The sequence below is a fragment of the Enterococcus sp. AZ062 genome (assembly GCF_051715065.1).
Classification (GTDB): Bacteria; Bacillota; Bacilli; order Lactobacillales; family Enterococcaceae; genus Enterococcus_B; species Enterococcus_B mundtii.
In genome coordinates, this window is record NZ_JBIOTB010000001.1 from 403700 (window position 1) to 512500 (window position 108801).

Genomic DNA, 108801 nt, shown 5'->3' on the forward strand with positions numbered 1-108801 from the left:
TATTCACTCTGTAAACCTGAATTTGATCTACAATGCTCTAAATAAAATTCCATATTTCCCTAATTGACTTTGCTTTTCTTTGGATTGTTCCTGGGCTAATTGTTTATTAGTTTCATGGAGTTGCTTCTAAATGATAAGCGGCATACGATCATGGACAGGTGAAGCCGATTCGTTGGGTTTTGTGGTTATAATAATTGATTCCATTTCAAATCCTGCACCGGTCTTATGTGTCATTTTTCTAGATAAATAGAATAAATTTTCAGCGATAAGAGACAAAACTAACTAATTTTTCCATGATAGATATTTTAAATATCTCAATCTATCTCCAAAATTCGTGGCTTTTATGGCTATTATTGACTATGAATATGACAAATAATTAGAAAAAACTGTGCCAATTAAACATAAAAATTACAAATGATATACTAGTGTCTATCTAGGGTACACCCTAAACAGACATGGTGATAGCAATCTGTACTTATTCCAATCAATAGTTTCTGTTTTAAGGCGCTAATCCATTGATTGAAACTTTCTCCACGCTCTTTTTTATTTCTAAACCCCAGATTTTAATGTTATCGGTAACATTCTTCTGCCTGTTTACTCTTGTTTTTGTAAGCGTTACAATTCTTTAAGAATAGGACAAAACAAATGGAGGATCATATGGAGAAAAAATGGTGGCATCAATCAGTTGTATATCAAGTGTATCCACGTAGTTTTCAAGATACCAATGGGGATGGAATCGGTGATTTAAGAGGGATTATTTCAAGATTAGATTATTTAACCTATCTAGGGATCGATACGATTTGGCTTTCTCCTGTCTATGAATCCCCAAATGATGATAATGGCTATGACATCAGCGATTATGAAGCAATCATGGCTGAGTTTGGGACGATGGCTGAAATGGACGAACTGATTGAGGAAGCGAAGAAATCAGGCATCAAAATCATTTTGGATTTAGTCGTCAATCACACTTCTGATGAACATCCATGGTTTATCGAATCACGAAAAAGCAAAGACAATCCATATCGAGATTATTATATTTGGCGTGATCCAGTAAATGGTGACGTGACTAATTCACTACGTTCGATCTTTAGTGGACCGGCTTGGGAATTTGATGAAACGACAGGTCAATATTATTTGCATCTATACAGCAAGAAACAACCTGATTTGAATTGGGAGAACGAGCTGGTCAGACAAGAAGTTTATGACATGATGAATTTTTGGATCGACAAAGGAATTGGTGGGTTTCGTATGGATGTCATCGATACGATCGGCAAATTACCGGATCAAGAAATTACCAATAATGGTCCCCGACTCCATGAATATTTACAAGAAATGAATCAAGCAACTTTCGGTGATAAAGATTTGATGACGGTAGGAGAAACTTGGGGGGCAACGACAGAAATCGCGAAGCTTTACTCAGACCCCAAACGAAATGAGCTATCCATGATCTTCCAATTTGAACATATGACTTTGGATCAGCAAGCAGGCAAGGATAAATGGGATCTAAAAGCTTTAGATGTCTCTGAACTGAAACAAGTCTTGTCCAAATGGCAGACAGCATTAGGTGATGAAGGTTGGAATAGCTTATTTTGGAATAACCACGATTTACCGAGAATCGTTTCACGTTGGGGAAATGATCAAGAATACCGCGTGGAAAGTGCAAAGATGTTTGCTATTTTACTACACATGATGAAAGGTACTCCTTACATTTATCAAGGAGAAGAGCTAGGCATGACGAATGCTCCAATCCAGGACATTTCAGAAGCCCAAGACATCGAAACAATCAATATGTATCATGAGCGTTTCGCATCTGGCTATCGTAAAGAAGAGATCTTGCAGTCTATCAATGCCAAAGGGCGTGACAATGCGCGTACCCCAATGCAGTGGGATGAAACAGCACATGGTGGATTTACGACAGGAACGCCTTGGCTATCCGTCAATCCAAACTACAAAACCATCAATGCGAAACAAGCAGTCGCAGATCCCTCTTCGATTTTCCATACGTACAAACGCTTGATCGAGTTACGCAAACACAATGAGATCATCGTTTGGGGAGATTATGAATTGTTGATAGAAACGCCAGCTGAGGTCTTTGCTTATTATCGTACACTAAATGAAGAACGCTGGTTGATTGTCTGTAACTTATCCGAGCAAACGCATGAATTGATTATTCCGCAAGAAGCGACGGAACTGATCATTGCCAACTATGATCGAGAAGTACCTATGGGAGAAGTTGAATTACGTCCTTATGAAGCGTTTGTGGTGAAAATTAGATAATGAGTGATAGAAGTGCTTAGCTCCGAGAAATAAGCGTGAAATACCAGAAATTGTTCTTGGAATTTTTGAGATGTACGCTTATTTCACTAGTAGTTATTTCTGGAACATCGTTCATTCGGTTTAAGTGTGCAAGATTCCTAATATCTTCCAGCCTATTGTTGCATTCTTTAAGATAGGCTGGAAAATATTGTATAAAAAGCTATGTTTCTTTCTTTTTGATCAGTCAATTAAATCAAAGGATAAAGCCTACATTAACAAGAAGTATAAGACAAAATTCAATAAATTCACGCTTGTTGACGTACGCTTTTATGTACGTTATACTTAATAATAATAAAGAAGGATGTGAATAGAGATGGAAGTAATTACACCAACGAAGGCTCGAAATAATTTGTATAGCTTGATTAAGCATGTTGTGGCGGACAATCAACCGGTTGAAATTATCAATACTAAAAGTGAAGATGAAAGTGTAGTAATTATTAGTAAGGCAGATTGGAATGCAATTCAGGAAACGCTGTATTTACAAAATACAGGGGTACTTAATCAGATTAAGCACTACGAAGAGGAAGAAACGGAAGAGTTAGGTGAGATTGATTGGGATACCTTATAGAAATTAAAAAAAATGCAAAAAAAGATTTTACTAAACTTAAAAGTGCAGGGTTACATAAAAAGTTTGATGAATTACTCAAGGTCATTCGAAAGAATCCTTTTCAGTCACCGCCACCGTATGAAAAACTAGTAGGAATTCCGTATTACTCAAGAAGAATCAACATTCAGCATAGACTAGTTTATAGTGTGGACATTGAGAGGGAAATAGTAACAATTCTTTCCGTCTGGTCTCATTATGAGCGTGGGTTGTTTTAAAGTGCGTAAACTGAATTGCTCATTTCATGATATATGACTGTTTAGACACTACAGTGGAAATTTGCCCTTAGTTATTTTACACATTCTAAAACTGAATAGATGCTTCTACATATCATTGTATTTTTATAGGTGATCATTTGAAGTACATATGAATGCTATCCTCCTCTTTGACAAATCAACTAAATCATACTATGATATGTACGCTAACAGGAGGTGTAAAAATGGGGAAATCAATTGAACGTTCGTTAGAAGAATGTCTTTTTTTTAGTGTGAAGAAGCTCGATCGAGTATTGAATAAATTAGCTGATGAAGCCTTCAAGAAAACGGGACTTGCACCTACTTATGGATTTATCTTACTGATTTTGAAAGAAAAAAACGGTATTCCTCAAAAAGATATCGCGCAGATGTTGTATTCAGCGCCTTCAACGATTGCACGTTTCGTAGAAAAATTAGAATATAAAGGCTATGTCAAAACGGTTACAGAAGGACGGTTATCTTTGGTATTTTTAACTGATGAAGGTCGTGAATTTGTCAAAGAGATCGACAGTAGTTGGGATGAGTTGCACCATGCATATAAAGTTGTTTTAGGTGCTGCCGAGAGCGAGCGGCTTTCTCAAGAGCTGAATGAAGCGACCAATAAATTACAAAAAAAATAAAATTTTTTAAACATAACAGTTGCATGTACAACTAATCGTATGGTTAAATAAATACGAGAAAAAATAAGTGACATTCGTCATATTGGAGGAAGAAGAATGGCAAAATTCAATGAATCAATCACATTTCCATCAGGTAGTGAGCTGAAAAATCGGTTGATGCTATCACCAATGACTACAGAACTTAGCTTTTTTAATGGGGTAATCACAAAAGACGAGATCGAATACTATGTACAACGCTCAAAAGGATTAGGAGCAGTGATCACTGGTGCGGCAAATGTGCAAGACATCGGTAAAGGTTGGCCAGGTGAATTGAGTATCGCCCATGATGAAATGCTTCCTCGTCTAAGCGAGTTAGCACAAGCCATTCAAGGCGAAGGCGCCAAGGCAATCGTGCAGATCTTCCATGGCGGTCGTATGACAAGCCGTGCGACATTATCAGGAGAACAAACAGTATCTGCTAGTGCGATTCCAGCAGAACGTCCAGATGCCGAAACACCTCGGGCATTAAGTGATGAAGAAGTTAGTGAAACGATCCAAGCATTTGGCGAAGCAACACGCAGAGCCATTGAAGCAGGATTTGACGGAGTAGAATTACATGGTGCGAATACTTACTTGATCCAACAATTCTTTTCTCCTCATTCGAACCGTAGAGAAGATCAATGGGGTGGTTCTTTAGAGAAACGTTATCATTTTATTGAAGAATTATTGAAATCTGTCTTCCAAGCAGTTGAAACACACGCAACCAAACCATTTATTGTTGGCTATCGTTTTTCACCAGAAGAATTTGAAACACCAGGTATCCGTTTTGAAGAAACGATTTGGTTGATGGAACAATTACGTGAAACGAAATTAGACTATCTGCATGTTTCATTGAATACCTATGATCGTGTGGCTCGTTCTGAGACCTACAACGAAAAATCAATTCTTGAATATGTCCACGAAACGATTCAAGGGAAAATCCCGTTAGTAGGTGTCGGTAATGTCCGTAACCGCAAAGATGTCGAGTCTGTGTTAGCTCATGCGGAACTCGTAGCAGTAGGTCAACAAATGTTGGTAGATCCAGAATGGGCGGTCAAATTATTAGAAGGTCGAGATGCTGAATTTGTGACGAAACCTTTTTCTGAAGCATACAAAGACTTGTATTTACCAAGTCCGTTGTATAATTTTCTTGATCAACGCTATGGATCAACCATCAATATCTAAGAAAGAAGCTGAAAAAATGAAAGTTTTGATTGTTTTGACAAATGTAGAAAAATACGACAATATCGAGCGTCCAACAGGTTTATGGTTAAGTGAATTGACTCATTTTTATGATGTATTAGTCAAAAACAAAATCAAAGCTGATTTTGTTAGCCCAAATGGTGGATATGTCCCATTGGAACCAAAAAGTATATTAGATATGGACCAAGTGGATTGGACTTATTATCAAGATGAAGACTTTCGTAATCGTGCGTTAGGCCAAACGTTACGTCCGGATGAAGTGGACCCAACAGAGTATACGGCGATTTATTATGCCGGTGGTCATGGAACGATGTGGGATTTCCCTGGCTCAGAAAAATTAGCAGAGATTGGTTCTGCGATCTACAAAAATAATGGGATCGTATCAGCTGTTTGTCATGGTGTCGTAGGCTTGTTGCCTGTCGTTGATGAAAACGGACAGTCCATTTTAGCTGGACGTAAAGTGACTGGCTTTAGTAATGAAGAAGAGGAATTAAACGGAACAACGAATAACGTACCATTCCTGACCGAAGATTCATTGAAGGAAAAAGGGGCCGATTATCAGGCAGGGAAAGCTTTTACTGAAGTTGTTCATGCAGATGGGCGTTTATTAACAGGACAAAACCCACAGTCTGCACATTTATTAGGAGAAAAAGTCGTTGCTGAATTGACGAAATAACGTGGAGTTTGGAGAGAAAATCAATGATGGAAACACGGACCTTGAACAACGGATTGCCAATTCCTGTACTTGGATTTGGTGTCTTTCAAATCTGGGATCAAGAAGAATGTGAGCAAGTCGTTTTAGAAGCGCTGAATGCTGGCTATCGCCTGATTGATACTGCGGCTGTTTATTACAATGAAGAAGCCGTTGGTCGGGCAATCAAAAAAAGTGGGATTCCAAGAGAAGAGATCACTATTACAACCAAGTTATGGGTCACTGATGCTTCTTACGAGGGCGCATACAAAGCGTATGAACGTTCTTTACAAAAATTAGGGGTAGACTATATTGATATTTTCTTGATCCATCAACCTTACAATGATTATTATGGTGCATGGCGTGCCATGGAAGAACTCTATGATGCAGGCAAAGTAAAGGCGATCGGAGTCTCCAATTTTTCAACAGGTCGTTTGACTGATTTGATTTTGAATCATCGGATCAAGCCAGTGATCAACCAAATCGAACAACATCCATACCGTCAACAAAAACAACAAAGAGAAACAGCCACGCATTTTGATGTCGTGACTGAAGCATGGAGTCCCTTTAACCAAGGAAAAGATGGGATCTTTGATGAACCAGTTTTAAAAGAATTAGCTGAAAAATATCATAAAACTGTCCCACAAATCATCCTACGTTGGCAAACACAACTAGGGATCATCACGATCCCTAAGTCTGTCCATGTGGATCGTATGAAGCAAAATATCGCCATTTTTGATTTCCGATTAACAGAAGAAGAATTAAATTTGATTGAACAGCTCGATCAAGCACCAGAGTCAACCGGACCTCGTGAACATCGAACCTTAGTTGAAAATCTGCATAATATCTCCATTGATCAAGCAAAACAGTAAATGATATGCTGATGCATTCAAAAAGAGAGCATAGAAGCTTGTAGTGTTTCTAAAAAGTAGTTCTTTAATACTTAGTGCGGGTAGAAAACAGTCTTGTTTTCTACCCGCACTTTTTTTGTTGAAAAACTTAGAAAACTAGGATCATATCATTCTCCAAACAATTGGATAGGATCGAAGTATCAATCTAGATAGATTGGTGTGTGATTTTAAAGTATAAGGGTGGTACATTTAGTTTTTTTTTCTAATCAACCAGCTTTTCTAGCTATCTAATGGACTTGCATGACGATGACTTTGGTGGCAATAAAGGTATCGCCAACTTGTTGACCATAAAGATTGACGGATCTTTCAAGCTGTAAGTCTGCTCTTGAGCCTTCAACGATTCGAGAGTTTTGAGTTTGTGCATCATAAATAACAACTGTAATCTCAGTCTCACTGGTAATAGTAAAGCTTAATTTTTCGTCAGAGGAAACGGCCATGTCATAGGATTCTTCATCTTCATTTTTTTGATAAAATTTTGTGATCTCTAGTTCAAATTGATCACCATTCATAGACACAAGAATCCCAGACTCATCTGCTTGATCAAGTAAATCATTGGCACGATCAAAATCTGTTTGCTCGTTGTAGTTTTGCTCATCATCGCCACTTTGACTCGTTTCGGTTTGTTTTTGTGGGGGAGTGATTTGTGCATTGGTGGGGACGTTGTCATTGTTCACCTGTGACTGGTTGGTGGTAGCACCACAGCCAGTCAATACTATCGCTAAGAAGAGAATGGATAACATTCTTTTTTTCATAAAAACACCTTCCTGTTTATTCATATCGTAATGCTTCGATTGGTTTTAATTTTGACGCTTTATAGGCGGGTAAATAACCAAAAATAGTACCAATCAGCATCGAAAAAGTAACACTGATCAAAATAGAAAGCAGAGATATCGTCAGTGGGTAATTGAGCAGATTCAGGGCGACCAGACTGATGATCGTGCCTAAAATTATACCAATCAATCCACCAATTACTGATAAGACGATTGCTTCTGTCAGGAATTGTCGCAAAATCACTTTTCGCTTGGCGCCTAATGCCTTCTTTAAGCCAATCTCTCTAGTTCGCTCTGTCACGCTGACCAGCATCGTATTCATGACTCCGATCCCACCGACTAACAAGGAAATACTGGCAATTCCGCCCAATAAAATCATATTTGAACGATTGATATCATCAGTCATCTTCTTTACTTCATCATAATTTCGAATGGAAAAAACAAAATCTGATGGTGGGATGCTTTTTGTCAGTTCATGGCTAGCCTGAACGACAGCTGATTCTAACACTTCTGCATTCGTAGCCTGAAACAATACCGTTGGCTTTTGATCAAGTTTCCCTTCAACTAGACGTTGGCTATTTCTAGGAATGAAAGCATATTTCCCTGAAAGTTGATCCGTTTCAGACTCTACGATACCGATGATTCGAAAAGGTGTTCCATTAATCTCAATCAGTTGATTTAAAGGGTTGCGATACTGAAAAAAAATCTCTGCCAAGTCAGCTGTGATCAGAGCGACTTGTTTTTGTGATTGTAATTCGGTTTCAGTCATTGCTCTACCTTTAAGAACCTTATGAGGCGTGATTTCAAAGAAACTTCCATCCATTCCTAATACTACGGCATCGGTCTGTCGCTCTCTTTGAAAGACCGGCAAATTAGCTTCATAGAATAAGCTGACATTCTTGGCATGATCGATAGTCAGTAATTTTTGGAGTTCACCATCTGATATCTGAGGAGAATAGTCAGGCAGCCGATCATTTCTACCATTTTCTCCGGCAAGAAAGGCACTTCTGGCGTCATATTCGATACGCATTGAATTAGTAGAACCGCCAATCATCTGCTTTTTCATATTTTCAGTATTTCCATTGATAATACTCACAATAGAAATGATTGAAGCAATCCCAACAATGATTCCTAACATCGTCAACAGGGAGCGTAAACGATGCTGGTAAATCGATTGAATCGCTAACCGAATATTTTCTTTCATTCTTTGACCTCCTCAACAATCACACCATCTTTTAAAAGAATTTGACGTTTGGCATAGTCAGCAACCTCTTGTTCATGTGTAATCAACACAACTGTCTTTCCCATATCATTTAGATTTGCGAATAGGGACATGATTTCATGACTATTGGCAGTGTCTAAGGAGCCGGTCGGTTCATCAGCTAAAATCACATTTGCCTCTCCAACCAGTGCTCGAGCAATGGCTACCCGCTGTTTTTGACCACCAGATAATTGATTGATCCTAAAATCGATTCGGTCAGCCAAACCGACACTTTCTAAGGCATGAATAGCTCGACATGTTCGTTCCTCTTGCATGACACCGGCATACAAAAGTGGTAAAGCAACATTTTGTAAAACGGACAATTTTGGCAATAGTTCAAAATTTTGAAAAACAAAACCAATTTTTTGATTGCGAATTTCAGAAAGATCGTCTTCGTCCATTTGACTGGTTATCTTGCCATCAATTAGATAGATTCCTTTTGTCGGTGTATCTAAGCAGCCGATAATATTCATCAAGGTTGATTTGCCGGAACCTGATCGTCCCATAATAGAAACAAACTCCCCATTGTCAATTGTTAGATTGATTTGATTCAAGACATGGATTTCACCAAGCCCTTGTTGGAACGTTTTACAGACATCAATTAGTTGGATCATTTGTTCTCACATCCATTCCTACTTTGACATCATTTGTGGGAAAGACAAGCTCGCTGTCCAAGTCTAGCTCACTTTCTAGCAAATACATTGCTTCATCCATTTCATCTTCGGACAACTCTACTTGTTTTTTGCTGATTTTATGATTTTCAACAACATAAATGAAAGGCTTGTCTTCTTCATAGAAAACGAATGATTTTGGCAGTTTGATTTCCGTTTGGTTGTCTTCGATCAGTTCCACGAAACAATGAGTACCAATGCTTGGTGGGGTTTCACTTTTATCCAAAGCGACTTCAAAGCTGAATTGGGATAAATTTGGGTTTGCACCTTGTTCTTCCACAACTACTGAAGGTTCTTTCATATCACCAACTCGTGTGATCTGTCCAGTCCATTGCTGACTACCGCCATTGCGATCCTTTAGTTGAACTTTTTGTCCCGGTTCCAGCTGACTGCGACGGAATTCATCTACGGTTCCTTTTAAAAACAGACGGCTTGTGTCAACGATAGTCATAAAAGGGGACTCTGGGGCTGCTTCACTCGCACTCATATTCATTTGTCGTTCATCAATATCTTTGACGATTCCGTCAATACCAGCCTCCACGACATCTGAACCATGTTGTTCTTTGACGGAGTTCAACTCCAATTCTGCTCGTTCTAGTTCTAAGGTTGCATCGCCTATACTATTCTCTGAATTTTGAGCTTCCATCAATAGTTGACTTTGTTGCATTTCTAATTCATTTTTGCGGTCTTCTAGTGCTTCTTTATCTTCATCCTTTGCGGTAGTGATTTTTTGTTTGGTCTCTTCCAATTGAGTAGTTACCTTGTTGTATTGTTCCCATTTCTGGTTTGTTTGTCGCTGGGCTTGTTCTACTGCACTCCTACGGTTTGCAGTGGTTTGCTCTGCTTCCTTAATAGCTAAAGATCCTTCAGGATTAGAATAAACAAACAGTGCTTGTCCGGCTTTCACTTGATCTCCCGCCGCAACTTTTTTTTCGACGACTGAGCCTCGCCCGCTATCTACCTTCACTTCAATGGTTCTCGCCGGTTCAATGACCCCCACCAAGTGAAAGTCATTTCTAGGTTGCAGATCTTGTAAAGATACACGCGTGATAGATGGGGCTTCTCGGCGATCACGCCTTAAAGTACTTGCCCCAGCTATACTCCCGATAACCAGTAGAGCACCAGTGACCATGATGGCTTTTTTAAAATTTTTTTTATGTTTTCTCAAACCTCTCACCTTCCTCATCGGTTAATTGGATGACTACCTTTATTTAAGCACTTCACCTACAAACGTTTTGAATGATTCTCTTAATATATTCTGAAGATTTCTTAAGAGATATTCTCTATTCGTTGTATCCTCGCTTTGTTATAATCTAGAATGAATGAAGACTATTTATTTGAAAGGAACTTTTCATGCATATTAAACATCCTCGCTTCGTTTTTTCTTTTTTAGGCATCTGCTTATTATTAGGAATCGTTTGGCTAATAAAGGAGACAAGAATCATTCACATGGTCATCGACGATTTTTTTTCAAAATTTGTCATGCAAGAAGTTGTTGGAACGAGTGACGGGGAAGGGGGGACGATTATTGGCAATTTTGTTGATTGGACGATGATCAAGCAACTCCTATTAGCATTCTCTCTCTTTCTTATTTTTATCGTTTCCTTAATCAACTATTTTATCTATCGCTACTACTCAAGAAAAAAGATTACACAAATCGCTGAAGGCATTCAGCCTTTTTTCTCTGGGTCTACGGAAGCTTCGACTAGAAGTATGCCAATCGATAATGAATTGTTAAAAATAAAAAATACGATGAACCGAAATGAAACCCTCCTAAAGGAAGAAACTCAACGAACAAAGGACTTGATCACTTATTTGGCTCACGACTTGAAGACACCTTTAGCCTCCGTGATCGGCTACCTCAACTTATTATTGGATACAAAGAACTTAACGAACGAACAAATGACTCAGTCTCTGACTATCGCTCTTGAAAAGTCTGAACGGTTGGAAACACTGATGAATGAATTTTTCGATATTACTCGATTCAATCTTCAAGATATCCAATTGTTTAAACGAGAACTTGATTTTGTGTTCTTATTAAAACAAATCCAGGAAGAATTTTACCCGTTGCTGAAAGAAAAAGGACAAGAGGTTCGGTATATCGGACCGGAAAGCTTGAAAATTGAAGCTGATAGTGAACAGTTAGCCAGAGTATTGAATAATCTGTTGAAAAACGCGATCGCCTACGCACCTGAACATACAATGATCACAATGGAACTATCGGTTTCTGAGCACCAAGCAACCTTTATTCTTGCCAATCAAAGTGAGCCCATCGAACAAGAGCAGCTAGAAGCATTATTTGAAAAGTTTTATCGCCTTGATCAAGCCCGTTCAACAAAAACCGGCGGTGCGGGACTAGGTCTAGCGATCGCCAAAGAAATCATTCTGGCTCATCAAGGAACCATTCAAGCTGCCAGCAAAAATAATGAGATCCAGATGTTTGTTACTTTGCCTTTGGGTAATGCAAAAATGAAGGGTTCAGAAAGCAACTAAGTTGAAAAGGACGGTCGATACGATTGGAAAAAATACTTTTAGTTGAAGATGAAAAAGAAATTTCAGACCTAATTCTCTTTTATTTGCAGAACGAGAATTTTTTAGTAACGACTTGCTCTGATGGGAAATCTGCTCAAACACAAATTGAACAAAATACATTTTCACTGGCAATTCTTGACGTGATGCTACCGGACATCTCGGGGTTCGAACTTTGTAAAGAAATCCGAAAAAATCATAACTATCCGATCATCATATTGACCGCAAAAACCGAGGAAATCGATAAGATCACAGGATTGACGATTGGCGCAGACGATTATATTACGAAGCCCTTTCGCCCATTAGAAGTAATTGCCCGAGTGAAGGCCCAGATTCGGCGATCCACTCAGTACAATGGATTTGATAAACACAAATTGATCGTTAAAGATTTGGTATTAGATGTTGATAAACGAAAATGTTTTTTACAGGAAGAAGAGCTTTTTCTGACACCAATCGAATTTTCCATCTTAAAATTATTGATGGAACGACAGGGACAAGTCATTAGCTCTGAAGAAATGTTTCAAGAAATTTGGGGCGAAAAATATTATACTTCCTCCAATAATACTATCATGGTCCACATTCGAAATTTAAGAGAAAAAATGCATGACACGCACAAGCAGTCTTCCTATATTAAAACGGTTTGGGGCATTGGCTATAAAATCTAAAGCTAAGATCAGAAAGCGTGGCATAAGTCAGGCAGTTTATACGCACAAAAACACAAGGGACATTCGAAAACCAACAAATTTCGAGTGCTCCTTGTGTTTTTATCTTCGATGTTTCAACTGATTTTTTTCGTTCGTCTAGCTCAATAGCGTGGCTTAGTGAACGGGATTGTCTGCTTATTTCCAGCGCGCGTCCACTACGATGCCCTTTACTGATTGAAACGTTTTCTAAGAAATGATACTCTAAGGATAACAGATGAAAAAGAGGAGAATAACATATGAGGATCGTAATCGTCGGTGGCTCATTTGCGGGCATTCAGACAGCTATTTCTTTGCGCAACGACTGTCCAGAAAGTGAGATAATCATTATTGAGAAGCAAGCGCGGATAGGCTTTATTCCGAATAGTGTCAATTTGATCTTAAAAGGGGAATTTCATGAAGAAGCGCATCATTATTGGATGACGAAAGAGCAATTGACTCAAGAACATCAGATAGCAGTACGGGTAGAAACAGAAGTGACTGCGCTAAACAGCGATAAAAACCAAATCCAATTAAATGATGGGGAAATATTGTCTTTCGATTTTCTTGTGATTGCGACAGGCTCACAACAACGCTTCCGTTTTAGTACACAAGAAAACGACACGATTTGGACAATCAAAGATCCTAAAACTTCGCAACAATTTCAACAACGTATTGGAAATGCAAAAAAAATCGCAGTGATCGGTGCAGGGCAAGTTGGCTTGGAACTCATCGAAGGATTAGCGAACTTAGGAAAAGAACTCCATCTGTATGAAAGCCAATCGACGGTTTTATTCCGCTATTTTGATCCAGAGATGATCAAGCCGTTGTATCGTGAGCTGGACAATCGAGGTATTCGTTTTTTCTTAAACGAACAAGTGCAAGAAATCATTGAAACAGAACAAACAGAGATCTTCACGGAAAAAAGAAGTGAGACGTATGATCTAGTCTTGTTGGCAAATTACACCCGTCCAGATAATCAGTTATGGGAAGCGTCTTTGCAATTGAATGATGATGGGACGATCTGGGTAAATGACTACCTGCAAACGTCACAGGAAAATATTTATGCGATCGGTGATGCCATCCAAGTAACTTATCGACCAACGCAAGAAAAAATGTACGTATCTTTAGTTAACAATGCGATTCGAACGGCGAAGATCGCGAGTAAAAATATCAGTGGGCAACAAAAGAAAGATTTAGGTACGTATCGACCAATCGGTAATCATTGGTTCGGGCATTATTTTGGCAGTGTCGGTTTAACAGAAAGCGAAAGTATCTTTTATCCTGGAAAAATCAACACACAATTATTAACGACCAGAGCTTCTGCGACAAATCAAGAATCAATCAAAATAAAAGTGCTATTGACGGAAGAAGGAAAATTGCTGGGGGCGCAATGTCATAGCCAAGCAGTGATTTTCTATCTTTTAGACCGACTGACTGTAGCAGTTGAGGAAGGATGGACACTCGCAGATCTGGAAGCGCGCGAATTCTTCTTTCAACCAGAGTATCGAGCGCCAACAGCTCTTGTAAAGGTGGTTGATTCTTTCGATGAAGATTGAAGAATTTTTAGAAAAAAAAGAGCAAACCCAAATTGAGATTTTACGAATGCTTGTATTAGAAGGTGGTTCCGCTTCAATCAATGAGTTGCGATCCTCTGTGAAATTATCAAAATCTGCCTTCGACCAATATATCGAAGACCTTGAATTGATCGGTCGTATGATGAAAACAAAGATTTCTGTCCGAAAAAATGAATTCCAAGTCGTCCTTGAATTAGATGAGCATACGAGTTTAGAAAAAATCATGCTTTTTTTGGTACAACAAAGCGTGAAATATCAGATCTTGACATATCTTCTTGAACACCAACAAGCTTCAAGTGTTCGTTTGGCAACAGCTTTTACAATCAGTGAATCCTCTGTCTTTAGAAAAACCAAAGAATTGAATCAGCTATTGAAAGAGTTCTCTCTACAGATAAAGAATGGACAAATCCAAGGAGAAGAGCTCCAGATCCGTTATTTTTATTATTCCTTATTTCAATTTTTCCCAGAGTCACAAAGACCACAGTATTTACAAGATACTCCAGATAAGCGTCCGTTGATAGTAGGATTGGCGCACGTGTTGAATACAACCTTTTCCCCACAATCATCGTCAAAAATTGCGACATGGATCGGTATTACACGGAAAAGGTTACTGTCAGATAAGATGAAGTTTTCTGGTACAAAAGAGAAAAAAGAAATATACCAAGAGGATCAACTGTACCAGACCATCCATCCGATGATTTCCTTATATCTTAGTCGAACAGCAGCTGATGTGACGGCGTATGAGTCGATGATGTTTTATAGTTTTCTCGTTACTTTCTCGGTACTGGAGGAAGAGACATTTTATCAATACGAGTTGACTCGTAGCAAAAAGTTACCTACAGCGGTGTTGGATACGTATATTCGAGAAACCATGCTGTGGCATTATCGACCAAGGCGTCTAAAAATCAAGGAAGAGAAAACAATTGGGTATCACTTGGCACAAATCAATAATGAGTTATACTTTTTTTCTGGCTATTTAACCATCTATGATCCGCCACACTTACTCATCCAACAACAACGCATGTTGGGTGATTCGTTGACTCAATTACTTGAACGATTGAAAAAAACGACAGTCGAACAGCTTCCTATGAAAAAATTGACCAATCAAGTTTTGGATAATCTGATGAGTCAATACGCGAATATTTTGATGATGATCGATTTCTATATTGAAAAATCTGTGGTTATTGGCATTGATCTACACTCCTTACCGATCTATCGAGTTGCTTTCCAACAGTTCTTGATTCGAGAGTTAAAGGGGATCAGCGGGATCGTGATCGAAGAAGTCCAACAAGAAAAAAGTTATGATTTTGTGATCACCTTCAATCAGGATAAAAAAGGTCAAGAGTACTATTATCTATCGGAGTTTGCTTCAAGTTATGATATTTTAAGGTTAAAGCAAAAAATCGAGCAAGAAAAAAAAGCCAAAAATTAAAAAACTGTCAAAAAAAAAGTGAATTGCTATTTTTTTGGCAGTTTCTACTCCTTAAATAGGTGTACCATAAAAGTAGTTAAAGAAAGCGTTTGCAAAAATGGAGGAGATCATAATGACAGAATCAACGTATATCATGGCGATTGACCAAGGGACAACAAGCTCACGAGCGATTATCTTTGATAAAAAAGGAAGACACATCGGTAGTTCCCAAAAGGAATTCACACAATATTTTCCCCGGGAAAGCTGGGTAGAACATGATGCGAATGAAATCTGGAACTCCGTACAATCAGTTATCGCAGGTGCGTTTATTGAATCTGGTATCAAGCCAACACAAATCGCCGGTATCGGTATCACGAACCAACGTGAAACAACAGTGATTTGGGAAAAAGATACAGGACGCCCGATTTATCATGCTGTAGTGTGGCAATCGCGTCAATCCGCTAGTATTGCTAACAAATTAAAAGAAGACGGACACCAAGAGTTTTTCCATGAAAAAACTGGTTTAGTCATTGATGCGTATTTCTCTGCTACTAAGATTCGCTGGATCTTAGACCATGTAGAAGGTGCACAAGAGCGAGCAGAAAAAGGCGAGTTGATGTTTGGAACGATCGATTCATGGCTTGTTTGGAAGTTGACAGATGGACAAGCACATGTAACCGATTACTCGAATGCGAGTCGTACAATGTTGTTCAATATCCATGAATTGGATTGGGATCAAGAAATTTTAGATCTACTGAATATTCCACGAGTGATGTTACCGAAAGTAACCTCAAATTCGGAGGTTTACGGTTATACACAAGGGTACCATTTCTATGGTAGTGAAGCACCGATTTCTGGTATGGCAGGAGACCAACAAGCAGCCTTATTCGGTCAAATGGCTTTTGAGCCAGGGATGGTCAAAAATACGTATGGTACAGGTTCATTTATTGTGATGAACACAGGTGAAAAGCCACAATTATCTAAAAACAATCTGTTGACGACGATTGGTTACGGAATAAATGGAAAGGTTTACTATGCGCTAGAAGGTAGTATCTTCGTAGCCGGTTCCTCGATCCAATGGTTACGTGATGGTCTGCAAATGCTACAAAAAGCGAGTGATTCAGAAGATGCAGCGAAGCGTTCGACTAGTGATGACGAAGTTTACGTCGTACCTGCTTTTGTTGGACTTGGCGCTCCTTACTGGGATCAAGCAGCACGTGGCTCTATGTTTGGTCTTACTCGAGGAACAACAAAAGAGGATATCATCAAGGCGACACTACAATCCATTGCCTACCAAGTTCGAGATATCATCGATACGATGCAAGATGATACAGGCATCCAGATTCCTGTGTTAAAAGTTGATGGCGGTGCAGCCAATAATGAATACTTGATGCAGTTCCAAACCGATATCTTGAATGTACCGATCCAACGTGCCGGTAACTTGGAGACCACTGCATTAGGTGCTGCCTTTCTTGCAGGATTAGCAGTTGGTTATTGGAAAGATACGGATGAAATTCGTGAATTTTACGAAGCTGGTAAAATCTTCGAGGCGGAAATGCCAGAAGAACGTAGAGAAAAACTTTACACTGGTTGGAAAAAAGCAGTGAAAGCAACTCAAGCATTTGAGTAAAGGGAGGGAACACAAGATGTTTTCAAAAAAAACAAGACAAGATAACATTGACCACATGAAACAAGAAGAATTAGATCTTTTGATTATCGGGGGCGGAATCACTGGTGCAGGTGTAGCAATCCAAGCAGCTGCTTCAGGTATTAAAACCGGTTTGATCGAAATGCAGGATTTTGCAGAAGGAACGTCTTCACGCTCAACCAAGTTAGTTCATGGGGGGATTCGTTATCTAAAAACGTTTGACGTTGAAGTGGTAGCAGATACAGTAGGCGAACGTGCAGTGGTACAACAAGTGGCACCGCATATCCCTAAACCAGATCCGATGTTATTGCCGATTTATGAAGGAGAAGGCGCAACGACATTCAATATGTTTTCTGTAAAAGTAGCGATGGATCTTTATGATAAATTAGCAAAAGTAACTGGAACGAAGTATGAAAACTATACGTTGACACCTGAAGAAGTTCTTGAACGTGAGCCGTTTCTTAAAAAAGATGGCTTAACAGGTGCCGGTGTTTACTTGGATTTCCGGAATAATGATTCCCGTTTAGTGATCGATAATATCAAAAAAGCGGCAGAAGATGGAGCATATCTTGTCAGCAAAATGAAAGCTACCGGTTTTATCTATGAAGGTGACCAGATCATCGGAGTCAAAGCGCGTGATTTGTTAAGTGATGAAGTCATTGAGATCCGAGCAAAAGTAGTGATCAACACAAGTGGACCATGGGTGGACAAGATCCGTAACCTGAACTTCAAGCGTGCGATCTCACCAAAAATGCGTCCGACAAAAGGCGTCCATTTAGTAGTAGACGCGAAGAAACTGCCTGTGCCACAGCCTACTTATTTCGATACAGGAAAACAAGATGGTCGGATGGTCTTTGCGATTCCTCGTGAAAACAAAACGTATTTTGGGACAACAGATACCGATTACCAAGGCGATTTTACAGACCCACAAGTAACACAGGAAGATGTGGATTACTTACTAGATGTGATCAATCATCGTTATCCAGAAGCAAATATCACTTTGGCTGATATCGAATCAAGTTGGGCAGGATTACGTCCGTTATTGATCGGTAATGCCGGTTCTGACTACAACGGTGGTGACAACGGTTCGATCTCAGATAAAAGTTTCCGTAAAGTTGTTGATACGGTGACGGATTATAAAGAAAGCAAGGTATCACGAGTAGAAGTCGAAGATGTGTTGAATCATTTAGAAAGTAGTCGTGATGAAAAAGCACCATCAACTGTTTCTCGCGGTAGTTCATTAGAACGTGAACCAGATGGACTAGTTACTTTATCTGGTGGTAAAATCACCGATTATCGCAAAATGGCAGAAGGCGCGATGAAATTGATCCGTCAACTGTTACAAGAAGAGTATGGTGTAACTGTAAAAGAGATTGATTCCAAGACTTATTCGATCTCAGGTGGCGATTTTGATCCGACGAAACAAGAAGAAATGGTCGAAGAATATACAAAAATCGGTGTGGAAGCAGGTCTTGATGAAAAAGATGCTGCATATATCGCAGATTTCTACGGAACAAATGCGAAACACATCTTTGAATTAGCGAAAGAAATGAGTCCTTATCCAGGATTGACTTTGGCAGAATCTGCACGTTTGCGTTACGGTTTAGAAAACGAAATGGTCTTAGTTCCAGGTGACTATTTGATTCGCCGTACCAACCATCTACTTTTTGAAAGAGATCAGTTAGATGCCATCAAACAACCGATCATTGATGCGATTGCTGCATACTTTGAATGGACAGATGAAGAAAAAGAACGTGAAACGCAACATTTAGAGCAACTGATCGCTGAGTCAGACTTACGTGACCTGAAAGGAGAAAAATAAAATGAATGCAGACATGACCCAAATCATGGGAGAATTTATTGGAACGATGATTTTGATCCTTTTAGGGGACGGCGTATGTGCGGCAGTTAATTTAAACAAAAGTAAAGCGCAAGCCTCCGGTTGGATCGTCATTGCATTTGGTTGGGCAATGGCTGTTACGATGGCAGTATTTATTTCAGGATTCATGGGACCCGCTCATTTAAATCCTGCGGTAACACTTGGGATGGCAATGACAGGGGCAATCGGTTGGAATTTGGTTTTCCCATTCATCATCGCGCAATTACTAGGTGCAATCGTCGGTGCGGTACTTGTTTGGTTATCTTATTTGCCACATTGGTCAGCAACAAAGGATCAAGGGGCAATCTTAGGAACCTTTGCGACTGGGCCAGCCATCCGCAACTATCCTGCTAACTTTATTACAGAGTTGATCGGTACGTTCGTTTTAGTCTTAGGACTATTGGCATTTGGCCAAACAGAATTTGCTGGTGGAACAAATGTATTTGCTGTTGGAGGATTGATTTTAGCTATCGGGTTATCACTAGGTGGTTCCACAGGATATGCGATCAATCCAGCTCGTGACTTAGGTCCACGTATCGCTCATGCGATTTTACCAATCGCTAATAAAGGTGGTTCTGACTGGGGTTATTCATGGGTACCGATTGCAGGACCAATGGTTGGGGCAATCGTCGCAGTAGGTATGTACACGTTGATGGTTTAATAAAATAGATTTTCTATATAAAAATAAAATAAATGGTTCTCTTGGTCGTTGTTCACAAACCAGGAGAACCGTTTTTTATTTTATAAGTCAAAGTGTAATAACAAGAGATACAACAAAGTTACATCAAGCTTTGATAGATAGCGATGATTTCTGCCACGTTCGTTTCTCTTGGATTTCCTGGGGTACAGACATCATTGAACGCATCTTCAGCAATTTTTGCAATATCCGCTTCTTTGACTCCTAGTTCGGAGATCGTCGCAGGAATACCAACTTTTTTCGACAAAGCATCAATCGCTTCGCAAGCGGCATCACGAATGTCCTCGATGGAACGAGATTCTGCGTATTTGATGTTCAACGCCTTCGCGATTTCTCGATATTTATTGCCTGTAAACTCTTTATTGTATTTCATGACTGTTGGTAATAAGGCAGCGCAAGCGACACCGTGGGGGATGTCATACCATGCGGATAATGGATGCGCCATCCCATGGACAAGGCCTAACCCGACATTTGAAAAACCCATTCCTGCCAGGTACTGTCCTAAAGCCATATCTTCTCGGCCTTTTGGATCACCATTCACGGAATCGGCTAAACTACGACCGATGATCTCAATGGCTTTGAGATGGAACATGTCACTCATTTCCCATGCGCCTTTCGTGATCAATCCCTCGATAGCATGAGTCATCGCATCCATTCCAGTTGCCGCACACAAGGCTTTCGGCATGCCCATCATCAAATCACTGTCAATAAAGGCAACGATTGGAATATCATGAGGATCAACACATACAAATTTACGAGAACGCTCTTTGTCAGTGATCACATAGTTGATCGTGACTTCAGCGGCCGTACCAGAAGTAGTCGGAACAGCTAAGATCGGCAAGCTTGGATGTTTTGTATCTGCCACGCCTTCTAGACTACGGACATCAGAAAACTCTGGATTTGTTACGATGATTCCAATGGCTTTGGCTGTGTCGATCGGCGAACCTCCGCCAATTGCTAGAATCACATCCGCTTTCGCTGCTTGAACGAAAGCCACACCCTGTTTTACATTCTCAATCGTTGGATTAGGTACGATACCATCGTAAATTTCATAAGCAATCTCTGCCTCATCTAATAAGGTGGTGACTTTTGCTACAACACCGATTTTATGCAACTCTTTATCAGTGATCACAACCGCTTTTTTGAAATTTCTGGCATGAAATTCTGTTGGGATAGCTGCAATAGCCCCTTTTCCATGATAGGATGTTTCATTTAAAATCATTCGATTTGCCATTTGGTTTACTCTCCTTTAGGTAGGTCGGTTTCAGAAATTATATATTCTGGTGGATAACGCAGTTTTTTGAAATAATAGGTGCGATCTTTTTTATTGAATGTCCGCACCACACGACAAGGATTTCCTACTGCTAAAGAATTAGCTGGAATATCCTTCGTGACGACACTTCCTGCCCCAATCACTACATGATCACCGATCGTCACCCCGGGAAGTACGGATGTATTTGCGCCGATCCAGACATTGTCGCCGATCGTAACAGGCGCCCCAAATTCTGCTTGGTACTCTTGGCGTAAAACTGGATCTAAGGCATGGCCGGCTGTGTAGATCCCCACATTTGGAGCAAGTAAGACATCCTTACCAATCGTGATCGGAGCGACATCAAGTAACGTGCAATTATTATTGGCTAAAAAGTTTTCTCCGACAGTGATATTGATACCATAGTCACAGTGAAAGGGTTGCTCAACAAAAAGTTCATCACCTGTTTTCTTGAACATTTTTTTGATCAATAGCTGACGTTCAGATAATTTTCGAGGATGGATATGATTGAATTCATAAAGGAGATCTCTCGTGACCAAACGAAGCTGCAATAATTCTTCATCTTGACGATAGACCTCACCAGAAATTATTTTTTCGACATTGGATTTCATTTTGCACCTCACGATTGTTAATCGTTCAAATAGCCAGCACGTGGGACAACCCCAAACGCATCAGCCAGTAATTTCAAATTGTCATCTTCTAACGTTTGTTTGATGCCACCTTGTGCCATGACGATCGTATAGATTTGGGCAGCTTTTTCAGCTGTTTCAATCAAACCAAATGTTTCATCCATATCTTTTCCAGAACCATAGATCCCATGTTGTGGCCAAACGACTAAACGGGTTTCTTTCATTTTTGCAGCAGTTGCTTCGCCGATTTCATTCGAACCAGGAACTAACCATGGAATGACCGAGATGCCTTCTGGGAAGACAACTAAGCACTCTGTACACATTTGCCATAATGTACGAGTCAATTCGCGTTCAGAAAGTGGATGGCTAAAAGTCATGGCTAACAAGTGTGTTGCGTGACAATGCATGACGATGCGGTTATCTGGATCGACACTTAATCGAGCGATATGGCTCATGAAATGACTTGGTAACTCAGAAGTCGGAACAGCATCAGGGGCTAATCCCCATAAAATGTCGATCGCATGACCATCTTCGGTCACACGGATCAATCCAAGATTTTCTTCTGGCTCTGCCTGTACATTTTTAAAATATTTTCCAGACCCTGTCACTAAGAAATACCTTCCGGCTAATTCTTGGGCATCAAATGGCAACGGCAGTGTTCGTAAAACTTTCGTAGGGTCGATAAAAGGTAGGATTTGCGCTTCTTCTAATAAATAGGTGATATTCCCACCATTACGTTCATCCCATCCTAGGCGGTACATATTGGTTGTTGCTTGAATCATCTCTTGTACAAATGGAGCAGTGAGCATCGCTAATTTTTTCACGAGTGAGACCTCTTTTCTTTTTCTGATGAATAGAAAGAACATGTAGTATGTGGTTATTTTGTAAATCAACAGAAAGAACCTCAAAATCAGTTAGACGGATTCTCGAAAGCTTCTGTTGTTAGGTGAGGGGCTTTTTTACAACTTGATAGATAGTGTTCATGAAGCAACACTTCGGTCATAAGCCAGAAAAATCAAAAATGAACCAGCCATTTTCGATTTTCTATCTTACTGCTCAGGTCAGAGCGCTTCTTTCACGACCTGTGATAAACGGTGTTCAAGAAGCAACACTTCGGTCATAAGCCAGAAAAATCAAAAATGAAACAGCCATTTTCGCTTTTCCTGTCTTATGCCTTAGTGCTGAACGCTTCTTTCACGACCTAATAAACGGTGTTCGAAAGCCAGCTCCTTCAATATTAAGTCAAAAATCGAAAAAATATGAGGAACTATTTTCTCGATTTCCGTCTTAATATTCGGAGCTGAACGGCTTTCTCACAACCTCTGATAAACGGTGTTCAAGAAGCTGACCTTCAACATTAAGCTAAAAAATCATAAAATATGAGGAGCTATTTTTTGATTTTCTACCTTACTGCTTAGGTCAGAACGCTTCTTTCACGACCTCTGATAAACGGTGTTCAAGAAGCAACACTTCGGTCATAAGCCAGAAAAATCAAAAATGAAACAGCCATTTTCGATTTCCCTGTCTTATGCCTTAGTGCTGAACGCTTCTTTCACGACCTCTTACTTTGTACGTCTTTTTCGTATTGTAGGACTTCTTGGTACCAGTCCATACCTACTGGGACGTTGTTGATTTCACAGAAGTAATTCCAAACGTCGGCGTATGGGAAGTCTTTTAATTCTTCAGTGAAGGCTAAGCGTTTGGTGAAGTCGAAGTTTAGTTCGGCTTCTTTTAATTCTTCGATTGGTTCAAGCATGGCTTTCAACAATGCTTTTTGCGTATTTCTTGTACCGATTGCCCATGCGGCGATCCGGTTGATGGTTGCGTCAAAGAAATCGAGACCGATCGCTGTTTTTTCAAGTAACTGATTGCGGACTAATTCTTTGCCGATTTCTTGTAATTCATCATCCATGATCACCACATGGTCTGAATCCCAACGCACAGGACGAGAGACGTGAAGCATGATCCCTTTTGAGAATAAGGCTAAAGACGAAAGTTTGTTGGAGATGACTTCAGTTGGATGGAAGTGTCCTGCGTCTAGACAGATCAATTTGTTACGTGTCAATCCATAGCCCATATAAAATTCGTGTGAACCTACTGTGTAAGCTTCGGCACCAAGTCCGAATAGTTTGGATTCCACGGCATCTTGCGTATATTCTTCATTGAGTTCTTCTGAGAAAATCTCATCTAAAGATTCCATCAACCGATGGCGTGGAGATAGGCGGTCGATTGGATTGTCTTTCATTCCATCAGGCATCCAAAAATTATCGATACATGTTTGTCCGATTTCTTTTCCCATATACTCGGCGATTTTACGAGCGCGTTTCCCATGTTCGATCCAGTAATCCCGTACTTCTTTGTCTGGATGAGCAAGTGTCAAGCCATCTTTCATCATTGGATGAGAGAAGAAGGTCGGGTTGAAATCAAGACCGATACCTTGTTCTTTTGCCCATGCGACCCATTTCTCGAAATGTTTTGGTTCGATCTCATTTAAATCGACCGGTTCATCTGTATCTAGATACATAGCATGTAAATTCAATTTATGATTCCCAGGGATCAATGAGAAAGCTTTTTCTAAATCTTGGCGTAATTGGTCCGGCGTATGGGCGGCTCCAGGGTAGTTTCCTGTAGCCATGATGCCACCAGTCAGTTCTCCATCTGGCGTCAAAAATCCTTTGACATCATCGCCTTGCCAACAATGCATCGAAATCTTCACTTCTGCGAGTTTCTGCAAGACCTCCTCAGTATCGACACCGATACTCGCATATTTTGCTTTGGCTTCTTCGTAACGCTCTTTGACATTCATCATATTGAATCTCTCCTTTTATATTAAAAATTCTTTGTATCTAGCAAGTGCTTGTGTCATTTCCTCGGTATGTCGAGGGTGGAACGTGGCTAATGAAACGGAATCTCTGATCGCTTCACGTGCAAGTTGCAACGTACCGTAGCCATTCGTCGCAATCATTTGGACCATTAGATTCCCAATAGCGGTCGCTTCATCTGGTCCTGCTTCGACTTCGATATTGCAAATATCGGCTGTCAGCTGATTAAGGAAGGTATTGTTTGAACCCCCACCGACGATGTGTAAATGATGAAATTCTTTTCCGGTGATCCGTGCTAAGTTCTCTAGTTCGACAGCGTAGCATAGAGCTAAATTGTCATAGATACAGCGAGCCAGCTGACCAGGGGTTTGAGGGATAGATTGGTTTGTTTCTTTACAATAATCTTGTAATTCTTGAATCATATTTTGGGGATTCAAGAAACGTGGGTCGTTGACATTGATCAATTGTTGGAAAGGCGCTTCTTGTGCGGCCATTTCTGCTAATTCAGCAAAGCTGTAGGTGCCATCTTGTAGGCGAGCTACTTCTTGGATCAACCACATCCCCATGATATTTTTTAAGAAGCGAATGGTTCCTTGGACGCCCCATTCATTTGTAAAATTAGCATCAAAAGCTTCTTTCGTAGAAATCCCTTCAGGAATCTCCACGCCCATCAATGACCAAGTGCCAGAACTGATATATGCCCAATCTTTGCCAGTCGCGGGTGTGCCGACGACTGCTGAAGCAGTGTCGTGAGAAGCAATCGTGATGAAGGTTGCTTTTGGCAGATCATAGGTCGGGAATTGGGCAGTTTGTAATTCGCCTAGAATCTGTCCGGGTTCGGTGATTCGTGGAAAAAGGGTCGCGTCGATGCCTAGAACAGCTAAAATATCAGGGTCCCATTTCCGAGTTTCTAAGTTCAGAAGCTGCATAGTAGATGCATTAGTCTTTTCAGTGACTGCTTCTCCAGTGAAGAGGTAACCGAGTAGATCAGGCATCAATAATAAGCGATGGGCATTTGCTAAAGTTTCTTTTTTTTCAGCAAGTAATTGAAACACCGTGTTGAAAGGTTGCAGTTGGATACCTGTTTTTTGGTAAAGTTCATCTAGTGGCATGCTTTGTTCAAATTGTGAGATGGCATCTTTCGTGCGTTCATCACGATAGCTCGTCGGGGCGTCGATCAAATGACCATCAGCATCAAGCAAGCCATAATCGACACCCCACGTATCGATGCCGACATAACATTCTGTGATGCCTTGTTGCTTTGCTTTTTCCAAACCTTTTAAGATTTCAGTGACTAGATGTGTGAGCGGCCACTTTGCGACACCAGCGATTTTTTCAAACCCATTTTTGAAGCGATGGACTTCCTGTAAGTCAAAACGGCCTAATTCATTAAGATTGGCATGAATCAAACGACCACTTGAAGCGCCAATGTCGATAGCAAGATAATTCATCAAAATTCCTCCAATTTGTTTTTGCTTGTATCAATGAAAACTAGACTTCATTTGGGAGTGGCTTCTTTTTAAAAGTAAGGAGAAGAAAAAGAATACCTAAAATGGTCATCAAAATGCAGCCATTGATAAAAATATTTTGTAAAGCATCAGAACCGATACCGAATCTTTCCAAAAGTTGATGTCCGTAGGGTGAAACAAAATTACCGATGTTTGCTAGAACGAGAATAAAAGAAGTGGTACTTGCTTTTGCTGCCTGTGGGACTGAACGAGTGGCATCATTAAAGATGTAAGGAACGAACAAAGCGAAGGCGATACCGTTCAGTGCAGCCCCTATACCGATCATAAATAAATGATTGGCTGTCAAGATGAGGAACAAGCTTGCTGCCATGATGAAAAAAGAAATAGGCAACGTCCAGCGTTTCAATCCTTTGTAAATCAACCCGAATAAGAAACCAGCAACCATGTTAGCAATCTGCATAAAAGAAAGAAGCGTTCCGGCATCTGATTCTGTTCCTAGATTTTCAGTCACGATGAAAGTCGAAAGCTTGACGACAACGATCATGTAGAAAATGCAGAGAAAGAAAATCAAAATGCCATACATGACAGTGGTAGGACGGAGTGTCCCTTTTGTTGATACTTCTTTTTTAGAAGTGGTATTCTCTTTTTTCTTGGGTGGTTCAGGGACGAAAGCCATAAATAAGAAGATGATTGGAATGGTGATCAAGTAAACTAAAAATGCTTTTTGCCAGCCAAAAGTGAGGAGACGTCCGGCAGTGAAGGTCATGACTGCAGCCCCTAAACCTTGAAAGGCGGATTGAAAGCCAATCAATGTGGCTGCTTCTTCACCTTCAAAAAATTCGCTGATCATACTAACTGCCAAAGAATTGAAGAGACCAAAGCCGGCGCCTAATGCGGCGCGGGAGATCATCAGCAAATAGAAATTGGCGGTGAAGACGGGTAACACGCCAGCAACTCCAGCCAGCAATAATCCAAGTAAGACAGTTTTTTTCTGTCCGATGGTTTTTGCGATCAAACTGCTCAAAGCAATGAAGATAACGACAGTCAGTTGAGGGATGGTCATCAGTAGCTCGACGGATGAAGCGGATTGATCATTGAAGTAGCCTAACATCATCGGTAAAGCGGATGCAATAGCAGTATTTGACGTTAAAACTAAAGAAATGGATAACAGCGACAGTTTCATCAACCAAGTCTTTCTCATAGCTTGTTCCTCCAGATGAAGATGTATTTGTTGCACTCATCATATCTTGTAACCCTTTTCACAACAATGTCAGTATGTTACTATATTGGTGTCAAATTTACATATCAAGGGGGAGTAAAGCCATGAATCCGTTTGTACAAAAGATCTTTCTGCCGTATACACCCGAAGAGTTAGAACAGCGAAAGACGGGGCAATGGATCAAGGAATTTGAAGGAGAAAACTTAGACGAACAAGACCAGCAATTCAAATTAGACGATCACCATCTTTTTCAAGAAAATAATATTTTGATTCGCCAACATCGCCGCTTCGCTCATTATCCACTACATTCCCACCATTTTTTAGAATTCAATTATATGTATTGCGGTACTTCAGAACAGATCGTCAACGGTCTGCCAATCACTTTGAAAGAAGGACAATTATTACTTTTAGATACAAATAGTCGCCATGAATTAATGCCTTTGGGTGAAAAAGATATTTTGTTGAATTTCTTATTCAAAACAAATGATATCAACATCAATCTTCTGAAAAAAATCGATAATCGCAGTGGGGGATTGACCTATAATTTTTTAATGAATGCCATTTTAGAACCCGGTTATAATGAAACACATCTTTTGTTACACTTAGCAAAAGAACCAGAGATCCAAGTCACGTTGGATCAGATGATCCTCGAATACTTTTCAAAAAAACATCTAGGGAATGAAATCATGAACGCTTTTTCACAAGTATTATTTTTACAGCTTTCTAGAGTCTATCACTCACAATTAGCAAAAATATACAAAAAAGATGGACAAAGCAACTTGATGATCAAAATTCTGCAACGGATCGAAAGTGATTATCGAACATTGAACCTAAAAACATTGGCAGATGAGTTAGGGTATAATCCGAATTATCTATCTAATTTAATCAAGCAGCAGACAGGTAAATCCTTCAAACAATTGATTACGAACCAACGATTACATGAAGCACATGATTTGATTTTATCTACTCGCTTTTCGATCGAGGAGATTGCAACCAGTGTAGGGTTTTCCAATAAGACCCATTTTTATAAAAAGTATCGAGAATACTTTGGGGATACGCCGATCGCCGTTCGCAAACGACGCTGAAATAGTTATTTATACATACAAAGCCAACTGCGAAGAGGCCGGGGCTGAATCATTTTTCCTCGAGAAATAAGGCCCATCCACGAAAATTGTTTTTCAAATTTTTGTGGATGGCGCCTTATTTTCCGAAGAGATTCCTTCTGTTCTCGCCGATTATTTGGTTTTGGGTGGTACGAGAGGATTAAGGTCCCGCTCTTAGATTGCGTTTGACTTTTTTCATTTGCTAGAAGCTACTTATTTCAACTTAGTTAAAACATCTTCTGGAACTTGGTTTTCATCGATCGCCGTGGGTCCAGAGGTCACTCGTTTTTGACTTACTTCTGCTTTGACATAACTATTTGGTTCGAATGGCGTTGGATTTTCTGAGGAGATCGTGTAACCTAACTGGATTGTTTTGCCATCTTTAGTCACAAAGTTCAAGTCATAGTCATACGACTTCAACCCCCGAACTTTTTCACCGCTGCCATCCAGTGTATCAGTCAATGGTGGCACTGCTTCTGGTACTTTTGCATAAGCTACTTGACTTTTGTAGGTCTGATCGTAATATTCATACCCTTTGTAGCCACCAAACAATAACAGTAAAAGAGCAATAGCTCCAACCAATTTTTTCATCTTATCCATCCTTTTCTATTTACTTGATTATCAAGATTATCGCCGATTTACTCATCGTTTGAAAATCGAAAAACGTGACAATTTTGAAATGTTGTGCAAAAGAGCACAATTCAGGTGGTTTAGTATTCGTTTGACATTCTGGCAACCGCTTGCTATAGTAAAAAGGAAAAATAAATAAAACCTAGATGAACGAGGTATTTTGATGAGTGTAGTAGGTATCTAATCGAGTAAGTTGAATAACCAATAAAGCAGTAGGCTTATTTGGTGTGCTTATAGATGGTACCTGTCTGAAACATTTCTTGTAATCAAATCAAGGGGAGGACATGTCTTATTTTAGCTGTGTCCTGCCCTTTTATTCTATTTTAGGTCTTTATTTATTTTGGGGACAGGTATCTCTTCAAGAAAAGGAGAGAATATGAATCATACAATCAAACAATTACAATTTGAACAAATCAGAAAAGAAGTGATTGCCCGAGCAATCGGAGATCATACGAAAGAACGTCTGGCAGAAATGTCGATCCCGACAAATCTTCAGACCGTAAAAACAAGACAAACAGAAACGAAAGAAGCCCGTACGATTTTAGAAAGTAGCCAGCACGTGCCCTTTATGGGGCTGACAAGAATTGTGGCATTAACTGACCAAGTGAAAAAAGGCTTGATCTTAACCCCCGCTGAATTGATGGAATACGCCGATTTTTTAAGAAGCAGTCGAATGATCACTCGCTTCTTTGAAAAAAACCAATATCAAACGCCATTACTGTATGCGTACAGTAAAAATCTACCGGATCTGCAAGCGGTGGAGGACTTAGTTTACGAACAAATCAAGAACCAACAAGTCGCAGATGACGCATCGAAAAATCTGCGTAAAGTACGCAAACAGATCCAAACGGTAGAAAAAGAGATTCAAGATCGTTTGCTAAAATTCTTGCGACATCCTGGGAATAAAGAGATGATCCAAGAAGCGATGATCGTTCAAAAGGGTGAACATGCAACGATCCCAATCAAAGCGAGTTATAAAAATAAAGTAGCCGGAACGATCATTGAGCAGTCGAATAAAGGCACGACGGTATTTATCGAACCAACAGCAGTTGCTAAAGCAAGTGCACAACATCAATTATTAAAAGCAGAGGAAATTGCTGAAGAATATCAGATTTTAGCTAGCTTGACTGGCGCATTAGCTGAAAATGAACAGGCAATCGATCAAATCATCGAGACGGTCACCGTTTTTGATATTATTTTCGCACGTGGGAAATACAGTAGAGAGATCAATGGCATCACACCTATCGTCAATAAATCAGAACGCATCCATCTGAAACAAGCGAGACATCCACTGTTATCAGAAAAAGCTGTTCCCTTAGATTTTGATTTGGGTGTAGAATATCGTGGATTAGTGATCACAGGTGCAAATGCGGGTGGGAAAACAGTTGTTTTGAAAACAATCGGATTGCTGACGTTGATGGTCATGTTTGGTCTGCAAGTACCAGCAAAAGATGGGACAGAGCTTGCCGTATTCGACGAAGTCTTCGTCGATGTCGGTGACCAACAAGATTTAGCGAATGCATTGAGTACTTTTTCTGGGCATATGCAAAATATCGCACAGATTTTGAATAAAGTGGGTAGAAATACCCTAGTTTTACTTGATGAGATCGGTAGTGGGACAGAACCAACAGAAGGGGCAGCTTTAGCAATTGCCATCATGTCTGCGATGTACGAAAAAGGGGCGTTGATGGTGGCGACGACCCATTACGGAGAAATCAAAGAGTTTGCGGAACGACATGAAGATTTCGTGCCAGCAGCGATGGCCTTTGACCGAGAAGCCTTACAACCAAAGTATCAATTACAGGTAGGAAAAACAGGGGAAAGCCAAGCATTGTGGATCGCTAAAAAAATGCAAATGTCAGAGGACTTGATCCAACAAGCTCAGCAGTATCTTTCTACGAAAGACTATTCAAGTGAAAAACGCTTATTCAAACAACAAGTGAAGAAGCAAGAGGTCAAGAATGAAGAAAAGGTTTTATTTTCAAAAGGGGACCGGGTATATGCCACCCAATACAAAAAAGAAGCATTAGTCTTTGAAGATACTGGAGAAGAGACGATCGTGATTTTTGTCGATAACCAAAAAGAAACCGTCCTTCGACAGCGTGTCCTTTTAAAAATGAGAGCAGAAGAACTTTATCCTGTAGGCTATGAGATCAATCAGCTATTTACAGATTTTAAAACGAGAAAATGGGAACGAGATATCGAACGAGGCTCAAAAAAAGCCCACAAAAAATTATTAAAAGAAACCCGTCAGCGTCAGGCTGCGCGAAATGGAAACGCCGAAAAAAAAGAATAACAGATTCACAATGGCATACGAAGGATTGGAAGAGCTCGCAATAAAAACCGACAATTAATTGGTTCCACGTGGAAAGTACGGTAAAATAGATGAAATGACATTTTGGGAGTTGTTAAGTAATGAATGGAGCATCTGATTGGCGAAAAGAAATTCGCACGATTCCGAATCTACTATCGATTATAAGAATTCTTTTATTGCCTTTTTATTTGTATTTTATGAGTAAGCAAGCTTTCTATCTGGCTGGATCGATCATCCTCTTTTCAGGAGTCACAGACTTTTTAGATGGATACATCGCCCGAAGATTCAATCAGATCACCGAACTTGGAAAAGTTCTTGATCCAATCGGTGATAAGTTGACCCAATTGGTCTTGATCATCTCCATGGCATGGGAACGTCCGTATATCTGGCTCGTTTTAGCTTTATTTATTGTGAAAGAAGCATTTATGCTGATTGCTGGGATCGTTGCTTTGCGTAAACAGGTCAAATTAGATGGAGCAAAGTGGTATGGTAAATGGGCGACAGCTGTGATTTATGTAGGGATGATCCTGCTGTTACTTTTCCCGGCGATTCCTGAAGGATGGGTCATGGTGATATTTGCAATCATTACCTACAGTCTGGCTCAGTCCTTTGTTTTATATGCTTTGGAGTATCGTAAACTACTGAAGCGCTAGGTAGATTGGTGTATCTTATTGTTGTCACAGCGAATGAGAAGAGCACCGTTGCAATTTATGTGAAGAATTTATCGAAAATCAATCGAAGTCAAAACTGGCTGAGATTGATTTTTTTTAGTTTAAGATAGAAAAAGCGAACTTAATGCAAAAAAATAGCTGGTAATAGGCCAAAGCATAGACGTAGCAATGATTCAAGAGTAAATATTTCAAGGAGTTAGGCAATATGTGAAGTTGAAATTACACAGAGAAGACTATATGATTTTATTATAATCTATTCGAGAAGCAGGTAGTTCACAAAAAATAAGGTCGATTCAATCAGTCGCAAGTACATATTTTAGGTTTTACTATCAATAATCAGAAGGAGAGGTAATTTATGAATCTATCGAATATTCAATCTAGCGAAGAATACTTAAAACATTATAGAGAATTTATGGAAGACTGTTTTTCCATCAACTATCCACTTTTAGCTTCTTTTTACAAAGAACTTCATCATCGTTTTTTAGAGGTCGTCTCTCAAAAGGACGGACCAGTGTTTGAGCAATTACAAGAGCTGTTAGGGATCGATGCGCAGTTACAGATACTTTACGAAATGGGGGAATGTATCGAATCGTTGAAATTAGAAATGAATGAAGAGAAAATCATTGAAATGATCAAGAGAGATAGCTTCTCTTTTTATAGAGAACGGATAGGTTTAACGAAGAAAGATCCTATTCCACGCGGATTGATCTATCTGAGTGAAAAATAGTTAGTCAATTTTACAGCTATTTCTCTATCAAGGGAAAAGGTTCGACATAGTTTTTAATACACATGATCGGCGACTGTTTGTCTAGTAGAATATCTCTTTTTTCCTATTCTTGTGATAATTATCATGTATTCTAGTATGGATTAGATTTTAATATACAGAAAAGCTGTGACCTAAGTGTTCAGCTCTGAGAAATAAGCGTGAAACCCAGAAAATTCCTCTTGGAATTTTTGAGGTCTCACGCTTATTTCTGAAGGAGCTACTTCACATTATCGCCAAATAATTACTGGATCTTCTGCTTGCACGATCCTGTCACTCTGGGATAAGAGAAAATCTACTGCGGAGGCGCCGATTTTTTTAGGGGAGAAATCAATAGTCGAAAAGGCTAATATCTCACTATATGGTAGATTTCCTTCACCTATGACAGTGAAATCTTTTTTATGAATGAATCCTGCCTGTTTCATTCCTGAAATTACACCGGCTGCTGTATCATCGCCATTGACATAGATTACCTCTGGAATAGAGGCGTGAGTTGTAATCTCTATTGCGAACGCATAGCCATCTGCATAGGTTTCGATACCAGTGAAATAGTTTTTTCCTTCAATCGCCTTTCCAAAATACGTTTCATAAGCAGTTAATTTGTTTTTTGTGGTCTGGCTTTGTGAGGCACTGCGTTTAGTAGTAAAGATGACCCTGGAAATACCACGAGCATGCAGGGTAAGGAACAATTGATCATACGCTTTTTTTCGATCTGGATAAATCATGGCAAGGTCGTCATTGTCCATCTTTTCAGTTGAAACGATTTTTCCTTTGAAGCGAAGAGGTTCAAGTAGCTCGTCATTTTTTGTTCGTGACGTTAGAATAAGACCGTCGATCATTTTTTGCTCTAGTAGTGTGTAATAGTGACTCTCCGTCTCCTTTTCATAGTAAGTAGGGAGTAATAATACTTGATACCCTTTACTTTTTGCCTGATACAAGATACTGTCCACCAATTGATTATAACAAGAACTGTTGTTAGGCAAGGTAACACCTAAAGTATAGGTTTCTCCTTTACTCAATTTTACAGCATTTCCGTTCACCACATAGTTTGTCTCTTCAATAACGGATTGGACTTTTTTTCGTAAAGCATCGGACACGTAACGATCGTTATTTATCACTCTGGAAACGGTAGATTTGGATACTCCTGACATTTTTGCGATCTCTCGAATCGTAACGATGGGATTTTCCTCCTTTTCTCTTGACTTGGGACGCGTCCCAGTAGGTATACTTTCTTTTGAAAGGTGGTAATGGAATGACAATCAAAATGATCGCTGTAGATATGGATGGTACATTTTTGAATGATCAAAAGAAATACAATGAGGAACGCTTTAAGAAACTTTTTGACTTACTACAGGAAAAAGGAATAAAGTTTGTTGTAGCAAGTGGAAATCAATATTTCCAGTTGCGTTCATTCTTCCCTGATCTTTATAAAAGTATAGCATTCGTAGCAGAAAATGGGGCAAATATTTTAATTGGTGAAGACCATGTGTACAATGCAGAATTACGTCCTGAAAAAATCGTTCAGACATTAGATGTATTGGAAGAGTTAGCGCCAATGAACTTGATCTTATGTGGGAAACAGAGTGCCTATGTCTCTAATACGGTTTCTAAGGAGTTGTTTGAACGTGCAAGTTTTTACTACCCTAAGCTTGAGAAGGTAGATGACCTGTATACGTTAGCTAAGGGAGAAGAAACAATTTTCAAGTTTGCTTTATCCTTCGATGAGCAAGAAGCGGTAGAAAAACTAACAGCCTTAAAAAATTCTTTAGGAGAGGGATTGATACCGGTCTCTAGTGGTCATGGAGATATCGATTTGATCATCCCTGGTGTTCACAAATTAAACGGGTTACGATTGTTAGGCAAAAAATGGGGGATCAGTGATGATGAGATTGCTACATTTGGCGATAGCGGGAATGACTTTGAAATGATCCAACAGATCAAGCACAGTTTTGCTATGGAAAATGGACAGCCCAAGATCAAAGAAGCAGCTTCGACGATTATAGGATCAAATAATACAGAGGCTGTACTCGATACGATCCAAGCAATTGTAGAAGGGGAATATACGTAACTTAGTGGTAGCAAATTACCGAAACATTGAGCTATAAGAAATAAGGCATCATCCACGAAAATTGTTTTTTAAATTTTTGTGGATGACGCCTTATTTTTTTTAGAGGTTACCTTTTGTTCCAGCCGTGGATTCGATTTTAGGTGGTGCAAGAGGGTTATTGTTCCAGACACTTGTGGTACTGATTTTTTAAAATCTGTGTTTATTTTTTGATGATCATATTGATGGCTTGTTCCATTTTTTTTGCTTGTTCCTCCACACTGTTTTCTGGATGCTCCAAGCAGTTTTTTAAATTTTCGGCAACGATCATCCCCATGACACGATCAATACTCGAACGAACAGCGCTTAATTGCGTAATGATATCCATGCACTCTTTTTCTTCGTCAATCATTTTTTGGATACCACGAATTTGTCCTTCTGTACGTCTCAAGCGATTTAGAATTGTTTTGTTGTCAATAGTCATCATAGAACCTCCCACTCTTTTTTTGCAAATAATACCCTATATAGGTATTATTTGCAAATGAAAACTGCAACTTTTTGAAATTAAAAGTTTTAATGGTTGACATAATCACATTTATCGTGTTGAATATACCCCAGTAGGTATATTTTTCTAAAAAAAGAGGAGAGAATGAACATGGGATTATTTCAACTTAGTCAATCAATAACAGTAAAGGATTTGCAAGATAAATTAAAAGAAAACATCCAATTGATCGATGTTAGAACACCAGCTGAATACCGAGGCGGGCATATTAAGCAAGCGGAAAATATTCCTTTACACCGTATTAGTACGTATAATGGGGATAAACAAGCACCAGTATACGTTATTTGTCAGTCAGGAATGCGTAGTAAGCAAGCAACGAAAGAATTAAAAAATCTTGGTTATCAGGCGATCAATATCCGTGGCGGGATGAATCAATGGTTTGGGGAAAAGATTGGAGGAAGATAAAAAATGAAATTTGTGATAATTGGCGGTGTTGCTGGAGGGATGTCTGCGGCCACTCGTTTAAGACGACTGCAAGAAGATGCAGAAATCATTGTTTTTGAAAAAGGGCCCAATGTTTCTTTTGCTAATTGTGGCCTCCCTTACTATCTTTCTGGTGAGATCGATGAAAGAGAAAAGCTCTTGATCCAAACACCTGAAAGTTTAGCTGCACGCTTTCGTTTGGACGTTCGAGTGGAGCATGAAGTCACAGCGATTTTTCCAGAAACAAAAGAAGTGGAAGTTTCTCATGGAGGGGAATCCCGCAAAGAAACGTATGATGCCCTTTTGCTTTCTCCAGGAGCTAAACCCTTTATACCTGAGATCACAGGCTTGTCTGAGGCAAAAAATGTATTTACTGTGAGAAATGTTCCAGATGTTGACGCTATCATGGGAAAATTAGAGGAACAACCTCGTAAAGCGGTAGTTATTGGCGCCGGTTTTATTGGGATCGAAGTAGCAGAAAATCTAAAAAAACGTGGACTGGATGTAACGATTGTCGAACGGACTCCGCAAGTCGTACCGACGTTGGATGAAGAGATGGCTTCTTTTATACAAAAAGAATTAGAAAATAATGATGTTCAAGTTTTAACCGATTGTGCCGTTACTAGTTTTGAAGAACAAGGAAACATGCTTCGTCTAGAAAATGGCGAAATGTTAGAGTCAGATTTGACGATTCTTTCGGTGGGGGTCCAACCAGATAGTCGCTTAGCTGAGATGGCAGGTTTAACGTTGGGATTACGTGGCGGTATCGTTGTGGATGAGCATTATCAAACGAGTGATCCGGCAATCTTTGCAGTAGGAGATGCGATTGTCGTGAAACATCAAATCACGAAGGAACCTGCATTGATTTCTTTAGCTTCACCTGCGAATCGACAAGGACGACAAGCTGCTGATAACATGGCTGGGCGGCCACGCCTGAATCAAGGCAGCCTTGGAACGGCTATTGTTCGAGCATTTGGTCAGACAGCTGCCTCCACAGGTATCACAGAACGACAAGCAAAAAAAGCAGGTTTATCTTTTCAAGTCCTCCATGCTTCAGGTAAAGATCATGCTGGCTATTACCCTGGTGCAACGGACTTGTTGTTGAAATTGATCTTCCATCCGGAAACTGGGGAAATCTATGGAGCTCAAGGAATCGGTCAAAAAGGAGTAGATAAACGAATCGATATTCTTGCGACAGCCATTAAAGGGCATTTGACAGTCTTCGACCTGCCAGAATTAGAACTGACTTATGCACCGCCTTTTGGTTCAGCGAAAGATCCAGTAAATATGCTAGGTTATATTGCGATGAATGTCATCGAAGGATTGAGTGAGATGATACAGTGGCATGAATTGCCAGAAGAATTAGCACATGGGAAACAATTGCTTGATGTTCGGAATAAGGAAGAATTGCAAAAAGGTTATTTCCCAAAAGCTAGCCATATCCCTTTATCTGAATTGCGTCAACGATTGGACGAATTGGATAAAGAACAAGAATATATCGTCAGTTGTCATAGTGGATTACGTAGCTACTTAGCAGAAAGAATCTTGAAACAAGCGGGATTCACTGTGAAAAATTTAGATGGCGCTTTTTCTCTGTACCAAGCCGTCAGACCAGATGAATTATGCTATCCTCAAGGGTAGAACTTGAGGGTGTGACCGACGAGCTTTGTAAGGGAAGTAGTAAGCTTGGATGATCGTTTTTCTATTTTTAGAACTTGGCGCTTTTTTAGGCTATTTTTTTGAAGGATAGGAGCTGACGAATGACAAAACTCCAACCTTTCATCGATACAACTAGACAGAATACGTCAATTGTTTATAGGCGATTCCTCAGTTTTTTTCTATAATGAACAACTAGTGAAAATGAAAGGGGATGGCAGAGATGCACAAAATGAAAAAAGTACTTTTTGCTGCACTGATCGCCAGCAGTTTCTTTCTTTGTCAGACAGTCCGGGCAGATTCAAGTCAACCAGCATCAGAAACCAGTGAGTCACAGATCCAGGAGAGTCAGGAGCCACTAGAGTCGTCACATACACCTCTTAACGAAACTGATCCATCAGATTCGACTCGCTGGGAGAAGTTGGAGCAACAACGTAAAGAAGTGGAAGATACGTTGGAACAAGCGAAACAACAACTTATCGAAAAACAAAGGGAAATCGATCAAACAGTGAACGACTTAGCAAATCAAGCAGCGAGTGATCGCGATGAGTTAGCTGAGAAAATAGCTGAAGAGCGAGAAAAAGCCGAATTAGCAAAACAAAAAATAGCAACTGCGACCCAACGGGCAACCGAAGTACAAACGGAATTGCAAGATTTAGCAACGTCTACTGTTTCGTCAGTGGATCAGACACAAGCGGATATTCAAGCAGCTCGTACGGAAATCCATGAAAAAGCAGCAGAAGCTCAAGCGGCAATGGCCGATTTCGAAGCAAGAAAAGCAGATTTGTCTGCCAGTATCGAAAGAATCAAGTCGACCTTACATTCCGCCGGAAAACGGTCGGTAGAAGCGGGGACAGTTACTGAAACAGAAACAAAAGTAGTGGCAGAACAACCCACGAAGACATTACCAAAAACGACCGATCGTCGGTCAATTTATTTGTCAGTGATCGGTAGCTTGTGCTTGCTGGTTGTTTTTGTCGGTGCTGTGTATCAAAAAAGAGTTTGAGAGTGACATCTCAAACTCTTTTTTGTTGTTTGAAAACAACGGATTGATTATTGGTCTATATTTATTTTGAAAAATAAATAGTCGGATAATAGATTTTTTCGTTCGTTTTCGTTGTTTTTACTGGTTTTTTGAATGTATTCAATCAATGCTTCCTATTTTTTTGGATAAATGGTATACTCGTTTTATTGTTTTTAGATATTTTCTAGAAAATTTACAAAAATAACGATAAACGCTCTTTCACGAGCGGAGAGAAAATAGGAGTGGAAAGAATGAAAGCATATATGCAACGAATGGGTCGCTCATTGATGTTGCCAGTAGCAGTCTTACCAGCGGCTTCTTTACTGGTTGGTCTTGCGAATTGGTTCGTAGGAGTAGGCATCAGTAATGCGGGAACGACCTTCTTAATGAATGCGGGGCTAGCGATTCTTAACCATCTTGCCTTATTGTTTGCGGTGGGTTTGGCATTGGGAATGTCAAAAGACAAAGATGGATCAGCTGCTTTGGCAGGATTGGTCGCTTACTTGATCCCTCAAACCGTTTTATCTGCGGATTCAGTACAAGGATTATTGCATCTGGGAGATCTCACTGAAGTCAATCCGGCTTTCAATACAATGGATAACAATGTATTTGTTGGAATCGTGGCAGGATTAGTCGCTGCTGCGATGTATAATCGGTTTAGCCAAGTGAAATTACCTATGGCCTTATCATTTTTTAGTGGGAAACGCTTAGTTCCGATCATGTCTGCCTTGAGCATGTTGGTTATTTCTGCGATATTATTATTTATTTGGCCAACTGTTTATGATGTGCTGGTTTCCTTTGGGAAGGGAATTTCTCAATTAGGGTTTGTCGGTGCAGGGCTATACGGTTTCTTTAATCGTTTATTGATTCCAACAGGCTTACATCATGCATTGAATTCTGTTTTTTGGTTCGATGTGGCAGGTATCAATGATATTGGGAACTTTTTAGCTGGACAACAAGCGTTAGATAGTGGAAAAGCAATAATTGGACAAACCGGTATGTATCAAGCTGGTTTTTTCCCAGTCATGATGTTCGGTTTACCTGCTGGGGCCTTTGCTATTTATCAAAGTGCACGTCCAGAAAAGAAAAAACAAGTCGCTTCCTTGATGCTAGCAGCTGGTTTTGCTGCGTTCTTTACAGGTGTGACTGAACCATTAGAATTTTCATTTATGTTTGTGGCGTGGCCGTTGTATGTTATCCATGCCATTTTTACAGGAATTTCATTAGCAATCAGTGCCTTTTTCCATTGGACAGCTGGTTTTGCTTTTAGCGCTGGTTTTGTGGATTACTTTTTGTCGTTGCAGAATCCAGTCGCCAATCAACCATTGATGTTGCTTGTTCAAGGAGTATTTTTTGCAGCTATCTATTATTTTGGCTTCCGCTTTGCCATCAACAAGTTCAATTTGATGACGCCAGGAAGAGAAACAGAAATTGGCGAAGAGACACCTGATATTGCTACGGGAACTAATGAATTTAGCCAACTAGCTGCGGTGATCTATGATGCACTAGGTGGAAAAGAAAATGTAAAAGCAATCGATAATTGTACGACACGTTTGCGTCTACAGGTAAAAGACACAGCAAAAGTAAATCAAGAAGCGATTAAACAAACTGGCGTCCCAGGGGTAAAAGTAATTGATCAAACAAATATCCAAGTCATTGTAGGTACACAGGTCCAATTTGTGGCAGACGAAATGACGAAACTCCAACAAGGTAGTAAGGGAGAGCGAGAGACCGCTCAATCAATTCCTCACCCAGATGTGCCGGTTTCTGCTTCAAAGACAAGTAAGGAAACATTTGAACTCTATGCACCGGCGCTCGGTAAAATCATTCCGATCACTGAAGTCGGCGATCCTGTTTTTGCAGAAAAAATGATGGGTGATGGCTATGCAGTCCTGCCGGAAGCAAAAGAAATATTTGCACCAATCAGTGGAACGATCACTAGTATTTTTCCGACGAAACATGCACTGGGGATCGAAACAGACAATGGGCTTGAAGTGTTGGTGCATATGGGAATCAACACCGTTGATTTACAAGGAGAACCCTTCACTCTTTATGTCAAACAAGCACAACGAGTGGAACGAGGTCAATTATTGGCAGTTGTTGACTTAGCGATGCTAGAAAAAGCAGGCAAACAAACAGATATGATCGTTGTATTTACAAATAGTGAGAAAGTTGAAAGTCTAACCATAGAAAAAAGAGCGATGGTTGAGGCAAATGAGGTGATTGGACAAGTCCAGTCATTGTGAAGCGTATGTGAAAAAAACGAGTGGAGACCCTAGAAATATGGCAGGTCTTCACTCGTTTTTTTGTTTCGTTTTTGTTAAATCAATCGAACAGCCGTCCCGCTACAAGTGACCATCAACATCCCATTATCTGAACCTAAGACTTCATAATCCATCTTCATCCCGATGATCGCATTTGCGCCAAGTGCTTCTGCGCGTTGCGCCATTTCAGCTAATGCTTCTTCTCTTGCTGTTAATAATTCCCCTTCATAACTTTTTGAGCGTCCACCAAAAACGTTACGAATCCCTGCACCCAAATCTTTTAAGACGTTGATCCCCGTAATGACTTCACCAAAAACAATTCCCTCATAAGACTCAATGACTTGATGTTCTACGCTATTTGTTGTTGTAATGATCATTTTGATCACTCCTTTCTTTAAGGAAAGTATAGCAAATATCTCTTTTTAGTCCTATCTTTATCTTCACGTGAATAAAAAAACTATCGTTCGGTATATCGCATTATTTCCATTACCCATAGGAGTTGATATATACTTAATACAGAATCAAGAAAACCCTTACAAAAAGGGTGCTAAACTGAAGGAGGGGAATTCGTTGAAGAAAAGTATCTTATTGCTTTCTCATAGTAAGAAGGTCACAGACGGCATCAAAGAGATGATTGAACAAATGCAACAGACGGATGACGTAGAAGTATTATCACTTGGCGGAATCGAAGACGGAGAACTCGGTTCTGATCCGATGAAGATCGTTGATGCCGTCAATCAATCAGCCGATTCATCTGCTTATTTTGTCTTTGCTGATCTTGGTAGCGCAGTGATGAATTCAGAATTGGCAAAAGATTTATTGGAGGAAGCCCAACAAAAAAACTACTACTTGGTGGACGCCCCCTTAGTAGAAGGAGCCTTTGCGGCTGCTATTACAGCAGGAACAACCGACAATATCGAACAAATCATAGAAGAAGCGCAACAAGCAGGGAAGAAAGGGTGGCTGTAAATTGAAAAAAATCATGAATGAACCAGGGAATATCGTAGAAGAAATGCTAGAAGGAATCGTAAAGAGTTATCCAGAGCTAGTACATCGTGTAGCAGATTCTCGTGTAATTGCTAAAAATCAGTTGAACGAACAAGTCGGGTTAGTTTCTGGAGGTGGTAGTGGACATGAACCAGCTCACGCAGGTTTTGTCGGAGATGGCATGTTAAGTGCAGCAGTTTTGGGGGATGTTTTTACCTCACCGACACCTGATCAAATCCAACTAGCGATCAAAGAAGCAGATCAAGGAAAAGGTGTGTTATTGATCATCAAAAACTATACTGGAGATATATTGAATTTTGAAATGGCAAAAGAGTTAGCTGCTATGGATGAAATTGACGTCGAAGAAGTAGTGGTCGATGATGATATCGCGGTAGAAAACAGCACGTATACGGCAGGAAAACGTGGCGTAGCGGGGACCATTCTGGTTCATAAGATTTTAGGAGATGCTGCCAAAAATGGCGCGAGCTTGACTCAACTGAAGGAATTAGGAGAGCAAGTAGTTGCTGCGACCAAAACAATTGGTGTCGCATTACGGGCTGCGACTGTCCCAGAGGTAGGGAAGCCTGGCTTTGACCTAAATGAAGATGAAATCGAATACGGCGTAGGGATCCATGGCGAACCAGGTTATCGTCGAGAAAAACTTCAACCCTCTAAATTATTAGCGAAAGAATTAGTCACGAAAATTTTGAGTGAGTATACTGAAAAACCAAAAGAAGTCGGTGTCTTAGTGAATGGGATGGGCGGCACACCGTTGATGGAACAATTTGTATTTATGAATGATGTGTTGACGTTGTTGAGTGAAGAACAAGTGGATGTTACTTTCCATAAAGTCGGTGATTTGATGACTTCATTGGATATGCAGGGACTATCGTTAACAATGGTTGACTTAACAGAAACCACTTGGAAAGAAGCTTTAACAAGTCACGTAGAAACGATTGCATGGTAAAGGATGATGAAAAGATGAAGTTGACGGTAAAAGAGATCCAAGCATGGCTGACTCGCTTTGCTGAAGAGATCAAAGAGAAAAAAGCGTACCTAAGTGATTTAGATACCCCCATTGGCGATGGGGATCATGGGAATAATATGGGAAGAGGTGTGACAGCCTATGAAGCATCTTTTCAACAGGGGGCACCTGACACTATCAGTGATACCTTCAAGATGTTTTCTATGGCAATGATTTCCAAAGTAGGAGGCGCCTCGGGTCCTCTTTACGGTTCTGCGTTTATGAATTTGATGAAAGCAACAAAAGGAGTAGAGCAGATCGACTCACAGGAACAATTAGGTGAAATCATCCGTGAAGGAGCGAACGGCATCCAAGCAAGAGGAAAAGCGGAACAAGAAGATAAAACCATGTTAGATGTTTGGTTCCCTGTGGCTGACGCATTAACCGCAGGAAATCTTACGAAGGAAGTAATTGAACAGGCAAAAGAACACACAGCAGGATTAGTCGCGAAAAAAGGACGTGCTTCTTATTTAGGTGAACGTTCAGTCGGACATATTGATCCTGGTGCGGCATCTAGTGCCATCTTGTTTACTACGTTATTAGAAATAATCGACGAAATATAAAAAGGTTGTAAAGAAGTATTTAGCTTCGACAAATAAAGCGTCATCCACAGTGTTAACTTATGTGGATGACGCCTTTTTTTGTTCTGTCGTTTATCCCAATTAAGGAAAGATAAGTGGTTACTTGCTAGATATTCCCAATACCCCCGCCCACTTCTGGGTGATTGATTTCATCAACAACTGAGACTGTAACCGTTTTTTCCACTCTTGGATCTTCTGTTACGCCAAATGTCACGGCAAATTCGCCAGTTTTGTTTGCTTCAATCGAGGAATGCTTCACGTAAACATTTGCCTTTTGACCAAGGAGAGTCACTGCATTCGCGCCGGTTGCTTGGATCAGCGAGAGGTCATCCGTTTGACCTAACTGGACCGTTGCATCGAATGCTTGTAAAAAGAATCTAGAAGGAATAGTGTTATCTGAAGTGACGGTAAGATTGACAGTTTTAGTAAATAAACTTGAGTCTCCTTTGAGACCGAATGTAACAGTGTAATTTCCTGGCTCAGACTTGATTGTGGAGTGTTTGATTTCTACAGGCAAAGAATGTCCTAAAATATCAGTTACCTTGGCATCAGTCATGACAATCAACGTTTGTTCGTCCAATTGGTCGATCGAGACAGTAGCATCAGATGCGTCGACAAAGTAAAGACTTTCTTGCTCGTTCCCTGCGTCATTAGTAACTGTGACTTGGACTGTCTTGCGGATCTTTGGTTCTTCTTTGATCCCTAAAACGATTTGATACGTACCAGGGGTATCACTCACTATATTTGATTTCTTGATCACGACATCTACTGGATAGCCGCTAGAAGTCGTCGCTTGCGCATTTGTTGCTTGAAGGATTGCTGTTTCATCTACTTGCCCCACCTGAACCGTTCCAGCGTCAGCAGTTAATTGATAAATACCGTAAGTCGGACAGTCTTCAAGGTTATCGACGACAGTGACTGTGATTTCTTTTTCTACTGAAGACATGATCGTTGTACCAATTGTTGCACGATAGACACCTGGCGCGTTTTGTACATTGGCCGACTTGATGATCGGAGGGACTTCTACGCCAATTGAATTTGTGATGCGGGCATGAGAAGCTGTTAAAATATTCTCGTTAGAGGCTTCACCAACTTCCAATGTAACATCTGTCCCGCTAATGGCAAAAGCACCAATGAAATCAGTTTCGCCAGCTGTTGGATGTATTTCCTCAGCGCCAACTGGTTGAGAGACGTTCAAGTATGATACTGCACATAAAATCGCACTAGCAGATAAAGCAATTTTCAAAATCATCGATTTCATTTTTTATTCCTTCTTTCTAAAATAATTTTATTATCTATAACAATATAACAGCCGTTTGAGTTATTAACGTAACGACAATTATGTAATTAAAGAAAAATTGGTGCGTGCAATATGAATAATATTTTTCAACAGATCGAGCAGTAAATGATTCAATATTCTAGCAGTAGAATCAATAAAGGCTTATCCAATTCAATCAATCTTCGTCTATCTCAAGATTCAAAAGCGACGTTATTTTTTATTGTTCGATTGATCAAGAAAAATTTTTTTGTTGACAAAAAAAACAGTGCGTTCTAAGATAGGAGATAGATGAATAAGGAATTAGACGATGAATAAAACGAAGTAGTGGGTAAAGCCAATGTTTCAGAAAGCTAGTGGTTGCTGTGAACTAGTACATGCTTTAGCGCGAATTACATTTTAGGAGTCTATGGCATGAAGCCACGCGACAGCGTTAAATGTTAGAGAGATATGTTTGGGAAACAAACATATAATTTGGGTGGTACCGCGAATTTTCGTCCCTTGACTTGATTGTCAAGGGATTTTTTTGTTGTCTGCCCGTTAATAAATGACATGCTGGCAGGGACCTGCTTTCATAAAAAAAGATATGGAGGGAAATGTTATGAATATTATTGATGAATTAACTTGGCGTGATGCCATTAACCAACAAACCAACGAAGAAAGACTTCGCGAGCTTGTTGAAGAAAAGAGTATCTCGCTTTACTGTGGTGTCGATCCAACAGGAGATTCGATGCATATTGGGCATTTGATCCCATTCATGATGATGAAAAGATTCCAATTAGCAGGGCATCATCCATACATCCTGATTGGTGGAGGAACTGGAACAATCGGTGATCCAAGTGGACGGACAAGCGAACGTGTTTTACAAACGATGGAACAAGTCCAACATAATGTAGATGCACTATCGAACCAAATGCGCAAACTTTTTGGGAAAGATGCCAATATCACATTTGTGAACAACTATGACTGGTTATCAAATATTTCTTTATTAGAATTTTTAAGAGACTACGGAAAAAACTTCAACATCAATACGATGTTAGCGAAAGATATCGTGGCAAGCCGTTTGGAAGTCGGGATTTCATTTACCGAATTTACTTACCAAATCTTGCAATCGATCGACTTCTTGCACTTACACAGAACATACGATGTGCAATTACAGATCGGTGGAGCTGACCAATGGGGAAATATCACTGCTGGTTTAGATCTGATCCGTAAATTAGAAGGACCAGAAGCGGAAGCCTTTGGGTTGACGATTCCATTGATGTTGAAAGCAGATGGAACAAAGTTCGGAAAAACTGCCGGTGGTGCAATCTGGCTAGACCCTGAAAAAACATCCCCTTACGAATTCTACCAATTCTGGTTGAATCAAGATGATCGGGATGTTGTGAAATACTTGAAATTCTTTACTTTCTTATCGCAAGAAGAAATCAATGAATTAGCGAAAAAAGTGGAGACAGAACCTGAAAAACGTGAAGCACAACGCCGTTTGGCAGAAGAAGTGACACGTTTTGTCCACAGCGAAGAAGACTTACAAGAAGCACAAAAAATCACAGCTGCATTGTTCTCTGGAAATATCAAAGAACTAAATGCGTCAGAAATCGAACAAGGCTTTGGAAACATGCCGAATGTAGAGATTTCAAGTACCCCTGAAAATATCGTGGAACTACTTGTTTCCACAAAAATCGAGCCATCAAAACGTCAAGCGCGTGAAGATGTGTCGAACGGAGCTATAAGTATTAACGGTGATCGCGTAACCGATTTAAATTTTGTCATTGATCCAGCTACAGAATTTGATGGTAAATTCGTAGTGATCAGAAAAGGGAAAAAACGCTACTTTTTGGCCAAAGTAGTTGATTAGAATTTAGTAATTTTTTACCTTGTAAAAGGTCTATTCCATTACAAAATTCCAATTTTTGAAACTTATCCTAATAGTTACGCCGGTTGTCGTTAATACAATCACGAGGAGAGAATTTACATTTGTAAATTCCCTCCTTTTTTTAATTTTTATCAATTGTGCCAACAATTCAAACAATTAAAAACATTAAAATGAAATGAGGAAAATAGAAAAAGTAATATTTACAGAAATAAAAAACAGGTGTAATCTAAGCCTCGACAAAATTTAATTAATTTTTTTTAGGAGGGTTTCAAATGGAATCAAAGGGAAATGATTTAAATTTGAATGCACTATTCATTGGAGACAAAGCAGAGAATGGCCAAATCTATAAAGCTTTGTTGAATGAATTAGTGGACGAACACTTAGGATGGCGTCAAAATTATATGCCACAAGATATGCCGATCATTACGCCGGAAGAAAAAAGCAGTGAAAGCTTCGCGCACACGATCAATAAAACAAAAGACGTGTTAGCTGAAATCTCTACGCGGATGCGTACACACTCTGTCCCATGGCATAATGCAGGTCGTTATTGGGGTCATATGAACTCTGAAACATTGATGCCATCATTATTAGCCTATAATTTTGCGATGCTCTGGAATGGAAATAACGTCGCATATGAATCTTCTCCAGCAACAAGTCAAATGGAAGAAGAAGTTGGAATGGAATTTGCTACATTGATGGGGTACAAAAATGGCTGGGGCCATATCGTTGCAGATGGCTCATTAGCAAACTTAGAAGGTCTTTGGTATGCGCGCAACATCAAATCATTGCCACTTGCGATGAAAGAAGTGGCACCTGAATTGGTTTCAGGCAAGACAGATTGGGAATTGATGAATCTTTCAACTAGGGAAATCATTGATCTGTTAGATCAAGTGCCAGAAAAAATCGATGAGATCAAAGCACATTCTGCACGCAGTGGAAAACATCTACAACAATTAGGTAAATGGTTAGTCCCACAAACAAAACACTATTCATGGTTGAAAGCAGCAGACATTATCGGTGTCGGACTAGATCAAGTCATTCCAGTGCCAGTCGACCACAACTATCGCATGGATATCAATGAGCTTGAAACAATCATCCGTGAATTAGCAGCAGAACACACACCAGTTTTAGGTGTCGTTGGTGTCGTTGGTTCTACTGAAGAAGGGGCAATCGATGAAATCGATAAAATCGTTGAATTACGTCGCAAGCTAGAAAAAGAAGGCATTTATTTCTACCTACATGTAGATGCAGCTTATGGTGGTTACGGACGTGCGATCTTCCTTGATGAGAACAATCAATTCATCCCATTTGATCAATTAAAAGAAGTACACGCAAAACATCATGTCTTCACAGAAAATAAAGATTATCTTTTAGAAGAAGTACACCGTGCATATCAAGCAATTGAAGAAGCAGAATCAGTGACGATCGATCCGCATAAAATGGGCTATGTCCCTTACTCTGCTGGAGGTATCGTGATCCAAGACATCCGTATGCGCGATGTGATCTCTTACTTTGCAACCTATGTATTTGAAAAAGGAGCAGATATCCCAGCGTTGCTTGGTGCCTATATTTTGGAAGGATCAAAAGCCGGAGCAACTGCTGCAAGTGTTTGGGCAGCGCATCATGTACTACCGCTTAATGTGACTGGTTATGGTAAATTGATGGGCGCATCGATTGAAGGCGCACATCGTTTCTTCCACTTCTTGAACAATTTAACCTTCAAAGTGGGAGATAAAGAAATCGAAGTTCATCCATTGACTTATCCAGATTTCAATATGGTTGATTATGTATTCAAAGAAAAAGGAAATGATGATCTGGTAGCAATGAATCAGTTGAACCATGATGTGTATGACTATTCTTCTTATGTCAAAGGAAGCATCTATGGCAATGAATTCTTGACATCTCATACAGACTTTGCAATTCCAGATTACGGCAATAGCCCACTTCAATTTGTAAAACAATTAGGATTTACAGAAGAAGAATGGGAACGTGCTGGAAAAGTCACAGTCTTACGTGCCAGTGTCATGACGCCGTATATGAATAAAGCAGAACATTTTGAAGAATATGCGGAAAAAATCAAAGCAGCGCTTCAAAGTAAATTGGAAAAAATCTATGCAGATCAGTTAGTGGCAAACGAAACAAAATAAACGTAAATATTATGATGAGCGAAGAGAAAGCAAGTAGAATGAGCGCTCATTTCTCGTTCGAAACGAATAAAGAATGAGCCTCCTTTCTCTTATCGAATCTTTCATGTTGGAGTGCCTTTGAAGCTTGATGATCCAAGCAAAAAATACTCAAAGCACAAGTTGGCCATACGTTTGCTTTTATTTGCTGTTAATGAAAAGTTTCAAAGACACGCCTATTTATTTATTAATAAGGAGAGTGTCAAAATTGAGTAAAGCTCAAGTAAGTAAAATGGGGCTAGGAACATTTATTGGTTTGACCATGGCGCTATGTGCCACTGTTCGTAGTATCCCAACATTGTCAGCTGTTGGTTGGACATTGATTTTTTACACGATTTTTGCCGTCTTGTTTTTTGCTGGACCCATTTCAATGATTTCTGGTGAATTATCAACGATGCTGCCACAAGAAGGCGGCCCGCAACTTTGGGTCAAAACAGCTCTAGGTAGTAAATGGGGATTTGTCGTTGCATGGTTGCTCTGGGTGCAAATGTTCCCAGGAATGGTCATGGTCGCTTCTACCTTAGGTCCATTGTTAGGGAATACGTTTGGGAACGCCGCTCTTGGCAACAATCACTACTTCGTTTTAGGGTGTATCTTGGTCATCTACTGGATCATCACCTTGCTCAACTTGAAGTTTGACATGGCGAAAGTCGGCGGGAATATTGGTGTTTGGTTGGGCGTTTATATTCCTGTGGTGATCATGTTTGTTTTGGGGATCTTAGCGTTTTTCAAAGTGGGACTTGTTTCAAATGGCTATTTAGGGGATTTTTCATGGTCGAAAGCACTGCCTGATCTACAACACAGTGATTCATTGAAATATTTGGCAGGGATCACATTTATCTTTGTAGGGATCGAAATGAGCTCAGTGTATATGCCTCGTTTGAAAGATGCGACGAAGAACTATACTAAAGGGGTCTTTATTGCATTGATCGGACTAGTTTTATTGAATGTCATCAACGCTTTGTTTGTTGCAAATGTCGTACCAGAAGGAACAATGGAATTGGCAAACATCACACAACCAGTATTGATCTATTGTGATATTTTAGGATTGCCAACGATCATCGGTAATATCTTCAGCTTTATGGTCTTCATTGGTGTGTTATTACAATTGTCTGCTTGGGTAACTGGACCTTCTAAAACGATCATCCAAGTAGCACGTGAAGGATTCTTACCACCAAAATTTGGCTTCCATAAAGAAAATGAATATGGTGTTTCAAGAAATGTGGTATTGACGCAATCAGTAGTTATTTCCCTCTTTGCGTTACTTTATGGTGTCATGGATGATGTAAGTGCGGTCTTTCTTACATTGACGAATGCAACAACAGTGATTTATTGTATCGTATATCTCTTGATTGCCATATCTTTAGTGAAAATGAGAACTAGCCATCCAGAATTGCCTCGCCCTTATCGGATCGGTAAAAAAGGAAATGGCTTTGCGTGGCTGGTTAGCTGTATGCTGATGTTGGCAATTATCGCCGTTGTTGTTTCAACGTTAGGAACTTCAACATTAGCGGATGCATTGCTTGTTGCGGTCATCGCGATCGTGATGTTCGTTATTCCGCTGATCATCAATCGCGTGAAGAAAACAACCTGGTTGACTGATGTTGAAGCAGACTTAAAAGAATAGTGGGGGAAACTCCCTATTAGAGGATATAAAACAACGAGGTTGTGACAGAAGTGTTCAGCTCCGAGAAATAAGCGTGAAACCCCGAAAATTGTTCTTCAAATTTTTGGGGTTTCACGCTTATTTCTGAAGGAGTTACTTCTGGAACACCGCTTATTCGGTTCTAGGGGATGCAAGGTGACTAATATCCCGGGCTCGTTGTTTTTCTTAAAAAATCAAGAGCAAAAAAATAGAGCCGTTCCAACTTTTGGCGAAGTAGACGTGCTCTAATGCTCTATCAATGCCATCCGCTTTGAACGGACTACAGGGGGCATGTTAACGCATGCCTCTTTACCCACATTATTAGGGATTTTTAGAAAGAATGGAAGAGATTTCTTTTCTAGTTAAATACAAATGTGAACTTATCGTTAGTGGATCAGTTGATTACTAGTAAAATAAATAGCAAAGTATCTTTTGTCCGAAGACAAGATGCTTTGCTATTTTTGTTTGATCTGCCTAGGAATGGATGCCCTATTTTTCTTTCAATGGAACGACCGTTTCGCGTTTGATCAAACGATGGGGGATCACTAAGCGTACACCATTGCTCACTTCTTCATGGATCAGTTCTTGCAATTTTTGCATCGCGACTCGACCTAATTCAGAGATATCGATGTCGATACTTGTTAAGTAAGGATGCATCAATGTAGAAAAAATCGAGTTATTGAAGCTGATCATCGAAAGGGTTTCCGGGATGATATAGCCATACATTTGGGCGAGTTGCATCGTGCGTAAAGCAAAAATATCATCGATAACAACTAGCGCTGTCGCTTCAGCTTTTTTTAAGATCGTGTCAAAATCTAAGTAATCTTCAGCCTGTTCCAAGGTCACGCTTGGTTGGGCGTTTAGTCCTGCTAACATCATCGCTTTTTGATAACCGAAATAGCGTTCAAAGTATAAACTTTCATGTGTTGTATTGGTCACGAAAAGAATATTTTTATGGCCATTATCGATCAAAAATTCGGTGGCTTGCTTTCCTAACAGTTGATTGTCGTTATCAATGTAGATGATTTCGTTCTCATGATGGTACGGTTGTCCGATCAGTGTGAACGGAATCTGTTGTTCATAAAGATAATCGATGACTGGATCGTCACTATCGGAGTAGACTAGGATAAAACCATCAACTTGTTTTTGTAAATGCATCCGCTGAACGTTCTCTAATAAGACGTCGAAACTTTTTGCGGTAGCAATAGCTGTTGTCACACCGTGATGTCGTGCTTCTTCGTTGATTGCTTCCATGATTTCTAAATAAAACGGGTTGCCAAGACGCTCTTTGGAATCGAGTGGTGGAAGAATGACACCTACAGCGCTTGATACACGTTTACCAAGATTTCTCGCTGTGATATTGGGGACATATCCTAGTTCATCCATGATTTTTCGTACTTTCTTTTTTGTTGTTTCGGAAATACTTGGATGGTCATTGATCACGCGAGAAACAGTAGATGTCGCTACGCCTGCTTTTTTTGCAACATCTTTCACTGTAATTGCCATAAGTTAAATCACCTTTCTTTTTCATCGTCCATCGTCTTTGAAACCAAGCTAAATAAAACTGGTTAAGTGAATGTACTAAATTCATAAGTTGTTTGGCTGACACGTTCTTGTCCAGGGCGTAGCGTAATCGAGCCAAACTCCGGAAAATGAACGATATCTGGTATTTCTTGTGGTTCGATTGCTAAGCCAAAATGAGAATGCATGTTTTGACCGTTGATCTGTAAATCTGCATCAAACCTAGTTGTAGAAAATAATACCATACTTTTGTTCGTAGTTGCTATATTCATTTGGCGACCGGAAGCTTCTTCTGATAAAGTTAAACTATTTTTGGTGAGTTTAGGCGTATTTAATAAAAAAACGTCATCAAGACCGGAAGGATACGTGGATAAAATCTCTATCAGTGTATTTGGTTCTTGAAAATTGATTGGTAAGTCCGCTTTGTCTAGTGTTTCCCCTGTAGGTAATTTGTCATGATCCAAAAGTAACAAGCTATCTAATTGAATCTGGAGTTGATGGGAATCAATATCACGTTTTCCATTTCCAGATAGATTGAAATAGGCATGGTTTGTCGGGTTGCAAATCGTTTCTACTACACTGTTGGCTTTAGTGATCATCACTAATCTATTTCCTTCTAATTGATAGGTCACAGTCGCGGTGATTGGTCCAGGATAACCTGAAAATGTATCTTTTAAATAAAAGACGACACCCACTGCTTGAGGGGATTTGAATACTTCTACCTCCCAAAACTGAAAGGACCAGCCGTTTGTTCCGCCGTGGATATGATGGTTGCCATTATTTTTTTCTAGTTGGTGAGGACCCCATTCACCGTTTCTGATCCTACCTGCCACTGGCCCAACCGTTGCACCGAAAAAACTTTGATCAGATAAAACATCTTGAATATCGTCATAAGAGAGTAGGATGTTTTCCATGTGGCCAGATCTATCTGCTGTGAATATTTGATGCAAGCGAGCGCCATAATTGAGAAGAACGACTTCTAGCTCGTCGTTCTTCAATGTGATTTTTTTTAGATTTGTTTGTTTGATGGGGAGGACAGAGATGCTTGGTTCAGACATCTTTGCGCCAAACGTGTTGTAGATAGTCGAGTGTTAACGAAGACGTATCAGCGACGATCGGAATGTCCTCCCCAAGATCTTCCTTGCGTCCAACTCCTACAGGATAAGCACCACTTGCGATGATCGCTTGGATGCCTGCTTTTGCATCTTCAATACCTAAACAATCAGTTGCCGCTAATCCGATTTCTTTGGCTGCTAATAAAAAGATATCAGGGGCGGGTTTGCCACTTGCTACTTTGCTAGGATCAGCAATCGCATCAAAGTAATCCGTCAATTGCATTTTATCTAGTAACAATGGCCCGTTTTTACTAGCAGAAGCTAAGGCGATCTTGATGCCAGCGTCCTTTAATTCTGTTAATAAAGGAACGATACCCGGAAATACGTCTGCTGGCGTGATTTCTTGGATCATTTCTAGATAATACTCATTTTTACGTTTAGCTAAAGTAGCGAATTCTTCGTTTGAAAAGTCATTTTCTTTCTTGCCATAAGCAAGAAGCAATGTTAATGAATCTTCTCGGCTGACCCCTTTTAATTGTTCGTTGAAGTTTCGGTCGATTGAAATCCCGATTTCTTCACCAAGTTTTTTCCAGGCGCGATAATGGAATTCTGCTGTGTCGGTGATGACACCGTCTAAATCAAATAGGACACCTTTAAACATGTGCATCGTCCTTTCTTAATGGAATCGTCAATTGATCTGTTAGCTCTTGTGTTTGTCCATACACAGTCAATTCCAGTGACTCACCATTCAGTAATGTAAATGTGACTTGTTCCTCAGAAACAGCGATGAAAATCAAGCGACCGCGGTAATTGATATGGAAAGAATAGGCATTCCATGTGTTTGGTAAAAATGGTGCAAAAGATAATTCACCATGGGCGGTTTTCATTTGTGCAAAACCTTGAACGATCGCTAACCAACTACCTGTCATTGACGTGATATGCAATCCATCCTCTGTATCGTTGTTATAGTTATCCAAATCTAAGCGAGCAGTACGTTGGTACATTTCGACCGCTTTTTCTTCCAAACCAAGTTCAGCAGCTAAAATCGCGTGGATACTTGGAGAAAGAGAAGACTCATGAACCGTCATCGGCTCATAGAAATCAAAGTTCCGTTGTTTTTCCTCTTTTGTAAATTCTTCATTGAAGAAATAGATGCCTTGTAACACATCCGCTTGTTTGATGAAGCAAGAACGCAAGATCTTATCCCAAGACCATTTTTGGTTCAATGGCAATTCGCTAAGTGGTAGATCAGAAACTGGCATCAAATCTTTGTCTAGGAATGTATCATGTTGGACAAAAATTCCTTGTTCCTCGTCGATCGGGTAGTACATGTTTTCGACAATATCTGCCCATTTTGCTAATTCTTCTTCGCTGATTTCAATTGTTGTTTCTTCTTTGAACGCTAAATAATTTTCACGAGTATAACGAAGGACCCAAGCAGCGATCGTATTCGTGTACCAATTGTTATTGATATTGTTTTCGTATTCGTTCGGACCAGTCACACCATGGATCATATACTTGTTTTGACGTTTGGAGTAATGGACACGATCCGCCCAGAAACGAGCAATCTCAGCCAATACTTCAAGTCCTTCATTTTTCAGATAAGACGTATCGCCTGTATAATTTGTATAATTGTAGATCGCGTAAGCAATCGCACCGTTACGATGGATTTCTTCAAAGGTGATTTCCCACTCATTGTGGCACTCGACACCTGTAAAGGTCACCATTGGATAAAGCGCCCCTTTCAATCCTTGTTGTTGGGCATTGTGGATGGCTTGTGGTAACTGATTATGACGGTATTTCAATAAATTTTTTGTGACTTCCGGGTCAGCTAATGCCAGATATAATGGCACAGCGTAAGCTTCTGTATCCCAGTACGTCGCACCGCCGTATTTTTCACCAGTGAAGCCTTTTGGTCCAATATTCAAGCGTTCGTCTTCTCCATAATAAGTAGAGAACAATTGGAAAAGATTGAAACGGATTCCTTGTTGCGCTTCATCGTCGCCTTCGATCACTACGTCAGCTAATTCCCAACGTTTTGCCCAAGCGGTTGTTTGTTCTTTTTTGGCTTCATCATAATGAGTAGTTAACTGATCAAATTCATCCATAAGTGTTGCCACTTGTTGTGCTTCAGGGATATCACGACTTGTCAAAATCAAGACTTCTTTATCTATGACCACAGGTTCGTTTTGTGTTAGATCATAAGAGAATACACCCTGTAACGCTAATGTTTGCTCTTCAAATAGAGGTGTCGTTTCTTTGCCATTGATAAAATGGCGCATCCCAGCAGTGACAGTGAATTGTTTAATGTCAAATGCGTTAGGGATGGTCTTCGTTGTCAAATAACCGATTGAGTCTTTTGTGCCACGGTCGATCTGATTCCAGAAATGCTCATCGTAGTTACTATCTTCATTTTGGACATTTCCATCGAGTTTCGAAACAAATTTTACAGTGGCAGAGCCGGCGATCAATTCAACCTTTACACGAATATAAGCCGCTTCGCTTTTAACAATACTCAAGAAACGTTCAAATGAGAAACGAACTTTATTTGTACCTGTCGTAATCGTAAATTGACGAGATAAGACCCCGTTTTTCATATCTAATTCCCAAGAGAAATCTTCTGGATCTAGTGAAGCTAAGTCAATCAATTGGTCGTTGATGTAAATATCCATTGCGATAAAATTTACTGCATTGATGACTTTGCCGAAGTATTCAGGATAGCCGTTTTTCCACCAACCCACACGAGTTTTGTCGGGATACCAGATACCTGCTAAATAAGTGCCTTGGTGATGATCCCCAGAGTACGTTTCTTCAAAGTTTCCACGCATTCCCATGTAGCCGTTTCCGATACTTGTCAATGACTCTTGTAAACGCAAGTTTTCTTTATCTAATGTTGTCGTGCTGATTTTCCAAGGGTCGATTTGGAATAAGCGTTTGATTTGTTTCATGATTCTCCTCCTAAATGTTTCATTTCTTAGGTTTATAATAAACGCAACCGGTTGCGTCAGTCAATAGTAAACTGATAAATACTCAATCTTTTTTATTGGCGAACACTTCGCAAGGGGATGGAAAGCATACTTGTCATAGTTTATCTATATCATTCTTAATATATTAGATGTATCATGCTTTTGGATAAAAAAATAAATAAAATAAAAATAAAGCATTTACAAAAAAAGGAATTACCTCTATAATACGGATTAACGAAACCGATTGCGTAAAGGAGAGATAGAAATTGAAGAAAATGTTTAGTTTTGATTTTTGGCAGAAATTTGGAAAGGCTTTAATGGTCGTTGTAGCAGTTATGCCAGCTGCTGGTTTAATGATCAGTATCGGGAAATCGATCCCATTGATCAACCCGAACATGGCAGCACTTGTCACTACGGGTGGCGTTCTTGAAAGTATTGGTTGGGCAATTATTGGGAACTTGCATTTATTATTTGCATTAGCGATAGGTGGTAGTTGGGCAAAAGAACGAGCGGGTGGTGCATTCGCTGCCGGAATCTCGTTTGTTTTGATCAATCGGATCACAGGAGCGATCTTCGGTGTCACAACAGAGATGTTAGCAAACGAAGATGCCTTCACACATACGTTGTTCGGTACACGAATCATGGTGAAAGGATTCTTTACGAGTGTCTTAGAAGCTCCTGCATTGAATATGGGGGTATTCGTAGGGATCATCGCTGGGTTCGTCGGTGCGATGGCTTATAACAAATACTATAACTACCGTAAATTACCAGATGCACTTTCTTTCTTTAATGGGAAACGATTTGTTCCTTTTGTAGTGATTCTTTGGTCAACGATCGTAGCTCTTATTTTGGCAGCTGTCTGGCCAGCCATTCAAGCAGGAATCAACAACTTTGGTTTATGGATTGCACAATCGCAAGATAGCGCACCAATTTTAGCACCATTTTTATATGGAACATTAGAACGGTTATTACTACCTTTTGGTTTACACCACATGTTGACGATTCCAATCAACTATACGCAATTAGGTGGAACATATGAGATTCTATCTGGCGCACAAGCCGGTACACAGGTATTTGGTCAAGATCCACTATGGTTAGCTTGGGCAACTGACTTAGTGAATCTGCGAGGTGCAGGAGACATGGCACAGTATGAATTCGTCTTGAACAATTGGACACCGGCACGTTTCAAAGTCGGTCAAATGATTGGTTCTTCTGGTATTTTGATGGGGATGGCACTTGCGATGTATCGTAATGTCGATCCAGACAAAAAAGCAAAATACAAATCCATGTATTTCTCCGCTGCTTTAGCTGTCTTTTTAACAGGGGTAACAGAACCACTAGAATTTATGTTTATGTTTGCGGCAGTTCCACTGTATGCAATCTATGCAGTGATCCAAGGGGCAGCTTTTGCGATGGCGGATATCTTACCATTACGTGTCCACTCTTTCGGGAATATCGAATTATTGACGCGAACACCATTAGGGATCAAAGCAGGACTTGGCGGCGATTTGATCAACTTCGTCATCTGTGTCATTCTCTTTGGCGTAGTCACTTATTTCTTAGCAAACTTCTTGATCAAGAAATTCAACTTTGCGACACCAGGACGTAATGGGAACTATGATAGTGACAGTGAAGAAACAACCACTGGCACGACAACAGGAGCGGCGGATCAACAAATTATCCAAATCATCCATTTATTAGGTGGAAAAGAAAATATCAAAGACGTGGATGCTTGTATGACGCGTTTACGTGTAACAGTGGCAGATCGAGGTAGAGTTGGTTCAGAAGACGCGTGGAAACGTGCTGGCGCAATGGGCTTGATCGTCAAAGACAATGGTGTCCAAGCAGTTTATGGGCCAAAAGCAGATGTGTTAAAATCAGATATTGAAGATTTGTTGCAATCAGGGGCAGATATTCCTGAACCACAAGTCAAAGAAGTCGTGATGGAAAAAGAAACAGCGACAGCAGCATTAGGAATCGAAAAAGAATTGTACGCAGTAGCCAAAGGAGAAGTGATTGCTTTAGCAGCGGTCAATGATCCAGTATTCTCACAAAAAATGATGGGTGACGGTTTTGCTGTCATTCCTGAAACAGATACGATCACTGCTCCAGTAGCGGGTAAAATCGTTAGCGTATTCCCAACGAAACACGCCATCGGGATGGAAACAGCTGAAGGCGCAGAAGTACTGATCCACATGGGAATCGATACTGTCCAAATGGCGCAACCTGCATTTGAAGTATCTGTGAAAGAAGGACAAGAAGTCACACCAGGCATGCCGATTGCACGCATGGATCTTGCAAAAGTCAAAGAACAAGGAAAAGATACAACGATCATGGTTGTTTTCACAGATGATAAAGTGAAAGAAATTGCGATCACTACACTTGGTTCTGTTGAAATGGGTACAGAAATCGGAAAAATCAAGCTATAATAAATAAAAGAAGTGATCAGAGATTGTGACGAAAAAGCGAGACGATTGAGGAGAGATTTCTTCAATGATCAGCGCTGACGTAGCAGTCTCTGATTTTTATGTAAAAATAGAAGAGAGGTTCCGAAAAAATGAAAATAATGACATTGAACACACATAGTTGGTTGGAAAAAGAACCAATAACTAAACTACAAGAGCTTGCAGACAAGATTTTAGTTGAGAGCTATGATGTAATTGCTTTACAAGAGGTCAATCAACTGATTGAAACAGAAATCGTAAATGAACAAGAGCTAGTCGGTTTTTGTCCAGTAACGAATCAGACCCCCATCCACAAAGACAATTTCGCTTATTGTTTGATCCAACGACTAGCTGAAGCAGGAGAAGCTTATTTTTGGAGTTGGGAAATGAGTCATATTGGTTATGATAAGTACGAAGAAGGAAACGCTATTTTATCAAAAGCTCCTTTGGATAGTCGGGCATACATAGTGTCTGAAACAAAAGAAAAAGAAAACTACCGTACACGTATGATTCTTGTTGCCGAAACAGTTATTGACAATCAATCACTCGTTGTCGCAAGCTGTCATTTCTCTTGGTGGTCAGATATAGAAACGGGCTTTGCCTACGAGTGGCAATTCTTACAGAAAGAACTCTTGACTTATCAAATACCTTGCTTGTTGATGGGTGATTTTAATAATCCAGCAGGTGAGGAAGGGTATCGCTTAGTTAATGAAGACAACCAATTGAAGATCAAAGATTCATATGTTTTAGCCGAACAAAAATCTGAAGAAGCCACGATCGAGAAAAAAATCGATGGCTGGGAAAACAATACAGAAGCACTGCGAATCGACTATATTTTCGTTCCGACTGATAGTAAAGTCAGTACGTATACGCGCGTCTTTGATGGGACGAATGGCCCGATCGTGAGCGATCATTTTGGGGTAGCTGTGGAAATGGAGCTATAAGATAGGTGCTTTTTGCCGTAGGTGGACTCACTCAAATAAGTTTGATGAGGTGAACGATTGGATTGATTAAGATAAAGCGAACGAATAAGAGCTGACAAGTCTTAGGATTTTTCATACCCACCTGCTTACGTTTTATATAACGATTAACTAAGAGAATGTCTGCTGAGAAAGGATAAATTAATTATCTACTCTCGAATTTTAAAACTAAGCGAGGGTGTGACAGTCAATCTGTCACACCCTCGCTTATTCTTATGCCTAGATGATAGATGTTTCACATAATCTAAAAAATGATGGTCTAGCTGATTTTCACATTTTTTTCTTTCCTAAAATTAAACTTTTGTGAAAGATAGATGCCTAAAAAGGATAGCCAACCGGCAATAGTCGCAGCAACAACGAAGTAGAAATAGACTGGAAGGTCGTAATAGAGAATGATTTCGTTGATGCCATTATGCTGCTTAACGATCGGTGTCCCGATATCGGTCAATTCAAAATCCGTCAATTTCTGTCCATTTTGCATCAAAACGGTGCGATCATAAACAATGACTGGTACATGAACAGTTGGCTCACCAGTGTTTTTCCATTTGATGCTCAACCGACCATCAGGATGGGATTTGATAAACGTTGTTTCATTTTCTAAAATTTCTTCATTGTAGCGATCGTATTTATTCGCTGTCGTTTGTTTATAGATCGGTAAATAGTCTGGTGTTGTCTTTTGGAAAACAAATAAACTTTTCGACATATCACGACTATAGAAGGTTTTTCTTGCTTCATCAGGTGTATCGAACAAATACGTATGACGACTGACAAAGGTTTCATCTTCCCATTTATCGAGGTGACGGTATAAGTTTTGGATGGTTTGAACAGAACTGATCAGGATCAGTAAGGTCGCAGCTATCCGTAACCAGGTTTTGTTTTCCCAACGATTGGCGACAATCGCAAAGTAAAGTAAGAAAAGCAAGGTAAATGGAACAAAGAAACGAAACGGAAACTGGATCAAGCTAATAAATGGTACTTCGTTTTCAACTAATGTATTCCAAGGGATCAGGCTGGTTGAAAGTAAGAAGAACACAACACTTGTGCGCAACAAAAGTTTTGGAAACAGTTCTTCTCTTTTTCGGAACAATAAGAAACATAAAAATCCAGCAAATAAAACGACAGGTAGGATTTTCGGATAATTCAACCAGTAACTTCCCTCAAGATTGATTGATTTCTCTGTCATGCGTCGATTGACGAAAGGTGGAAGAATCTCATTCCCACTGTAAACCATCGCCATACCTACCCAGATGTTTGCCGTTAGGATAAAGTAAAGCAAAATTGATTTCCCTAATTGTAAAAGAGCTTTTCCCTTGTTGGTTTGTGTGAAGAAATAATACCCATAAAAAGGAATATACATCAATACTAGCATCACAGAAGATAGCAGATGGATCTGTGTCATCAATGCAATCGCCGCAGTTACTTTGAGGACAGGGAATTTTTTATGCACGATGAAATCAACGAGCGGGATCATACATAAAGGATAAAATACTGTTCCCCAGCTCGTAAAACCTTGATTGACAGCCCAATATTGGATCGAATAGGTCGTCATGAACAGGACTGAAACCGGTACACTTACCCATTCACGTACTTTTACATAACGCAACAAAGTCAACATGGACCAACCTGCGATAAGGAAGAGGATAAAATTCGATAAAATCTGGTAATGATACCAACTTCTAGCAACGAGTACGATCAACCCTTGAAAGTATGAGAATAAGGGACCGTAGATTGCATTGACGATCCGACCGCTTTGTTGAAAGCCATACATCGATGGGAAGTAGTGTAAGTCTCCGTGAATAATTTGTTGGGCTGCATCATAAAAACGATTGTAATGAAATGGCGCATCAGCCCCGATGATCAATTTGTGTGATAATATATTTGGCAATACGAAAATAATTGCGAAAATAAAAATCAAAAAATATGGTCTATATTTTTTCAACTGTTTGGCTCCTTTTCATATAATAACTAAACTTATCATAAAGGTTAATGAAAAGAGAGGCAAGGAATTAGAAAAAATTTGAAAATAACATGAAATTATTTATGTAAATCATAAAGAAATCAATTGGAAAAGTTAAATGACCACATTTATTTACAATAAAATAAAGGGTAGAAACAAAAGCCTCCGTTTATAATGATCAAAAAGCCACTGGTCTTCATCAATTGAAGGAGTGGCTTTTGATTTTATACGAGTGAGGTAGAGTGATTATTTATTGATGCGACGGTAGTTTTCGTCGAAGTAACGACCTTCACGAATGTCTTTTGGCATACCTTCATAAGGTTCTTCGCTAATTACATCTTCATTATCAACACCCGCATCACCCATATAAGTAATTGTCGCAAATTCTGGAACAACTAGTTTTGGGTATGTTTCATATTTTTCACGAGCAGCTTCCATTTCCGCAATATGTTCGTTTTGGAAAGTGACAGTGATCTCTGGATGTTCTTCGACCCATTTAGGGAAGAAAATCGTGCCATGGAGTTTTTTCTCATTTGGCATAAAGTCTAAAGCAACGTCTGTACCAGTTGGTTCAGTCCAAGTGATTTTAAAAACACCATCTGTTAATTTTACAATATCTGCTTCTTGATCTTTGACCCAACGACCTTTGACCATTCCGCCATGAATACGATAGTCAACGGTGTGGTCATTTTTTGCATACCATTCATATTCCCAACCATTATCATACGTATAGATAAAGTGAGTTCCAATAAAATCTTCTAAGTTTTTGAATTGTTTCATGTAAAACATCTCCCTTTAAATTAAAACATGTAATAATTTACATGTTTTTGATTACGTGATTATGATAGAATGATTTTGAGAGAATGTCAAGGAGGAAATTTTGATGGCTAGAAAAAATACATTACGCTATATATTACTGGGATTACTGAGCAAAAAAAATCAAACGGGGTATGAATTGAATCAAGCATTCAAAAATGAAATCGGTGAATTCTGGCAGGCAAAGCATAGTCAGATCTATCCTGAACTGGCCAAAATGGAAGAACTAGGAATCATCAAACATGAAGTAGGGATCACTGGAGTCAAGCTAGAAAAGAAAATTTATCAGCTGACTGAAGAAGGGCGTGTTTTGTTAAACGAATGGATCCATACCTCGCCAAATGAACTTCCAGTCAATCGAGACGAATTTGTCTTGAAACTGTATTTTGTGAAAGATATCAATGATCCAACATGTATCGAGATTCTTGAACAGCAAAAGGAGCTTCATGAAGAAAAAAGACAGCATTTATTCGTCCGACAACAAGTGATTTTCCCGACAGAAAAAGACCAACATGAAAATTATGGCCATTATCTGATCTTGTCTCACGCAATCAATCGAGAAACCGAATATATCAACTGGTTGACACAAGTATTGGAACAAGAAATAAGAAAATAAATGGAAAGTTTATGACAAACAACTTAAAAAGGCGCCATCCACAAAAATTTGAAAAACAATTTTCGTGGATGGCGCCTTATTTCTCGAGGATGAACACTTCTGTCTAGACCTCGTGGTGGCTTTTTATTTAACTGTAGCATGTCGGCTACAAGTTTTAATGGAGTAAAAAAATCAACCTGCGATCTTTCTTATTTTTCCAGTACTTTTTTAGGATCGATCGTTTCATCTGCTGGGAAGATTTTATAGGACAGTTCATCCGTTTCTTCGTCATGAATAATACATAACTGTTCCATATCGTTAAAATCACCGATCAAAAGGAGTGTGTAACGTTCATCAATTAACTGGATATCTTTAATGGATTTTGAGAATACTTTTCGGACATGGCTCATTTTGTTTAAACGTTCTTGTGCTTTTTCAGCGGCTTTGGTCAACGTGTACCCTTCATCTAAAAATTTCTTGATGATCTCAACTTTGACCACTGTCGGTAATCGGTATTTTCTTGAACAATTCGCGTCAGCAGTAACGGATTGAATAAAGCCTTTTTGTTCCCAGTATCTCAATTGTCGTGGTGAAACTCCGACGATCTCACTCAATTCACTAATGCCTACTAATAAATGGTCATTTTCCAATAATTGTTTAAGTGAAGCTCCCACCATTCGTCACACTCCTTTGTTGGTCGTTCCCTTAATTATACTTTTGTTGACTATCGTGTCAAGTAGGTTGACAAAAGTTAAAAATAGGAATAAAGTATCTTAGTGATTTCAGAAAACATTCAGAAAGAAGGAGAAATATGAGTAAGAATCAACCCGTAGATATTTACGGAAAACCATATAATCGTACACTATTAGTTGTCGTGTTATTGATTGGGACATTTTGTACGGTCTTGAATCAGACCTTATTGACAACTGCTTTTCCAGCATTGATGAAAGCTTTTGATATTTCAGCTTCTGATGTGCAATGGTTGACAACAGGCTTTTTACTAGTGAACGGGATCATGATTCCGATTACTGCTTGGTTGATCAATAAGTTCAGTTCTAGAAAATTATATCTGTCTGCTATGACGATTTTTTTGATTGGGACGATCACCTGTTTTACTGCTCCTAACTTTAGTACATTATTGATTGGACGATTGATCCAAGCGTGTGGAGTAGGGGTATCTATGCCATTATTGCAAAATATCATGCTATCGATCTTCCCACCAGAAAAAAGAGGTTCTGCTATGGGAATGTCTGGGATCGTTATCGGATTAGCCCCAGCATTAGGCCCAACACTATCTGGTTATATCATTGATAACTATCATTGGCGCGATTTATTTGGAATGGTTATTCCAATCGTCGTTCTTGTTTTAGTACTTGCGTTCTTTTTGATGAAGAGTGTGATTCCTTTATCCAATCCAAGTATCGATATTTTCTCTGCCATTCTTTCAACAATTGGATTTGGTAGTTTGCTATACGGATTTTCAAGCGTAGGAGACGCCGGTTGGGGAAGTACGAAAGTAATCAGCTTCTTGATCGTTGGTGTGATTTTCATCGCTGCATTTGCTTGGCGTCAATTACATTTAGAACATCCATTCTTAGAGTTGCGTGTCTTCAAATCACCAACCTTTACAATTGCAGCGATCCTAGCAGGCGTAACGAATATGGCGATGGTCGGAGCGGAAATGGTCGTTCCCTTATATATTCAAAATATTCGTGGAGAATCGGCATTCCACTCAGGTTTGATGTTGCTTCCTGGAGCATTGATCATGGGGGCAATGATGCCGATCACTGGTGCGATCTTTGACAAACATGGAGCAAAACGTCTTGCGATTGTTGGGATGTTCATCTTAACAGCAGCTACAGCACCTTTTGCCTTCTTGACTGAAACGACACCTGTTTTGTATATCGTCATTCTTTATGCGATCCGAATGTTTGGGATCTCGATGGTCATGATGCCGGTGACAACATCAGGAATGAATGCTTTACCTAACAACTTGATCAGCCACGGAACAGCGGTGAACAATACCTTCCGCCAAATCGCAAGTTCGATCGGAACTGCGATTTTGATCAGTGTGTTGACGAATGTTACGAAAGATAATCTACCAACTGATGCTGTGTTGAAAAGTACACCTTTAGCCTACAAAGATCAAGCAATCAACGCGACTTTATCTGGTTACCATGCGGCCTTCTTTGTCGCAATCATTTTCGGCTTGATTGGTTTTGCGATTGCTTTCTTCTTAAAAAGAAAAGAACCAGTAGTGGTGGAAGTGGGGGATAACGCATGATTATTTTCGTATTGATTGCCAGTGTCATTGCCTTTGCTTTGACGAATGTTTTTGCCAAAAAAAGATGGCAAACACTTCTTTCACTCGTCTTTGGCTTACTGTTTGTTCTCTCATTAGGACTGATCGTAGGAAATATCACTAATCATTTTGGTATGGAAGAAGTGACAGAAACAAAAACGACTCCGCTCGTTTCCAGTGCGGATCAGTCAGACGTAAATATGTTGCTTTATCAGTCACTAGGAGATGGGACAGAAAAAGTCTACTTATATCGAACAGATGACAAGCAAAAAGAACCAAAAGCAACTGGCACAAAAAATGAAACAAATAAGGTTGAACAAACGGAAGGCAAAGCAGAAAAAATCAGTGAAACAACTTATTGGGTCTATAAAAATGACCAATATAAATTCTGGTTCAACTTGGCGGACAACAACCATGAATATGAACGCCGGGTCAATACGTTCAAACTTCCGAATGATTGGATCGAATTAAGTACTGACCAAGCTTCTGAGTTGGCAAAACGTGTCGAAGAACAAAAAAGCACGATGGAAGCCGAAGCACAAAAATTTGTCAAAGAAGGCTTGATGAAGGCTATTGCCCAAAATCCAGCGATGTCTCAAGAAGAACAACAACAAGTATCAAAAGACTTAGCGACAGCTTATCAAAAACAAGCATTGGCAAAATTAGTTGCAGAAGTGAAGAAGTAAAAGGAAAACTGTTCGTACTCAGGTCTTTTCAGCCGAGTACGAACAGTTTTTCTTATTGTTGATTCAATCGGTTCCATTTCTTTGTTATACTGAAAAAAAGGAGGGGAAATAATGACTGAAATACATAAATTTGAATCTAAAATCTATGCCTCTGAAGTTGGTAAAGGTGGCGCATACGTCATCTTTCCTTATGATGTGAAGGCATTGTACAATGTTGGAAGAATCAAGGTTTCTGCCACTTTTGATGGTGAACCCTATGAAGGTAGCATTGTGAATATGGGCATAAAAAATGAAGACAGCACGATTTGTTATATCTTAGGGATACGCAAAGACATTCGCCAAAAGATTGGTAAGGATATTGGCGATATAGTGAAAGTAACCGTTGTCAAAACATCCGGGTGAATTATTACTTTACCGCTAGTCATATCTTGTCTCTCAAATTCAAACAAATAGTGTGATCAAATTAACAGTTGCGGAAAGAAAAAAATCCACAGTATGGATGAGGTCGGAACAGAAGTGTTCAGCCTCGAGAAATAAGACGGAATCCACGAAAATTGCTTTTCAAATTTTGGTGGATTCCGTCTTATTTCCGAAGAGGTTACTTCCAAAAGAATAAAGCAAAAACACAGTTGGTTTTGAAATTACTTGTCAAAACCAACTGTGTTTTTTTCTATTATATTTTACTATTCTGCTCTTAAAGCAATCGCTGCATCTTTCTTCGCTGCCATACGAGCTGGGATGTGTCCGCCTAACATCGTTAAGATCGTTGATACAACAATCAAAATCAAGGCGTGTACAGGATTTAGTTGAGCAACATTTTCTAAATCAGTCATATTGTACAAGAGACTATTGATTGGGAAAGTCGCTAGCCAAGCAATCAAGACCCCTAGTAAACCAGAAGAAATCCCTAAGATACAAGTCTCTGCATCGAATACCCGTGTGATATCTTTCTTACGCGCACCTAATGCTTTCAAGACACCGATTTCCTTCGTCCGCTCGATCACAGAAGTATAAGTGATGATGCTGATCATGATCATACTTGTTACAAGTGAAATACCTGCAAAAGCAATCAAGACATACGTGATCGCATCCATCAATCCACCAGTCAATTCGGTCATCGTTCCAGCTAAATCGGAATAGATGATTTTATCTTCATCTGATTTTCCTTTGTTGAATTCATCTAAATAGTTTAGAATCTCTTCTTTATCGCCAAAATTATTTGGATAGATCATGATACTTGAAGGTAAGCTGTCTCCACCTAAATAGCTGATCAGCGTTTGTTTTGCTGAGTCATCTACTTTTTCGGTCGTCAATACGTTCATATCGCTGTCTTTTTGCGCTCGAACGATTTCAGAATTTTTGTTTTCATTGACGATTTCTGTTGTCAATTGGTCGCTGTAAGCAATACCCGGAGATAACAGATTCATCGTAGAAGAAGATTTGACCCGTAGAATACCAGAAATCTTAACTTCTCTGGAGGCATCTTCGTACATCGCTTGGTAATCCGTATTAGGAATGAAGTTTCCTGTCGGTAATTTTGTATAGTACGTATCATTGTTCACTAATTTGAAAGTCGTTCCGACGATTTTGTCAAAATCAAGCGTTTCGCCGTCTTTCACATCAAAGCCTAAATTTTTCAACGCATTGATGTTGGTATTGTTATTACCATCCACGATCAATACGACATCATTTGCAGAGGCAGGATAACTACCAGAAAGTAATGAGTAATTTGATTCTAAGAAATTGTCTTTTTGGTCATCTAGTTGTGTTGGGAAACTAGAAACCCCCACACCAGTCATGGAAGACATCGCACTTGAGAATGATAGTGATTCAGAATCTGGGTTTTGATTCGAAAAGCTAACAGGCTGTACTTCGCCGTCAACATCTCTTAACAAATTGATACCAGTCGTGCGGGTAAAACCAATATTATTACTTAAATCAGGATCGATACTCGTTACATAATCAACATATTCTTGGTCGATGTTATTCGTATGTTGTGCCCGGTCTTCGTCGCTGACCTTGGCTGTAACAGTTTTCGTATCTGGATAGTCGGCTGTATTAGAGCTCAAGCCATCCGATTCAGAAGGTGGGCTAGTGGTGACTCTGGAAATCGTAATGGGAAAACGAGCCATCGTTTCTGACTGTGTTTGATCAATTTGTTTTTGGAATCCTGTAGATAGGGCCAATACGATCGCAATCCCGATAATCCCAATACTTGAAGCAAAGGAAGTCAAGAATGTCCGGCCTTTTTTCGTGCGAATATTATTGAAAGATAATTTTAATGCGGTCCAAAAGCTCATCTTTGTCCGACGTAGATTGAATTGATCATCTTTTGGACGTTCGATATGTGGATTAGAATCAGAAACGATTTTTCCATCTGAGAACTCAATGATTCGATCGGCATATTCATGTGCCAACTCAGGGTTATGTGTGACCATGATCACTAGTTTCTCATTGGATAGTTCTTCGATCAATTTCATGATTTGTACACTTGTTTCTGTATCTAAAGCACCGGTTGGCTCATCACATAAAAGGATATCAGGATCATTGGCTAAAGCACGTGCAATCGCGACACGTTGCATTTGTCCACCAGATAATTGATTGGGTTTTTTGTGCATGTGGTCGGTCAAACCAACACGACGCAATGATTCCTCCGCTTTTTTCCGTTTCTCGTCTTTAGAGACACCACTTAATGTCATCCCAAGCTCAACATTTTCAATGATTCCTAGATGACCGATCAAGTTATAGCTTTGGAATACAAAACCGATGGAATTATTACGATAAGCATCCCAATCGCTATCTTTAAAATCTTTGGTGGACTTTCCGTTGATGACCATATCGCCAGAATCGTAATTATCCAAGCCGCCGATCACGTTCAACATGGTTGTTTTACCAGAACCACTTGGGCCTAAAATGGCTACAAATTCTTTTTTTCTAAAAGCGACGGATACGCCGTCTAATGCTTTTGTCGTTGTTTCACCAACTTTATAATATTTCTTTATCTCTTTTAATTGTAACATTGTCACCCTTCTTTCCGTTTGAAATATTCGTTATACTAATAAGTATAACAGAACAACGAACGTAGTATAATGAATGAATGTTAACTGAATATGAACAATCAGAAAAAAAACTGAAATTTTTCAAATAATTACATGAGGAGAAATGATGAATCGAATATTATTAGTAGAAGATGATGAGCGTTTGCAACAACTTTATCAATCCGTTTTAGAACGCGCTGGTTTTTTGGTTTTCGCCGTTGCAAATGGGACCGAAGCTTTTAAGCGATTAGAGAGTACTCAAGTGGATGTGATCATCACAGATATTATGATGCCTGTGATGGATGGGTATGAACTGTTGGAAACTTTACGAAGCAGTCGCGTAGAAACACCTGTGTTGATCATCACAGCGAAAGCAGATTTTGAAGATAAAAAGAAGGGATTTCAACTGGGAACGGATGACTATATGACTAAACCAGTAGATGTCAATGAAATGGTATTGCGGGTAGAAGCCTTGTTACGGCGAGCGAAAATCAATCATAGCCACCAATTGAACATTGGACAAACTAGCTTGAACCAAGAAACGTATGAAGTGATCAAGCAGGATCAAGCCATCTTACTTCCACAAAAAGAATTTCAATTATTGTACAAACTACTTTCTTATCCAAATAAGATTTTTACACGGCAACAATTAATGGATGATATATGGGGGTTGGATACCAATACGGAAGAACGGACGATCGATGTGCATATCAAACGATTACGCACGCGTTTTATTGAAAATGATGATTTCCAGATCATGACAGTTCGCGGCTTAGGCTATAAGGCGGTGATTTGATGCGTAAAAAAATCTTTTCGCAATTATGGATTTATTTTGCTTGCATTGTGTTTATTTCCATTTTAGTTACTTTGTTGTGTTTCTTAGGTTTTATTTTCTTACTGTCACATAAAACAGTTCCTGCTTCAGAGCAACAAGCGACATGGTTTCCTTTAGTCGTTTTTGCAGGATTTAGTATGATGGTGGGCACAGGGATCTCGATCTTTGTCGGTCGTCGGATCTTGCTGCCGATCAGTGATTTACGAACGAATATGAGCAAAGTAGCAACTGGCGATTTTTCGATTCGGATGGATGAGCAACAAAAAGTCGAAGAAGTGCAGCAACTATACAAAGATTTCAACGTGATGGTCCAAGAATTGAGTAGTATCGAAACGTTACGAAATGACTTTGTTTCCAATGTTTCTCATGAATTCAAGACGCCGCTTGCCACGATCCAAGGATACGTCCAATTATTGCAGGCACCTAACATTTCAGAAGAAGAAAAGCAGGTTTTCTTGCAACGGATCATTGAGAGCATCACTCAGCTTTCGCAATTGACAGAGAACACACTGAAATTGAATAAATTAGAAAATCAGCGAATCAAATTAGAAAAGCGTCCGTTTCGTTTAGATGAACAGATTCGTGAAGTGATTGTTTTTTTACAACCTAAATGGGAGCAAGAACACCTTCAACTGGAGATCGATCTGGAAAGTGTCAACTTTGTCGGTAATGAAGAATTTCTATATCAAGTCTGGCTGAATCTCATGGACAATGCCATCAAGTACAATCAACCACAAGGGAAAATCAAGATTCGCCTAACACAAAATGCCACTCAAGTAATCGTTGAAGTGACAGATTCTGGCGTGGGAATGGATCAAGAAACACAAGCACGACTCTTTGAGAAATTTTATCAAGGGGAATCCAGTCGTCAATTTTCTGGGAACGGGCTGGGCTTATCACTAGTCAAAAAAATCGTTGAATTGCATCATGGAAAAATCAGTTATAACAGTATCCCAAAAGTAGGTACGACCGTCATCGTTCAATTAGACAAAGAAAACACGCAACCAAATTCTCCGATGGAATAAGATCCAGAGAAGTGAACAGTTAATGATCTATAGGAGCAATAAACCAACAAAAACGAAGAAAAAAATGCCACTTCTGATTTAATCGTTCTAAGGTGTATTTTTCAAGTAATATATACTTGGAAAAGTGTACGAAAACAAGTCGTACATAAGTGAGCATTCGTATATTTTTCTAATAACCGTTATTGGAGGAATGATAGGAATTGAAAAAACAAGTCGGTTTATTGCTCGGACTTTTGACGTTAAGTGTTGGACTGAGCGGAGCCAATCCCATAGTCATTGCAGATGAAGCAACTCATTCTCATGGTACTCCCACTGTATTATTGAAACAGGATTCGGTCTTGAGTACACTTGTGGCAAGTTCAAGTGCAGAGGACGAAAAACAAGCAGATCGTGGTATCGGTTATTATTGGAAATGCCATACCTGCGGGTATAATAGTGAGTGGCATCTATTTGCTAGTACAGCTGTTTCTGCTGCTAATAAACATGCACAGCAATACAATCATGTCACCTCTGTTTATCCAAATTAGCAACTGACTATTTTAGAATGGAGTGTAGCGAAAGATGAATGAAACGTGGTTGAATAGGAATAAAAAAGAAGTGATCCGTTTCTCTCTTGCCGTTTTTCTAGGTTTTGCACTAAGTTTTATCGTATTTGCTTTGTTGTAGGTAAGAGGATAATAAGAAAGTATTCAAAAGGAACAAAGACCAGAAATCATTACGGTCTTTGTTCCTTTTTTGTAAGCAGAATTTTTATGATAATTAGCATTGTTTTCGCGAAGATTGAAGTAATCAGGGGAATGATTGGGAATTTTACTTGCAAACAATACTATACGTGATATAATATTGGTGAATATAAAATATTGCAAACTATAAAGAAGGTGAAGTAATGCATATCCAAGTCCCAACAGTTTTACTTGATGGTACGGTTTTAGCAGCTTTAAGCAGAGAAGACATGTACGGTTACGCATTAACGAAGATCGTCCAAGAAAGTTTATCTGTCAGTGAATCAACGATGTATCCTGTTTTACGCAGATTAAAAAAAGAAGAATACTTAGAAACATACGACGAACCATTCGAAGGTAGAAATCGCCGATATTACCGCTTAACTCCGAAAGGACGTCAACATTTAGAAGAAATCATTGATAAATGGATCGTGTTTCGAGATTCCTTAAACCGATTACTGGAGGAGAATACGAATGAATGAATATTTAAATGATGTGTTGGACGAACTTCAAGAAATACCTGAAGATGATCGCTTTGATATTATTCAGTATTATGAAGAATACTTCTTGGATTCTGGCAAAACAGTAGAAGAAGTCGTGGATGAATATGGCTCACCAAAGCAATTTGCCCTGAAGCTGAAAATCAATTATTACTCGGAACAAGACGACGATGAATCAGAATACAGCCAAAGTCCTAAACGGAAAATCCGTTTGATTTGGATGATCGTTATTGGGTTGTGTGCATCACCTTTATTGATTCCTTTAGCATTAGCGTTTATTCTAGCGATTTTTGGTATTCTGATTGGCTTAGTTGGCGTGATCATTGGAATCTATGTCGTATGTATCAGTATTTTAGGAGTAGGTTTATTTTCGATCATTTCAGGTGTTGCTGTCTTGCAACAATCGATTGCTAGTGGGCTGTTCTTTGTAGGACTAGGGTTACTTGCCACGGGAGGTGCCGTTTTCTTTGCACCATTATTGTTAAAAGGAACTAAATGGTTATTCCAAATGATGATGAACTTTGTCAAGTGGGTAGGACGCCGGTTTATTACGAAACGAGCGATCCATACGACGAATAGTGGGGTGTAAAAAATGAAATTAAAATATATCTTGGGGATAGGATTGGGACTGATGGTCACTGGTGGCTTGATGGCAGGATTAAGTTATGCCTCTGGTGCCCAAACGAGTCTGACGTGGGAAGGTGGACCAAGGATCATAGAAATGGCTCGCGAAACAAAAGATTTTTCGTCTGAAAAAATCGAAAAAATCGTTGTCCGAGCAGATCACCAAAATATCGTGATCCAACGAGGCGTGAACTTTGGGGTTGAAACGTCTTATGATAAAACGCAAAAACCAAAAATCAACCTGGAAGATCACACATTGGATATCTCAGCTGACGGTCAAACGCCAGCAGTGATGATCAACGTGACAGACACACGTTCGATGTTGAAAATCACGATCCCTAAAACCATGTCCTTAACAGAATTAGTGGTTGAAGGGAAAAACAATGAATTATTTTTAGATGAGTTCAATAGTAAGAAAATCAACTTGAATTTAGCAAATACTTGGACATCGATCAATGAAGTAAGTGGAGAACTTCTTACTGTAGAAAATCAAATGGGTTCGTTAGATTTTCATGAGGTTTCGATAGATAAAGTCAAATTAGCTACAAGTGATGGCAGTATCATTATTAACGAGAATGAAAAACCAATCAAAGGCGAAATCACACTTCAAAATAGCACGATTGATTTCTACGATAATCAAGAGCAAGGATTAGCTGTGACACTTGAAGGGGATTCTTATATCAACAAAAATTATGAATCTTTGACAACGAAGACGTATCATCAAGGAAACAAAGACCTCAAAGTGACTGGTCATAATAGTCAAGTGAACTTGACGAATGAAGATGATGAAGAGCCTCCGATGGATGATGAAGATTACGGAGAGTATGATTAATCGTTGAACAGTCAAGACTGTCTTTTTCAAAATAACGAATAAATAGTTGAAAAAGCGTATAATTCTTTATGGAATAAGGAATTATACGCTTTTTTATTTATTTTACATGAAATATTATCGCCTATCATTCAATAATATAGTAGAATAAGGAAAGGGAAAAACGTACATATATGGGGAAACTAGGGTGAATATTGAATGAAAACAGAGGAAATCAAGCGAGAAGAATTGAAAAGTGAATTAGGGAAATTGCATCATTTTTTAACAGAACTGAGTACCAAGTATTATGATACAGACAAAGAAAGGGTAACGATCCAATATCCAAATAATTCCGAAGGTCGACAACTTGAGCAAGTGTACAACGAAATGTTCAAACATCTATTGAAAGTGAAAAAAGAATTAGATTATTATTCACTGCCAATCATCGATACGGGTATTTTAAAATACGATCAAGCAAGTGAGCGATTTGTCTTCAAATCGGTTCGTGAGAATCTTGAATTATCCGCTGGTATGGACTTAGAGATCTTAGTGGAAGACTATTTTACTGAAACAAAACAGTGGGTCCGTACACGATTAGAATATTTGCCAGAAGCATCAGGTGGCGTACACGAAAACGGTTGGTATATCACGGAAGACAAAGAATTGGAATTAGAAGGAGCCATGGCAAGGATTCGTAAAAAAACAGAATAGAACTAAGCAAAATTAGGAGTGAGTAAATGAAAGAAAAAAAGGCATTCACTATCAATGGCTATACAGGGCTGTTTATTATTCTTCTAATGTTTGTCGTAGGACTCTTATTATTTTTCATAGGGGTTGCTCGATTTTTAGTTGGCTTTTCAATTGTCGGGATTTTCTTGTGGTTGCTCGTTTTCTTAGCAATCAGTGGACTGACAGTAGTCAGCCCCAACCAAGCAAAGGCAATCGTCTTTTTTGGGCAATACATTGGAACGATTCGTGAGAGCGGGTTTTTCTTAACGATTCCTTTTGCACAAAAAATCAACTTGTCTTTAAAAGTTCGAAACTTCAATAGTTCGTTGTTGAAGGTCAATGACTTAGATGGAAATCCAATCGAGATTTCCGCTGTCGTCGTTTTTAAGGTAGTAGATACAGCCAAGGCGCTTTTTGATGTAGCAAACTATCATCAATTTGTTGAAATCCAAAGTGAAACCGCCATTCGTCACATCGCCAGTCAATATCCATATGACACATTCAACGAGGATGATCTTACTTTACGTGGAAATACCACTGCGATTTCAGATGAATTGGCAAAAGAATTACAAGAACGTTTATCGGTGGCGGGGGTCGAAGTTTTAGAGACAAGATTAAATCACCTGGCTTATGCAACAGAAATTGCCAGTGCGATGTTGCAACGACAACAAGCCAAGGCCATTTTATCCGCCCGTCAAACCATCGTTGAAGGCGCGGTGTCGATGACGCAAATGGCTCTGGAACAAATCGAAGCAGGACAGGATATCGCTTTTACCGATGATCGAAAGGTCCAATTGATCAATAATCTACTTGTATCGATCATTACTGATAAAGGCACGCAACCAGTGATCAATACTGGCAATAATAAAGAAAAATAGCTAAATGAGGAAAGCATCCGTCAGTGGAATGCTTTCTCCAATGAATATCGGTTTGAATCAATAAAAAAAGAATTTGGAGTGGCTCACACTTCCAGATTCTTTTTTTTATGGGACATATGACAATAATGAAAGAGTTTTGATAGTAAAAAGAAAGGAATTTTCACGGATACTTGACTATACTTAATTTATCAGAACAGGAAAGAAGGAGTCACAATGAAAAAATTATTGATTGGGTTGGGTGCATTTATCATCATCGTTTTTGGTGGATACCGTTTAGCTGATCATTTGATCATGGGTGGTGAAAGCTACTATGTTCAAATCACAACGGATGGTGAGAAACAGGTGGATCGCGCTGACGGTGGACAAGAAATCATCAGTTATCGTTATGAACTACCTGGTTTTAATAAAGAAGGTAAAGAAAAAACAATGGACTTCAATGGTTTTCAAGAGCGACCATTAAGAAAAGATGCATTTTTGAAAGTGACTTGGAATAAAAATAAAGGCGTGACGTCTTATGAAGAAGTACAGGCAAAAGACATTCCATCAGCAGCACAAGAAAAATTAAGTAAAGGGACGGTCAATAATGGATAAAATCGTAGAAATCAAGAACGTAACAAAAGTTTACGGAAAAAGTAATGAGAAACAGACGCAAGCATTGAATGGTATCAGTTTTAGTGTAGAAAAAGGCGAATTCATTGGTATCATGGGGGCTTCTGGATCCGGTAAATCAACCTTATTGAATATCTTATCAACATTAGATAAACCAACAAGTGGCACGATCCATATCAACCAAGCAGATGTCACGAAGTTGAAAGGGAATCAGTTAGCCGATTTTCGAGCAAAAGAAATCGGCTTTATTTTCCAAGATTTCAATCTTTTAGAGAACTTGACTGCACAAGAAAACATTGCAGTTCCGCTTTCTTTACAAGGCGTGAAACCAAAAGATATCAAGAAAAAAGTCAATGCGGTGGCTGAACGCTTATCAATCAGTCACATATTAGACAGCTATCCCGCAAAAATCTCCGGTGGACAAAAACAACGGGTAGCAGCTGCGCGTGCATTGGTGACTCAACCAACGATTCTTCTAGGTGATGAACCGACAGGCGCACTGGATTCAAAAAGTGCGAAAGATCTTTTAGATACGATGGAGGAGCTAAACACGAAAGATAATGTCTCCATTTTATTGGTGACACATGATGCTTTTTCAGCAAGTTACTGTCAACGAATCTTATTTATTAAAGATGGCGTGATCCATCAGGAAGTTAAACGCGGAGAACAAAGCCGTTCAGACTTTTATCGTCAAATATTAACAATTCTAGGTAATCTAGAACAGTAAGGGGGAAACTGAACATGCTTTGGAAATTATCACTTACTGGGATCAAGAGTCGGTTAAGAGACTATATTGTTCTATTTTCAGGTTTAGTCATGGCTTCAGCCATCTTTTATATGTTCGAGTCAATGGCAAGCAACACCGATTTTTTGAACAATAATTCCACTTTAGCGATGACAGTCTTTATCTTTCGCTTTGGGTCGGTATTATTGGGGATCATCACGTTTGTTTACATTCTTTATGCCAACTCATTTTTGATGACGATGCGACAAAAAGATTATGCGATGTTTATGATGCTAGGAGCAAAAGGCCGGAAAATTGCCCAAATGATTTTCTCTGAGACCTTGATAGTAGGAACAGTCGCTACTTTGGTTGGTTCAGCGCTAGGTATTGGTTTAACAAGCGTCGTCCATCGACTATTAGTTGCCCAGTTAAATATTAAAATCACTCATTTTTCACCGTTCAATATGAATGGATTATTGATTACTTTGCTGTTTTTCATCGTACTATTCTTATTAGCAGCGTTTGTCAATGCATTCTCGATTGTCAAAAAACCAATTTTGACTTTACTACGTGCGGATCAAACACCTGCGCAGATGAAACAACACAAATTCTTGTTTTTCCTTGAAGTAGTTTTAGGAATCATTTTTATCGGTGTCGGTTATTATATGATGGCAAATATCGGAACCTATCAGTTGATGGGAATCGCTGTCGCGTTAGTTACAATCGTTTTAGGAACGTACTTTATTTTCCATTCGGTCATCATTTTCTTCCTTAAACTATTGAAGAAAACAGAAAATCTTTCGATGAAAAAACTGAACAACTTTACGTTATCACAGTTAAGCTTCCGTATTCGTGAATACACACAAATGCTTTCAATGGTTGCGATGTTACTCGCATTAGCTTTAGGTGCATTAACAGTCGGTCTAGGCTTTAAAAACCAGATCACTCAGTTGACGAATGAAGTATCGAATTATGATCTAGTATTGAATCAATCAGAATTGATCGATCAATCTAAAGTGGCGAAACTTTCACCAACGATCAACGCGGTCTATCAACAAAAAGAAGACGAAAAAACAGTGTACTATAACTATAGTGAGTTTGAACAAAATCCATTTTTGATCATGGAAAATCAAACACCTAACACTGGGGAAAGAAACGTCAAAACGAAAAAAGTAACCGCAGAAGAATTAGCGACAAACTTAAACTATCAAGATGAGTTACGCTATTACGAATTGCCAGAACAACGAGAAAAAGAAATCAAATTACTGCCAGCAGAAGAATTTGCTCAATTAAATCTTCCACAAACCAGTATGCAACTGATCCAAGCAAAAGATTTCCATGAAAGTATTGAACAAATTGGTGATCTGGTAGCAGAAAACAATAAAAATAATGAATCATTAAAAGATGGAATGTTTAGTTTCACGCAAAAATATGATGCGTATCAAATGATCAACGGCATGTTCTCTGGCTTTGAATTCATGGGCTTCTTCTTAGGGATCGCCTTCTTGACAATGTTAGCAAGTTGCTTGATGTTCAAAATCCTTTCAGGTAGCAAGAGTGATGTCGTTCGTTATGAGATGCTCGGTAAGATCGGTGCTCGTCAAGCATTGTTAAAACAATCGATTCGTCGAGAAATCGGTATTCTCTTCTTAGCACCAGGGATTCTAGGAGCCATCCATGTATTATTTGGACTTCAAATGTTTACTGTTTTGATGGATGATCCATATCACAACTTATGGATACCATTTACAATATTCTTTGTTCTCTACTTTATCTACTATGTTGTAACTACTTGGCTGTATACAGGCATCGTTTTGAACAAAAAAGAATAAGTTTAGATTGATAAAGAGCGAGAAGATGGTTCGTAGAAAAACCTCCTTCTCGCTTTTTCTGTTGCCTTCGATAAAATTTGCTTGAAGCATGATCAAATAGAGAAAAGACCACTGGATACGATGGAAGGATATCGGTTATGAGTGAACTGCTAGTTTTTTCAAAGACGGATAACTGCAACAAATCCCTAGAAAATAAAAAAATACACGCTTGCTTTTTGATCATCGTTATTCAAAGTTTGAATTTGATAAAGATTACTTAGAGAGTGGGGGCAATACGATCCAAAAAATATCTATCCTGATACTGCCGTATTACGGCGCTACCTCGTCGATTACCGTTACCTTGATCGAGAAAAAGACGGTTCGATCAAAAGGCAGTGAGACAGAATCAAATAAATAAAAAACGCATCTCTTTAAAAGCCAAAGTGGCACGAAAGAGATGCGTTTTTTAGGAACTTTTATTTGTTTGTTTTTGCCAAGCATCATATTTCAACAAAAAATATTCGATCACGAAAAAAAGCGTTGAAGTTGTTTCAAAAGGTGTAAGGATATCTTCTTGATCTTGTACTTCTGGATTCAAGAAGAAAATCGTTTCATCACAAAGTTTTGAGACAGTTGAGTTCCTAAGTTTTGTGATACCAATTGTCTGGATATTTCGTTGCTTCAGTTGCTTCGCTAATTTGACGACTTCAGGAGACTCACCATTTAGCGTGATCAACAGGACTAAGTCTTCTGGCTGAATGATTTGGTAAAACTGCTTGTTGATGGAAACGGCACCGAAGTCATAGAGTATCAATCCGTTGTGTACGAAAAGCAATTTCATATAACTCGAAACTAGCGTTTGTATGTCACCTGATCCATAGATAAAAATCCGATTCGCATTTGCCATCATTGTACATAGATCGGTGAAATCTTTTTTCTTGAGGTTCTCAATTGTTTGGATATGATTTTCCAAGATTTCTCCTTCAAGTTCAGATAGAGGAACATTTTCCTGTGTAAGTTCATTTTTTAGATGATATTTGAATTCTGAGAAACCATCAAATCCTAGTTTTTGGCAAAAACGCATGATTGTTGTGCGAGAAACGTTGCATTGTTTCGCCAGTTCGTTAATAGACATTGTTAAAGAATTTTTTTTGTGATTTGTGATATAGGACCAGATAAGAAAATCATTTTCAGTCAACCTTGACTGAAACGTCGTAATTCGGTCTTGTAACATCTCTTTTCATCATTGCCAAAAATCTATAAATCGTTAGAATTAACCATAAAAGTTTTCAGAACCATGTTTCTACAACGCTTGTTTGGTCATTTGTAAATATGGATCTGACGAATAGTGGTTATTTTTTTGATGGATCGATTGAATGTTCGATTCTAATTTATAGATATTACAGGTTTTGACAAATCAGTTTCCCCCTTTTTCATTTGATATTTTTGAGAGAGTTCACGCTGTAATCGACGTAGACGTTTCTCAATCTTGTTTGTTTTAGTGCTATTTTCATAGACCTTGTAAGGTGATACAACTGCTAAATCTTTGTTACCTAACTCAATAACCAATTCATTATTAGCCAATTTTTGGTTGGCAGACTGTCTTCAATCACCCTTTGGTTTACCTGGAGGATTTTCTAATTGCGTGTGTCCTTATTGTTCTCACCTCACTAATAAGATACGTCTTCATGTACCGTTTATTTGATTAACTACTACCAGACCTCTTGTTTTATTCGCGAAGATAGGATGTGACGATTCACAAATTTTGTGACAAAAACCTTTTTCCTGTGAGGAGTTTTTAAATCATCTTAAAGTGTTTCAGGAATCCATTTTAATAGTAAACTAAGAATCAGTAAAGCGCTTACTAAAAAATATGAAGGACTAAAAAACTATGATGAAAAAAATTCAAAGATTTGGTGGAGCAATGTTAGCACCTGTCATGCTATTTTCTTTTTTTGGTATCGTTATTGGTTTTTCTTTACTTCTTTCCAATCAAACGATCATGGGAGATATTGCTGCGCCTGATACACTCTGGTATAAGTTCTGGAATGTTGTAGCAGCCGGTGGCTGGACCCCATTTTTTCAATTACCGCTTTTATTTGTGGTCGGATTACCAATCAGTTTAGCTAAAAAATATACGGCTCGAGCAACGATGGAAGCATTAGTGATCTATATTGCTTTCAATTATTTCGTCAATGCAATTTTAACGTTATGGCCAAATTCTTTCGCCGTGGATCTATCTCAAGGAACAGCCGTTGGTTCTGGGTTAACATCGATTGCTGGAATCATTACTTTAGATACGGGCATGATCGGAGCATTGTTGATTTCAGGTATCGTGGTTTATTTGCATAATCGCTTTTATGAAAAAGAATTACCAGAGATGTTGACGATTTTTAGTGGTTCTGTTTTCGTTACGATGATCGCTTTTTTTGTCATGATTCCTCTAGCACTTTTGATGTGTGTCATATGGCCAATCATCCAAGAAGGAATGAGAAGCATGCAAGGATTTTTTATCCATTCGGGGAATTTTGGTGTATTCATCTATCAATTTTTACAGAAAATCCTTATTCCAACTGGCTTACATCATTTCGTGTACGCGCCATTTGCTTATGATAGTGCGGTAGTTGAAGGAGGGATGGCTGCTTATTGGGCATCCAATATTGGCGAATTCCAAACAAGTGCGCTTTCGCTTAAAGAACTTTATCCTTTTGGTGGTTTTTCTTTATCGGGCATGTCAAAAGTATTTGGAACTGCTGGCTTAAGCTTAGCCATTATTCAAGCCGCTCATCCAGAGAAAAAGAAGAAGGTCATTGCATTGATCGCCCCAGCTGCATTAACTGCGATTTTGACGGGAATCACCGAACCTATTGAGTTTACGTTCTTATTTGTTGCTCCAGCTTTATGGGGTGTCCATGCGCTATTAGATGCGTCCATTGCTACGATTTCTTACGCTTTTGGCGTCGTTGGGGATTTTGGTGGTGGATTGATCAATTGGTTAGGACTAAATTGGTTGCCTCTTTGGAATTTTCATGGGTCAACCTACCTCACCCAAATCATGATCGGACTTACATTTACTGCGATCTGGTTCTTAGTATTTACCTTCATGATCAAAAAATTCAATTTAAAAACTCCAGGACGTGAAGAGGATGTATCAGAGATACAACTTTATTCAAAAGCTGATTACGAAAACAAAAAGAAGACACAACAAGATGAACAAGAGAAAAACCTACCTAAACATGCTAGACAAGCACAAGCCTATCTAGTGTTAGTAGGTGGAAAAGAGAATGTACTGGATGTGACGAATTGTGCCACACGGTTACGACTTACCGTGAAAGATACAAGTAAAGTAGCCAATCCTATTGATTTTCAGGAAGCTGGTGCCTCAGGACTTGTCAATCCTGGAAATGGGGGTATCCAAATCATTGTTGGGTTAACTGTACCAAGGGTGAGAGAATCATTTGAAGAATTGATCGCAAAATAAGAGGAGGATAATTATGAATAAGAAAAAAAGTTCAATCTTGATCGCAGGTGGAGGGAGTACATATACACCTTCATTAGTGATGATGTTAATAGAAGACCGAGAACGATTTCCAGTCAGAAAAATCAAATTTTATGATAATGATGAACAAAGGCAAGCAGTTATAGCAAAAGCATGCGCGATCATCCTCGCAGAACGAGCGCCAGAAATCGAATTTGATTATTCAACAGATCCCAAAGAGGCTTTTACAGATGTTGATATCGTTATGGCACAACTCAGAGTCGGAAAATATGCCATGAGGGAACAAGATGAAAAAATTCCATTTAAGCACAATGTTGTAGGTCAAGAAACATGCGGACCAGGGGGACTTGCTTATGGGTTGCGCTCGATCGGGCCAGTCTTAGAACTAGTCGACTATATGGAAAAGTATTCACCAGATGCTTGGTTATTGAATTATTCTAACCCAGCAGCAGTGGTCGCAGAAGCAACAAGAAGGTTTCGCCCCAATTCAAAAATCATCAATATTTGTGACATGCCCGTTTGTTTAGAAGATATCATGGCTCGAGTGATTGGGCTACGGGATCGTAAAGAGTTTGAAACGTCTTATTTTGGCTTGAATCACTTTGGGTGGTGGACAAGCATCAAAGACCATGACGGCAATGACTTACTACCAAAAATAAGCGCCCATGTAAAAAAATATGGCTATACAGAACAAACACAACAAGGCCAACACAAAGAAACAAGCTGGTTGGAAACCATGCTAGCAGCCAAAGAGTTACATGAAATCGAGCCGACCTTTTTATCTAATACGTATTTAAAATATTATTTGATGGCTGATGAAACGGTTGCTCATGCCGATAAACAGTATACAAGAGCGAATGAAATCATTGATGGACGGGAGAAAATCGTTTTTGAAGAATGCCAGCGGATTATTAATAACCAAACAGCCAAAGACACGCTTTTTGTCTCTAATGAGCATGCCTCATTTATTACAGATCTAGCTTGTGCGTTGACATTCAATACGAAAGAGCGCATGATCCTGATCGTTGAGAATAATGGTGCCATCTCTAATTTCAGTCACGATGCGATGGTCGAATTGCCTTGTATCGTAGGGAAAGACGGTTATGAAGTACTATCGATTGGTGAAATCCCTACTTTTCAAAAAGGTTTGATGGAACAGCAAATTGCATCTGAGAAGTTAGCAGTCGATGCTTGGGAACAAAAATCATATCAAAAATTATGGCAAGCCTTCATCATGAACAAAACGGTACCTAGTGCAAAAGTAGCGAAGGAGATCCTCGATGAAATGATCGAAGTCAATGCTCCTTATTGGCCGGAGCTTCACTAGGTATCACTTATAAAAATGAAAGGGGTCGGCTGGAGGAGATCCTTCAGCCGATCATTTTGAAAGTAGATATGGCAGTAAAGAACAAATTTCAACTCGTCTATTTGTTTCAGTATGCGTTGATGGCTATTTTGATGACGCAGATCGTACCGTTTTTGACCGAACAAGGCTATGATGCAGTCCAGAGAGGCTGGTTTTTGGCTTCTTACAGTGTGACCACGATGATCTTCCAAATCTTTATTGGCTATTATTCTGACCGAAGTAAGGAGATAAAAAAAGTTTCCATGGTAGTTTCTGTACTATTCGTATGCTTTGCGATCACTTTTTATTTGCTAGGAAAAGATATCTGGCTGATTCATCTGATCGTACTGGCTATTGCAGGAGGGCTATCCAATACAGGAGCAACCGTCCTAGATAATTGGGTGTTGTCAGAGTCAGAGATGCGAAACAACCTTGCGTCGATCAAAGCAATAGGTTCTTTAGGTTGGAGTGTGATGAGTGTATGTATTCCGGTATTCATTTTTAATAATAATTATCAGTGGCTGATCGTTCCTTTTCTCTTTTTTCTAATCAGTTATTTGTACATCGCAAAAACAGTGCCTCAAACACCTCACGATAAAAAGGAACATAAAGAACAAAAAAACGAGGAATTTAATCTTTCAGATATGTATCAGCTGTGCAAGAATGGGGAGTTTTTATGTTATATGTTGCTATTTTTCCTTTTATATTTAACGATCGTCGCCAATAATACGATCGTGATTGACAAGTTACTCTTAATGGATAGTGGAAATACGTTCGTAGGATTAAAGTGGGCGATTCAAGCTTTCTGTGAAATCCCGGCGTATCTTCTATTGAATCATTCGGTGACAAAATGGAAAAATGAGCGATTGATTTTTCTTTCTGGTTTCTTTTTGGTCCTGCAATTTTTGATTTATGCAACTTCGCGAACGCCGTTAGTATTGCTTGCTGCCAGTTTCTTGCAGTTTTTCACTGTCCCAGCTTTTACTATCGGTAGTCGAATGATCATCAGTGAGATTACCCCTAAAAATATCTTTTCTTCAGGACAACTTCTGTCTATAAGTGTCTATATGGGGCTTTCTTCCTTCATTTCTCCCTTACTAGGCGGTGTCTTGGCACAACAGTTATCAGTGAACCATGCACTTTACTTTTTTAGTCTGCTACCGATCTTCGCTTTTATTTGTTATTACTTTTACAACATGTATCAAAGAAATAAATGAGAAATCTGAACAGAGGCGTACAAGAAAGGTGAGGGGATTCCTTACTTTTTTTGTATAATCAAATAAAGGAGAGGAATACTTATGGATAAAAAAGTGCAAGTCTCAGCTAAAATGACGTCCAAAAGTCAAATTACTGTCCCTAAGAGTGTGCGTTAAACATTAGGCTTGAAAGAGCATCAGAAAGTTATTTTTGAATTCACATCTGAAGGTGAAATTAAAGTGACTAGTGAAAAAACAATTCTAGCTTATGAAGACTTTTGGAAAAATGAGTTGGTTGTGATGGAAGAACATGCGAGTGATGATACAGAAATCATTGATTTTGGAGAGGATGTAGGCGAGGAGAAAATCGAATGGTAAAACAAGGGGATATTATTTTTATAGATTTGGTTCCACCAAAAGAGAACGAACTAGCAAAAAAATGACCGTGTGTCATCATTAGCAATGACAACTATAACAAGATTTTCAATGCCGTTTTAGTCATGCCAATCAGTAGTGCAACAAAATATTTACAGGAAAAATATCAACGCTCAAGTGCATTTCAAACAATTTCTGATACAGCGATGAATACAATCAAAGGAACGATATTATGTCAATATAGCCGAAGCATCGATTGATCTCAACGCAGTAATCTTCAAGTGGTTGATCAAATTGATCCTCAAACAAAAGAAAGGTTATCAGAAATTGCCAAATCTTTTTTCTAACCAATAATGCAACTATCCAGCGCCTTTTTAGGTGGGGTAAGATACATAAAAAGAACCAAAACTCAGAAGTATTCCATCCACTTCTGAGTTTTGGTTCTTTGATAGGGTGTCCATTTTTGTTATCTCAAAAATTGTTTCATCCGAAAGACACGATCAAGGTTCAAGCGACTAGCAAGTGGCTGATCGGTTTCTCTGACTGTAACAGAAAGTTTCTGTGGGATCTCTCTCACTGAAAAATGATGCCATAGGTCCCAGAAAGAAGCAAATCTTAATTCTGATAGATACAGAAGTGAAGGGTTTCTTTGATTGAACAACGAAATGGTCATTCTAGATGAGGTAGACGAAGAATTTCGCCAACGAGTAGGAACGACAAAGGAATCCATTCGTTCATTTGTTTTAGAATCCTGTGTTTCTTGTTCTTTTGGTTCATCATATTGCGTCAAGTCATACGCTTCAATGATGGCATTCAATTTTCTAGAATATTGTCGATCTGTCGCATAGCGCCCTTCTAAATATTTCGTTGCATCTCGGTAATCTTTGGTCTCAGATTTCCACGTTGGTTTGTAAAAATCAGCATTATGAGATAAGCCGTTTTTGATCAAATCTGCGTAGTCTTCTAAGCTTTCTTTGTAAGAAGGATATTTACGAAATGCTGCACGAATTTGATAGTTTTGCCCAGCTGCTGTTTGTTCTAAGGTATTGAAGGAAATACTACTCCCTTTATAAGCGCCCTTGATCCCAAAAAGATTATAGTTAGGTGAACGAGAAAGCAAGCTGTTACCAGAACCACTTTCTAGGATAGCTTGTGCCATCATAACAGAAGCATAAATATTTTCTTCTTGTCCGATTTCTCGAGCATCTTCAGCGATTTTTGCAACAAACTGATCTGTTGTTTGGTTTTGTGCGAAATGGAATGAATCGTTGATTCCATCTAAAATCGGTGAGCTGGCTAATGAATTTGTCGCTCGTGGTAAACCAGCTATATTGACACGTAAGGCAAAGTCGGGTCTGTAATCCTTGATAGAAGTGATCCGCACATGGTCACCCGGCTGAGGGGCATGGATGTAATTCCCATTACCAATATAAATACCTACATGATGGGTAGTACCAGAAGCAGGGCCCCAAAAGACTAAATCGCCCGGTTGAGCATTCTCGACAGGGATTTGTGTACCAGCATATTGTTGTTCCCCTGTCCAACCTCCAATTGAATGGCCAGTTACTTTTTTATAGATGTAATAAGTCAAACCAGAACAATCGAAAGTCGTAGGACCTTTGGCACCCCAGACATATGGTTTTCCCAGCTGGCGATACGCTTCTTTTACAAGTGCTTGTTGGATGCTCGTTGTGTTTGCTGGTAAAATTGCTTCGATCGGTGTTTTTACAACAAAATCAGATGATTCTGAAGCTGGGTTTTCAATTCGATCGGGCGTCTGAGGCCGATTAGTGTTTGTTGTCTGGTTTGAAGATGAGCCATTGTTGTTTGTTGATCCTGTAGAACCACTTGTATTCCCATTATTATTTGAAGAACTTGGCGGTCGTGAAGGATTTGTCGTATTGCCTGTAGTTGAATTTCCGTTGTTATTGCCATTATTTCCCGAATTGCCAGTGTTGCCATTATTGCCACCATCCGGAATATCTGGAGTAACTGGCGTTGGCTCTGAGGAATCCGTCGTTTCTTCTTCTGGAGAGGTTGGTTCAGAAGGGGAAGTTGACGACTCAAACTTTGCGGAGATCGTTAAATCAGTCACGCCGACTGTAAAAATTTGTTTAGTATAGTCGATTTCTTGCGCACCTTCGATTTTGACAGAAACTAATTGTTCATTCGTTTCAGGTGTGATCATATATGTAACTTTGGTTCCTTCTTTTAAATCTTTGATTTTGCCAGACTTAGAAATCTCTAGGAAATCTTCTTCTGTGTACTCTCTTGTTTTGATCTCAGATTTTTCTTTCTCTTCATCAACGATCTTCAATTTGATTTTTCCACGTAAATTCCGAGCAATCGATAGCGTCCGAGTGGCTGTTTCAGTAGATTCTTCTGTGGATTCCTCCGTGTTGTCTGAAGAATCAGGCGAAGAACTTGATAAGGTTGAATCATTTGTACTTGAATCGGTCGTAAACGACGGACTCTCTGCAACGATCGTGCTTTCGGATGTCTGTGTTTGCCTGATTGTAGCAAACGCAGGCTGTGTAGATAACAAAGTTGGAGCAATCAGCCAAGATGCTGCAAATAGGCGTATTGCTGTTTTTTTCTTCATAACGAAATACTCCTTTTCTTTTTCCACAGTTGTACTAATAAAGTTACATCTGTTCTGTCAGTTGCTTGATTTCGTGAATACATTCAATCAAGATTCACGAATAAAAAACAAATAAACATTGGACAAAAGCATTAAGTAGCCATTTATTTCGTTTGAACATTCATTGGTTGATGTACCCTATTTCATTTGTGGGGGCACAAATTTTGGGGGAAATGAGTACACTTACTATAAGTTTACCAAAGATTTATAAATTCTTCAAAACATTTCGTTAAATAACGAACGTAAAAAAAAGGCCTAACTGATGGCTTTTCATGTAAGAAATAAAAATATAAAATAACGTATTATTTTAAAAACCAATGATAACAGGTTCAGTCATCATTGGTTCGCAACAAATATTCGTCTTATTGATGGTCAGAGGGATCGATCGATTGAGTCGAGGTACGTTGGATCAACTCTACGGGCAATAAAAGTTCTTCCCATGATTTATCAGGGTGTTGGATGCGTTCTAAGAGTAAACGCGCAGTCGCTTTACCTAACTCTAAAATAGGTTGAGCAATGGTCGTTAATTTAGGCTTCATGTATTCACACATATCAATATTATCATAGCCGATGATGCTATAATCTTCGGGAATGATTTTATCATGCTCCGCTAATCCGCGATATACACCAAAAGCTAGTTCGTCATTTAATGCGAAGATCGCTGTAGTAGCAGAAGAAAGTAAATCAGGGACGATTTCATAGCCCCCTTTTTTTGAAAAGTGAGTAGGGAACCAATGAATCTGTTTCTCAGAATGATCCACATGTTTACACGCTGCTAAGAAACCATCTATCCGATTTTGGACATTTTGCGGTGTCTGTTGTGGATAGACTAAAGCAATTTCCTGATGCCCTAAACCTAGTAGATGCTCACCGGCTAAGTACCCACCTTGATAATCATCTGTTAAGACCGCATCACTAGAACCTTCTGCTTTTTTCTGATCTAATACGATAAATGGCTTTCCTTGTTTCTTCAAAGAAACTTGGAGGGCTTTCGTTGAGACAGCCGAAGAGGCAATAATAAACCCGTCGACACCACGTTGCGTCAACTCAAGTAAATAATCCGTTTCTTTTTGATGATCAAAATCTGCATTGCATAGAATCGTGACAAAATTTTGTTGGTAAAGATAGTCTTCTATCCCTTGCATCAATGTATTGAAAAAAGGGTTGGTGATATCAGGGACAAGAACACCGATTGTTTTTGTTTTCTTTGTGATCATTTGACGTGCAATATAATCAGGTTGGTAACCTAATTCGTCTCTTGCTCTTACTACTTTTTTGACCGTATCTGGATGGAATTTTGCTTCATTGCCATTCAAGATCAATGAGACAGTTGCGATGGATACGCCTGAATGTTTCGCAACGTCTTTGATCGTCACTTTTTTCTTTGCCATTGCTATACTCCTATCTCTTTCTTAGTGTCATTTTCCCATGAATACGTAAAGAAGTAAATGATGATTCTGTGATATTATTCACCTTGCACACCCTAGAAGCGAATAACCGGTGTTCCAGAAGTAAAACTTCAATAATAAGCCAAAAAAATCAAAAAATGAAAAAGCCATTTTAGCTTTTCCTCTCTTATTACTCAGTGCTAATCGCTTCTCTCACGACCCCTTGTAAACGGTGTTCAAGGCGCAACATTTCGGACATAAGACAAAAAATAAAAAATGAAAGAACCATTTTCTATTTTTCTTTCTTATGCCTCAGTGCTGAACGCGCCTTTCACAACCTCTCTTGTAAACGGTGTTCAAGGCGCAACATTTCGGACATAAGACAAAAAATAAAAAATGAAAGAACCATTTTCTATTTTTCTTTCTTATGCCTCAGTGCTGAACGCGCCTTTCACAACCTCTCTTGTAAACGGTGTTCAAGGCGCAACATTTCGGACATAAGACAAAAAATAAAAAATGAAAGAACCATTTTCTATTTTTCTTTCTTATGCCTCAGTGCTGAACGCGCCTTTCACGACCTCTTGTAAACGGTGTTCAAGGCACAACACTTCGGACATAAGACAAAAAATAAAAAATGAAAGAACCATTTTCTATTTTTCTTTCTTATGCCTCTGTGCTGAACGTACCTTTCACGACCTCTTTTGAAAAGGTTTTTTTCACAACCTTTCATTTCAGTGTTAAAATATAAGAGATTTACCAAATAGATAAATAAACGGGAGAATGAAGGTGGAAGTTTTATGAAATATGTAGAAGTAAAAAATGAATTTAAGCGTTACCAGATGGGCGAAACAACGATTACAGCGAATGACGATATTTCATTCTCCATTGAAAAAGGAGAATTAGTGATTATTCTTGGGCCTAGTGGAGCAGGGAAATCAACGGTATTGAATATTTTAGGTGGGATGGATACACCGGATGAGGGACAGATCATTATTGATGAAACAGATATTGCTCAATTCAATGACAAACAATTAACGGCTTATCGCCGGACAGATGTTGGCTTTGTTTTTCAATTTTATAATCTTGTTCCTAACTTAACTGCAAAAGAAAATGTTGAATTGGCAACAGAAGTTTCGCCAAATGCGTTAGATCCTGTAGAAGTTTTGACACAAGTTGGTCTTGCGCACCGGTTGAATAATTTCCCATCACAATTATCAGGGGGCGAACAACAACGTGTGTCGATTGCACGAGCGCTTGCGAAAAACCCAAAATTATTACTTTGTGATGAACCAACTGGCGCATTGGATTTTGAAACAGGAAAACAAGTATTGAAATTGTTGCAAAATGCTAGCCGTGAACATGGCAACACCGTTTTGATCATTACACATAACTCGGCTTTAGCGCCAATCGCTGATCGAGTGATCCATATCAACGATGCAAAAGTCCGTGCAGTCGAATTAAATGAACAGCCTTCATCTATCGATGAACTTGTTTGGTAAGGAGGTTTGCCATGAAAAATAGAACTTACCTCAAAGCAGGATTTCGTGAAATACGCCAATCAAAAGGACGCTTTATCGCGATCATTTTGATCATTTTACTCGGCACGCTCCTATATGTAGGCGTCAAGACAGCGGGTCCTGTGATGCAAAAAACGATGGATGAATATGTCAGGGCAGGTAAACTCTCTGATCTACAGATCGTTTCGACAGCAGGATTGACGAAAGAAGATGTTGCAGAAGCAGAGAAACTCTCAGATGTAACCGTTGAAACGGGTAAACAGCTATATTACGCGAATGCCAATAAAAATGAAGTTGTCCAAGTGTTCTCCTATGCACCTGATATGAAACAAAATCAGTTGACGGTGATCGACGGTCGCTTGCCGCAATCGGATGATGAACTTGTACTAGATGAGAAGGCAAAAAATCAAGGTTACAGCATCGGTGACACTTATACGATTGAATCAGATGACTTGAAAGAGACGGCGTACAAGATTACAGGATTTGTTCGTTCCCCGTTATTCATCAATAATTTAGAACGAGGGTTTGCAAATGTAGGGAATGGGAGTATTGATTACTTTGCCTATGTTCCCCAAGATAATTTTAAAACAGATATCCAATCCGTTTTATATCTTGACTTTGCAAATGTCGACGATTTAAATACGTACAGTGAAGAATACCAAGAAGAGATGGAAAAAAACATCGAAAAGCTGGAAGCGTTGTTTGAAGAGCGACCGCAGCAACGTTTAGAACAGTTGAAGCAAGAGGGCAAGGATGCTTTAGCCCCTGCAAAACAAGAAATCACAGACGGAAAATCACAAGTGGCTGATGCGAAAAGTCAATTAGAGGCAGCGAGAACACAGATTGATCAACAACGTCAAGTCTTGGAGCAGTTACCTGAACCGCAGCGAACACCGGCATTGAGTGCTTTAGCGGAACAAGAAAGTCAATTATCAGAACAAGAAGCACAATTGACAACAAAAGAAGCGGAGCTAACAGAGGCCGAAGCGTCTATTGCGGAGAATGAAGAAAAAATCAATGAATTAGCCAAGCCAACTTATCTTTTCCAAGAGCGATCGGAAAATGTCGGCTTCCAGGAATTTGGCGATCTAGCTGAACGCATCGCAGCCATCGCAAATGTCTTTCCAGTCTTTTTCTTCTTTATTGCAGCATTGATCACTTTTACAACGATGACACGGATGGTAGAAGAAAACAGACGAGAAATCGGTACATTGAAAGCTTTAGGATACAGTAAATTGGAGATTGCCAAAAAATATGCCATTTATGCTTGTCTCGCTTCAGGTATCGGAATCATTTTAGGAACGATATTAGGAACCAATCTTTTGCCTCGGATCATTTTCGAGCTTTCAAACGAACGTTATGATATTGGCAGTGCGGTGATTTTCTATGATTGGCCACCAATCATCCAAGCAGCTATTGCGTTCTTCATTGCTGCTTTTGGTGCAGCGATGTTAGTTCTATTCAAAGATCTACGCGAACGACCAGCTGCTTTGTTACAGCCTAAAGCACCGAAACCAGGGAAAAGAATTCTTTTAGAATACATTACTCCTCTTTGGTCACGTTTAAGCTTCAACCAAAAAATCAGTTATCGTAATCTTTTCCGTTATAAATCACGGATGTTCATGGCGATCATTGGGATTGCTGGTTGTGCAGGATTGATGGTTGCAGGAGTTGGACTAAAGGATTCGCTTAGCTCGGTTTCTGCCAAACAGTTTGGACCAATCATTGATTATCAAGCGATCGTAACGACCAATCAAACTGATGAAACGAGTCAAAAAGAAATCAATGACGCAATGGATGATCAAGCGAAGATCACTGATCGTTTAGCCGTTGATTCGCAAACGATTGAACTACGTAAAAAAGGTCAAGCATCACAAAGTTTGACATTGATGGTACCAGAAAATGAACAAGCATTAGAAACATTTATCCATTTGAAAACAACGGACGATCAATCGGTAGAACTACCAGATAATGGGCTTGCGATTACACGCAAAGCGGCCGAATTATTCGATTTATCCGTCGGTGATACGGTAGAAATGTATGATGACGATCAACAAAAATTACATGGAACGGTGGCAGTCATTTTGCAAAATTATTTGGGTAATTTTGTCTATATGAGTCCAACGTATTATGAAGAGATTTCTGGACAGCCAATGACAACCAATGCGTATCTACTCAAAACAGAAAAGATGTCGAAAGAAGAAGAGGATACGCTCTCAGAAGAATTATTGAAAACGGGGGCGGTCACTAATACCTCTTTTATTTCGACACAGATCAAGAACCAAGAAGAATCTCTTTCAAATTTAGATGCAGTGGTCATCATTTTCGTCGTTCTATCTGGTTTATTGGCGTTTATCGTTTTATACAATTTAACGAATATCAATATCTCTGAACGAGTACGAGAACTTTCTACGATCAAAGTATTAGGCTTTTTTGATAAAGAAGTCACGATGTACATCGTTCGAGAAAATATCATTTTTACTTTATTAGGGATTTTTGGAGGATTTGGGATTGGTTATGTGCTGACCGACTTTATTTTACGCCAAGCTTCAATGGAATCAGTGATTTTCCCGTTAGTTATTACCTGGGTTGCTTATACACTATCCGCTGCTTTGACGATTCTATTCACGGTGATCGTGATGATCGTCACTCATTTCAAATTGAAGCATATTGATATGATCGATGCATTGAAATCAAATGAATAACGAGTGGGAGGACTAAGATGAGTATTACTGTGAATATCCTATATAGCGGTAAAGAAGGCAATGCAAAGGCATTTGCCCAAGAAATGACAGAGCGAGGAATCGTCGAACGCATTCGTGCGCAAGAAGGAAATGAGCGTTATGAGTATTTTATTCCTTTAGAAGATGCTGAATCGATCTTATTGGTGGATCGCTGGACAGATCAAGAAGCAATCGATCGGCACCACAAATCAGAGATGATGATGGAGATTGCTGAATTACGAAAACAATATCAGTTGAAGATGAAGGTCCAACGTTTCATCGATGAACCAACAGAATAGATCAATCGATAGTTCTGATCCGTTTATTGCTTATTCTTGAAAAAGAAGATAGCAATAAACGGTTTTTTTGTTGAAAGATAGGGGAAAATAGATAAGGAGAAAAGCCTCGGCGTAAAGCCAAAAAAGGATAAACGGTAAATTTCCCCGTTTATCCCCCGTTTATTCCTAGGACTATTCAGTTGGATGAGTTGACTTAGATGTATCAGTAGTGTTCTTAAAGCGAATAAAGCTACGGATCATCTCCCGGATGATCGTATACGTCGGCAACACGAGGATCATTCCTAATAAGCCAAACAAGTTCCCAGCGACAAGTAAAAGAAAAACAGTCGCAATCGGATGAATATGAATCATCTTATTCATCACTAGAGGAGACACCAAGTAAGATTCCCCAAATTGAATCAAGGTGATGAAAGCCACTAAGAGTAAGGCTGTTTTAATGTCTTGACTCAATGCGTACAGTAAAGCCGGCGCAGCACCAATAAACGGACCAAAATAAGGAATGATATCCATCAATCCACAAATCAAGGCAAGTAATAACGCATTTGGCAAGCCTAATACTTTAAAAACCAGATAACTCCCTACACCTACATACGTACAGACTAAAAGCTTGCCACTAATATAGGTCGAAGCTGCTAAATGGAAATCATGGCACCAATCTCTGACTAACTGATGGAATTTCTTAGGCGTGTAGCGTGTCAATATAGCTGGAATCCTGTCGCCATCTTTGAACATATAAATCAGTAAGAGTGGAATCGTAAAGAGAATGATCGCAGAGCGCGAAACGATTTCGAATACATTGACTAAACTTGAAGTGGCACCTGAAACAAATTGTAAAACAAAACGTGTCAATTGGTTCAATTCCAGTGTATCAATAAATGGGAGCAAGCGTTCTTCTAATAAGGAACCATCTAGATTCTCTGCCAAAACATAAAGAATTTGAGGAACCTGACCGATAAATTTACTGATTTCCAAAATGATGATCGGTAAAATCACTTGTACGGTCAAATACACAGTTAACAAAATCAGTAGCATCATCAGTGTGACCGCAAGCGTTCTTGATTTTATATATTTGAGGAGTTGATTGTATATTGGAAGAAAAATATAAAAAACGAAAACTGAAATCAAGATTGGCAAGAAGATACTTGCCATGATCGCTTCGAGTGGCCTGAAAATAAAAGTGATCTTAGAAAAAATAAAAATAGTGATTCCTGTCAAGCTAAGTAAAACAAGTGTTGCAAATAATTTGGAACGTTTTAAAAAAGTCATAGTAGAGATCCTCCGCTTTTTGGCTTTTTATCGTTTAGGGTATGTATGAAAAAAGCATGTTACTTGAAGACTGTTCAATCGATTTTAGATGCTACAAGCTGATTTATATCACGACCCTATACTTAAATATAACATAACTAAAAGAATTTATTTTCTTGAAAAAGGAATTTGTAAAAAAATAAATAGTTCAATGAATTGAGTGGCGGCGTGAATGGTCGATTTAAGAGAAAATATTTACTGAGAAAATGATGGCACACATTTCCTAGCGTCATTGATTTACAAACGCTTACGTTTCATATATAATTGGATTATCAACTTGTATATATAAGTTAAAAAATCAGCTGGAGGTACAGGCTTATGGCGTTTACAGAAAAAGTGATTTATCAGATTTATCCCAAGTCATATCGTGACACGAATGGTGATGGGATTGGTGATTTACCAGGAGTCAAAGAAAAATTGCCTTATTTAAATGAATTGGGCATTGATATGATTTGGTTGAACCCCTTTTACCCAAGCCCGCAAAAAGACAATGGGTATGATATCTCTGATTATCAAGCAATCGATCCATTATTCGGTACGATGGCTGATTTTGAAGAGCTAGTCGCTGAAGCAAAAAAATATCAGATCGACATCATGCTAGATATGGTATTGAACCATGTCTCTATTGAACATGAATGGTTCCAAAAAGCATTAGCTGGAGACAAGTATTATCAAGATTTCTTTATTTTAAGAGATGAACCAACAGATTGGGTATCAAAATTCGGTGGGAACGCTTGGGCGCCATTCGGCGAAACAGGGAAGTACTATTTACACTTGTATGATAAAACGCAAGCCGATTTGAATTGGCGTAATGAAGCAGTCCAACAAGAATTATTCAAAGTTGTTCGTTTTTGGATGGATAAAGGGGTCAAAGGGTTCCGTTTTGATGTAATCAACGTGATCGGAAAAGACGAGGAACTAAAAAACAACTCGGAAAATGAAGGGAAAGCCGAGTACACAGATAAACCAATTACTCATACGTATTTACAACGCTTAAATAAAGAAACGTTTGGCCAAGACCCTGAAATCATAACGGTAGGGGAAATGAGTTCAACGACTATCGAAAACTGTCTTTTATATACGTCACCTGAACGAAATGAATTGTCAATGGTATTTAATTTCCACCATTTGAAAGTCGATTATGAGAATGGCAATAAATGGACCACACCACCATTTGATTTCGAAGAATTAAAGCGTTTGTTCCATACTTGGGGAGAAGAAATGAGCGCAGGAAATGGGTGGAACGCGCTGTTTCTGAATAACCATGATCAGCCACGTGCCTTAAATCGCTTTGTCGATGTTGAACAGTACCGCAAACAAGGAGCAGAGATGTTGGCCACGATGATCCATTTAAATCGAGGCACTCCGTATATCTATATGGGAGAAGAAATCGGGATGATCGATCCTGACTTCGATTCGATTTCTGACTATCGGGACATTGAAAGCTTAAATGCATATAAACTTTTACAAGAACAAGGATTCACGCCAGAAGAAGCCTTTCGACGAATTAAAGCAAAGTCACGAGATAACTCACGCACACCGATGCAGTGGACAGATGAACCACAAGCTGGCTTCACGTCAGGGACACCTTGGTTACCTTTAGCATCGAAGCATGAAACAATCAATGTAGCAAATGAGCAAAAGCAAGAACAGTCGATTTTTGCCTATTACCAAAGACTGATCCAACTAAGAAAAACATATCCAGTGATTGCTAATGGTGATTACAAAGCCTTTGTACCTGAGCATCCACAAGTCTATGGCTATCTTAGACAAACCGATGATCAAAAATTATTAGTTCTGACCAATTTTTACGCGAAAGAAACGTCGGTGGAATTACCGGAAGAATTTGTAGGCGCGGAAGTATTGATCAGTAACTACCCAACGACAGTTGAAAAAGAAATGAAGTTACAGCCTTATCAAGCAGTCGCACTATTAGTCCAAGAAAAGTAGAGACTGTGACAAACGAATAGTTTTAAAAATAAGCAGCAAAAGCATGAATAGCTTTTGCTGCTTATTTATGGAGGAGTTGCATCTCTCTGAAATGTTGCTCTTTGAATACCGTATAGTTTTTTTAAGGATAGGAGTGGACGAATGTCTTACTCCTATCCTTTTTTAGTTACTTAAAGTAATCCTTCTCTGAAAAATCAGCTTTTTGATAAACCCCTTGATCCCCATAAAACTTGTTATAACGCTGTTTGAATTTTCTAAAGAGAAAAACAACGAGTAGTTTGATCAGCGTATAGATCGGGATACCAAAAATGACACCCATGATTCCTAGAAGATCTCCCATGACTAATAAGACAATCAAAATCGTGATGGGGTGGATCTGTAACCGATCACCCATCACACGAGGGACCACAAGATCTCCGTGAAGCAACTGGACAACGAACCAGACGATCACAAATTTTACAGCCATGAACGTCGAATCTTGAAAAGCAATGAACAGTCCAGGAAAGAAAGCGATGAATGGACCAATATAAGGAATAATACATAATAAACCAGCAGCGATAGCCAGAATACTTGCAAATTCTAAGCCAATCAATAAGAAAGTTACCCAGTAAACGGCACCTAGAATGAAAGAAGCGATAATTTGTCCTTTTAAGAAAGCACCTAATTGTTGGTTCGCAATTTTAGTCAATGTCCGAAAATCTGTACGAAATTTTGGTGGAACGATACCTAAGACCGATTGATAAAAATTGTGCGGATCTTTTAAAAGGAAAAAGGCAATGATTGGACCAGTAAATAAAGTGATAAAGGTCGTTGTGACCGCTGAGAATAGATTTCCTAGACTTTCAGCACCGCTCTCCCAATAGTTACCGATAAATGAAGTAAAGTTATCGGTGAAATCATCAATCGATGCAAAGAATTGATTGAACGAATCAGAAAATGGTGTCTGTGCTAAAAAGTCCTTCAACGTTTGTTGAAAATCTTGGAATAGGTCAGGCAGTTGTTGAATCAAAGTGGTTGCTTGTTGTTCTAAAAATGGAAATAGCCAGACACCTCCTAAGCCAATCAGCAATAAAATAATGACAAATACTAAAATGACTGACAGATTACGTGAGAGTTTCTTGCTGAGACGTTTGATCAAAGGTTCTAATAAATAATATAAGACCAAAGCAAAAAGGACTGGTGGTAAAGTCGTGATGAAAATGACAACCAGTGGTTTGAATATAAAAGCAATCTTTTGGAAAAAGTAAATGACCAACGCGATCATCACAAGTAATCCTAGAACGTAATACGAAGTTTTCCCTCCTAAAAAACGAATCAGTCGGGAAGATTCTTTCGGTTTTTTTTCCACGATAGTTCTCCTTTCTCTTGAAATAAGTAGTTGGATTTTTGGGTTATGCCGTTCTCATTGATCAGCTACTGAAACCGAATGAATACTTTTTCAATAGCTAGCCAGACCATGAAAAATATAAAGAGCTATTTTCTCAAGTTCTGCCTTACTACTTGGAGCTGAACATCTTTCTCACAACCTGATAAACGGTGTTCAAGAAGCTGACCTTCAACATTAAGCTAAAAAATCAAAAAATATGGAAAGCTATTTTCTGATTTTCCATCTTACTACTCAGGTCAGAGCGCTTCTTTCACAACCTATGATAAACGGTGTTCAAGAAGCAACACTTCAATAATAAGCCAAGAAAATCCAAAATGAAAAAGCCATTTTTGATTTTCCTGTCTTATTACTCAGTGCTGACCGCTTCTTTCACAGCCTTGTCCTACTCCAAGTTATTATAATCTGAAACGGGTATAAAAAGAAAATGATACAGTTGAAAAATCAATCGAATTTCGATAATAAAATAAATTTAGTAATAATGCTTGACGGTTGGTTTGATTCTATGCTAAATTAATTCCTGTTGCTAAAACGTAACTATTACGATTTGCATTCATTAATCGTAATCAAATAGAGAAAGAAGATGAGAAGGAGCGAATAAAATGAAACGTTGGATCAAGGTGGTAGGAGGATTACTGTTGACAGGAATCCTTGCAAGTTGTGGCACAGGAGATACTGCAACAAATACAAATGCACAAAATGATGAAAGCTTGAATGTAATGACGACATTTTATCCAATGTACGAATTTACGAAGCAAGTAGTTGGTGAAGAGGGAAATGTTGAATTATTGATTCCAGCTGGAACAGATTCACATGACTATGAACCTTCAGCAAGAGATATGGCAAAAATCCAAAATGCTGATGTTTTTGTTTATAATGATGAAAATATGGAAACTTGGGTTCCAGCAATTGAACATACTTTAAAAGAGGGCGATGTACTTCCAATCAAAGCAACCGAAGGAATGTTGTTATTGCCTGGGGATGGTCATTGCCATCACCACGATCATGACGATGAAGATCACGATCATGAAGACCATGATCACGATGATCATGCGGATGACCACGACCATGATCACGATCACGGAGACCACGGTCATTCTCATGAATTAGATCCACACGTTTGGTTAGCTCCTAATCTAGCGATGAAGCAAGTAGAAACGATTCGTGACCAATTGATTGAGGCATATCCTGAAAAAGAAGAAGCATTCACTGAAAATGCTGCCTCTTATTTAGAAGAATTAGAAGCGCTACACAACACTTTTAAAGAAACATTAGGTCAAGCAAAACAAAAATCATTTGTGACCCAACACGCTGCGTTCAATTATTTAGCTCTAGAATACGGTCTTAATCAAGTACCAATTGCCGGTCTTTCTTCAAGCGAAGAACCATCTGCTGCAAGAATTGCCGAGTTAAAAGAATTTGTGGAAGACCATGGGATTGAATATATCTATTTTGAAGAAAATGCCAAAGATAGTATTGCTCGTACGTTAGCCACTGAAGCTGGGGTATCACTAGCAGTATTGAATCCTTTAGAAGGATTGACAAAAGAACAAATGGATAACGGCGAAACGTACATTTCAATCATGGAAGCAAACTTAAAAGCGCTCCAGAAAACTACGGATACTGAAAATCCATTAGAAGATACATTGAAGCCTGAGAAAGAAAAAACAGTTTACAATGGTTATTTTGAAGATGCAGAGGTCCAAGACCGCCCGTTATCAGATTGGAACGGTGTTTGGCAAACTGTCGATACGTATATGTCAGATGGAACATTCGATCAAGTATTTGAATATAAAGCCAAAACAAACCCCGATATGACAGCTGAAGAGTATCGTGAATACTATGAAATAGGCTACAAAACAGATGTCGAAAAAATTGAGATCAAAGATGATACGATGATCTTTACTTTCAAGGATGGCGAAGTTAAAGAATCGAAATACCGTTATGCTGGTAAAGAAATCTTGAACTATTCAGCAGGTAATCGCGGTGTCCGTTTCTTGTTTGAAGCAGAAGATCCTGATTCTGGTGCATTCAAGTATGTACAATTCAGTGACCACTCGATTGCGCCTACCAAATCAGACCATTTCCATATCTATTTAGGAAATGAAAGCCAAGAAGCTTTACTAGAAGAAATGGACAATTGGCCAACTTTCTATCCTGAAGAAATGACTGGAAAAGAAATCGCGCAAGAAATGATCGCGCATTAAACGATACTAAAAAACGAAGAATGAATGGAAAAGAGGATTTTACGACTTTTTCATTCATTCTTCGTTTCTTTATTAAAAAGAATTTATTTATTTTATTGTCTTTCAAGAAATCAACTTCTTTAGCCCACGAATCGAAACAGGGATCACTTCCCCGTTAGATAGAGTCACTTCTCGTGTTTTCTTATTGATTGTTTGGACGTTTTGGGTATTGATGACATAAGATTTGTGACAGCGGATAAAGTGTTGACTTTTCTTTTCGATATCTTTTATCTTCTCGTAAAACTGCATTTGGGCATGTGTCAAATGGACCTCCAGTTTATGAGGAGTACCTTGAGCAGTAGAAAAGTATTGGATATCTCGAATAGGTAAAAATTTGATTTCATCATTGAATTCAATTCTAAAAATATCCTTTTGTAATGGCGCAGTTTGGAAATCTTCGAATATTTTACTTAAGATACGTTCAACATTTTCTTTAAGATCAAAAATATCTTCTTTGATGATATAATCAGTCGGCTCAATGTTGCTTTTCAAAATCGTCATGGAAAGATCGGTGTGTGAAGTCACATAAATGATTTTTCCAAGCGAATCCAAGTCACGTACTCGTTTTCCAATGGCAATGCCATCTAATTCACTGTCTTTCAGTTCGATATCCAAAAAATAAATACCAAAAGAAGACGTACGTATCCTTGCTGCATTGAGGAGTTCAATAGGATCAGAAGTGGCAATATGGACATAACTATCCAAATTTTCAATCATGATCCGATTCTTGATTACTGTAGAGATGACTTCCAGTTGTTTCGGATCGTCTTCACAAATGTAAATGGGAATCATAAAATTACTCCTTTAATTGTATATGGATTGTTTGTGAAAATCGCTGATTCTCAATCGATGTTTCAAGAAAAAGATAAGGATTCGTTTTTGTTAACTCATCAAGAATAAATAAACCTAATCCTTCATTTTTGGGATTTGTTTTCGTCGAGAAGCCTTTTTGTTTTAACTTACTCAATGGAAACGTATTCGTAGTAGTGTTGATGACACGGATCATCAACGACTGTTTTTTCTTGATGATCAGTACTTCGATTTTTTTCTTTTTGGTTACTGTTGCACCTTCGATTGCATTATCAAGAATAATACCAAGCATTCTTACCAAATTGATCGTATATTTTTTACCAATGACGATTTCGTCTGGAACGGTCAATTGGACAGAGATACCTTTTTCTTGTGCCATCATTAATTTTAAAGAGAATAGACTTCTTATTTCAGGTACCTTCATTTTGTCTAGTAAGCTAAGATTTGCTGGGAAGAGATTCATCATTTCACGTGTAGGTAAAATCGTTTGGTTGTAATATTTTTGTAAGCCTTCAAGATCGCCTTCAGAAATATAGCTATTCAAAGAAAACAACAGATTTTGATAATCGTGTTTAAACTCTCTAAGTTCTTGATAGTTTTTTTCTAGATCTCTAATGTAATCTTGCTGTAATTGGATGCGTTGTTCCAATAATTGATCTTCCATCTTTTTATTTGATATTTTCCAATAGTAAATCAAGATAATTAGGCCGACACACAGATAAAGGATAAAAAAGCTCGTATTTAATGCTAGTACTTTTGGCGTTTCACCAGAAAAGCGTGTATAAAAAATAATGATATAGTAGGTAAGTAGAACCAAGGAACCAATTGTACCAATCATTCGACGGTCAACGCTAGCGGACCAATTATCTAAAAACTTTTTGAATCCATACGCAAATAATAAAGATAAAATCGCTGATACAGTTATATGGAAATATTGTAATGCATCTCCAGGTTCAATGACAGCAGATTCCAATACTAAAAAATCCGCGACGCTCGTCAAATGATCGCCTAAGATGGAAGCTAATAATCCCAATGGTAATGCGTAGATCATATGTTGGCGTGAGGATGAAAAGAAAAAGAAAAGTAGACTCAACATGGCAATTGCGACAAGTGCAGAAAAAATACCTAAAATCGGGTAAAGTATTCCCAACAGGGCTGCTGCCAAGAGACTAAACGTAGAAAATAGGTATTTATTTTTAATTTGGGAATTGATGATTAAGATAGAACTTGTGTAAATCAGATATTGCAAGGCTATGGACCACAAAAACATAAAGCACAGCTCCCATTGCGTTTTCCCAAATTATAGCATATTTATAATATTATTTTTTTAATTTTTCAGGTATTTTAAATTCTGAGCTCATACCGAAGCAGCAGCCAGATACAAAGAAATCAGAAAGGTTAGTTAATTGTTTAACGATTGTTTTTTTCATAAAAAATTCCTCCAATATTCATCATGTAATTTGTAACTGGAAGCAACGTAGCTATTTCTAAAATAATCCCAAGTAGTAAATAGGTAGAAAAGTAAGAAGCAGAGAAAAATAATGTGAGTACTGCAAATAAAAGATACATGAAAATTGCTTTTTTTAGTAGGGGTGGGCGTTTCTCTGGTGCAATCGGGTTAAGGGCTGTGCCTCTTGATCCATAGCGAAGCAAAAGGAAAAAACAAACAATTAACAAAAGGACCATCATAGGGAAAGAGAAAGTCAATTGATAATGTTTCATTACTAAGGGAACCCCCCACAAATAAAGCAAAGTCCAAAGTAAGCAAACAAATTCAGAATCGGAATGGAGACCGTAAGCATATCTGCGAATACAGATATATGAAAGGAAAGTCATTCCTGTTTCCGCCCACGTGCCTGTCAATAAAGAAAATACAAAAACGACAGCAAGTTTTCCAAGATTGTTCAGTAAAACTTCCAAAGCAAACTTGACTTGGATGTAAGTCATATCTTCTTCATCTTGTTTTCCGTTGAATAATATTGCCAATATTCGATTTACCACTTTATTTTTCATCTCTATACGTACCTCCGAATACTATAATAAGCGAAAAGACACAAAAAAAGTTTTTCGATTCATAAAAGGACGTTTTGACATCAAAATCGTTAACTAAGTGAATTTTGTAACATATTTGTTATATAAGAGTGAAAACTTTTTCTTATGTAAAAAATAAAAGACATGTTTATCTCTAAATAATTAAAAAATTCCTGTAAAACTATCAAATCATCTTTAAATTTTCAACTAAACATACGATTATGCCAAAAAAGAGTGAGATTAATTAACAGTTTTGATGCCAAAAGAACTTTTTATGATATTTCTGTGTTATGTTTAAAAATTTATGTTAAAAATTAGTAGAGGTTGCGAAGATGAATGTAAGTGACACGTTCTTATATTTTTGTTTTACCAACTTCTTAATAGAAGGCAGCAACTCCCTTCCCCTTTTGTTGTTGCCTTCTGATATCAACAACAAGGTAGTTTCTATGTTAACATGCAAGCCTTTAAGAAGGTGGGTTTGTCAATAAAGGTAACAGATTCGAAATTTTTATCAAAAGAAGTTGTGCTGTATGTACAACATAATGGAGGAAATAGCATGGAAAATGAAAATCTATTTGAAGTCGGTAAAACGTACGCATTTGTATCAGATTTATTTTGTTCTCCAATTGAAGCAGAAATTGAAAAAATCTATGAGAATAGTTTGATGGTTCGTGTTCTCAATTGCGCAGATGAAGACAATGAAACTGCACACAATTTACACTGGCAATTAGTCGTTCGTAAGTCAAGTGCAGTGAAAGAGTACAGCTACTAATAGTAACTGTTCATGAATGAAAAATAGTATTTTGATAAATAGCCAGTCAAATCTTGAATGATGGAAAATCATTTTTGGATTTGACTGGCTATTTTTACTTTGAAAGGTAAAGGAAAAGTGGATTTTGCTTTTTTGGGGTTCTCATGTAGTTTTAGGAACTCATCAAATACATCAGTTGATAGTAGAGTTTCTTTTGTTTCTTCCTAAGACCACGATCGTAAAAGGGTGAAGCCCCATTTTATTTTTTGTAAAGGTCTGGTAGTATAAAGAAAATAAATGGAGTAGAAAATAAATAAAAGAAAGATGGGGAAGATGATCAATCAAGAAAATGAGAAAGAAATTCTTCGATTGCAAAGAGAAATCAGCCATTGGGAAAGAAAATATAAAAAGCTCCAACAAATTTTTCGAATGCAAGAAGAAATAATTGCTAGTTATGAAGCTGCATATGGGGAAGCACCAGGGTTGGTAGAAGAACAACATGAGGAAGAACAGCCAAATGAATCATTTTTTGAACATATTGAGAAGCGTTCTTATAATCGATTCAATAATGAACAAAAAGCAGCAATCACTTATGATATGAGCAAACACTTACGGATCATTGCAGGTGCAGGAAGTGGAAAAACACAAACGATATGTGCGAAAGCTGTATATCTGATGAATGAAGAACAAGTAGAAGAGCAAAGGATCTTAATGATTACCTTTACTCGAAATGCTGCCAATGAATTGAAAAAACGGGTGGATAATTTTAGTCAAAGAAAAACGAATGTGACGATCGGAACTTTTCATAGTATTTTTTATCGTCTGTACAGTGATATCAAACGGCAGTTTCCGGATCTTTCTGCCGAAGGGATTCAAGGTGAGTTTTCTAAAGACACACCATATAAAGTAAATATTTTGCTGCAGAAACTAATAAAAAAATATCAATTGTATTCTTTCGATCAGTATGGGGAGAAAACGATTGCTAACCGATTGGATTATTGGCAAAATATGAATCTCTCCCAACAGGAGATCATCCAATTGATCAAAAAGAGATTTGATTCCATTGAAAAAGACCCACGTCAACCTATCTCTGAGCGTATGGATCAATTAATGACTGAACTATATGAAGAAAAACAAAAGCAACGACTTTTTGAATTCAATGATGTTCTACAAAATTTGAAAAATGTCCTCTCTCATGTAGATGTCAGAAGATATGTAGGTCAAAAATACGATTACTTGTTTATCGACGAGTTTCAAGACACGAATCCTTTGCAATGGGCAATCGTTCAGTTGATTGCGAAAGACTCGCCAATCAAGTTGATCATCGTTGGGGATGATGATCAAAGTATCTATGGCTTTAGAGGATCAGAACCTGATTATCTCAAACAGTTTGAAAAAGAATATCCAACAAAAACACTCTTTCTATTGACCAATTATCGTTCGCGAGCGTCGATCGTTCAAGGAGCTAATCGATTGATCACGTACAATAAAGAGGATCGCATACCTAAAGCGATGGTACCAGCACAAAAGGAACCAGGCGTATTACAGGCATTATCATTTAAAACGGTACAAGAGGAAAGTGACTGGTTGATTCAGCAAGTATATGCTTTTATAGAAGACAAAGGAAAATACAAAGAATCTATTATTTTATATCGCTCATTATCACAAACACAAGCATTGGTGCAACGTTTGATCCAAACAGATATTCCGTTTGTACTAGAAGCAGATACCCAATATGCGGGGATCTATGGAATTAAGCTTTTTTATCAATTTTATCAAAAATTTATCGGTTGGTATGATGCGGCAACACCGATAAAAGTGCAAGCACACCAACAGTTGTTACGACAGTTGATGATTAATTGTTATCTGAAAACAAATGAATGTGACCAATTTTTCTCTAATAAAAACAGTGACCAAGATATTGTCGCTTATATTTTAAAATGGCGGCCTAATTTAGAAGCTAGAGAAAAAGAACTAAAGACATTTGTAAGCGCGCTAGAAACATTTGATCAACCAACGAAGCGGTCATGTGTTTCACTGATTGAGGCCTATTGTCGGTTGCCAAGACCGAATAAAGAAATCGAGCAAGGTGACAAAGAATGGTTGCTGGAGACTGTCAGACAATATCCAACGATCCCACAATTGAAAAAATTGTATCTTGAGGTCCAAGGAATTGCAGCTGAACTAAAAACAAGGTTGATTGCTTATCGTAAGGGGAAACTAGATGCATTATGTATCCAGAGTATTCACAAAAGTAAAGGGTTAAGTTATCGTAACGTCTTTTTAATCGGTTGTAATGAAGGGATGATTCCTTACAATGGGGCGGTAGCAAAAGATAAAAGATTGAAAAGTGAGTTGAAAATCGAACCATTAACGACGATTGAGGAAGAGAGACGTCTTTTTTATGTCGCAATGACTAGGGCAAGGAATCGTCTTTATTTATGTGTACCTGAGTTTAAAGGGAAAAGAAAATTAAAACCTTCACGTTTTATTAAAGAAACAGGTTGTAAAGTTAAAAAAATCAAATAAATGACGAAAAGCAAAGCGAGTAAAAATACACTCGATTTGCTTTTTTATTCAAATAAATAAATAACTTTTATTATTTATGCCATTTTTAAATAACCTTTGTTTATAAAAAGAATATAACCTTTAATTGACTGTTTAAATAACAATATTATGAACAAAAACAAAATTTATTTATTTTAAGGATAGCGTATGACTGGCATTATTTTGATATTACGTTTAGAATGGGATTACAATTAAAAAGGAGTGAGAAAATGATAAAACTATACACTTCGCCTAGCTGTACATCTTGCAGAAAGGCCAAAGCATGGTTACAAACGAATCACCTTGATTTTGAAGAAAAGAATATCTTTGCAGAACCCCTATCAGAAAATGAGATACGACAAATATTGGCTGCAACCGAAGGCGGAGTCGAAGATATTATTTCTACTCGTTCAAAAGTTTATGAGAAATTAGGAATCGATTTTAATGATTTATCATTAAAAGAAATGATCCGCTTGTTCAAAGAATACCCATCTTTACTTAGACGTCCGATTCTACTTGATGAAAAAAGAGTATTGATTGGGTTCAATGAAGATGAAATACGAGCATTTATTCCTAGAGAAATACGAGGTGTCGCAAGAAACTTGATTTATATGAAACATAGTGTCTTGTATTCGTAAGAATAGGAGGAGACGTTGTGAATATCAAAATCTATAGTTCAACGAATTGCACAATAACGGTTAAAGCAATCCAATGGTTAGAGAAAAAGAACTTGTCTTATCAATTTGTTGATCTAGAAAGTAGAGCTTTAAGTAATAAAGAAGTCAAAGAGTTATGTAGTTTTGAAAATGCAGATATTGAACAATTATTTACTACATGGTCATTTGAATTCAAAAAAATTAAAGCTGGGCTTCCAAAAAATCAGGAAGATCAACTTCTATTTTTGTGCAAAACGCAACGTCATCTTTTAAGACGTCCTTTGATCATCATCGATGATGCGCTGTTTGTTGGCTACGATCAACGATTGATGGAGCAATTGATTTTACATGAATAGACTGTATCCAATTGTGTTACATACTGAAAAAGGCAATTGGGATCATCGGTTTTTCCTTAGTAACAAGCCAAAGAATCAAAATCTCACTTACCTGTACTCTGGTTTTTTGGCTTATTACCAAAGGCGCGATGCATATTTTTCGTAAAGAAACTAGTGAAAACTAGCAAAAAGTGTAAGAGGCAAATCGTATATTCCAAAATAAAACATTTCAACTTTTTCGTATTTCTACTATAGAGAGGATCAGAATTGAAAGTATACCAGATAGATTTATAAGAAATAGTGATTGACAACTAAATAGAATAAATGGTATATTTTTTTTTGTTGTTTTTTGTTTATTACTGATTTTAAGAGTGTAAATAAAACTTTAAATAATGCTTGACGAATAGAAAAACACATGTTAATATAACTAGTGTTGTTTGAGAAGTTCATCAAGGAATGCTGACTCTACGAAAGAAGAGGCAAAAAAAGTTGTTGACAAATAACAAACAATCAGTTATTATAAGTGAGTTGCTAAAACGACCTCGTGAAAAACGAGTTCGAAAAACTTTTAAAAAATAGTTGACAATCATTTGAGAGTTTGCTAAGATATAAAAGTTGCTACGGCAATCACAAACGATAAGTTGAGACAGTTGTGTTTCATTTATCACGTAGACCTTTGAAAACTGAACAAAGTAAGACAAACCAAATGTGTAGGGCGTCTTGATTCAATTCAAGACAACAAACATTTTTAACAAGCAAGCAATATGCTAGCAAACAATTGAGCTTAACAAATGAACTATTATGATGTTCGAAAGTAAATTTCGAACTACAGTTCCACATCAGCTTTCGCTGTGAGGAACTAGCATATTATGAGAGTTTGATCCTGGCTCAGGACGAACGCTGGCGGCGTGCCTAATACATGCAAGTCGAACGCTTCTTTTCCCACCGGAGCTTGCTCCACCGGGAAAAGAGGAGTGGCGAACGGGTGAGTAACACGTGGGTAACCTGCCCATCAGAAGGGGATAACACTTGGAAACAGGTGCTAATACCGTATAACAATCGAAACCGCATGGTTTCGTTTTGAAAGGCGCTTTACGGTGCCGCTGATGGATGGACCCGCGGTGCATTAGCTAGTTGGTGAGGTAACGGCTCACCAAGGCCACGATGCATAGCCGACCTGAGAGGGTGATCGGCCACATTGGGACTGAGACACGGCCCAAACTCCTACGGGAGGCAGCAGTAGGGAATCTTCGGCAATGGACGAAAGTCTGACCGAGCAACGCCGCGTGAGTGAAGAAGGTTTTCGGATCGTAAAACTCTGTTGTTAGAGAAGAACAAGGGTGAGAGTAACTGTTCACCCCTTGACGGTATCTAACCAGAAAGCCACGGCTAACTACGTGCCAGCAGCCGCGGTAATACGTAGGTGGCAAGCGTTGTCCGGATTTATTGGGCGTAAAGCGAGCGCAGGCGGTTTCTTAAGTCTGATGTGAAAGCCCCCGGCTCAACCGGGGAGGGTCATTGGAAACTGGGAGACTTGAGTGCAGAAGAGGAGAGTGGAATTCCATGTGTAGCGGTGAAATGCGTAGATATATGGAGGAACACCAGTGGCGAAGGCGGCTCTCTGGTCTGTAACTGACGCTGAGGCTCGAAAGCGTGGGGAGCAAACAGGATTAGATACCCTGGTAGTCCACGCCGTAAACGATGAGTGCTAAGTGTTGGAGGGTTTCCGCCCTTCAGTGCTGCAGCTAACGCATTAAGCACTCCGCCTGGGGAGTACGACCGCAAGGTTGAAACTCAAAGGAATTGACGGGGGCCCGCACAAGCGGTGGAGCATGTGGTTTAATTCGAAGCAACGCGAAGAACCTTACCAGGTCTTGACATCCTTTGACCACTCTAGAGATAGAGCTTCCCCTTCGGGGGCAAAGTGACAGGTGGTGCATGGTTGTCGTCAGCTCGTGTCGTGAGATGTTGGGTTAAGTCCCGCAACGAGCGCAACCCTTATT

Annotated in this window: 92 protein-coding genes, 1 rRNA gene, 1 pseudogene and 1 other annotated feature (1 of these 95 running past the window's edge); of the genes and pseudogenes, 62 read left to right on the plus strand and 32 right to left on the minus strand. The window is 38.9% G+C overall.

The window, feature by feature from the left end:
* Positions 1-129 precede the first annotated feature (129 nt).
* Positions 130-231, minus strand: a pseudogene (locus tag IGJ00_RS01945) (SOS response-associated peptidase); the annotation flags it as partial.
* Between the two features lie 426 nt (positions 232-657).
* On the opposite strand from IGJ00_RS01945, the gene IGJ00_RS01950 reads away from it, so the two are divergent.
* The 7 genes from IGJ00_RS01950 (at position 658) to IGJ00_RS01980 (ending at position 6578) form a co-directional block, all read left to right on the plus strand.
* The gene (locus IGJ00_RS01950; RefSeq protein WP_071866574.1) at positions 658-2277 is read left to right on the plus strand and encodes a glycoside hydrolase family 13 protein; all 1620 of its coding nucleotides are present in this window, start codon (positions 658-660) and stop codon (positions 2275-2277) included.
* A gap of 352 nt (positions 2278-2629) precedes the next feature.
* Positions 2630-2884 carry a type II toxin-antitoxin system Phd/YefM family antitoxin gene (locus tag IGJ00_RS01955; RefSeq protein WP_071866575.1) on the plus strand — a complete coding sequence of 85 codons (255 nt, stop codon included), beginning with the start codon at positions 2630-2632 and terminating at the stop codon, positions 2882-2884.
* The gene (locus IGJ00_RS01960; protein ID WP_071866576.1) at positions 2869-3138 is read left to right on the plus strand and encodes a Txe/YoeB family addiction module toxin; all 270 of its coding nucleotides are present in this window, start codon (positions 2869-2871) and stop codon (positions 3136-3138) included. The genes IGJ00_RS01955 and IGJ00_RS01960 overlap by 16 nt, the downstream gene beginning before the upstream one ends.
* 221 nt (positions 3139-3359) lie before the next feature.
* Positions 3360-3794 carry a MarR family winged helix-turn-helix transcriptional regulator gene (locus tag IGJ00_RS01965; protein WP_010736432.1) on the plus strand — a complete coding sequence of 145 codons (435 nt, stop codon included), beginning with the start codon at positions 3360-3362 and terminating at the stop codon, positions 3792-3794.
* Between the two features lie 96 nt (positions 3795-3890).
* The gene (locus IGJ00_RS01970; RefSeq protein ID WP_071866577.1) at positions 3891-4997 is read left to right on the plus strand and encodes an NADH-dependent flavin oxidoreductase; all 1107 of its coding nucleotides are present in this window, start codon (positions 3891-3893) and stop codon (positions 4995-4997) included.
* 16 nt (positions 4998-5013) lie between these two features.
* Positions 5014-5691, plus strand: coding sequence for a type 1 glutamine amidotransferase domain-containing protein (locus IGJ00_RS01975; protein ID WP_438844043.1), 678 nt, complete (start codon positions 5014-5016; stop codon positions 5689-5691).
* 26 nt (positions 5692-5717) lie between these two features.
* A complete protein-coding gene (locus IGJ00_RS01980; protein ID WP_438844572.1) occupies positions 5718-6578 on the plus strand; it encodes an aldo/keto reductase in 861 nt (286 codons plus the stop codon).
* Positions 6579-6844: 266 nt separating this feature from the next.
* Here the strand turns inward: IGJ00_RS01980 and IGJ00_RS01985 are convergent, their stop codons facing one another.
* From IGJ00_RS01985 to IGJ00_RS02000, 4 genes are read right to left on the minus strand one after another with little or no spacing between them, the layout of a single operon-like run.
* Positions 6845-7369, minus strand: coding sequence for a hypothetical protein (locus tag IGJ00_RS01985; RefSeq protein ID WP_081367415.1), 525 nt, complete (start codon positions 7367-7369; stop codon positions 6845-6847).
* Between the two features lie 16 nt (positions 7370-7385).
* Positions 7386-8591, minus strand: a complete 1206-nt coding sequence (locus tag IGJ00_RS01990; protein ID WP_071866579.1) for an ABC transporter permease — start codon at positions 8589-8591, stop codon at positions 7386-7388.
* A complete protein-coding gene (locus tag IGJ00_RS01995; RefSeq protein WP_071866580.1) occupies positions 8588-9262 on the minus strand; it encodes an ABC transporter ATP-binding protein in 675 nt (224 codons plus the stop codon). The genes IGJ00_RS01990 and IGJ00_RS01995 overlap by 4 nt, the downstream gene beginning before the upstream one ends.
* On the minus strand, positions 9246-10496 hold the full coding sequence (locus IGJ00_RS02000) for an efflux RND transporter periplasmic adaptor subunit (RefSeq protein WP_233433756.1): 1251 nt from the start codon (positions 10494-10496) through the stop codon (positions 9246-9248). The genes IGJ00_RS01995 and IGJ00_RS02000 overlap by 17 nt, the downstream gene beginning before the upstream one ends.
* A 176-nt stretch (positions 10497-10672) precedes the next feature.
* Between IGJ00_RS02000 and IGJ00_RS02005 the strand changes: the two genes are divergently transcribed.
* The 7 genes from IGJ00_RS02005 to IGJ00_RS02035 all read left to right on the plus strand — a co-directional run bounded on the left by IGJ00_RS02005 (position 10673) and on the right by IGJ00_RS02035 (position 19704).
* The gene (locus tag IGJ00_RS02005; protein WP_071866582.1) at positions 10673-11812 is read left to right on the plus strand and encodes a sensor histidine kinase; all 1140 of its coding nucleotides are present in this window, start codon (positions 10673-10675) and stop codon (positions 11810-11812) included.
* Between the two features lie 23 nt (positions 11813-11835).
* Positions 11836-12513 (plus strand): response regulator transcription factor, encoded by a 678-nt coding sequence (locus IGJ00_RS02010; RefSeq protein WP_071866583.1) that lies wholly within the window; start codon positions 11836-11838, stop codon positions 12511-12513.
* Between the two features lie 275 nt (positions 12514-12788).
* On the plus strand, positions 12789-14087 hold the full coding sequence (locus tag IGJ00_RS02015; RefSeq protein ID WP_071866584.1) for an FAD-dependent oxidoreductase: 1299 nt from the start codon (positions 12789-12791) through the stop codon (positions 14085-14087).
* Positions 14077-15537: a helix-turn-helix domain-containing protein gene (locus tag IGJ00_RS02020; RefSeq protein ID WP_071866585.1), complete on the plus strand. Its 1461-nt coding sequence runs from the start codon at positions 14077-14079 to the stop codon at positions 15535-15537. The genes IGJ00_RS02015 and IGJ00_RS02020 overlap by 11 nt, the downstream gene beginning before the upstream one ends.
* A 112-nt stretch (positions 15538-15649) precedes the next feature.
* Positions 15650-17146 (plus strand): glycerol kinase GlpK, encoded by a 1497-nt coding sequence (gene glpK / locus IGJ00_RS02025; RefSeq protein WP_071866586.1) that lies wholly within the window; start codon positions 15650-15652, stop codon positions 17144-17146.
* 16 nt (positions 17147-17162) lie between these two features.
* Positions 17163-18986, plus strand: a complete 1824-nt coding sequence (gene glpO / locus IGJ00_RS02030; protein ID WP_071866587.1) for a type 1 glycerol-3-phosphate oxidase — start codon at positions 17163-17165, stop codon at positions 18984-18986.
* A gap of 1 nt (position 18987) precedes the next feature.
* Positions 18988-19704, plus strand: a complete 717-nt coding sequence (locus IGJ00_RS02035; RefSeq protein WP_010736418.1) for an MIP/aquaporin family protein — start codon at positions 18988-18990, stop codon at positions 19702-19704.
* A 118-nt stretch (positions 19705-19822) separates the two neighbouring features.
* Here the strand turns inward: IGJ00_RS02035 and fucO are convergent, their stop codons facing one another.
* From fucO to IGJ00_RS02065, 6 genes are all read right to left on the minus strand, one after another.
* Positions 19823-20974 (minus strand): lactaldehyde reductase, encoded by a 1152-nt coding sequence (gene fucO, locus IGJ00_RS02040; RefSeq protein ID WP_272017941.1) that lies wholly within the window; start codon positions 20972-20974, stop codon positions 19823-19825.
* A 5-nt stretch (positions 20975-20979) separates the two neighbouring features.
* Positions 20980-21621: a sugar O-acetyltransferase gene (locus IGJ00_RS02045; protein ID WP_438844044.1), complete on the minus strand. Its 642-nt coding sequence runs from the start codon at positions 21619-21621 to the stop codon at positions 20980-20982.
* 17 nt (positions 21622-21638) lie between these two features.
* Positions 21639-22463 (minus strand): rhamnulose-1-phosphate aldolase, encoded by an 825-nt coding sequence (rhaD, locus tag IGJ00_RS02050; RefSeq protein ID WP_272017939.1) that lies wholly within the window; start codon positions 22461-22463, stop codon positions 21639-21641.
* Between the two features lie 728 nt (positions 22464-23191).
* The gene (rhaA, locus tag IGJ00_RS02055; RefSeq protein WP_195513410.1) at positions 23192-24448 is read right to left on the minus strand and encodes an L-rhamnose isomerase; all 1257 of its coding nucleotides are present in this window, start codon (positions 24446-24448) and stop codon (positions 23192-23194) included.
* Positions 24449-24463: 15 nt separating this feature from the next.
* Complete coding sequence (gene rhaB, locus IGJ00_RS02060) at positions 24464-25912, minus strand: rhamnulokinase (RefSeq protein WP_438844045.1); 1449 nt, start codon at positions 25910-25912, stop codon at positions 24464-24466.
* Between the two features lie 40 nt (positions 25913-25952).
* Positions 25953-27131, minus strand: coding sequence for an MFS transporter (locus IGJ00_RS02065; RefSeq protein WP_081355930.1), 1179 nt, complete (start codon positions 27129-27131; stop codon positions 25953-25955).
* A gap of 122 nt (positions 27132-27253) precedes the next feature.
* Between IGJ00_RS02065 and IGJ00_RS02070 the strand changes: the two genes are divergently transcribed.
* Positions 27254-28234, plus strand: coding sequence for an AraC family transcriptional regulator (locus IGJ00_RS02070; RefSeq protein WP_074800472.1), 981 nt, complete (start codon positions 27254-27256; stop codon positions 28232-28234).
* Positions 28235-28465: 231 nt separating this feature from the next.
* Here IGJ00_RS02070 and IGJ00_RS02075 read toward each other — a convergent pair whose 3' ends face one another.
* Complete coding sequence (locus IGJ00_RS02075; RefSeq protein WP_074800469.1) at positions 28466-28843, minus strand: DUF1093 domain-containing protein; 378 nt, start codon at positions 28841-28843, stop codon at positions 28466-28468.
* Positions 28844-29258: 415 nt separating this feature from the next.
* On the opposite strand from IGJ00_RS02075, the gene IGJ00_RS02080 reads away from it, so the two are divergent.
* From IGJ00_RS02080 to IGJ00_RS02090, 3 genes are all read left to right on the plus strand, one after another.
* Positions 29259-31178, plus strand: coding sequence for an endonuclease MutS2 (locus IGJ00_RS02080; protein WP_438844046.1), 1920 nt, complete (start codon positions 29259-29261; stop codon positions 31176-31178).
* Between the two features lie 119 nt (positions 31179-31297).
* A complete protein-coding gene (locus IGJ00_RS02085; RefSeq protein ID WP_019723866.1) occupies positions 31298-31849 on the plus strand; it encodes a CDP-alcohol phosphatidyltransferase family protein in 552 nt (183 codons plus the stop codon).
* A gap of 373 nt (positions 31850-32222) precedes the next feature.
* Positions 32223-32594, plus strand: coding sequence for a DUF7006 family protein (locus IGJ00_RS02090; protein ID WP_115357218.1), 372 nt, complete (start codon positions 32223-32225; stop codon positions 32592-32594).
* A 266-nt stretch (positions 32595-32860) separates the two neighbouring features.
* Here the strand turns inward: IGJ00_RS02090 and IGJ00_RS02095 are convergent, their stop codons facing one another.
* Entirely contained in the window at positions 32861-33808 is a 948-nt protein-coding gene (locus tag IGJ00_RS02095) for a LacI family DNA-binding transcriptional regulator (RefSeq protein WP_071866608.1), read from the minus strand.
* Positions 33809-33882: 74 nt separating this feature from the next.
* Between IGJ00_RS02095 and IGJ00_RS02100 the strand changes: the two genes are divergently transcribed.
* Positions 33883-34698 (plus strand): Cof-type HAD-IIB family hydrolase, encoded by an 816-nt coding sequence (locus tag IGJ00_RS02100; RefSeq protein WP_438744691.1) that lies wholly within the window; start codon positions 33883-33885, stop codon positions 34696-34698.
* A gap of 199 nt (positions 34699-34897) precedes the next feature.
* Here the strand turns inward: IGJ00_RS02100 and IGJ00_RS02105 are convergent, their stop codons facing one another.
* A complete protein-coding gene (locus IGJ00_RS02105; RefSeq protein ID WP_010736403.1) occupies positions 34898-35158 on the minus strand; it encodes a metal-sensitive transcriptional regulator in 261 nt (86 codons plus the stop codon).
* 165 nt (positions 35159-35323) lie between these two features.
* Between IGJ00_RS02105 and IGJ00_RS02110 the strand changes: the two genes are divergently transcribed.
* The 4 genes from IGJ00_RS02110 to nagE all read left to right on the plus strand — a co-directional run bounded on the left by IGJ00_RS02110 (position 35324) and on the right by nagE (position 40585).
* The gene (locus IGJ00_RS02110) at positions 35324-35641 is read left to right on the plus strand and encodes a rhodanese-like domain-containing protein (RefSeq protein WP_176285325.1); all 318 of its coding nucleotides are present in this window, start codon (positions 35324-35326) and stop codon (positions 35639-35641) included.
* A gap of 3 nt (positions 35642-35644) precedes the next feature.
* Entirely contained in the window at positions 35645-37300 is a 1656-nt protein-coding gene (locus tag IGJ00_RS02115; RefSeq protein ID WP_071866595.1) for an FAD-dependent oxidoreductase, read from the plus strand.
* A gap of 238 nt (positions 37301-37538) precedes the next feature.
* Positions 37539-38321, plus strand: coding sequence for a hypothetical protein (locus IGJ00_RS02120; protein WP_071866596.1), 783 nt, complete (start codon positions 37539-37541; stop codon positions 38319-38321).
* A 269-nt stretch (positions 38322-38590) separates the two neighbouring features.
* Positions 38591-40585 carry an N-acetylglucosamine-specific PTS transporter subunit IIBC gene (gene nagE, locus IGJ00_RS02125; RefSeq protein WP_086335403.1) on the plus strand — a complete coding sequence of 665 codons (1995 nt, stop codon included), beginning with the start codon at positions 38591-38593 and terminating at the stop codon, positions 40583-40585.
* 74 nt (positions 40586-40659) lie between these two features.
* Here nagE and IGJ00_RS02130 read toward each other — a convergent pair whose 3' ends face one another.
* Positions 40660-40980: a heavy metal-binding domain-containing protein gene (locus IGJ00_RS02130; protein WP_019722737.1), complete on the minus strand. Its 321-nt coding sequence runs from the start codon at positions 40978-40980 to the stop codon at positions 40660-40662.
* Positions 40981-41173: 193 nt separating this feature from the next.
* On the opposite strand from IGJ00_RS02130, the gene dhaM reads away from it, so the two are divergent.
* Genes dhaM through dhaL form a run of 3 tightly spaced genes read left to right on the plus strand, consistent with a single transcriptional unit; the run spans position 41174 to position 43177 of the window.
* On the plus strand, positions 41174-41572 hold the full coding sequence (gene dhaM / locus IGJ00_RS02135; protein ID WP_108173408.1) for a dihydroxyacetone kinase phosphoryl donor subunit DhaM: 399 nt from the start codon (positions 41174-41176) through the stop codon (positions 41570-41572).
* A gap of 1 nt (position 41573) precedes the next feature.
* Positions 41574-42557: a dihydroxyacetone kinase subunit DhaK gene (dhaK, locus tag IGJ00_RS02140; protein ID WP_074800438.1), complete on the plus strand. Its 984-nt coding sequence runs from the start codon at positions 41574-41576 to the stop codon at positions 42555-42557.
* Between the two features lie 14 nt (positions 42558-42571).
* Positions 42572-43177, plus strand: a complete 606-nt coding sequence (gene dhaL / locus IGJ00_RS02145) for a dihydroxyacetone kinase subunit DhaL (RefSeq protein WP_074800552.1) — start codon at positions 42572-42574, stop codon at positions 43175-43177.
* A 124-nt stretch (positions 43178-43301) separates the two neighbouring features.
* On the opposite strand, the gene IGJ00_RS02150 is transcribed toward dhaL, so the two are convergent.
* On the minus strand, positions 43302-44456 hold the full coding sequence (locus IGJ00_RS02150; protein ID WP_086335405.1) for a hypothetical protein: 1155 nt from the start codon (positions 44454-44456) through the stop codon (positions 43302-43304).
* Positions 44457-44772: 316 nt separating this feature from the next.
* Positions 44773-44976 (plus strand) — a binding site (T-box leader).
* 96 nt (positions 44977-45072) lie between these two features.
* On the opposite strand from IGJ00_RS02150, the gene tyrS reads away from it, so the two are divergent.
* From tyrS to tyrP, 3 genes are all read left to right on the plus strand, one after another.
* Positions 45073-46329 carry a tyrosine--tRNA ligase gene (gene tyrS, locus IGJ00_RS02155; protein ID WP_010736393.1) on the plus strand — a complete coding sequence of 419 codons (1257 nt, stop codon included), beginning with the start codon at positions 45073-45075 and terminating at the stop codon, positions 46327-46329.
* Between the two features lie 290 nt (positions 46330-46619).
* Positions 46620-48494, plus strand: coding sequence for a tyrosine decarboxylase (gene tdc, locus IGJ00_RS02160; protein WP_438844047.1), 1875 nt, complete (start codon positions 46620-46622; stop codon positions 48492-48494).
* A 244-nt stretch (positions 48495-48738) separates the two neighbouring features.
* Complete coding sequence (tyrP, locus tag IGJ00_RS02165; RefSeq protein ID WP_074800427.1) at positions 48739-50157, plus strand: tyrosine-tyramine antiporter; 1419 nt, start codon at positions 48739-48741, stop codon at positions 50155-50157.
* A 507-nt stretch (positions 50158-50664) separates the two neighbouring features.
* Here the strand turns inward: tyrP and IGJ00_RS02170 are convergent.
* The 4 genes from IGJ00_RS02170 to IGJ00_RS02185 form a co-directional block, all read right to left on the minus strand.
* Positions 50665-51681, minus strand: coding sequence for a LacI family DNA-binding transcriptional regulator (locus IGJ00_RS02170; RefSeq protein WP_074800424.1), 1017 nt, complete (start codon positions 51679-51681; stop codon positions 50665-50667).
* 62 nt (positions 51682-51743) lie between these two features.
* On the minus strand, positions 51744-52754 hold the full coding sequence (locus tag IGJ00_RS02175) for an aldose epimerase family protein (RefSeq protein WP_438844048.1): 1011 nt from the start codon (positions 52752-52754) through the stop codon (positions 51744-51746).
* On the minus strand, positions 52747-53412 hold the full coding sequence (gene pgmB / locus IGJ00_RS02180; protein WP_108173395.1) for a beta-phosphoglucomutase: 666 nt from the start codon (positions 53410-53412) through the stop codon (positions 52747-52749). Before pgmB ends, IGJ00_RS02175 begins: the two co-directional genes overlap by 8 nt.
* The gene (locus tag IGJ00_RS02185) at positions 53405-55699 is read right to left on the minus strand and encodes a glycoside hydrolase family 65 protein (protein WP_438844049.1); all 2295 of its coding nucleotides are present in this window, start codon (positions 55697-55699) and stop codon (positions 53405-53407) included. The genes pgmB and IGJ00_RS02185 overlap by 8 nt, the downstream gene beginning before the upstream one ends.
* Positions 55700-55983: 284 nt before the next feature.
* Between IGJ00_RS02185 and IGJ00_RS02190 the strand changes: the two genes are divergently transcribed.
* Together IGJ00_RS02190 and IGJ00_RS02195 are read left to right on the plus strand one after the other, a co-directional pair.
* Positions 55984-58146, plus strand: coding sequence for a PTS transporter subunit IIBC (locus IGJ00_RS02190; protein WP_066026027.1), 2163 nt, complete (start codon positions 55984-55986; stop codon positions 58144-58146).
* A 128-nt stretch (positions 58147-58274) separates the two neighbouring features.
* Positions 58275-59105, plus strand: coding sequence for an endonuclease/exonuclease/phosphatase family protein (locus IGJ00_RS02195; RefSeq protein WP_438844050.1), 831 nt, complete (start codon positions 58275-58277; stop codon positions 59103-59105).
* Between the two features lie 295 nt (positions 59106-59400).
* Here the strand turns inward: IGJ00_RS02195 and IGJ00_RS02200 are convergent, their stop codons facing one another.
* Together IGJ00_RS02200 and IGJ00_RS02205 are read right to left on the minus strand one after the other, a co-directional pair.
* Positions 59401-61080, minus strand: a complete 1680-nt coding sequence (locus IGJ00_RS02200) for a hypothetical protein (protein ID WP_086335411.1) — start codon at positions 61078-61080, stop codon at positions 59401-59403.
* A 264-nt stretch (positions 61081-61344) separates the two neighbouring features.
* Positions 61345-61878: a phenolic acid decarboxylase gene (locus tag IGJ00_RS02205; RefSeq protein ID WP_023519065.1), complete on the minus strand. Its 534-nt coding sequence runs from the start codon at positions 61876-61878 to the stop codon at positions 61345-61347.
* A 103-nt stretch (positions 61879-61981) separates the two neighbouring features.
* Here IGJ00_RS02205 and IGJ00_RS02210 point away from each other — a divergent pair, with 103 nt between their 5' ends.
* Positions 61982-62530, plus strand: coding sequence for a PadR family transcriptional regulator (locus IGJ00_RS02210; protein ID WP_438844051.1), 549 nt, complete (start codon positions 61982-61984; stop codon positions 62528-62530).
* Between the two features lie 188 nt (positions 62531-62718).
* Here IGJ00_RS02210 and IGJ00_RS02215 read toward each other — a convergent pair whose 3' ends face one another.
* The gene (locus IGJ00_RS02215) at positions 62719-63186 is read right to left on the minus strand and encodes a MerR family transcriptional regulator (protein WP_074800409.1); all 468 of its coding nucleotides are present in this window, start codon (positions 63184-63186) and stop codon (positions 62719-62721) included.
* Positions 63187-63320: 134 nt separating this feature from the next.
* Between IGJ00_RS02215 and IGJ00_RS02220 the strand changes: the two genes are divergently transcribed.
* The 3 genes from IGJ00_RS02220 (at position 63321) to IGJ00_RS02230 (ending at position 65899) form a co-directional block, all read left to right on the plus strand.
* Entirely contained in the window at positions 63321-64793 is a 1473-nt protein-coding gene (locus IGJ00_RS02220; RefSeq protein WP_019723916.1) for an MDR family MFS transporter, read from the plus strand.
* Positions 64790-65497 carry a DUF4811 domain-containing protein gene (locus tag IGJ00_RS02225; protein ID WP_438844052.1) on the plus strand — a complete coding sequence of 236 codons (708 nt, stop codon included), beginning with the start codon at positions 64790-64792 and terminating at the stop codon, positions 65495-65497. The genes IGJ00_RS02220 and IGJ00_RS02225 overlap by 4 nt, the downstream gene beginning before the upstream one ends.
* Before the next feature lie 111 nt (positions 65498-65608).
* Positions 65609-65899, plus strand: a complete 291-nt coding sequence (locus IGJ00_RS02230) for a DUF1905 domain-containing protein (RefSeq protein WP_074800402.1) — start codon at positions 65609-65611, stop codon at positions 65897-65899.
* A 281-nt stretch (positions 65900-66180) separates the two neighbouring features.
* Here IGJ00_RS02230 and IGJ00_RS02235 read toward each other — a convergent pair whose 3' ends face one another.
* The gene (locus IGJ00_RS02235; protein WP_108173391.1) at positions 66181-68517 is read right to left on the minus strand and encodes an ABC transporter ATP-binding protein/permease; all 2337 of its coding nucleotides are present in this window, start codon (positions 68515-68517) and stop codon (positions 66181-66183) included.
* A 145-nt stretch (positions 68518-68662) separates the two neighbouring features.
* On the opposite strand from IGJ00_RS02235, the gene IGJ00_RS02240 reads away from it, so the two are divergent.
* From IGJ00_RS02240 to IGJ00_RS02295, 12 genes are all read left to right on the plus strand, one after another.
* Positions 68663-69331, plus strand: a complete 669-nt coding sequence (locus tag IGJ00_RS02240) for a response regulator transcription factor (protein WP_438844053.1) — start codon at positions 68663-68665, stop codon at positions 69329-69331.
* Positions 69331-70395, plus strand: coding sequence for a HAMP domain-containing sensor histidine kinase (locus IGJ00_RS02245; protein ID WP_074800393.1), 1065 nt, complete (start codon positions 69331-69333; stop codon positions 70393-70395). Before IGJ00_RS02240 ends, IGJ00_RS02245 begins: the two co-directional genes overlap by 1 nt.
* 200 nt (positions 70396-70595) lie before the next feature.
* Positions 70596-70922 (plus strand): hypothetical protein, encoded by a 327-nt coding sequence (locus IGJ00_RS02250; protein ID WP_438844054.1) that lies wholly within the window; start codon positions 70596-70598, stop codon positions 70920-70922.
* Positions 70923-71281: 359 nt separating this feature from the next.
* On the plus strand, positions 71282-71599 hold the full coding sequence (locus IGJ00_RS02255) for a PadR family transcriptional regulator (RefSeq protein ID WP_010736371.1): 318 nt from the start codon (positions 71282-71284) through the stop codon (positions 71597-71599).
* The gene (locus IGJ00_RS02260; protein ID WP_438844055.1) at positions 71592-72206 is read left to right on the plus strand and encodes a DUF1700 domain-containing protein; all 615 of its coding nucleotides are present in this window, start codon (positions 71592-71594) and stop codon (positions 72204-72206) included. Before IGJ00_RS02255 ends, IGJ00_RS02260 begins: the two co-directional genes overlap by 8 nt.
* Before the next feature lie 3 nt (positions 72207-72209).
* Positions 72210-73073, plus strand: a complete 864-nt coding sequence (locus tag IGJ00_RS02265) for a DUF4097 family beta strand repeat-containing protein (RefSeq protein WP_438844056.1) — start codon at positions 72210-72212, stop codon at positions 73071-73073.
* 195 nt (positions 73074-73268) lie between these two features.
* On the plus strand, positions 73269-73760 hold the full coding sequence (locus IGJ00_RS02270; RefSeq protein ID WP_034690033.1) for a DUF5348 domain-containing protein: 492 nt from the start codon (positions 73269-73271) through the stop codon (positions 73758-73760).
* A gap of 26 nt (positions 73761-73786) precedes the next feature.
* A complete protein-coding gene (locus IGJ00_RS02275) occupies positions 73787-74656 on the plus strand; it encodes an SPFH domain-containing protein (RefSeq protein ID WP_438844057.1) in 870 nt (289 codons plus the stop codon).
* Positions 74657-74869: 213 nt separating this feature from the next.
* Positions 74870-75247 (plus strand): YxeA family protein, encoded by a 378-nt coding sequence (locus tag IGJ00_RS02280; protein WP_074800380.1) that lies wholly within the window; start codon positions 74870-74872, stop codon positions 75245-75247.
* Complete coding sequence (locus IGJ00_RS02285) at positions 75240-75992, plus strand: ABC transporter ATP-binding protein (protein WP_062805716.1); 753 nt, start codon at positions 75240-75242, stop codon at positions 75990-75992. The genes IGJ00_RS02280 and IGJ00_RS02285 overlap by 8 nt, the downstream gene beginning before the upstream one ends.
* 14 nt (positions 75993-76006) lie before the next feature.
* The gene (locus IGJ00_RS02290) at positions 76007-77821 is read left to right on the plus strand and encodes an FtsX-like permease family protein (protein ID WP_438844058.1); all 1815 of its coding nucleotides are present in this window, start codon (positions 76007-76009) and stop codon (positions 77819-77821) included.
* A 288-nt stretch (positions 77822-78109) separates the two neighbouring features.
* Positions 78110-78199, plus strand: a complete 90-nt coding sequence (locus IGJ00_RS02295; RefSeq protein ID WP_438844573.1) for a DUF2087 domain-containing protein — start codon at positions 78110-78112, stop codon at positions 78197-78199.
* A gap of 67 nt (positions 78200-78266) precedes the next feature.
* On the opposite strand, the gene IGJ00_RS02300 is transcribed toward IGJ00_RS02295, so the two are convergent.
* Positions 78267-79034: a MurR/RpiR family transcriptional regulator gene (locus tag IGJ00_RS02300; RefSeq protein WP_074800374.1), complete on the minus strand. Its 768-nt coding sequence runs from the start codon at positions 79032-79034 to the stop codon at positions 78267-78269.
* Positions 79035-79691: 657 nt separating this feature from the next.
* Here IGJ00_RS02300 and IGJ00_RS02305 point away from each other — a divergent pair.
* The 5 genes from IGJ00_RS02305 (at position 79692) to IGJ00_RS02325 (ending at position 84475) form a co-directional block, all read left to right on the plus strand.
* Positions 79692-81281, plus strand: a complete 1590-nt coding sequence (locus IGJ00_RS02305) for an alpha-glucoside-specific PTS transporter subunit IIBC (RefSeq protein ID WP_438844059.1) — start codon at positions 79692-79694, stop codon at positions 81279-81281.
* Between the two features lie 13 nt (positions 81282-81294).
* Positions 81295-82626: a 6-phospho-alpha-glucosidase gene (locus IGJ00_RS02310; RefSeq protein WP_161641500.1), complete on the plus strand. Its 1332-nt coding sequence runs from the start codon at positions 81295-81297 to the stop codon at positions 82624-82626.
* A gap of 68 nt (positions 82627-82694) precedes the next feature.
* Positions 82695-83861 (plus strand): MFS transporter, encoded by a 1167-nt coding sequence (locus tag IGJ00_RS02315; protein WP_438844060.1) that lies wholly within the window; start codon positions 82695-82697, stop codon positions 83859-83861.
* A 219-nt stretch (positions 83862-84080) separates the two neighbouring features.
* Positions 84081-84218 (plus strand): hypothetical protein, encoded by a 138-nt coding sequence (locus tag IGJ00_RS02320; protein WP_229078035.1) that lies wholly within the window; start codon positions 84081-84083, stop codon positions 84216-84218.
* A 77-nt stretch (positions 84219-84295) separates the two neighbouring features.
* Complete coding sequence (locus IGJ00_RS02325; protein WP_256209281.1) at positions 84296-84475, plus strand: hypothetical protein; 180 nt, start codon at positions 84296-84298, stop codon at positions 84473-84475.
* A gap of 206 nt (positions 84476-84681) precedes the next feature.
* On the opposite strand, the gene IGJ00_RS02330 is transcribed toward IGJ00_RS02325, so the two are convergent.
* Complete coding sequence (locus IGJ00_RS02330) at positions 84682-86817, minus strand: glucosaminidase domain-containing protein (RefSeq protein ID WP_438844061.1); 2136 nt, start codon at positions 86815-86817, stop codon at positions 84682-84684.
* A gap of 401 nt (positions 86818-87218) precedes the next feature.
* Positions 87219-88247, minus strand: coding sequence for a ribose utilization transcriptional repressor RbsR (gene rbsR, locus IGJ00_RS02335; RefSeq protein WP_086335423.1), 1029 nt, complete (start codon positions 88245-88247; stop codon positions 87219-87221).
* Between the two features lie 794 nt (positions 88248-89041).
* On the opposite strand from rbsR, the gene IGJ00_RS02340 reads away from it, so the two are divergent.
* From IGJ00_RS02340 to IGJ00_RS02350, 3 genes are read left to right on the plus strand one after another with little or no spacing between them, the layout of a single operon-like run.
* Positions 89042-89743, plus strand: a complete 702-nt coding sequence (locus tag IGJ00_RS02340; protein WP_010736355.1) for an ABC transporter ATP-binding protein — start codon at positions 89042-89044, stop codon at positions 89741-89743.
* A gap of 11 nt (positions 89744-89754) precedes the next feature.
* Positions 89755-92466 carry an ABC transporter permease gene (locus tag IGJ00_RS02345; protein WP_074800358.1) on the plus strand — a complete coding sequence of 904 codons (2712 nt, stop codon included), beginning with the start codon at positions 89755-89757 and terminating at the stop codon, positions 92464-92466.
* A 17-nt stretch (positions 92467-92483) separates the two neighbouring features.
* Complete coding sequence (locus tag IGJ00_RS02350; protein WP_438844062.1) at positions 92484-92783, plus strand: antibiotic biosynthesis monooxygenase family protein; 300 nt, start codon at positions 92484-92486, stop codon at positions 92781-92783.
* Between the two features lie 171 nt (positions 92784-92954).
* Here the strand turns inward: IGJ00_RS02350 and IGJ00_RS02355 are convergent, their stop codons facing one another.
* Entirely contained in the window at positions 92955-94049 is a 1095-nt protein-coding gene (locus IGJ00_RS02355; RefSeq protein WP_074800352.1) for an AI-2E family transporter, read from the minus strand.
* A gap of 357 nt (positions 94050-94406) precedes the next feature.
* On the opposite strand from IGJ00_RS02355, the gene treC reads away from it, so the two are divergent.
* Positions 94407-96038, plus strand: coding sequence for an alpha,alpha-phosphotrehalase (gene treC / locus IGJ00_RS02360; RefSeq protein WP_195513450.1), 1632 nt, complete (start codon positions 94407-94409; stop codon positions 96036-96038).
* Positions 96039-96204: 166 nt separating this feature from the next.
* Here the strand turns inward: treC and IGJ00_RS02365 are convergent, their stop codons facing one another.
* On the minus strand, positions 96205-97386 hold the full coding sequence (locus IGJ00_RS02365) for an AI-2E family transporter (RefSeq protein ID WP_195513452.1): 1182 nt from the start codon (positions 97384-97386) through the stop codon (positions 96205-96207).
* A 638-nt stretch (positions 97387-98024) separates the two neighbouring features.
* Between IGJ00_RS02365 and IGJ00_RS02370 the strand changes: the two genes are divergently transcribed.
* On the plus strand, positions 98025-99629 hold the full coding sequence (locus tag IGJ00_RS02370; protein ID WP_430604365.1) for a zinc ABC transporter substrate-binding protein AdcA: 1605 nt from the start codon (positions 98025-98027) through the stop codon (positions 99627-99629).
* A gap of 102 nt (positions 99630-99731) precedes the next feature.
* Here IGJ00_RS02370 and IGJ00_RS02375 read toward each other — a convergent pair whose 3' ends face one another.
* The 3 genes from IGJ00_RS02375 to IGJ00_RS02385 form a co-directional block, all read right to left on the minus strand.
* Positions 99732-100460 carry a LytR/AlgR family response regulator transcription factor gene (locus tag IGJ00_RS02375; RefSeq protein WP_010736348.1) on the minus strand — a complete coding sequence of 243 codons (729 nt, stop codon included), beginning with the start codon at positions 100458-100460 and terminating at the stop codon, positions 99732-99734.
* Between the two features lie 4 nt (positions 100461-100464).
* Positions 100465-101748 carry a GHKL domain-containing protein gene (locus IGJ00_RS02380; RefSeq protein ID WP_438844063.1) on the minus strand — a complete coding sequence of 428 codons (1284 nt, stop codon included), beginning with the start codon at positions 101746-101748 and terminating at the stop codon, positions 100465-100467.
* Between the two features lie 140 nt (positions 101749-101888).
* Positions 101889-102491, minus strand: coding sequence for an accessory gene regulator B family protein (locus IGJ00_RS02385; protein ID WP_010736345.1), 603 nt, complete (start codon positions 102489-102491; stop codon positions 101889-101891).
* A gap of 574 nt (positions 102492-103065) precedes the next feature.
* Between IGJ00_RS02385 and IGJ00_RS02390 the strand changes: the two genes are divergently transcribed.
* From IGJ00_RS02390 to IGJ00_RS02410, 5 genes are all read left to right on the plus strand, one after another.
* The gene (locus tag IGJ00_RS02390; RefSeq protein ID WP_010736344.1) at positions 103066-103281 is read left to right on the plus strand and encodes a hypothetical protein; all 216 of its coding nucleotides are present in this window, start codon (positions 103066-103068) and stop codon (positions 103279-103281) included.
* Between the two features lie 303 nt (positions 103282-103584).
* The gene (locus IGJ00_RS02395; protein WP_438844064.1) at positions 103585-105789 is read left to right on the plus strand and encodes an ATP-dependent helicase; all 2205 of its coding nucleotides are present in this window, start codon (positions 103585-103587) and stop codon (positions 105787-105789) included.
* 248 nt (positions 105790-106037) lie between these two features.
* Positions 106038-106445 carry a transcriptional regulator Spx gene (gene spx, locus IGJ00_RS02400; protein WP_019724106.1) on the plus strand — a complete coding sequence of 136 codons (408 nt, stop codon included), beginning with the start codon at positions 106038-106040 and terminating at the stop codon, positions 106443-106445.
* Between the two features lie 17 nt (positions 106446-106462).
* Positions 106463-106819, plus strand: coding sequence for an ArsC/Spx/MgsR family protein (locus tag IGJ00_RS02405; RefSeq protein ID WP_074800335.1), 357 nt, complete (start codon positions 106463-106465; stop codon positions 106817-106819).
* Positions 106820-107663: 844 nt separating this feature from the next.
* Positions 107664-108801 (plus strand): 16S ribosomal RNA (locus IGJ00_RS02410); it runs 423 nt beyond the window's last position.

Bases quoted from the DNA above. Each gene is read 5' to 3' on its own strand.
- IGJ00_RS01950 (WP_071866574.1), top strand. From the start codon at position 658: ATGGAGAAAAAATGGTGGCATCAATCAGTTGTATATCAAGTGTATCCA.
- IGJ00_RS01955 (WP_071866575.1), top strand. From the start codon at position 2,630: ATGGAAGTAATTACACCAACGAAGGCTCGAAATAATTTGTATAGCTTG.
- IGJ00_RS01965 (WP_010736432.1), top strand. From the start codon at position 3,360: ATGGGGAAATCAATTGAACGTTCGTTAGAAGAATGTCTTTTTTTTAGT.
- IGJ00_RS01970 (WP_071866577.1), top strand. From the start codon at position 3,891: ATGGCAAAATTCAATGAATCAATCACATTTCCATCAGGTAGTGAGCTG.
- IGJ00_RS01975 (WP_438844043.1), top strand. From the start codon at position 5,014: ATGAAAGTTTTGATTGTTTTGACAAATGTAGAAAAATACGACAATATC.
- IGJ00_RS01980 (WP_438844572.1), top strand. From the start codon at position 5,718: ATGGAAACACGGACCTTGAACAACGGATTGCCAATTCCTGTACTTGGA.
- IGJ00_RS01985 (WP_081367415.1), bottom strand. From the start codon at position 7,369: ATGAAAAAAAGAATGTTATCCATTCTCTTCTTAGCGATAGTATTGACT.
- IGJ00_RS01990 (WP_071866579.1), bottom strand. From the start codon at position 8,591: ATGAAAGAAAATATTCGGTTAGCGATTCAATCGATTTACCAGCATCGT.
- IGJ00_RS01995 (WP_071866580.1), bottom strand. From the start codon at position 9,262: ATGATCCAACTAATTGATGTCTGTAAAACGTTCCAACAAGGGCTTGGT.
- IGJ00_RS02005 (WP_071866582.1), top strand. From the start codon at position 10,673: ATGCATATTAAACATCCTCGCTTCGTTTTTTCTTTTTTAGGCATCTGC.
- IGJ00_RS02015 (WP_071866584.1), top strand. From the start codon at position 12,789: ATGAGGATCGTAATCGTCGGTGGCTCATTTGCGGGCATTCAGACAGCT.
- IGJ00_RS02020 (WP_071866585.1), top strand. From the start codon at position 14,077: ATGAAGATTGAAGAATTTTTAGAAAAAAAAGAGCAAACCCAAATTGAG.
- glpK (WP_071866586.1), top strand. From the start codon at position 15,650: ATGACAGAATCAACGTATATCATGGCGATTGACCAAGGGACAACAAGC.
- glpO (WP_071866587.1), top strand. From the start codon at position 17,163: ATGTTTTCAAAAAAAACAAGACAAGATAACATTGACCACATGAAACAA.
- IGJ00_RS02035 (WP_010736418.1), top strand. From the start codon at position 18,988: ATGAATGCAGACATGACCCAAATCATGGGAGAATTTATTGGAACGATG.
- fucO (WP_272017941.1), bottom strand. From the start codon at position 20,974: ATGGCAAATCGAATGATTTTAAATGAAACATCCTATCATGGAAAAGGG.
- IGJ00_RS02045 (WP_438844044.1), bottom strand. From the start codon at position 21,621: ATGAAATCCAATGTCGAAAAAATAATTTCTGGTGAGGTCTATCGTCAA.
- rhaA (WP_195513410.1), bottom strand. From the start codon at position 24,448: ATGATGAATGTCAAAGAGCGTTACGAAGAAGCCAAAGCAAAATATGCG.
- rhaB (WP_438844045.1), bottom strand. From the start codon at position 25,912: ATGAATTATCTTGCTATCGACATTGGCGCTTCAAGTGGTCGTTTGATT.
- IGJ00_RS02065 (WP_081355930.1), bottom strand. From the start codon at position 27,131: ATGAGAAAGACTTGGTTGATGAAACTGTCGCTGTTATCCATTTCTTTA.
- IGJ00_RS02070 (WP_074800472.1), top strand. From the start codon at position 27,254: ATGAATCCGTTTGTACAAAAGATCTTTCTGCCGTATACACCCGAAGAG.
- IGJ00_RS02075 (WP_074800469.1), bottom strand. From the start codon at position 28,843: ATGAAAAAATTGGTTGGAGCTATTGCTCTTTTACTGTTATTGTTTGGT.
- IGJ00_RS02080 (WP_438844046.1), top strand. From the start codon at position 29,259: ATGAATCATACAATCAAACAATTACAATTTGAACAAATCAGAAAAGAA.
- IGJ00_RS02085 (WP_019723866.1), top strand. From the start codon at position 31,298: ATGAATGGAGCATCTGATTGGCGAAAAGAAATTCGCACGATTCCGAAT.
- IGJ00_RS02090 (WP_115357218.1), top strand. From the start codon at position 32,223: ATGAATCTATCGAATATTCAATCTAGCGAAGAATACTTAAAACATTAT.
- IGJ00_RS02100 (WP_438744691.1), top strand. From the start codon at position 33,883: ATGACAATCAAAATGATCGCTGTAGATATGGATGGTACATTTTTGAAT.
- IGJ00_RS02105 (WP_010736403.1), bottom strand. From the start codon at position 35,158: ATGACTATTGACAACAAAACAATTCTAAATCGCTTGAGACGTACAGAA.
- IGJ00_RS02110 (WP_176285325.1), top strand. From the start codon at position 35,324: ATGAACATGGGATTATTTCAACTTAGTCAATCAATAACAGTAAAGGAT.
- IGJ00_RS02115 (WP_071866595.1), top strand. From the start codon at position 35,645: ATGAAATTTGTGATAATTGGCGGTGTTGCTGGAGGGATGTCTGCGGCC.
- IGJ00_RS02120 (WP_071866596.1), top strand. From the start codon at position 37,539: ATGCACAAAATGAAAAAAGTACTTTTTGCTGCACTGATCGCCAGCAGT.
- nagE (WP_086335403.1), top strand. From the start codon at position 38,591: ATGAAAGCATATATGCAACGAATGGGTCGCTCATTGATGTTGCCAGTA.
- IGJ00_RS02130 (WP_019722737.1), bottom strand. From the start codon at position 40,980: ATGATCATTACAACAACAAATAGCGTAGAACATCAAGTCATTGAGTCT.
- dhaL (WP_074800552.1), top strand. From the start codon at position 42,572: ATGAAGTTGACGGTAAAAGAGATCCAAGCATGGCTGACTCGCTTTGCT.
- IGJ00_RS02150 (WP_086335405.1), bottom strand. From the start codon at position 44,456: ATGAAATCGATGATTTTGAAAATTGCTTTATCTGCTAGTGCGATTTTA.
- tyrS (WP_010736393.1), top strand. From the start codon at position 45,073: ATGAATATTATTGATGAATTAACTTGGCGTGATGCCATTAACCAACAA.
- tdc (WP_438844047.1), top strand. From the start codon at position 46,620: ATGGAATCAAAGGGAAATGATTTAAATTTGAATGCACTATTCATTGGA.
- IGJ00_RS02170 (WP_074800424.1), bottom strand. From the start codon at position 51,681: ATGGCAATTACAGTGAAAGATGTTGCAAAAAAAGCAGGCGTAGCGACA.
- IGJ00_RS02175 (WP_438844048.1), bottom strand. From the start codon at position 52,754: ATGTCTGAACCAAGCATCTCTGTCCTCCCCATCAAACAAACAAATCTA.
- pgmB (WP_108173395.1), bottom strand. From the start codon at position 53,412: ATGTTTAAAGGTGTCCTATTTGATTTAGACGGTGTCATCACCGACACA.
- IGJ00_RS02185 (WP_438844049.1), bottom strand. From the start codon at position 55,699: ATGAAACAAATCAAACGCTTATTCCAAATCGACCCTTGGAAAATCAGC.
- IGJ00_RS02195 (WP_438844050.1), top strand. From the start codon at position 58,275: ATGAAAATAATGACATTGAACACACATAGTTGGTTGGAAAAAGAACCA.
- IGJ00_RS02205 (WP_023519065.1), bottom strand. From the start codon at position 61,878: ATGAAACAATTCAAAAACTTAGAAGATTTTATTGGAACTCACTTTATC.
- IGJ00_RS02210 (WP_438844051.1), top strand. From the start codon at position 61,982: ATGGCTAGAAAAAATACATTACGCTATATATTACTGGGATTACTGAGC.
- IGJ00_RS02215 (WP_074800409.1), bottom strand. From the start codon at position 63,186: ATGGTGGGAGCTTCACTTAAACAATTATTGGAAAATGACCATTTATTA.
- IGJ00_RS02220 (WP_019723916.1), top strand. From the start codon at position 63,321: ATGAGTAAGAATCAACCCGTAGATATTTACGGAAAACCATATAATCGT.
- IGJ00_RS02225 (WP_438844052.1), top strand. From the start codon at position 64,790: ATGATTATTTTCGTATTGATTGCCAGTGTCATTGCCTTTGCTTTGACG.
- IGJ00_RS02230 (WP_074800402.1), top strand. From the start codon at position 65,609: ATGACTGAAATACATAAATTTGAATCTAAAATCTATGCCTCTGAAGTT.
- IGJ00_RS02235 (WP_108173391.1), bottom strand. From the start codon at position 68,517: ATGTTACAATTAAAAGAGATAAAGAAATATTATAAAGTTGGTGAAACA.
- IGJ00_RS02240 (WP_438844053.1), top strand. From the start codon at position 68,663: ATGAATCGAATATTATTAGTAGAAGATGATGAGCGTTTGCAACAACTT.
- IGJ00_RS02245 (WP_074800393.1), top strand. From the start codon at position 69,331: ATGCGTAAAAAAATCTTTTCGCAATTATGGATTTATTTTGCTTGCATT.
- IGJ00_RS02255 (WP_010736371.1), top strand. From the start codon at position 71,282: ATGCATATCCAAGTCCCAACAGTTTTACTTGATGGTACGGTTTTAGCA.
- IGJ00_RS02260 (WP_438844055.1), top strand. From the start codon at position 71,592: ATGAATGAATATTTAAATGATGTGTTGGACGAACTTCAAGAAATACCT.
- IGJ00_RS02265 (WP_438844056.1), top strand. From the start codon at position 72,210: ATGAAATTAAAATATATCTTGGGGATAGGATTGGGACTGATGGTCACT.
- IGJ00_RS02270 (WP_034690033.1), top strand. From the start codon at position 73,269: ATGAAAACAGAGGAAATCAAGCGAGAAGAATTGAAAAGTGAATTAGGG.
- IGJ00_RS02275 (WP_438844057.1), top strand. From the start codon at position 73,787: ATGAAAGAAAAAAAGGCATTCACTATCAATGGCTATACAGGGCTGTTT.
- IGJ00_RS02280 (WP_074800380.1), top strand. From the start codon at position 74,870: ATGAAAAAATTATTGATTGGGTTGGGTGCATTTATCATCATCGTTTTT.
- IGJ00_RS02285 (WP_062805716.1), top strand. From the start codon at position 75,240: ATGGATAAAATCGTAGAAATCAAGAACGTAACAAAAGTTTACGGAAAA.
- IGJ00_RS02290 (WP_438844058.1), top strand. From the start codon at position 76,007: ATGCTTTGGAAATTATCACTTACTGGGATCAAGAGTCGGTTAAGAGAC.
- IGJ00_RS02300 (WP_074800374.1), bottom strand. From the start codon at position 79,034: ATGTTACAAGACCGAATTACGACGTTTCAGTCAAGGTTGACTGAAAAT.
- IGJ00_RS02305 (WP_438844059.1), top strand. From the start codon at position 79,692: ATGATGAAAAAAATTCAAAGATTTGGTGGAGCAATGTTAGCACCTGTC.
- IGJ00_RS02310 (WP_161641500.1), top strand. From the start codon at position 81,295: ATGAATAAGAAAAAAAGTTCAATCTTGATCGCAGGTGGAGGGAGTACA.
- IGJ00_RS02315 (WP_438844060.1), top strand. From the start codon at position 82,695: ATGGCAGTAAAGAACAAATTTCAACTCGTCTATTTGTTTCAGTATGCG.
- IGJ00_RS02330 (WP_438844061.1), bottom strand. From the start codon at position 86,817: ATGAAGAAAAAAACAGCAATACGCCTATTTGCAGCATCTTGGCTGATT.
- rbsR (WP_086335423.1), bottom strand. From the start codon at position 88,247: ATGGCAAAGAAAAAAGTGACGATCAAAGACGTTGCGAAACATTCAGGC.
- IGJ00_RS02340 (WP_010736355.1), top strand. From the start codon at position 89,042: ATGAAATATGTAGAAGTAAAAAATGAATTTAAGCGTTACCAGATGGGC.
- IGJ00_RS02345 (WP_074800358.1), top strand. From the start codon at position 89,755: ATGAAAAATAGAACTTACCTCAAAGCAGGATTTCGTGAAATACGCCAA.
- IGJ00_RS02350 (WP_438844062.1), top strand. From the start codon at position 92,484: ATGAGTATTACTGTGAATATCCTATATAGCGGTAAAGAAGGCAATGCA.
- IGJ00_RS02355 (WP_074800352.1), bottom strand. From the start codon at position 94,049: ATGACTTTTTTAAAACGTTCCAAATTATTTGCAACACTTGTTTTACTT.
- treC (WP_195513450.1), top strand. From the start codon at position 94,407: ATGGCGTTTACAGAAAAAGTGATTTATCAGATTTATCCCAAGTCATAT.
- IGJ00_RS02370 (WP_430604365.1), top strand. From the start codon at position 98,025: ATGAAACGTTGGATCAAGGTGGTAGGAGGATTACTGTTGACAGGAATC.
- IGJ00_RS02375 (WP_010736348.1), bottom strand. From the start codon at position 100,460: ATGATTCCCATTTACATTTGTGAAGACGATCCGAAACAACTGGAAGTC.
- IGJ00_RS02380 (WP_438844063.1), bottom strand. From the start codon at position 101,748: ATGTTTTTGTGGTCCATAGCCTTGCAATATCTGATTTACACAAGTTCT.
- IGJ00_RS02385 (WP_010736345.1), bottom strand. From the start codon at position 102,491: ATGAAAAATAAAGTGGTAAATCGAATATTGGCAATATTATTCAACGGA.
- IGJ00_RS02390 (WP_010736344.1), top strand. From the start codon at position 103,066: ATGGAAAATGAAAATCTATTTGAAGTCGGTAAAACGTACGCATTTGTA.
- IGJ00_RS02395 (WP_438844064.1), top strand. From the start codon at position 103,585: ATGGGGAAGATGATCAATCAAGAAAATGAGAAAGAAATTCTTCGATTG.
- spx (WP_019724106.1), top strand. From the start codon at position 106,038: ATGATAAAACTATACACTTCGCCTAGCTGTACATCTTGCAGAAAGGCC.